We start from the raw sequence: 115,343 nt of genomic DNA on the forward strand, positions 1-115,343 counted from the left end.
GCGACACGCCCGGGATGTCACGTCACTTTGCCACGATGGCCGGAGCCGCGTAACTTATTACTTGTTCGCCCCACAGGGAAGAGCGAGAGGGCCGGAAGGCCCCGCCTCCCTCAAGCGGAGAACAACCCGAAACAGACGCTTACGGGCGTCGCAGGTCCAAGACCTGCCACAGGGTCCCCACCACACCACATAACCGAGTCGGTCTCCGGCTCCGGTCATGAACAGGTCACCGGTGGGGTATGGTTGTGAAGTTGCCCTCTGGGCTGGCTGTGAGGTCAGTTGGGGGAGCGTCCGATCCTTGAGAACTCAACAGCGTGCACTTGTCAAATGCCAAATAACCTCGACTCCACTTCGGTGGGGTGAGATTCCTTTGGATCAAAGACCTTCCCTTTGGGGAGGCAACGGATAGTCAGCAATGATTTATCTCTTTGGTCAGCATCAAACTCGCTGCTCCAGTCTTTTTCCGGCTGGTCGCAGCAAATTTTCTTTACGGAGAGTTTGATCCTGGCTCAGGATGAACGCTGGCGGCGTGCTTAACACATGCAAGTCGAACGGTGAAGCAGAGCTTGCTCTGTGGATCAGTGGCGAACGGGTGAGTAACACGTGAGCAATCTGCCCCTGACTCTGGGATAAGCGCTGGAAACGGCGTCTAATACCGGATACGAGCTGCGATCGCATGGTCAGTAGCTGGAAAGAATTTCGGTCAGGGATGAGCTCGCGGCCTATCAGCTTGTTGGTGAGGTAATGGCTCACCAAGGCGTCGACGGGTAGCCGGCCTGAGAGGGTGACCGGCCACACTGGGACTGAGACACGGCCCAGACTCCTACGGGAGGCAGCAGTGGGGAATATTGCACAATGGGCGGAAGCCTGATGCAGCAACGCCGCGTGAGGGATGACGGCCTTCGGGTTGTAAACCTCTTTTAGCAGGGAAGAAGCGAAAGTGACGGTACCTGCAGAAAAAGCGCCGGCTAACTACGTGCCAGCAGCCGCGGTAATACGTAGGGCGCAAGCGTTATCCGGAATTATTGGGCGTAAAGAGCTCGTAGGCGGTCTGTCGCGTCTGCTGTGAAAACCCGAGGCTCAACCTCGGGCCTGCAGTGGGTACGGGCAGACTAGAGTGCGGTAGGGGAGATTGGAATTCCTGGTGTAGCGGTGGAATGCGCAGATATCAGGAGGAACACCGATGGCGAAGGCAGATCTCTGGGCCGTAACTGACGCTGAGGAGCGAAAGGGTGGGGAGCAAACAGGCTTAGATACCCTGGTAGTCCACCCCGTAAACGTTGGGAACTAGTTGTGGGGTCCATTCCACGGATTCCGTGACGCAGCTAACGCATTAAGTTCCCCGCCTGGGGAGTACGGCCGCAAGGCTAAAACTCAAAGGAATTGACGGGGACCCGCACAAGCGGCGGAGCATGCGGATTAATTCGATGCAACGCGAAGAACCTTACCAAGGCTTGACATATAGAGGAAACGGCTGGAAACAGTCGCCCCGCAAGGTCTCTATACAGGTGGTGCATGGTTGTCGTCAGCTCGTGTCGTGAGATGTTGGGTTAAGTCCCGCAACGAGCGCAACCCTCGTTCTATGTTGCCAGCACGTAATGGTGGGAACTCATGGGATACTGCCGGGGTCAACTCGGAGGAAGGTGGGGATGACGTCAAATCATCATGCCCCTTATGTCTTGGGCTTCACGCATGCTACAATGGCCGGTACAAAGGGCTGCAATACCGTGAGGTGGAGCGAATCCCAAAAAGCCGGTCCCAGTTCGGATTGAGGTCTGCAACTCGACCTCATGAAGTCGGAGTCGCTAGTAATCGCAGATCAGCAACGCTGCGGTGAATACGTTCCCGGGTCTTGTACACACCGCCCGTCAAGTCATGAAAGTCGGTAACACCTGAAGCCGGTGGCCCAACCCTTGTGGAGGGAGCCGTCGAAGGTGGGATCGGTAATTAGGACTAAGTCGTAACAAGGTAGCCGTACCGGAAGGTGCGGCTGGATCACCTCCTTTCTAAGGAGCATCTGGCACTTCGGTGTCCAGGCCCCCGATCAGAGCGAATGTCTCTGCGGGGTGCTCATGGGTGGAACATTTGACATGGTGCGAAGGATGAAGGTTTCTTCTAGTACGCCGCTTGCGGTGGGAACGGGGGAGTTTTCGGGTGTCGCACCTGCACGCTGTTGGGTCCTGAGGGACCGGATGAGAGTCCGCAACCTCTGGGCCTTTTCTTCATGCTGCTGGTCAGTGTGGGGGGAGGGTACCGCCCGTACTTTGAGAACTACACAGTGGACGCGAGCATCTTCGATGCGACACCTTTGGGTGTTGTGTCGTGAAGATGATCTTAAAGATCATTAGTCAATTTTTTGACGATTCAACTCATGTGATTTCAAGTCTTTAAGAGCAAACGGTGGATGCCTTGGCATCTGGAGCCGAAGAAGGACGTAGCAATCTGCGATAAGCCTCGGGGAGTGGATAAGCACACTGTGATCCGAGGATTTCCGAATGGGGAAACCCCGCTGGGCGGCGTGCCGACCTAGTGACTCCCGCCTGAATATATAGGGCGGGTAGAGGGAACGTGGGGAAGTGAAACATCTCAGTACCCACAGGAAGAGAAAGCAACCGCGATTCCGTTAGTAGTGGCGAGCGAAACCGGATCAGGCTAAACCTTGCGTGTGTGATAGCCGGCAGGCGTTGCACGTTGGGGGTTGTGGGACTTTTCTGATCATTCTGCCGAGTGGTCGACGTTACAAGAAGGTATAGACGAACAGGTTTGAATGCCTGGTCATAGAGGGTGCGAACCCCGTAGTCGAAATGCTTCTCTTGGCGTGAAGAGTATCCCAAGTAGCACGGGGCCCGAGAAATCCCGTGTGAATCTGTCAGGACCACCTGATAAGCCTAAATACTCCCAGATGACCGATAGCGGACAAGTACCGTGAGGGAAAGGTGAAAAGTACCCCGGGAGGGGAGTGAAATAGTACCTGAAACCGTTTGCTTACAAACCGTTGGAGCCTCCTTAGTAGGGGTGACAGCGTGCCTTTTGAAGAATGAGCCTGCGAGTTAGCGATACGTGGCGAGGTTAACCCGTGTGGGGTAGCCGTAGCGAAAGCGAGTCTGAATAGGGCGATTCAGTCGCGTGTCCTAGACCCGAAGCGAAGTGATCTATCCATGGCCAGGTTGAAGCGACGGTAAGACGTCGTGGAGGACCGAACCCACTTAGGTTGAAAACTGAGGGGATGAGCTGTGGATAGGGGTGAAAGGCCAATCAAACTTCGTGATAGCTGGTTCTCTCCGAAATGCATTTAGGTGCAGCGTTGCGTGTTTCTTGCCGGAGGTAGAGCTACTGGATGGCCGATGGGCCCTACAAGGTTACTGACGTCAGCCAAACTCCGAATGCCGGTAAGTGAGAGCGCAGCAGTGAGACTGTGGGGGATAAGCTTCATAGTCGAGAGGGAAACAACCCAGACCACCAACTAAGGTCCCAAAGCGCGTGCTAAGTGGGAAAGGATGTGGAGTTGCTCTGACAACCAGGAGGTTGGCTTAGAAGCAGCCACCCTTGAAAGAGTGCGTAATAGCTCACTGGTCAAGTGATTCCGCGCCGACAATGTAACGGGGCTCAAGCACGCCACCGAAGTTGTGGCATTGACATTATTGGTAGGCCTTCGTGGTCCAGCCGTGTTGATGGGTAGGAGAGCGTCGTGTGGCCAGCGAAGCGGCGGTGTGAACCAGCCGTGGAGGCTACACGAGTGAGAATGCAGGCATGAGTAGCGAAAGACGTGTGAGAAACACGTCCTCCGAAAGACCAAGGGTTCCAGGGTCAAGCTAATCTTCCCTGGGTAAGTCGGGACCTAAGGCGAGGCCGACAGGCGTAGTCGATGGACAACGGGTTGATATTCCCGTACCGGCGAAGAACCGCCCAAGCTAATCCAGTGGTGCTAAGAGTCCTAACCCGGGCTTAGTTGACCCCTTCGGGGTGAGACGGTCCGGTCTAACGCTCGACCCCATGCTGGTGCGGCTAGCGTATTAACAGGTGTGACGCAGGAAGGTAGCCCAACCCGGGCGATGGTTGTCCCGGGGCAAGTGCGTAGGCCGAGTCATAGGCAAATCCGTGACTCATACAGGCTGAGACACGATGCGGATAAAAAGTGGGTGATCCTATGCTGCCGAGAAAAGCATCGACGCGAGGTTCTAGCTGCCCGTACCCCAAACCGACTCAGGTGGTCAGGTAGAGAATACCAAGGAGATCGAGAGAATCGTGGTTAAGGAACTCGGCAAAATGCCCCCGTAACTTCGGGAGAAGGGGGGCCTTCCACTTATTAGGATTTACTCCGAAAGGGTGTGGAGGCCGCAGAGACTAGTGGGTAGCGACTGTTTACTAAAAACACAGGTCCGTGCCAAGTCGCAAGACGATGTATACGGACTGACGCCTGCCCGGTGCTGGAAGGTTAAGAGGACCGGTTAGCCGCAAGGCGAAGCTGAGAATTTAAGCCCCAGTAAACGGCGGTGGTAACTATAACCATCCTAAGGTAGCGAAATTCCTTGTCGGGTAAGTTCCGACCTGCACGAATGGCGTAACGACTTCCCAACTGTCTCAACCGCGAACTCGGCGAAATTGCACTACGAGTAAAGATGCTCGTTACGCGCAGCAGGACGGAAAGACCCCGTGACCTTTACTACAGCTTGGTATTGGTGTTCGGTGTGGCTTGTGTAGGATAGGTGGGAGACTTTGAAGCGGTGACGCCAGTTACCGTGGAGTCATTGTTGAAATACCACTCTGGTCACTCTGGATATCTAACTTCGAACCGTAATCCGGTTCAGGGACAGTGCCTGGTGGGTAGTTTAACTGGGGCGGTTGCCTCCCAAAAAGTAACGGAGGCGCCCAAAGGTTCCCTCAACCTGGTTGGCAATCAGGTGGCGAGTGTAAGTGCACAAGGGAGCTTGACTGTGAGACTGACAGGTCGAGCAGGGACGAAAGTCGGGACTAGTGATCCGGCAGTGGCTTGTGGAAGCGCTGTCGCTCAACGGATAAAAGGTACCTCGGGGATAACAGGCTGATCTTGCCCAAGAGTCCATATCGACGGCATGGTTTGGCACCTCGATGTCGGCTCGTCGCATCCTGGGGCTGGAGTAGGTCCCAAGGGTTGGGCTGTTCGCCCATTAAAGCGGTACGCGAGCTGGGTTTAGAACGTCGTGAGACAGTTCGGTCCCTATCCGCTGCGCGCGTAGGAAATTTGAGAGGATCTGACCCTAGTACGAGAGGACCGGGTTGGACGAACCTCTGGTGTGCCAGTTGTTCCGCCAGGAGCACCGCTGGTTAGCTACGTTCGGGATGGATAACCGCTGAAAGCATCTAAGCGGGAAGCCGGCCTCAAGATGAGATTTCCATGCCTTCGGGCGAGAGGCTCCCAGCCAGACTACTGGGTTGATAGGCCGGATGTGGAAGCGTGGTAACACGTGAAGCTGACCGGTACTAATAAGCCGATGACTTGATAACACACCGTTTTTGGTGCTTGCGTCCACTGAGTGGTTCTCGATGTACGGTCGAGAACCGCATAACGATCAATCGTTGTGCAGACTGAAACATCAATAGTGTTTCGGCGGCCATAGCGTGAGGGAAACGCCCGGTTACATTCCGAACCCGGAAGCTAAGCCTCACAGCGCCGATGGTACTGCAGGGGGGACCCTGTGGGAGAGTAGGACACCGCCGGACTTCTTTCGTAAGAGGGCCACCCAGTGCTGGGTGGCCCTTTTTCGTGCCCTCGGGCGTTGCGGGAGCAGACAATGGGCCCGCCGGCTCCGATTTGACGTCGAAGGTCGGTGTAGTGTGCAATATATTGCATGTCGCTGAGTCCGATTGAGCGTCCCGTCTCGCTACGGGACCACGCCTACACAGCGATCCGCGACGCCATCGTCAGCGGCGCGCTCGCGCCCGGGCAGCGCTTGCGTGACCAGGAGCTGGAGGACTGGCTCGGCGTGAGCCGTACCCCTATCCGCGAGGCGATCGCGCGGCTGGAGCTCGCCGGGCTGGTGCGGACGCGGCGCGCGAAGGCGACCGAGGTCGCGCCTCTCGATGAGCGCGACGCCCTCGCGGCGCAGCGCATAGCGGCGTCCCTGCATGCGCTGGCGGCTCACGACGGCGTGCCGCAGCTGACCAGCGGCAACCTCGAGGCCATGCGTGCGGCGAACGCGCGCTTCGCCGAGGCCTTGGCCCGCGCGGCCGTCGATGAGGCGCTCGCGGCCGACGACGCGTTCCACGAGGTGCTCGTCATCGCGTCGGCGAACCCGTTGCTGCCGAGCCTGCTCGAGCAGGTCACGCCGCTGCTGCGGCGCCTCGAACGCGCGCGCTTCTCGAGCCTCGCCGGTCGCGACTCCGTTGCGGCTCATGATCGCATCATCGAGCTCGCTGCGGCGGGCGACGCGACCGGCGCCGCAGCTGCGACCCGGGAGAACTGGCTCACCCTCGAGCGCCTGCTGGCGCACCCCGACCCCACCGCGAGCTCCACCGACCTCTAGGACGACCGCCATGACACTCGCCGACTTCCCGCGCCACTCGCTGACCTTCGGGCCCAGTCCGATCCATCCGCTCGACCGCCTCTCGGCCCACCTCGGCGGCGCGCGTATCTGGGCCAAGCGCGAGGATGTCGCCAGCGGCCTCGCCTACGGCGGGAACAAGACGCGCAAGCTCGAGTACCTCGTGCCGGAAGCCCTCGCGCAGGGTGCGGACACGCTCGTCTCCATCGGCGGCATCCAGTCGAACCACACCCGTCAGGTCGCCGCTGTGGCGGCCCACCTGGGTCTGAAGGCCGTGCTGGTGCAGGAGAACTGGGTCGACTGGCCGGATGCCGTGAACGACCGTGTCGGCAACATCCTGCTCTCGCGGCTCATGGGCGCGGACGTGCGGCTGTCGTCGGATGGATTCGACATCGGATTCCGCGATTCCTGGAAGGAGGCCATCGCGGACGTCGAGGCCGCGGGCGGGAAGCCCTACGCCATCCCCGCCGGAGCCAGCGACCACCCCCTGGGCGGTCTCGGCTTCGCGAACTGGGCGCACGAGGTGCGCAGCCAGGAGGAGCAGCTCGGAGTGTTCTTCGACACGATCGTCGTGTGCACCGTCACGGGATCGACGCACGCCGGGATGATCGCGGGCTTCGCCGACCTCGCCGAGAACTTCGGCGACCGGCCCCGCCGAGTGCTCGGTATCGACGCGTCGGCGACCATCGAGAGGACGCGGGATCAGGTGGCGCGGATCGCGCGGCGCACGGCTGAGATGATCGGCGTGGGACGGGAGCTGCGCGACGACGAGGTACAGGTTCTCGAGGGCTGGGCGGGGGAGCGCTACGGCATCCCCGTGGCGTCGACGGACGAGGCGATGGCGCTGACGGGACGGCTCGAGGGTGTGATCCTCGACCCCGTGTACGAGGGCAAGTCGATGGCCGGCCTCATCGATCTCGTGTCGAGCCGTGAGATCCCCGCGGACGCGAACGTCCTCTACGCCCACCTGGGCGGCCAGCCCGCGATCAACGCCTACAGCGGCCGCTACCACTGACCCCGCGACCGCGATCAGCGGCGTCGTGACACCGTGACGGTGAACTTCGGGTCGCGGGCGATCTGCCGCGTCGGCCCGACGACGCGCTCGAGTACGGGACGGTAGCGCAGCGCCGAGTTCCATACGCACCACAGCTCGCCGCCCGGCCGCAGGACGCGCGCCGCATCGGCGAAGAGGCGCGGCGCGACGCGGTCGCTGACGGCCGCCCCGGAGTGGAACGGCGGGTTGAGGGCGACGAGCGACGCGCTGGCGTCGGGCCGCGCGGAGAGCAGGTCGTCACGGGCCACGACCACGCGACCGGTGACGCCGTTCGCCGCGATCGTGGCCCGCGCCGACGCGACGGCGGCAGCGGACTGGTCCGAGGCGTAGACGTGGACGTTCGGATGCCGCGTGGCCCAGGCGGCCGCGACCACGCCGGTTCCGCACGCGAAGTCGATCCACGGGTCGTCGGAGGTGCCACCCGGGGTGTCGGCGGGAAGATGCCGCAGCAGCAGCCGGGTTCCGATGTCGATCCGGGCCCCGGCGAAGGCGCCGCCGTAGGCGCGGATCTCGAGCCCGTCCTCGCGGCCCGCGCGGGGGACGGGCGCGTCGACGGCTCGCGGCGTCCGTGCGGTCAGCACGCGCGACTTGCCTCGCGCGTGAGTCACGTCGAGGCGATCGAACGCGCCACGCAGCACGTCGTTCATCGCGAGCGTCATGTGCTTGACGCGGCCCCCGGCGAACACGACGACGTCGGGCGCGGCGGCCGATGCCACGGTCGCGGCGATGTCGGCGAGGGCGTCGAGCGAGCGTGGCAGCCGGATCAGCACCACGCGGGCGCCGGCGACGAGGTCGGCGCCCAGCGGCATCGAGGTGAAGCGCGCACCGGGCAGCCACCGCTGCGCGTTGGCTGTCAGCGCGGCCTCGCCGCTCAGGGCGTCCTGGTGCACGCGGACATCAACGGCCCCGTCGCTCGAGGCGCCGAGGGTGAGGGCGCCGTAGGCGTCGCCGATGATCACGAGCTCGCCCGGACCGATCCCTCCGCGTGCGGCCGCCGACTCGTCGAGGATCAGCCGGTCGGCGGCGTCCGCAGCCACGAGGCCCGGCGCCTCGACATCGGGCCACCGCCGCAGCAGCGAGAGGTCGAGCGGGCCGGGCACCCGGTAAGCCTAGTGCGGGCCGGGCGCAAGCCGGAGACGACCGCCACCGGGCGGCGCACAATGGTCGGATGAGAACTGCGCTGCGCTGGCTGCTCGCCGGCGGGATGATCTTCGCCGGACTGAGTCACCTCTTCTGGGCTCGACGTGATTTCCAGGCGCAGGTACCGGATGTCGTGGTCGACACGCTTCCCATCGACCGTGACGGCGTCGTCGTCGCGTCGGGAGCCGTCGAGGCGTTGTTCGGCGCGGCGCTGCTTGCCCTGCCGCGCGAGCGCGAGCGGGTCGGAACTCTGCTGGCCGCGTTCTTCGTCGCCGTCTTCCCGGGCAACGTCGATCAGTGGCGCAAGAAGCGCAGCGCGTTCGGTCTCGACACGGACCGGCGTCGTTTCGTCCGTCTGTTCTTCCAGCCGGTGCTGGTGGCCTGGGCGTGGTGGTCGACGCGTCAGCCCCGCGACGCCGCGTAGCGGTGTTCGGGGCGGCCCGTCGAGCCGTAACGCAGCCGTACATCCACGATGCCGCGGGCGGCGAGGGCAGCGAGGTGGCGCTGCGCGGTCGCGCGTGAGATGCCGCACGCGTCGGCCACCTCGCCGGCGGACGCCTCGCCGGCGCCCAGGGTCGCGAGCACCAGCTGTTCGGTCGCCGATCGCGTCGTCGTCACGGGCTCTCCGTGGACGATGGCGAGAGCCCGATCGATGTCGTCCTGTTCGAGCTCGGCGGCATCCAGCACGTTGCGGTACCGCGCATACCGCTCGAGTCGGTCCCGCAGCGCGCGTGCGTCGAACGGCTTGAGGAGGTATCCGATCGCTCCCGCGCGCAGCGCGCGCCGGACCGTCGCGGCGTCGGTCGCCGCCGACAGCACGAGAGCGTCGACATCGGTGGCACGCACGAGCTCGATTCCCTCTCCGTCGGGGAGGTAGTTGTCGATGAGCAGGAGGTCGGGCCGTTCCGCCGCGATCGCGGCACGCGCGGCCGTCAGCGATCGAGCCGGCTCGAGGGCCCGGAATCCGGGCACGGAATCGACGGCGTCGCGGTGCAGACCGGCGACGCGGAAGTCGTCGTCGACGACGAGGACGCGCAGGGGGGAGGTCATGAGTCCGTCTCCTCGGGTCGGGGCGGGGGATCGATACGGTCGCCGGCCGCGCCGGGAGCACGCAGGACACCGGGGATCCGAGCGGCGAAGACGGCGCCCGTGGCGCTGCCACCGGGATCGATGATCCAGACCGAGCCGCCGCGGCGGCGAGCCAGTTCGCGCGACAGCGGCAGCCCGATGCCCCGGCCGCGGACGCGGTCGTCGGCCGGGCCGGCGGAAGCAGCGAAGACGTCGCGCCCCGGCGGCACCCCCGGTCCCGAGTCGGCGACGGTGACGACGAGCGCGTCGCCGTCGCTGAGCAGGGTCGTCTCGACCCAGCGAGGCTCGCCGCCGTGCTCGGCCGCCGCAATGGCGTTGTCGAGCAGGTTCGTCAGGACCGCAGCGGCATCCTCCACCTGGACGAGGGCGCCCAGCAGAAGGGTCTCGGCGCCCACCCGGAGGGCGACACCCCGTGCGGCCGCGTCGGTGCCCTTGGCGACCAGAAGCGCCTGGAGGAACGGATCGTCGACGCGTTCGATGTCGGTCACGGTGCTCGGGATGCTGCCCCGCTGCAGCAGCTCGTCGAGAAAGGCTCGCGCATCGTCCACGCGCTCGGCGTCGATGAGGCCCGCCGCAACATGGAGCCGGTTGGAGAACTCGTGACGCTGCATGCGCAGCGCCCCGGTCACCGTCTGCACCGAGGCGAGCTGCTCATTGAGCTCGGCGACATCGGTCCGGTCGCGCACGACGACGACGTCGCCGAGCGCACGACCGCCGCGGCGGACCGGATGGACGTCGACGGCGACGATGCGGTCGCCGACCGCCGCGCGCAGCACCGGCAGCCCCGCCGTGATCGCCGCGTGCACATCCGCGGGCAGACCGAGCTCCCCGAGGGGGCGGCCGACCGGCTCGGACAGTCCGAGAAGCCGGGCGGCGGTGTCGGAGCAGACGCGGACGACGCCGTTCTCGTCGAGCGCGAGCACGCCGTCGCCGACGCCGTCGAGCACGGCGCTCTGCTGCTGCACGAGGGCGGTCAGCTCTTCAGGCTGAAGGCCGAGCGTCGCCTTCTCCCAGCGTCGGCGCAGCACGGTCCCGGCGCCGATGCCGAGGGCGAGGGCGACGAACGCGGCCACCCCGATCGCGACGAGGAGGGCCGGGAGGTCATCGAGCACGCTGCCCTCCTCGAAGCCGACGCTGACCTCTCCCACCGCCGGCCCGCCCTCGGGCGGCAGGACCGGCACCTTCGCGCGTGCGGACCGGCCGAGCGTGCCGACCTCCCAATCGACGACCTCCTCACCCGCGAGCACGCGGGCGAAGGGCGTCGAGACGGTCTGGCCGAGCCGCTCGGGCCGGGGATGTGCGAGTCGGATGCCGTGGTCGTCAGTGATCACGACGAAGAGCGCGTCGGTGCGCTCGGCGACCGCGAGCGCGGTGCGCTGGAGGGCGCCGTCGGCGAGAGCTGCGGCATCCGGGGTTCCCGGGTCGGCGGACCAGGCGGCGACGCTCGAGCGGACGTCGGGGCTCGCGGCGACCGATCGGGCGATGTTCAGCGCGTTCTGCTCCGCCGCGGCACGCACCTGCCCGACGGCGATGACCGCGAACGCGGCCGTGCACACGACGAGCACCGCCACGACGACCGCGAGCTGGACGAGAAAGAGGCGCGTGGTGAACCGCATCCGTCCTCCGTCCGTTACGCGCAGAATGCGCAGAACACACGCTACGCGCTCAAGTCGCGGGAATGCGCCCAAGCGCGCGCCACGGTCCGCGCCGGACCTAGTCTCATCCGACCGCACCACTGGTCCGGTGCCCCGCCGACGAAGGAGTCGACATGACCCCCACCGCCTCGCTCCTCCCCGCCGCAGCCGCGGCGGAGGAGAGCTATCAGCTCGCTTTCCTGCCGCCCGAGGGAGTGCTGGTCGCCCTCGGGTTCACCATGGTGCTGACCTTCATGGCGCTGATCATGACCCGACGGCTCACCCCGATGGTCGCCCTCATCCTCGTGCCGACCGTCTTCGGGCTCTTCGCGGGAGCCGGGCTCGGACTCGGCGACATGATCATCGACGCCATCGGCAGCATGGCGCCCACCGCGGCGTTGCTCATGTTCGCCATCATGTACTTCGGCATCATGATCGACGTCGGGCTGTTCGACCCGCTGATCCGGGTCATCACCCGGCTGCTGCGCGACGACCCTGCGAAGGTCGTGCTCGGCACAGCCGTGCTCGCGGGGGTCGTCTCGCTCGACGGCGACGGCTCGACGACGTTCATCATCACCACCTCGGCGATGCTGCCGATCTACCTGCGCCTGGGTATGAGCCCGGTCGTGCTGACGTGTGTCGCGGGACTGATGAACGGGACGATGAACATCGTGCCCTGGGGCGGGCCGACGGTGCGGGCCGCGTCGGCGCTGGGCCTGCAGCCCACCGACGTGTTCGTGCCGATGCTGCCCTCTCTGGCGGCGGGCATCGTGGTGTCGCTGACCTTCGCCTGGTTCCTCGGTCTGTCGGAGCGCCGCCGCCTCGCGGGCAACGTCGACACCTCGAAGCTCGGCAGCGGCGACGGCGTGTTCGGCGGTCCGAAGCTGTTCCGCGGCGCCGACCCGCGCCCCGGCGCCCTCGCGACGCTGCGGACCGGCAATGTCGTGACCGTCCGCGGGCGCACGCCCGTTCCCGCGGCGCAGTGGGTCGAAGAGCGCGACACGGCCATGGCCGACACGATGCTCGACCCCAACCGGGCGACCCTGCGTCCGCGCCTGGTGTGGGTGAACCTCGTGCTCACGCTCGCGGTGATGGTGCTGCTCGTCCTCGACCTCTTCCCCCTCGCCTACGTCTTCATGGTGGGAGCGGCGCTGGCGCTGCTCATCAACTTCCCGAAGCTCAAGCAGCAGGCGGATGAGATCGTCGCGCACGCTCCCTCGATCGTCGGCGTCGTGTCGATGGTGCTCGCCGCCGGCGTTCTCGTCGGTGTCCTGAACGGCACCGGGATGGTGGCGGCGATGGCGTCGTGGGTCACCGAGGTGATCCCCGCGCAGCTCGGACCGCACCTCGCCGTCATCACCGGGGTGCTGTCGATCCCGTTCACGTTCTTCATGTCCAACGACGCGTTCTACTTCGGCATCCTGCCGATCCTCGCCGAGAGCGCGGCGACCTACGGCATCGAACCGGTCGAGATGGCGCGTGCCTCGATCACCGGCCAGCCGGTGCACCTCCAGAGCCCGCTCGTGCCGGCCATCCTGCTGCTGGTGTCGCTCGCGAACGTGAACCTGGGCGACCATCACAAGAAGGTGCTGTGGCGCGCCACCGTCGTGTCTCTGGTGATGCTCGCCGTGGGCGTCCTGCTGGGCGTGGTCCCGTTCGCCGCCTGAGCGGCCGAGAGCCTCGACCGGCGACCAGCCGGGCGCAGAAGAGGGGCGGTGCATTGCGCACCGCCCCTCTTCTGCGCTCATCCCTCTTGCGGGTACCGCACGCCGATCTGCGCGCGGATGTCGTCGAGCACGCCCATGATCGCGACCGTCTCGGCGATCGGCAGGATGTCGCCGTCGATCCGCCCCGCAGCGACGAGCGCTTCCGCCTCGAGCGCCTGGAACTGCATGCCACGGCCCTCGATCTCGGTGCGGTACTCCTCGATGACGGTGCCGTCGGCGCCGGTGACGCGGAAGTCCGTCGCGCTGTACCAGACCCCGGAGATGTCGATGCGGCCGGCTGTCCCCACGATGTGGGCGGTGTTGGGGCCGGCAGCTCGGGACGACGACACCGTCGTCGATACAGCGCCGGACGGATGCGTCATGACCGTGGCGACCTCCGCGTCGGCGCCGGTCTCCTGCAGCCGGCCCAGCGCGCGCACCTGCGTCGGGATCCCCAGTACGTCGCAGGCGAACGACACCGGGTAGATGCCGAGGTCGAGCAGCGCCCCGCCGCCGAGCGCCAGATCGTTGAGCCGATGGGTCGGGTCGTCCGAGATGCTCTGCGTGTGGTCGGCGAAGAGGGCTCGGACGTCGCCGATGGTGCCCGCCGCCACGATCTCACGCAGGCGCACCATGTGGGGCAGGTAGCGCGTCCACATCGCCTCCATGACCAGCACGCCGGCGTCGGCCGCGAGATCGCGCAGGACGACCGCCTCGTCCCGCGTCAGCGTGAACGGCTTCTCGACCAGCACGTGCTTGCCGTGCTGGATCGCCAGAGCCGCCGCGTCGCGGTGCGCGGGGTGCGGGGTCGCGACGTAGATGATGTCGACCTCGGGGTCGGCGGCGAGCTGCTCGTACGAGCCGTGGGCATGCGGGATGCCGTACTCCGCGGCGAAGCGCGACGCCGACTCCTCGGTGCGGGAGCCGACGGCGACGACGCGGCGGCCCGCCGTGAGCAGGTCGCGCGTGAACGCGTGGGCGATCCCGCCCGTCGCCAGGATGCCCCAGCGCAGGCCAGCGGGGGTGTGCTCGGAGCTCGTCTGATCAGTCATACCGCGAGCCTAGCCACGCAGCGGCTCGCAGCGGGGAGCGGGTTCGCGGCGCGCGAGCGCTCAGTGGTCGGGCCGGCGGCGCGGTGGAGTGTCGGACAAGCCGGTCAGGAACGCGACGATGGCGTCGGCGGTCGCGGTGATCTCCGGCCCGCGGCCGAAGGACCACCCGGCATCCGACGCGCGGACGGTGTGCCCCGCGATCGCGGCGCGGCGCGCGAACGGGGCGGATGCCGATGCGTGCAGCGCCACCGCCCCCGAGACCTCCGCGGGCAGCGGCGTTCCACCCGTCCCCGCACGGGCGAGATAGGCGCGGGCGGCCGCGGTGAGGTCGCGGATGGTGCGCCGCCGTCCCGACGCGATCGCCGCGGCCAGTCCCGTCAGATCTCCGCCGGGCACCTGGTCGAGATCGCCTTCGAGCCCCGCCTCGCGCGCGAAGGCACGTGCGTCGCCCGGCGTCGCGTGTTCGAGGAGCGCAGCGGCGAGAAGGACGACCGCGCTCGTCTGCTCGCGGCGATCGGACGAGACGCCAGCATCGCCGCCGGGGGAGCGCTGGCTGAGCGGAAGGAACCGGCCGAGGTCGGACATGTCGACAGCTTAGGGTCGTCGACGTCGTGTGACGCCGACACTCTCGTCACATCGCTCGTGGGCTGACGTGTGTGACTGTCACATCGCTTTTCGCGCTGCGCTCAGGAGACCCCGGTGCATAATGGCTGGAGTCGATGTGAACGTGCGCATCGGCCCGGAGGAACCATGAGCGAGGACGCCACGGGCCGTCGCCCGAGCATCCGCGATGTCGCGCGGCTGGCGGGAGTTTCGCATCAGACCGTCTCGCGCGTGCTGAACAACCACCCGAGTATCCGGGCCGAGACCAAGGAACGCGTGCTCGCCGTCATGGCCGAGCTCGATTACAGCCCGAACCGGGCCGCGCGGGCTCTGGTCACGAGCCGATCCCACACCATCGGTGTGCTGACCTCGTCGGCCACCCAGTACGGCCCGGCCTCGTCCATCGCCGCGATCGAGGCGGCGGCGCGCGCCCGCGGATTCTGGGTGACGACGGCGAACGTGGATGCCGCGGACCCGAACTCGATCCAGGCGGGCCTGGCACACTTGGTCGCGCAGGCTGTAGAGGGACTGGTCGTGATCGCACCGCAGGTGCGCGTCATCAGAGCCATCGCGGCGCAGTCGATCGGCATCCCGTACGTCACGCTGCAGTCCACCGAGGTCGATCCAGGTCACGCGCTGTCGGTGGACCAGATCGCCGGGGCCCGCCTCGCCACGCGCCACCTCATCGAGCTCGGGCATCGGTCGATCTACCACATCGCCGGCCCCCAGGACTGGATCGAGGCCGAGGCGCGGATGCGCGGATTCCTCGAGGAGATGAGCGACTCCGACATCCCCACGACAGCGCCGGTGCTGGGGGATTGGACGGCCGAGTTCGGCTATTACGCCGGGCGCGAGCTGCTGCGCGTGCGCGACTTCACCGCGATCTTCTCGTCGAACGATCAGATGGCGCTCGGCCTCCTGCACGCGATCCGCGACGAAGGACTGGACTGTCCGCGCGACATCAGCATCGTCGGGTTCGACGACATCCCCGAGGCGGCGCACTTCTGGCCGCCGCTGACGACGGTGCGTCAGGACTTCGCGGAACTCGGTCGGCGATGCGTCGATCTGCTGCTCGGGCAGGGCGAGGGCGAGGTCGAGCAGCCGGTGCTCCTGCCCGAGCTCGTCGTGCGCTCGTCGGCCGGTCCGCGGCGCTGAGTCGCCGTTATCGATCCGAGACACGCCGGGAGTTGACAGTGCCGTTCGTGCGGTGGCTATAGTGTCGCAATGTGAACGGTCACATCGACCGCACACGATCGAGGCCCGCCGACGGAGGCGGGCGAAGGAGCACTCGAGTGGCACGCAACGCAGCGATCAGCAGCGAGTATGTCGACGGCGTCAAGGCCGAGGTCGCGGTGGCGCGGGTTCGGGCTGAGGTGGCGTCGTTGCATGCGGAGCTGGTGCGGTACGGGCTGGTCGTGTGGACCGGGGGTAACGTGTCGGGTCGGGTTCCGGGGGCTGATCTTTTCGTGATCAAGCCGTCGGGGGTGTCGTATGACGATCTGGCTCCGGAGAACATGATCGTGTGTGATCTGGACGGCAATGTGGTGCCGGGGACGCCGGGTAGTGATCGGGCTCCCTCGAGTGACACGGCGGCTCATGCGTATGTGTATCGGAACATGCCCGAGGTGGGTGGTGTGGTGCACACGCATTCGACGTATGCGGTGGCGTGGGCGGCGCGGGGTGAGGAGATCCCGTGTGTGATCACGGCGATGGCCGATGAGTTCGGGGGTCCGATTCCGGTGGGCCCGTTCGCGATCATCGGGGATGACTCGATCGGTCGGGGCATCGTGGAGACGTTGCGGGGTCATCGGTCGCGGGCGGTGCTGATGCAGAATCATGGGCCGTTCACGATCGGGTCGAGTGCGAAGGATGCGGTCAAGGCCGCGGTGATGGTCGAGGACGTCGCCCGTACGGTGCACATCGCCCGGCAGGCGGGGGAGTTGATCCCGATCCCGCAGGAATCGATCGACAGGTTGTACGACCGGTACCAGAACGTTTACGGACAGACCACCGACGACCGCCGGTAGCCCCGCACCGGGGCGCGGTCACCATTTCCCACCAAGACAGTGAAGTCACTGGAAAGGACACACAGTGAACAGCAAGAAGTTCCTGTTCGCCGCGGCGACGCTCGCCGTCGGCGCGATCACGCTCTCCGGCTGCGCCGGAAACTCCGGCGGAGGCTCCGGAGAGGGTGAGGGCGGCGGCGCCCTCATCGGCGTCGCGATGCCGACCAAGAGCTCGGAGCGCTGGATCCAGGACGGCGACGCCGTCAAGAAGGCGCTGGAGGACCAGGGCTACACCGTCGACCTGCAGTACGCCGAGGACGACATCCCCACGCAGGTCAACCAGATCGAGAACATGATCACCAAGGGCGCCGAAGCGCTCATCGTGGCTTCGATCGACGGCACGACCCTCACCGAGGCGCTGCAGAACGCCGCTGACGCCGACATCCCCGTCATCGCCTACGACCGTCTGATCGTCGGCACCGAGAACGTCGACTACTACGCGACCTTCGACAACTTCCTCGTCGGCCAGCAGCAGGCCTGGACGCTCCTGAACGGCCTCGGCCTCACCGACCTCGAGGGCAACCCCACCGAGGGCGCGCCGGCCGGACCGTTCAACATCGAGCTCTTCGCGGGTTCGCTCGACGACAACAACGCGTTCTTCTTCTTCGACGGCGCGATGGACGTCCTCAAGCCCTTCATCGACGACGGCACCCTCGTCGTGAAGTCGGGCCAGACCGACATCGAGCAGGCCGCCACGCTGCGCTGGGACGGCGAGACCGCCCAGAGCCGCATGGAGGACATCCTCACGGCGAACTACTCCGACGGCACGCAGGTCGACGCCGTCCTGTCGCCCTACGACGGCATCTCGCGCGGCATCATCTCGGCGCTCGAGGGCGCCGGCTACGCCGTCGGCGAGGAGTGGCCGATCATCTCGGGCCAGGACGCCGAGGTCGACTCGGTCAAGGCGATCCTCGCGGACGAGCAGTACGCGACGATCTTCAAGGACACGCGTGAGCTCGCCAAGGTCGCGGCCGACATGGCCGTTGCCGCGCTCAACGACGAAGAGCCCGAGATCAACGACACCGAGACGTACGACAACGACGTGAAGGTCGTCCCGTCGTACCTGCTCTCGCCCGTGCCCGTCGTCAAGGACAACGTGCAGTCGGCCCTGGTCGACACCGGCTACTGGACGGCGGAGGAGCTCGGCCTCTGAGCCGCGGCATCCGTCGACCCTGATCGGCGGCGGCGGGGGCAGCAGCCCCCGCCGCCGCACCGACCCACCATCCACCCCACAAGGAAGTCGGAGACGTGAGCGAAACCATCCTCGAGATGCGCGGAATCACCAAGACATTCCCCGGCGTCAAAGCGCTCTCGAATGTGAACCTCGCCGTCCAGCGCGGCGAGATCCACGCGATCTGCGGCGAGAACGGCGCCGGGAAGTCGACCCTCATGAAGGTGCTGTCGGGTGTGTACCCGCACGGCACCTACGACGGCGAGATCGTCTACGCGGGCGACACCGTCGAGTTCAAGAACCTGCGCGACAGCGAGGCGCGCGGCATCGTCATCATCCACCAGGAGCTGGCCCTCAGCCCCTACCTGTCGATCGCCGAGAACATCTTCCTCAACAACGAGCGCCGGGGTGCCGGCGGCCTCATCGACTGGAACAAGACCAACTTCGCGGCGGCCGAGCTGCTGCGCCGCGTCGGGCTCAAGGAGAACCCGACCACGAAGGTCAACCAGATCGGTGTCGGCAAGCAGCAGCTCGTCGAGATCGCCAAGGCGCTGTCGAAGGAGGTCAAGCTCCTCATCCTCGACGAGCCGACCGCGGCCCTGAACGACGAGGACTCCGACCACCTGCTCGACCTGATCCTCAGCCTGCGCGAGCAGGGCATCACGTCGATCATCATCAGCCACAAGCTGAACGAGATCAAGAAGGTCGCCGACAGCGTCACGGTCATCCGCGACGGCAAGACGATCGAGACGATCTCGAAGAACGACGTCACCGAGGACCGCATCATCAAGGACATGGTGGGGCGCGACCTCGAGCATCGGTACCCGGACCACGAGCCGCAGATCGGCGAAGAGCTGCTGCGTGTCGAGAACTGGACCGCCCACCACCCGCAGGACCCGACCCGCGTCGTCGTCGACGACGTGTCGATCACGGTCCGTGCGGGCGAGATCGTCGGCATCGCCGGCCTCATGGGCGCCGGTCGCACCGAGTTCGCGATGAGCCTGTTCGGCCACAGCTACGGCACGCGGATCTCGGGCAAGGTCTTCATGCGCGGCAAGGAGATCCGCACGCGGACGGTGTCGGAGGCCATCGCCAACGGGCTCGCCTACGCGACCGAGGACCGCAAGACCTACGGGCTGAACCTCATCGAGGACATCAAGCGGAACATCTCGATGGCCTCGTTGAAGAAGCTCGAGAAGGCCGGCCTGGTGGACGACAACGAGGAGTTCTCGGTCGCGAACCAGTACCGCAAGAGCATGAACATCAAGGCGCCCACGGTGCTGGCCAAGACCGGGAAGCTCTCGGGCGGCAACCAGCAGAAGGTCGTGCTGTCGAAGTGGATCTACTCCGACCCGGAGGTGCTGATCCTCGACGAGCCGACCCGCGGCATCGACGTCGGTGCGAAGTACGAGATCTACACGATCATCAACAAGCTCGCGGCAGCGGGGAAGGGGATCATCGTGATCTCGTCCGAGCTGCCGGAGCTGCTCGGCATCTCGGACCGGGTGTACGCCCTCTCGGAGGGTCGCATCACGGGCGAGATGCCCATCGCCGACGCCACACCCGAGTCGGTCCTCAAACTCATGACCATGGAGAAGCCCCGCTGACGGGGGCGCAGGAGATCCACGAATGTCTCAGAACGCTACCGGCCCCGAAACCGCCGCCGGCGGGGCCATCAACCCCACAGAGAACCGCTTCACGCGGTGGCTCGGCCACATCCTGGCCGACCTCGGCAAGAACGGCATCTTCATCGCGCTGATCGCGGTGGTCGCCCTCTTCGCCATCCTCACCAACGGCATCCTGCTGCGCCCGCAGAACCTGTCGAACCTCGTGGTGCAGAACGGCTACATCCTCGTCCTGGCGATCGGCATGGTGATGATCATCATCGCCGGCCACATCGACCTGTCGGTCGGATCGGTCGCCGCCTTCATCGGCGCCGTCTCGGGCGTGTTCGCCGTCAAGATGGGGATGCCGTGGTGGCTCGCCATCGTCCTGTCGCTCCTCATCGGCGCGCTGGTCGGCGCCTGGCAGGGCTTCTGGGTCGCCTTCGTCGGCATACCGGCGTTCATCGTGACGCTCGCGGGCATGCTGATCTTCCGAGGGCTCGCGCTCGTGGTGCTCGGCAACGCCAACATCGGCTCGTTCCCGACGGAGTACCGAGCCCTCGGCAACGGGTTCCTCGCGGGGTTGTTCGGCGAGTCCGAACCGGATCTGTTCACGCTCCTCATCGGCGCGGTGGGCATCGTCGCGCTCGTCGTGCAGCAGTGGCGCACCCGTAGCGGCCGTCAGAAGTACGACCAGCAGGTGGAGCCGCTCGTGTGGTTCGTGGCGAAGCTCGTGCTCATCTCGCTCGTCATCGGATGGTTCACCTGGGCGCTGGCCTCGTACAAGGGCATCCCGGTCACCCTCATCGTGCTCGCCGTCCTCGTGCTCGTCTACGGCATCGTGATGAACCGCACCGTGTTCGGCCGGCACATCTACGCGATCGGCGGCAACCGTCACGCCGCCGAACTGTCGGGCATCAAGACGCGTCGCGTCGACTTCTGGCTGTTCGTCAACATGGGCGTGCTCGCGGCTCTCGCGGGCCTGATCTTCACCGCACGTCTGAACCTCGCCGGACCCAAGGCCGGTGACGGCTTCGAGCTCGAGGCGATCTCGGCCGCGTTCATCGGCGGCGCTGCGGTGCAGGGCGGCGTCGGCACGATCGGTGGCGCCATCATCGGTGGTCTCATCATCGGTGTGCTGAACAACGGCATGTCGATCATGGGTATCGGCATCGAATGGCAGCAGGCCGTGAAGGGCCTCGTGCTGCTGCTGGCCGTCGCCTTCGACGTCTACAACAAGCGGCGTTCGGGCAACTGACCCGACACCACCAGCGGCGCCCCGGCCGCGAGACCTGCGGGTCTCGCCGACCGGGGCGCTGCGGCGTTCCGGGAAGAGGCGCCGTCAGGGGATCAGGACGATCTTGCCGGGAGTGTGCGCGGCCACGAGCCGGTGGGCCTCGGCCGCGTCCGCGAGCGGGAGCTCGGGTCCGAGCTCGACGCGGAAGGCGCCCGCCGCGAGCAGTGCCGCGACGACCGGGATCGCCTCGGCGCGCCACGCGAGCTGCTGCGCGGTGAGCGGCTCGGGGCTGCCGCCCGAGAACGCGCGGATGCCGAGGCCCGCGGCATCCGCGCCCCGCACGATCGTCGCGATGCGTGATCGATCGGCGACGAGCTCGATCGACGACGAAAGCGCTTCATCGGTGCCGGCGCAGTCGAGGGCGACGGTGACCCCCTGGGGCGCGACGGCGCGGACGCGGTCGGCGAGACCCTCCCCGTAAGCGACGGGCGTGCCGCCGAGGTCGCGCACCCGGTCCGCGCGCGCCTCGCTCGCGGTGGCCACGACCGCAGCACCGCGCAGGCGTGCGAACTGGATCGCGGCCTGACCCACCGATCCCGAACCACCGTGGACGAGGAGGGTGTCGGAGGGGCCGACATCGAGCGACCGCAGCGCCTGATACGCCGTCGCGACCGGGATCCCCAGCGCTGCGCCGACGGCCGGCGAGACGCCGGCCGGCAGCGGAACGAGCATGTCGGGGGTCGCGATGATGTCGGTGGCGTACACGCCGCGCGCACCGAAGATCGCGACCTCATCGCCGACGCGGAATCCCTCGACATCGGCTCCGACCTCTGTCACGACGCCCGCGCCGTCGTTGCCGATGCGTCGCGGCGTCGTGATGGTCGCCGACGGACGCAGGCCCGCCCGCAGCTTGTGGTCGATCGGGTTCACGCCCACCGCGGTGACGCGGAGGCGCACCTCGCCGGGTCCCGGCTCGGGAACGTCGATGTCGTGGAGGGCGAGGACCTCGGGTCCGCCGAACTCGGAGTACGTCACTGCCTGTGCCATGACGCCACGCTATCGAGTCCTCAGTCCTTCCCGGCCAGCGCCTTCGTGATCCGTTGGATCGACACGGGCTCGGCGGTGCCCAGACGCTGCGCGAAGAGGCTGATCCGGTACTCCTCGAGCAGCCACCGCGCGCGCACGAGGTGCGCCGCCGCGTCGTCGGGCAGCGGAATGGTGCCGCCGGCGTCGGCGTAGAGCGTGGACGCCCGCTCGTACTCGGTGAGGCGCTGCCGGTCGCGGCCGGGATTGTCGCCGAGCCCGGAGACCCGTTCGAGCGCGCCCTGCAGGTAGCGGGGGAGGTGCGCCAGCCGGGCGACGCCGGTGCGCGAGAGGAACCCGGGGAACACCAGCCCCGCGACCTGCTGCTTCACGTCGCCCAGAGCCGACAGCAGCACCATCGAGTTCTGCGAGCGGACCGCCCGCTCGACGTCGCGCTGCAGCACGAGGATGCGCGCGCTGAGGGAGACCGCCGCGAACAGCTCGTCGACGACCGCAGCCGAGAAGGCGTCGCGCACCGCGCGGAACTGCGCCTCGGTGCGCACGATCGGTGCGGTGCGCGCGATGACGGCATCGGCGACCGCGACCCGGGCGTCCTCGATCAGGGCCTTCGCGGACGGGTACGGCGAGGCCGCGAGCGCGAGCTTCTCGGCTGCGGTCAAGTGGTCGAGCACGTACGAGCTCGGCGACGGCACCGCCAGCAGGAGCAGGCGCCGGGCACCGGCCCGGGTCAGGCGCGCGGCGCGCTCGGGGGTCGCCTCGATGCGCAGCGACACGCTGGCTCCCTCGTCGACCAGGGCGGGGTAGCCGCGGACGACGCCGCCGGCCACGCGCGTGTCGACGAGGTCGGGCAGATCACCCACGGTCCACTCGGTCAGGCCCGTGCGCTCGGTGATCGCGCCCGCCGCGGGTTCGCCGGGGGCGGCCGGTGCCGTCTGCGCGCCGGGTCGCGGCGCGGCCCGCGCCAGCGAGCGGGCGACGGACGCGCGGGACCGGCCGGCGAGCCGCTGCTGCAGCTCGGCGAGGTCGCGCGAGCTTCCGAGCGTGCGCCCGCGCTCGTCGACGGCGCGGAATGACATGGACAGGTGAGCGGGCACGCGTTCCGTATCGAAATCCGACACCGAGACCGGCTGGTTCGCCACGCGCTGGATGCGGGCGGCGAGCGCTTCGCGCAGCGTTCGGGGCGGCAGCCCGTCGTGCGATTCCGGCCCGTCGGCGCGCAGCTCCTCGGCGAAGGTGGCGGCCCAGTCCGCGGCGGGCACGACGTGTCGCCGGATGACCTTGGGCAGAGCGCGCAGCAGTCCGGCGATCAGCTCGTCGCGCAGCCCCGGGACCTGCCAGTCGAAGCCGTCGGGCCGCAGGGAAGCAAGCAACGCCAGCGGCACGACGACGCTGACGCCGTCGTCGGGTGAGCCGGGTTCGAATCGGTAGGCCAGCGAGAGCACCTGATCCCCCTGCCGCCACCGTGCGGGGAATGCCCGCTCGTCGCCGCCGGCGGCGTCGCCGGCGAGGTCGGACTCGCTCATGTCGAGCAACCGGGGCGTGCGGGCCGCGGCATCGCGCCACCACGCCTCGAAGGAGCGGACGTCGAAGACGTCGCGCGGGATGCGCGCGTCGTAGAAGGCGAAGACCGCCTCGTCGCCGACGAGGATGTCGCGTCGACGCTCGCGTTCCTCGATCTTCTCGAGGCGTCGACGCAGCTCGAGGTTGCGACGCTCGAACGCGGTCAGGCGCTTGTCGAGGTGAGCCGAGTTCCAGTCGCCCTCGACCAGGGCGTGGCGCAGGAACAGCTCGCGCGCGAGCTCGCGGTCGCGACCGGCGAGCTGCACCCGTCGGCGGGGGACGATCTCGACGCCGAAGAGCGTCACCTTCTCGGCGGCCACCGCGGCACCGGCGTCCTTGGACCAGTGCGGGTCGCTGAGCGACCGGTTCGCCAGATCTCCCGCGAGATCCTCGGCCCAGGCCGGATCGATCGCCGCGACGGTGCGGGCGTACAGTCGCGACGTCTCGACGAGCTCTGCCGCCATGACCGCGTCGGGTGAGGCCTTGCGCAGGCCCGATCCCGGGAAGATGGCGAACTTCGCACCGCGCGCGCCCCGGTACTCGGCACGCTGGCGTTGCGGCTTCGGGGCACCCGCGCGCGCCGAGCCGCCGCGCACGGGCTTCGGCGCACTGCGGGTGTCGAGCACACCGATCTGCGAGAGGAGCCCGGCGAGGATGGCGCGGTGCACCCGGTCCGGGGGTGCGGCGCCGGCGGCATCCGGGGTCGTGTCCGCGTCTCCGCGCCGATCCCGGTCTCGCCCGCCGCGCGCGAGCGCGGTGAGCTGTCGCTGCACGTCGGCCCACTCCCGCACCCGGACGTAGTTCAGGTGCTCGGCGCGGCAGAGCCGGCGGAACGCGCTCGACCCGAGTTCGCGCTGCTGCTCCTGCAGGTGGTTCCACAGGTTCAGGAGGGTCAGGAAGTCGCTGGTCGGATCGGTGAACCGGGCGTGCAGCCGGTCGGCCTCCTCGCGCCGTTCCTCCGGGCGCTCGCGGACGTCCTGGATCGACAGGCCGGCGACGATCGCGAGCACGTCGCGTGTGACGCCGAGGGTGCGCGCCTCGACGAGCATCCGCGCGAAGCGGGGGTCGATCGGCAGCCGCGAGATCTCGCGCCCGATGTCGGTGAGGCGCCAGGCGCCCTTCTCGTCGCGGCGGACGGCGCGCAGCTCGATCAGGAGGTCGAATGCGGCCTTGACCCCGCGCGAGTCGGGCGGGGTGAGGAAGGGGAAGTCGGCGATGTCGCCGAAGCCGAGCGCGAGCATCTGCAGCACGACGGACGCGAGGCTGGTGCGCAGGATCTCGGGCTCGGTGAACTCCGGTCGCGCAGTGAAGTCGTCCTCGCCGTAGAGGCGGATCGCGATGCCCGGCGACGTGCGTCCCGCGCGACCGGCGCGCTGCTGCGCCGACGCCTGCGACACCGGCTCGATCGGCAGCCGCTGAATCTTCGAGCGGTTGCTGTAACGAGAGACGCGAGCGGTGCCGGTGTCGACGACGTACCGGATGCCGGGCACGGTGAGGCTCGTCTCGGCGACGTTCGTGGCGAGGATGACGCGGCGGCGCACGCCCGCCACGGTCGAGGGCTCGAAGACGCGATGCTGCTCGGCCGCCGACAGTCGCCCGAAGAGGGGGAGGACTTCGGTGGGGCGGGCATCCCGTGCGTAGGCGCCGCGGACCGCCTCCATCGCGTCGCGGATCTCGGCCTCACCGGGCAGGAAGACCAGTACGTCGCCGTCGGACTCGCGGTCGAGCTCGCGCAGGGCGGCCACCAGACCGTCGACGTCATCCTCGTCGCCCTCGTCGTGCGGGCGGTACCGGACCTCGACCGGATAGGTGCGCCCGGACACCTCGATGATCGGCGCGGGAGCCCCGCTCGCGTCAGCGAAATGCGCGGCGAAGCTCTCGGGGTCGATCGTGGCCGACGTGACGATGATCTTCAGATCGGGCCGCTTGGGCAGGATCCGGCGCAGATATCCCAGCAGGAAGTCGATGTTCAGCGAGCGCTCGTGCGCCTCGTCGATGATGATCGTGTCGTAGCGGCGCAGCAGGCGGTCGCGGTGGATCTCATTGAGCAGGATGCCGTCGGTGACCAGCGCCACGCGGGTGTCGGCCGAGACCTGATCGGTGAAGCGCACCTTGTATCCGACGGCGCCGCCGAGGGGCACCTCCATCTCGGACGCGATGCGCTCGGCCACGGTGCGTGCGGCGATGCGTCGCGGCTGGGTGTGCGCGATGCTCGTGCGACCGAGTTCGAGGCAGATCTTCGGTAGCTGCGTCGTCTTGCCCGATCCCGTCGCACCGGCGACGATGACCACCTGGTGCTCGCGGATGGCGCGCGCGATCTCGTCCCGGGCGGCGCTGACGGGCAGCTCGGGCGGGAACGAGATCACAGGGGCGGGTGTGGACACAGCCCTTCATCGTACGACGCCCCGCGCCGGCTCAGCTCCGGTCGGCGGGAACCGCGTCGAGCAGCGGCAGGTCGGCGGCGGTGACCAGTCGCGAAAGCACGGCGTGCTCGACCAGACGCGCGCGGCGGTTCGTGGCGAGCTTGCCGACGCCGCCCCGCAGGCCGCGCACGCCCTCACGGTCCAGCTTGTCGCAGACGTTGTCGAGCTTGCGGTTGAACGTGGTCAGCGGCCAGCCCAGGCGTTCGGCGGCGGCCGCGGATGTCGGGACCTGGCTGGAACCGACCATCCCGCCGCGGAGGATCGGCTCGCACAGGGCGAGCAGCAGCAGACGCTGGCTCGAGGTGAGCGCGACCGCGCCGACGGTCGTCGTGCCGACATGCTCGTCGGCGGTGCGCGGGAAGCTGTCGCGCACGGTGAAGCGTGCGCCGTCGGTGTGCACCGTCAGTTCGTACGTGTACGCCCCCGCCGTGAACATCACCACCAGGGCCGGGAAGACCAGCGGCACGCGCGCGCCGGGGCCGAGGACCGCCTGGTACGCGCCGTCCGGCGTCGCGAGGCTGACCGAGATGGATTGCCCGATGTTCGACAGCCACCACAGCCCGTGCTCGGAGTCGATCGTCAGCAGCCGCCGGTGCAGGTACGGGTTGGTGTCGATGACGAGGTCGGCGTCGCGCCCGATCGCGTAGCTCTCGCCGGCTTCGGGGCGGAACCACTCGCCGCAGAACTCGATCGCCACCGTCTCGGGTTGCGCGGCCTCGCCGCCGTCGCGCTCGTGCTCGCTCGTGTCGTTCTCCGTGGATGTCATGGTGCCCCTCCGATGAGGATCGCTGCTGTCGTCGCTGCTGCGCCGAGGACGAGGATGCCGCCGCCCACGACGGCGATGATGGCCGCGGTCCCGCGCCGGCGCCGCCGCGCCGGGGTGGCGGGGGTCTCCCGCACCGGCGCCTCGACACGCGTGCGGGCGACCGGAGCCGGCGACGCCGCCTCGCGTACGCGATAGCGCTCCCGGGCGGCATCCGGAGCCGACGCCTGTCGCGGCGTGTCGAGCCGGCCGCGGACGACGCGGTCCTTCGCCTGTCGGCGGACCCACACGGTCTCGGGCTCGGCGGGAACGTCGGACTCATCGAGACGCACGGGGAGCGGCGAGGGGGCGGCTGCCGGTGCGGCGCCGTCGGCTGCGGCCGCGCGCGTCGAGAGCACGGTGTGGTCGGCCGCGTCGGGCTGGTGCCGGGCGGAGAGCACGGTGTGGTCGGGCGCGTCGTGGCGCGACGACAGGCGGGTGTGCTCGTCGTCGTCTGCTCCGCCCCGCGGCGGCGACAGAACCGTGCGATCGGACTCTGCTTCGGCCGCGGTGTGCCGCGACGACAGAACCGTGCGATCGGACTCTGCTTCGGCCGCGGTGTGCCGCGACGACAGGACCGTGTGCTCGGGCTCTGCCTCCTCCGCGGGGTCTCGTCGGGTGGACAGGATGGTGTGGTCGTCGTCCGCGGGGTCTCGTCGGGTGGACAGGACGGTGCGGTCGTCGTCCGCGGCGTCTCGTCGGGTGGACAGGACGGTGTGGTCGTCGTCACCGGGGATGTCGTCCGGGTCACGGATGTCCAGATGGGTGAGGGGCAGGTGCAGCGCCAACTCGATGTCCTGCAGCGCCCTCGCGAAGTCGGCGGCGGACGGGCCGCCGCCGGCGCGCGTGCGCTCGAGCACGTCGAGCACGAACTCCTCGAGATCGGCCGGCACCGCGTCCTCGGACGGCAGAGCGCTCGTGGCCTCGGCGATGGGGCGTCCGGTCAGCAGCTCCGACGTCGCGACGGCCAACCCGTGCACGTCGAGCGCGCGCGCCGCGGCATCCGGCGCCGGCCGATCGGACGCGAGAGCGTCGGCGTCGAAACCGACCAGGGCGGGCCAGCCGTAGTCGGTGGTCAGCACGTTCTCGATCGCCACGCGCCCGTGGACGATGCCGCTGCGGTGCGCGCTCTCGACCGCTCCGCTGAGCTGGATGATCAGGCGCAGGGTGTCGGCGACGGTCGGAACCTGCCGTGCGGTGCTCTCGGCCAGATCCGCGCGCGAGCAGTACTCCATCACGATGTAGGGGCGCCCGTCGGGGGCCACCCCGCCGCCGTGCACGGTCGCCATCGCCGGGTGGGCGGACAGGGCGGCCAGCCGGTCGACCGCGGACCCGATCCGGTCGCGGCGGCCGTCGCCGTCGCCGACCGCATCGCGCCGGATCTTCACGGCGACCGGATGCCGCCTCACGGCGTCACGGTAGAGGTACACGTCCGCGCGCGGGCTCGTCGAGAGCAGACGGTCCACCTCACGGTCCGCCAACTCGATCGGTGGCGCCGGGCTGTCGTGCGCTCGCCGACGCAGCTCAGCCACGGGCGCTCCGGCGTCGCTCGGAGCGGGCCGTCGCGACCTCGACGGTGGCGGTCACCGACTCGCTGTTCATGATTCCGCCGGTGGTCTCTTCCAGGCGCGGGCTGATCCCTCCTGCGATGACGTCGAGCACGATGGTGCTGATGTTGTCGCGCCCGCCGTGCGCGAGTGCCTGCGCGACGAGTGACTGCGCGGTCTGGGCGGGCGAGCCGCCCATCATCAGTCCCGCCCGCAGGGCTTCGTCGGAGATCTCGCCGGTCAAACCGTCCGAGCACACCACGATGCGCTCGCCGGTGACGATCGGGATGAGCCAGAAATCCGCTCGGCTGCGCTCGCCGCCGATCGCCCGGGTGATGACGTTGCGGCCCTCGTACGACGACATCTGCTCGCGCGTCAGCTGACCGGCATCGACGAGCTCCTGCGCAACCGAGTGGTCGATCGTCAGCTGCTCGAGGCGCTCTGCGAGCAGACGATAGACGCGCGAGTCGCCGACGTTGACGATCAGCCAGCGGCGCGCGCCGTCCTGCTGAACCGCGACGACACCGGAAAGGGTCGACCCGGCCCCGCGCTGAGTGCCCGACGCGATCCCGGCCACCGCGGAGTGCGCGCGCTCGACCGCGTCGGCGACTTCCTCCGGGCGCAGATCGTCGCGGCCGACGAAGGATCGGAACGCATCGATCACCGCGGCCGACGCCCGGTCGCCCGCCTCATGCCCACCCATGCCGTCGGCGACGATGAAGACCGGGTACTCCGCGAGCAGCGAGTCCTCGTTCACCGAGCGGCGACGCCCCGTGTCGGTGCGGGCGCCGCTGGTGACGTGGACGTCGATCGGGGGAGGCGCGGTCGTCATTCGTCCTCGGCGAGGTGCAGCTCGGCGTCCCCGAGGTGGAACACGCCGGTCACGACGGCCGACCCCGCCACCTCGGTCTCGTCCGCGCCGACGAACACGCCGTTCGTCGAGGCGAGGTCGGTGATGCGCCAGCCCTCTTCGGTGCGGCGCAGCAGCGCGTGGGTCTTCGAGATCGTGCGCGTCACGTCGTCGATGGGGACGATCTGCGCCTCGGGGGCGTCGGCGGGGGCCAGAGGGTTCCGCCCGAGGACGGCGACGTCGGATGCCAGGGCCACGGTCGTGCCGTTCGGCAGGCGAAGGCTCGCGTGCGGGCCACGCCGCGCCGCGAGGACCGTGCGCTCGTCGAGGTCGTCCGCGGGGCTCGTCGGCGGCTGGGGCGCGGCGGTGGCGGCGACGACCGGTGCGGCCACCGGGGTGGGAGTCACCGGTGCTGCGGCGGGGCCGGGCGCGGAGATCCAGGGCTGGGGGGCGGCGGGGGCCGCGGCGGGCTCCACCGGCGGGGGCGGCGGGGCCCACGGGCTGGCGGTGACCGGTTCGGCCGCGGTGGGCGGCGCGGGCGGCGCATCGCTCGCCGCGGGGAATGCCGGCGGGGGTGCGAACGGGCCCGGCGCCGAAGCCCCGGCGGGGGCAGGGGGAAGCACGGGCGCGGCGGCGGGCGTGGATGCCGCCGGCGACGGCGCATCCACGGCGGCGGTGGTCCCGCGGCGGAACGGACCCTCGGGCGCGGCGGCTTCGGTACCGCGCCATCGCGCGGAACCCCACCCGACGATGCTCGCCCACACCGGGAAGAGCAGCACGCCGAGCACGGTGTACCCCGTGCCGAGACCGAACCCGCGGTTCACGGCGCGGAGCATGCGCACCTCGAGGATGATGACGAACACGGCGAACGCGAGCCAGATGAGCGTCGGGACGAACACGGCGGCGGCGAGCGCACCCGCCGCGCTGCCGGCGTCGCCGCCGAAGCCGGCGTTCAGAGCTGCGGCGGTGAACAGGCCCGCGACGACCGCGCTGATGATGCCGACGACGATAGCGCCGCCGGCGAGAACCGCGGCCCACCATCCGCGCATGCCGGCCAGGACGAAGAGCTCCCAGATGTTGAGCACGGGAACCCAGGCCTTCCAGGGCGCGATTCCCACCTTGCGGAACACGGCTGTGAGAGCGAGGGCCGTCCACACGTAGACGCCGATGCCGAGCAGCGTCTGCACGATCGACATCACGGCCAGGGCGCCGGGGTCGACCGCACTCGACCCGCCGAGCGCGATGAGTTCGGCCGCGAGCTCCTGCGACCGGAAGTGTGCCGTCACCTGTTGTTCTCCTGCCCTCTCGGCCGCGCACCGCTACGCGTGCCGCGTGCCACCTTAGCGATCCCGCCGCGTGCGCGGCATCCGCTTGCGCGGACCGGCCCCGTGCTCACGGTGCAGCAGCGAGCGCAGCGAGATGCGGGCGCGCAGCCGCGCCCACCACCCCAGGCCCTCATCGAACCGCGAACGCTCGGTTTCGACGAGCTCCCAGAAGCGGTCGCTCTCCGTCGCTTCGAGCGGGGCGACGTCGAAGACGGACCGGTCGGCCCAGGTCGCCAGCTGCACCGCGTTCGGGGTGCCCCCGTAGGCGGTCGCGAGCTCCTGGCGCGTCTGCGACCGGGGAGCGGGGCGACCGTGGTCGATCGCCGCGTCGACGAACTCCTGCCATCCACCGGTGAAGCGCTCGACGGGATCGTCGGCGCTGCGTCGCGCGCGACGACGCAGCAGCTTGACCAGCACGATCACCGCGAACGGGCCGAACAGCAGCAGGACGATCAGCAGCGACAGGCCGCCGATGCGCAGCGCCGTCCACAGCGCGGTCAGGTCCTGTGTCGCGGTGGTGTCGTCGTCGGGCCGCTGGCCACCGTCGCTCGGGTTCGCGTCGGCGGGAAGCACCGTCTCGGCCTGCTCCTGGCGGACGTCGGTCGGGATCTTCGGATCCTGGCGCTGCTGGACATCGGGCGAGGGGAACACCGCGTGCTGCGGGGTCACGTCGACCGGCACCCACGTCGAGTCCCGCCCCCGCACCTCGATCCACGCGGCGAGGTCGCCCGCCGTGCAGGCACCGTCGACGCAGGTCGACAGCGTCTCGTCGCTCGAATCCAGGCGCGTGCCGACCACGATGCGGGCATCGAAGCCGAGCCGATCGGCGATCATCATCGCCGCCACGGCGAACTGTTCGTCGTCTCCGACGGCGGCGACCAGGAGCGCGTCGTCGTCGCCGCCGACCTCGTTCTCGCGCGTCAGCAGATCGGCGAAGAGCGTCTCGATGCGGTCGGTCGAGTGGCCGGCGCGGCTCGGCTGGAACGCGTAGTCTCCCAGGTCGCTCATCCACGCGGGCGGGTCGGCCTCGTCGACGGTCAGAGCGTGACTGAGGAACCCCCGCGCCCGCAGCCGCTCGATCAACGTCTCCAGGCCCGAGCCGCCCGCCGACGCCTCCTGGGCATCGATCCAGGCGATGAGGCTCGGCGGGACGAGCTCGTCGGCCAGCGACGGTCCGGCACGCAGAGGCTCGAGCGAGCCGAGCGCCGCCGGGCTCGCATCGATCGCGGCCTCGTGCCGGTAGGCGGCGCCGGTGGCCAGACCCGGGTCGCCCAGCTGGACGGCGGCGCTGGTCTCGGCGTTGTAGTAGAACCCGTCGGCGAGAGCGGCGGCGTCGCCGGCGGTGAAGTCCAGCGAGGTGACGGACCCGACGGTCGGCATCCAGACGCCCTCGTACGCGTCGATGGAGATCCGCGCGGTGCCGACGGCGGTGCCCGGCGGCGCGGCGAGCGCGGAGGGAACGCGCGAGAACGCCGTGCGCGGGTCGCCGGGCGCGGCTGCCGGGTCGACGACGCGAGCGACGCGTCCGTCGTAGAAGGGGAGCGTCGCGAGGCGCACCCGGTCGGCCTCCGCCGGTGCCTCGACACGGAAGAGCGTCTGCTCGAAACGGTCGTCCGCGAAAGAGGCCCGGTACTGCCCGAGCGGGCTGAGGGCCGCGGCGAGCTCGAGCCGAGGGTCGACATCCGAGCGCAGCACGTCGCGGGTCTGACCGGCGAGAGCCCACGGCGCGGCGACGGCCGCGATGACGACGGCCGCGGTGACCATGCCGGCTGCCGTCGCCACGCGTCCCGCGAGGCCGCGCAGGGGACGCGGGCCCGATCGCACGCCCGTCGCGGCGACGGCCGTCGCGATGGCGCGTCGGCGATCGGACAGCGTGCGCCACACGACGGCGATGAGCGCCGCGACGACGGCGGCCATGCCGACGATCGCCTCGCGCGGAACGACGATCGGGCCGAGGACGACAGGAGCCTGCAGTGCCGTCGATCCGAACGCGACGCCGAACACGGTGGGCAGCAGCGTCACCGCGACAGCGATGGGCCAGAGCCGCCCGCCGCGCCAGGCCAGTGACAGCGCCGCGACCGGGACGGCGAGGAACACCAGCAGGGCCGGCGCGAGCGTCGTCTGGTAACTGCCGAGGGGCAGATCGAGGGTGAGGAGATCCTTCCACCCGGTGACCGGGGCCGTCAGCACCCCGAGCACGGCCTGAAGGGCTTGCGGTACCGAGCCGAGCATCGAGGGTGCGGCGAGCGGAAGCCCGAGAACGACGTAGGCGCCGATCGCCGCGGCGGCCAGCCACCAGCCGTTCCAGCGCCAGCGCAGGGCGGCGGCAGCGAGGGCGTGGCCGGCCGCGGTCGCGACGACCACGAGGACGACGAAGGCCGCGCTGCGGTAGATCGGCCAGGCCGCGACCGCCCCGACCGCGTTCACGAGGTCGAGCACGGCGGCCTGCGTCAGGAGGAAGCGCAGCCGGACGCGTGAGGTGCGGCGCGCGCGCAGGTCGCGCCGGGCCGGAGCGCTCACGACTGCGCCGCCCGTGCGAGGAGGTGGCGCAGGTCATCGAGCAGCCCGATCGAGAGCACCGACATCGACCCGAGGCGGGTGAAGCGGGGCTCCGCGTCGAGCGCGCACATCACGGCGATCACGCCGACGTCGCCGGGGAAGGCGAGGGCGGTCGACTGCAGCTGCGCGGGGGTGAGGGTCGAGCCGCACACGAGGAAGGCGATCGAGACATCGGGATGACTCTCGGCCGCGAGCGAAGCGGCATCCCGCAGCGGGCTGACGTGCTCGGTGCGTTCGACTCCCGCGAGGTCATCGAGCAGGGTGCGCGAGGTGATCGTCGTGAGCTCGCGGATGGTGCGCACGCGCCGCCGCGCGAACTCCGGCACGTCGCCCCCGACGACGACGTCGACGTCGCGGCCGTCCCGGATGCCGCGTACGCCGAGCGACGCCGCCGCGCTGACCGCCAGCTCGAACTCGTCGTCCGACGCGTACTCGTCGTCGCCGAGCGCCAGCGAGATGACCATGCGGCTGCGACGGGTCTCCTCGTACTGCCGGACCATGAGGGTGCCGGTCTTCGCCGTCGACTTCCAGTGGATCTGGCGCTGCGAGTCGCCGGGGACATAGGGCCGGATCGCGTGGAACGAGAAGTCGGCGTCGACGATCGTGCGCGAGGCGCTGCCCTCGAGGTCGCGCACGAAGCCCGTCGTGGTGCTGCGCAGCGCGGTCGTCACGGGGTGGATGTAGAGGGTGTGGACGTCGTCCCACGTCCCCTCGCGCTTGAGGATGCCCAGCGGATCACCGCGGACCGTTCGGGCCGGGCCGACGGTGATGATGCCGCGGCGGTGCGTCGGCACGATGACCTGCTCGGTGTGCTGGTGACCGTGGCGCAGCAGCGGGACGTGCACGTCGACGATGCCCTCGCCCACGGGGACGTCGATGCGACCCGGCAGCGCGGGCGCGCTGCCGACGTTCGTGACGACGAGCGTGCCCTCGACCTGCGTCCCGGCGACCACGCGGTCGTGCTCGAGCCGGAGGTCGACGTCATACGCCCGGGCGCTGAAGAGGAACGGCACCGACAGCGCCAGCAGCACGAGGGCCGCGATGCCGGCGGCCGCGAACTCGATGAGCCCGAACGCGAGACCGACCCCGAGCCCGGCGACGGCGGCGACGACCATGAGCCAGCCCGCGACGGTCACCGTCTCGGCGATCCACCTGCCCGTCGCGACGGCGGCACGGCGCACACGGCGCCACGACTGCACGCCGCGCACCGCGAGCACCGTGGTCCGGCCCGTCGTGCCGAACCGGGTGCGCGCGAACCCCGTGCCGTCGGCGACCGACGTCCGGGTGAGGCGCGACTCGGTGTTGAAGCTCACACGGCCTCTCTCTGGCTCGGCGGGACCGTGTCGAGCAGCACCTGGCCGATGACGGCGCCGGCGGTGACGCCGTCGAACTCCGCTTCGGGGTCGAGGATGAGGCGGTGCGCGAGGACGGGCTCGGCGAGCGCCTTCACGTCGTCGGGCGTGACGTAGCTGCGGCCGTGGGCGACCGCCCAGGTCTTCGCGGCCTTCGTCAGGGCCAGCGCGCCGCGCACACTGACGCCGAGGCGCACCTCGGTCGCCAGGCGGGTCGCCTCGACGATGCGTGCGATGTAGTCGAGCACGAGCGCGTCGAGGTACACGCCGCGCGCGATGTCGGCCATGCTGACGATGCCCTGCGGCGTGATGACGGGCGTCACTTCGCGTCGCGACTCGGCCGCGCCCTCGAGGATGCGCACGGTCGCGGCGTGATCGGGGTAGCCGAGGGTCGTCTTCATGAGGAACCGGTCGAGCTGCGCCTCGGGCAGACGATAGGTGCCCGCCTGCTCGACGGGGTTCTGCGTCGCCACCACGAGGAACGGCACGCCGACCCGACGCGTGACGCCGTCGACGGTCACCTGGCCCTCTTCCATGACCTCCAGCAGCGCGGACTGCGTCTTCGGCGAGGCCCGGTTGATCTCGTCGGCGAGCACGATGTTGGCGAAGATCGGACCCTGGTGGAATTCGAACTCGCCGCGGCTCTGGTCGTAGACGGTGATGCCGGTGACGTCGCCCGGCAGCAGGTCGGGCGTGAACTGGATGCGGCTGCTGGTGCCCTGCACCGTCTGCCCCATGGCCCGCGCGAGCGAGGTCTTGCCGGTGCCCGGGAAGTCCTCGAGCAGGAGGTGGCCCTCGGACACCATCGCGGCGAAGGCGAGCTCGATGACGTGCCGCTTGCCCAGCACGACCTTCTCGACGTTGTCGACGAGCGTCGCGAAGGTCTCCTGGAACCAGGCGGTCTGCTCCGGGGTGATGCTCATGGGGTCCTCTCGCGGATGCCGTGCGGCAGGGTCAGGGGGTGGCGGGTTCGGTCGGGGGCGGTGTCTCGTCCCCGGGTGATGGCGGTGGTGTGACCTTGTCGCAGATGCGCTCGAGGGTGAGCTGCTGCAGGTCGGCGAGGGCACCGGTCCAGGTCACCGTGTACCGGTTGCGCTCGACGGCGCCGGCCGGGCCGACGGCGCTCGAGGTCACCGAGTAGGTTCCCGACGGCAGGCCCGGCGGGCTCCACGCCGGCACGGCGGTCTGGTCCGACCGGCAGCTCGGCAGCGACGCCGCCGACACCTGGACGGGGAAGGACGCGCTGGACGACGCGGGAACGACGGGGGAGGGGTCGGAGCAGTCCGAGTCGAAGCCGAGGAACGTGTCGCACCAGCGGCCCGTCCACCCCGATACCGGTGAATTGAAGCCGGGGGTGAACTCGTCGGTGCGGTTTCCGTTGTTGTACAGCCGGAACTGCGCCTCGGGGAACGGCGGGTTCTGCGGCCGGTTCAGCTGCGCTCGGTACGTGTAGGTCGTGCCGTCCGAGTTCGGGCGCGAGTCGACCGAGAAGGTGATCGCGTCGGGTGCGGTCACGTTGCCCACGGGGCGTGCGGAGATCTCCGCCCGCGTGGTCCCGAAGTCGCCGCGGCCGTTGAAGGTGTGCTGCGCACAGGCCCAGATCGTCTTCTTGCGGAAGGACTGCGCCTCGAACGTCTGGCTCGTCGCTGTGCCGTTCGGGACGCACGCGTCCGCCGAGCGGTCGCTGAAGCCGATCAGGGTCTGCGTGCCGTCGCCGTTGCGCTGGATCGACGCCGTCACGGTGATCGAGTTCGACGTGTTCGTCTCGGTCAGCGTCAGGCCCGGCGCCCCGACGCCGTGGGCGCGGACGTCGAGCGAGCGTCCCTCGCTGGATCCGGCGGCGATCGGCGGCAGGTCGAACGTCGTGAGCGGGGTCGCTGTCAGCGTCGTCGCCGTGTTCGATCCGACGTCGTAGTTCGGGAAGGTGGCCGTGCCGCCCACGACCGGGCGGGTGTCGGAGCCCTGTCGGCCGCCCGTGAGCCGGACGCTGCCGGCGGTGGCATCCAGTCCCGTCACGGTGATGGTCGCGCGACCGCCGTCGCGACCGTTGGGCGTCGGCTCGAACGACGACCCGCCCGGCTGTGCCGGCGGCCGGTAGGCCCACGCCTCGGCCCGGACCGTCGAGCGGGACTCGCCGACGGAGCTGTAGGCGCGCGCCTCGTACGTGATCTTCTCGCCCACGGGCGCGGAGATCGGACCGCAGGCGCCGGAGGCGGGGCAGGTGGCGACCTCGCGGCCACCGGCGGTGATGCGGTAACCCTGGACGGCGGGGTAGGAGCCGCCGTCCGACGAGACGCGCAGCGTCACCGAGTCGCCCGCGTAGGCGGTCCATTCCAGCCGCGAGGGGTTCGCCGGCAGGCCCTGCAGATCGAGGATGACCTGGCCGTCGCGTTCACCGCTCGACTGGCGCCCCTGGGCGTCCTCGACCGTGAACGAGCCGGTGCACTCCCCGGCGCCCGGCGCGTCGGCCTGCCAGGTGGCGCGGACCGCCGTGTCGCTCGCGCGTGAGAACGACACGCCCGTGCAGTTGCCGGGGCTGCTCGCCCCGACGACGCGCAGCGGCGTGCCCGGCAGCGGATTCACTTCGCCGCCGGCGCCGATGACCTCGATCGTGCACGAGGTCGCGCCGCCCGACTGCGAGCACGTCTGCACCGCCGAGCCGCCCTTGGGCAGGGTGGAGGGGGCGGGGCCGACGGTCAGCAGAAGGTTGGCCGTGGGAGCGTCGGGGTGGCTCGGCAGGGTGATGGCGACCGGTTCCTGACGGCCGGGACGCGCGGCGTCGGCCGCGGTGACGGTCGCCGTGCTCCCCGAGATCTCGACCGAGAACTGGTCGCCCCCGTACGAGCCGGCGTACTGCACGGCATCCCAGTCGGCTGCACCCGCCCACTGCACCATCTGCGCAAGATCGTAGGTCTGCGTCGCACCGGGGCCCACCGTCAGCGAGGCGCTGCGCAGGGTCGGCTGCGGGATCTCAGCCTCGACGGCGACCCGGACGGTCAGGTAGGTGGCGACCTCCTGCGTCTCGAGGCGCACCGGCACGACGCAGCTGTCGGTCCACGGGGCCCCGGCGCCGGCGGCGTACCGCACCGTCGTGCCCGACACCGCGGTGCAGCTCGCTTCGCCGCGCGCGCCGCCCGCGCGGACACCCGAGCCCTCGAGCACGAGTGTCGCGCCGCGGGGGATGCGGACGGCGTCGGCGAGGTCGATGTCGACGCTCTCCTTCTCGCGCACCTCCACGGGCCCGAAGCCCTCACGCAGCGCGAGGCGCACGTCGGCGTCGCCGGGCACGCGCAGGAAGCCGTAGGAGGTCACCTCGGTGCCGTCGAAGGCCGTGCCGGTGACTTCGAACGGGATCAGTCGCGACTTCTCGGGCAGCTCGCCCGAGATCTTCCACCCGTCGACCGAGACGTCGTCGGGGTCGCCCCACAGGCTCAGTCGCAGGCCGGACACGTCTCCGGTGTTCCACGAGACCTGGCCGTCGAGGACGTCCACCCCGTCGGGGAAGTCGTCACGTGTCTCGACCGTCAGGACGGTGTCGCGGACGATCGGGTAGTCGGGAACCGGCTCGCGGACCACCTTGACGACGATGAGGCCGATCGCGGTGTCGCCGCGCTCGTTGCGGACGGTGTACGTGTACGAGAAGGTGCCGAGCACCTCGCCCGCCCGCAGCGTCACGGCGCCCTCGTCGACGGACCCGATCAGGGCCTGCAGCGTGTCGTACTCGGCCGAGCCCTCCTGGGCGTTCGGGCGCACCTCGACGAGTTCGAGCTCGCTGCCGGCCGGGTCGATGTCGTTGTCGGTGGGGCGCACCACGACGGTGCTCTCGCCCCCGACCTGCACCTGCACGTAATCGCTGTAGGTCACCGGACTCGGGTCGGCCTGCGTGTCGATCACACCGACCCGCACGTCGGCCGTGCCGGTGGCCCCGCTGGGGTCGCGCACGGCGTAGCTGAAGCGGACCTGACCGCTGAACCCCTCGGGGCTCGTGTAGACGATCGCCGACCCGTCGGCGGAGATCGTGGCCGAGCCCTGCTCGGGCTGCGAGACGATGCGGTCGAGGGTGACCGGGTCGCCGTCGGGATCGACGGCGTACCCATCGAGCGGGATGCTGACGGACTGACCGCTCAGGACGCGGCCGACGAGCGTGCGCGGCAGCGGCGCCTGATTGGATTCGTTGCCCACGACGGTGACCGTCACGCGGGCGGTGTCGGTCACCTCGGGAAAGCCCAGTCGGAAGATCGTGTAGGTCAGCGCATACGTGCCGGCTTCTTCGGGCGCCAGATAGCGCAGCACGCGGCTGGTCGCGAACGCGAGGCCGCCGCCGGTCTCGTTCACGATCGACGACGGGTCGATGGCGATCAGTGCGCCGGAGGGCGCGGTGTCGTTGTCGAGGACCGGGATGTCGATCTGCGTGCCGGCCCGCACCGTGACGGCGTCGTCGACGGCGATCGGCGGCTCGGCGGTCGCCGCCGGCAGCAGGACGACCGTCAGCTCGCCCTGCGCCGTCGCCGCGGCGTTGCCCGTGCCGTCCGAGACGGTGTAGCGGACGACGCCGAGGCGTCCCGGGGCTCCGGTGTCGGTCGTGCCGCTCACACGCAGCAGGCTCTGGCCGACGAGGTCGACGCCGAGCGAGGCGAAGGGGTCGCTCTCGGGTCGGATGTCGCTGAGGAGCAGCACGAGGCCCGCGGGGTTCGAGACGGCCGATGCGACGTCGATGGTGGCGTCCTCGTTGGGGCGCACGAACGCGGTCAGTGGGGGAGTCGTGATGACAGCGGACTCGGGAGCCTGCATCGTGACGCGGACCGTGGCCGTGACCTCGGTGAGGGCATCGCGCACGCTGTACTGCACGAGGTACGAGCCGGGGGCGGATGCCGTGACCACCATGCTCAGGGCCGCCGGGTTGGCGGCGGCGGTCGAGCGGCCCTCGTCGAGCGCCACCGCACCGGTCAGGGTGACCGGGCCGGCGGCGCCGGTCACGTACGGGGCGACGGAGACGTCGAGCGGTTCGCCCACCACACCCGTGACGGCGAACGACTCCGCCGTCAGCTCCGGCGCCGGCGTCACCGTGATCGACAGCGGCTGCGTGGTCGTGGCCCCGCGCGCATCCGACACGGTCACGGTGATCGAGACCGCGAGTCCCTCGGTGGCGTTCGGATCGGGGTGCTGGTAGGTCAGCGTGCCCTGGGGCGAGGTCGTGACGGTGCCGACACCGGTGTCGTTGGTGGCGCCGGCGAGGAAGACCGGGTCGCCCTCCGGGTCGACCCATCCCTCGAGGAGCTCGGCCGACACGGTGCCGCCGGGCGCGACGGTGAGCGAGGGCCAGGTGGCGAGACACTCCTCGACGCCGCACCAGACGGGGGCGGTGTTCTGCTCGTCGGGCACGACCGTCAGGGTGACGGTGGCGTAGTCCGACAGCAGGCCGTCGGCCGTCGTGCCGTCGGTCACGCGGTAGCGCAGCGTGGCCGACCCCGTGGCCTCGGGCGAGACGGCGACGGTCAGCTGCTGTTGAGCGCCGGTGACGGTCGCGGTGCCGAAGGCCGGGTCGAGGTTCTCGAGCGACGCCACGTCGATGCTCAGCACGTCCTCGTTGGGGTCGTGGTCGTTCAAGAGCACCGGGAGCAATGTGACCGACCCCGGACGCACGCCGAACGCGTCATCGACGGCGACGGGCGGCTTGGGCTCGACGACGCGCTCGGACGTCGCGTCCTCCTGCTGCTGCACCTGGGTCTGCTGGTCGAGGTCCCACTGCTGGGACGAGGCGATGAGATCACCCGAGGGCACCGACCACACCCACCCGGAGCGCCGATCGTTCAGCGCGAGGCGACTGCCGTTGCCGATGAAGCTCGGGTCGACGTTGTCGCCGATGTCCGCGCCGCGGTAGTCGAGCGTCGTCACGGTGTCGGGGTCGGAGCTCGTCCACAGCGAACCGGACGCCTCGCCGTCGGCGAGCCACGCCGCATGCACCGTCGACTGCAGCACGGCGGGCCGAGCCGGGGTGCCCGATCCCGGCTGATCGACGACCCGCGTCGCTCGCCCGTCGCCGAGACCGACCCGCACGAGACCGTCCGTGTCGGCGATGTGGACCGCGTCGCCCTCGGCAGCGGCATCCTGCACGCGTGCACCCGGTCCGATGCCGGCGGCGACCGGCTCGTCGCGGCCGCGGATCCAGACGTCTCCGGTCGCGTCGTCGACGAGCACCCAGGTTCCGCCCACGACGGTCAGCTGCGCCGCCGCAGGTGCGTCGGAAGTGGCGTCCTCACCGAGGATGCGGCCGGTGCGGGAGTCCGCGCGGACGATGCGGCTCTCGTCCGCCGAGTAGGCGTAGACGGTCCCGCCCGGGTCGATCGCGACGGCGGCGGCCACGAACCGCGGCCGCTCCTCGCCCTCGGCCACCTCGACGTCGGCGTAGGGGTCGATCGGCACCGCCTCGCCGCCGCCCGAGAGGCTCGCGCCGAAGACGGTGCCGGCCTCGGTGCGGTACGCGAGGTAATCGCCCGCGGTGGCGATGTCGCTCGTTCCGGGCGGCGTGGGGGCGAAGGCATCCTCGACGTCGTCGGTGAGGTCGGCCGGCCGGCCCATGTCGACGTCGGAGAACTGCGAGCCGCCGTCGCTGAAGACGAAGAGCCTGTCGTCGGTCTGGGCGATCTGGCTGCCGTTGTCGACCTGCTTGACCGTGTCGATCTCGCCGAGTTCGAGGTTCACCCGCGCGTAGCCGCTGCCGGCGCCGTTCTGCAGGGCCCAGACCGTGGGGTTCTCGGGAGGCGTCTGCTGCGCGTCGTACCCGGGCCACACGACCGCGAGCGTCGTGACCACGGCGACGGCGGCGGTCACCGCGGCAGCGCCGATCCAGGTGCTCCTGCGCACGCGGGGACGCGCGGCGTCGCGACGCGCCATCGTCAGAAGCCCCCGCCGACGATGAGGAGGGTGGTGACCGCACCGGCCGCCGCGAGCAGCACGCCGCCACCCGCGAAGAGCGCGACGCGTGCGGCTGTGCCGAGGCGGGGCGCCGGTTCGGCACCGGCGAGGACGGTGCCCTCATCGGGACGCCGATCCACCGCGCGCGGTGTGCGAGCGGGTCGGCGCGACGCGTACTGCACCGACGGCCGGACGGGACCGCGGGCCCGATCATCGGCGAAGTCGACGGCCGCGCCGGCGGCGGCCCACTCGTCGACGGCCACCTCCATCGGCGTGTGCGGCACGCCCAGCTCGTGCTGCACGAGCTGCAGTTCATGAGCCAGCTCGGCGGCGGAGGCGTGCCGAGCCGAGGGATCGCGGCTCATGGCGCGCGCGAGCACCTGCTCGAGGCGCGGGGGTACGTCGGCGCGTCCGATGGGGGTGTACGCGGCCTTGCGGATACGCGACTTGAGCTGTTCGCGGCTGTTCTGTCCGCTGCCGGGGCGCTCGAACGGACTGCGCCCCGCCAGCAGCGAGTACAGCGTCGCGCCCAGGCCCCAGACCTCGGCCGGCACCGACCCCGAGACGCGCTCCTCGACGATCTCGGGCGCGCTCCAGGGCACCGACATCGCGAAGACCTCGTCCTCGTCGGCGCGGCCGGTGATGGCCGCGGCGATGCCGAAGTCCGACAGCACGGGGGAGCCGAAGGTGGTGATCAGGATGTTGGAGGGCTTGATGTCGCGGTGCAGCAGCCCCGAGCGGTGGGCGGTCTCAAGCGCCGATCCGATCTTCACGCCCAGCTGCAGCACTTCGGTCACGGGGATGACCTCGCGCCGATAGCGGTTCGTCAGCGACGTCGGGCAGTACTCCATGACGATGTAGGGCCGGCCGTCCGCCGAGATCGACGCCTCGTAGATCGTCAGGATCGAGGGGTGGGCGCTGAGCCGCGCCATGACGTCGGCCTCGGCGTTGAACATGCGCAGCAGGTTCTCGTCGACGATGTCCTCGAGCAGCACCTTCACGGCCACCGGGCGGCGGGGCAGGTTCTGCTCGAACAGGAAAACGTCGGCGAAGCCGCCGGTCCCGAGCGGTCGGACGTAGGTGAAGCCGGCGAGGCCGGGAGGCGCTGAGGGCAGTCTCGACGCCACCTGTCATGCACCCCCTGTCGACGGGGTGCGGTCAACGTCGCCCCCGGAACCCGAATCCCGTGAAAGTTTTCTAACACAGCCTGCCCGCGGCGAGAAATCGCTCGCCGATGTCAGGGCGCAGCGACGATCTCAGCGGTCACTCCGTCGCCGAGATCCAGCCGGGTGCCGGGCTCGACGCGGGCCGACGCCCCGCCCCGCAGAAGCGATGCGACACCGGCCGGGTCGCGGACGACTGTGCCGTTCGTCGACCCGAGATCCTGCACGAGCAGCTGGCCGCCCTCGACCCGGACCTCGATGTGGGTACCCGATACTTCCTTGCGCGGCGACGCCACCGCGACGATCCGAGCGCCCGGGTGCTGACCCGCGCGGGGAGAGCGTCCGAGCACGAGCGGCTGGTCGACCGGATGCTCGTCTCCGCCGACGCGAAGCACGTACCGCGTCGCACGCGGTGCCTCCGGCACCGTTCCGACGGGCCCCGCCGGTCGCCGACCGCCCAGGACGGTGCTGTCGTCGACCTCCGGCATCGCGGGCTGCGCCGCGGCGGCGTCGGTCGCTGCCCCTGGGGATGCCGCGACGCCGGCCGCCGGCGGTGCGCCGCCGTTGCCGCGGCGTCGCGGTCCGATCGCGTCGGCGAGCGACCCGCGATCGATGGTCACCGTCTCGAGGGGGTCGATGTCGGCGGTGGTGGCCGCGGCGCGCGGCGCGGGCTCGAGCGCGGCATCGGGCGTCGTCCGGGTCTCTCCCCACTGCAGCGCGTTCGCCCGGGCGACACCGCGGCCCAGAGGCAGGATGCCGCCGGTCGCGGCGGCGGGAGCGAGCCCCAGCGAGATGCCGCCCACGCGCTGGGCAGAACCCTCGACCCAAGTGCCCACGCCGCTGCCGGTGTAGCTGCTGCGCTGCGGCCCGTGCAGGTCGATCGTCGCGCCGCCGCGGACGGCCACGGCGACCGAGCTCGAGGCGACGTCGACGAGCTCGACGAGGGCGAAGTCGGGCAGATGGCCGATGCCGACGGCGGCGATGATCGAGAGCAGGTCTTCGAAGACCGCGTCGCTCGCCGTCATCGCGCCCCACAGCGCCGACGCGAGATCATCGCCGGCCTCGGGGCCGAGGAGAAGGGCGAACCGGTCCGCGACCATCGCGAAGCCGGCGCCGGGCGCGTCGTCGGGCGTGGGATAGCGGAACACGGGCCTAGCCTACGGCCGCGGCCCGGGCGGTGCGTCAGACCCAGCCGGGCAGCCAGTTGTGCAGGCGGTAGAACTCGTAGGGCACGCGCATCGCGGACCAGAGGGGGAACCAGAAGGCGGCGATGACCACCACGAGCACGAGGAAGCCCAGCACGATGCGCTCCGTGGTGCGCGCACGCGGGTGCGCGCGGGAATCCCGCACGACCTCCCGAATGACGAATGCGAGTGCGAGCAGCAGGAAGGGCTGGATGAGCACCGTATAGAACTGGAAGATCGTGCGATCCGGGTACAGCAGCCACGGGACGTAGGTCGCGGCGACGCCGGTCAGGACGAGCGCGTATCGGCCGTCCTGCGTGCGGATGAAACGGTAGACCAGGTACAGGGTCGCCGCGACGGCCGCCCACCACACGATGGGGTTGGGCATGCTGTACAGGATCTCCCAGCAGCCGTTGGCGTCGCTGCATCCGTCGGTCCCCGTCGGCGTGCTGTTGGCGTACATCGACGTCGGACGCAGCAGCAGGGGCCACTGCACGGCGGGGCTCGCGTACGCGTGCGGGGTCGACATGGCGGCGGTCGAGGCGTAGATGGCCTCGTGGTAGCGCCAGAGGCTCTGCAGGGGAAGCGGCACCCACGACCACAGCCCGGTGGCGGGTGAGGCGTCGGCGCTGTGCCGGTCGTACCCGCCGTCGGTGACGAACCACCCCGTCCAGGAGGCGAGGTACACCACCAGTGCCACGGGGACGAGGAGGAGGAACGACGCGACGCCCTGACGCACGGTGGCATCCATGGGCCAGAAGAGCACGCCCGCCCGCCGACGCGCCAGCGCGTCGCTGACGACGAGGTAGATGCCGATGGCCGCCAGCACGAACGCACCCGACCACTTCACCGCTGAGGCGGCACCGGCAGCCGCCCCCGCGGCGATGACCCAGGGACGGTTCCACAGCACGGGACCCCAGGCCGGACCGCCCGCATCGTCCCAGCGCGCCGCGATCCGCGCGGCGAGTTCGGCGCGATGCGATCGACGGTCGAGGACGACGAACCAGAAGGCCAACAGGGTGAACAGCGTCAGGAAGATGTCGAGGAGAGCGACGCGGCTCATCACGATGCCGAGCCCGTCGATGGCGAGCAGGCCCGACGCGAGCGAGGCGAAGACGACGGAGCCCGAGAGACTGCGCGCGAGCAGATAGAGCACGAGCACGCACGCCGTGCCGGCCAGGGCGGTGCCCAGACGCCACGCGAACGTCGAGTCCGCTCCGAACAGGGCCATCGGAAGTCCGATGAGATACTTGCCCAGCGGCGGGTGCACGACGAAGCTGCCGGTGGTCGTGAAGATGTCGGTCTCGCCCGCGAGGAACCGCTCGTCCGCTCCCTCCGGCCAGGTCGCGGCGTAGCCCAGGATCCACTGGCTCCAGGCGTCCTTGACGTAGTAGGTCTCGTCGAACACCACGGCGTGCGGATGTGCGAGATTGCCCAGGCGCAGCACGGCGGCGAGCACGGTGATCAGCAGGGGCGCGAGCCACCCGATGCGACGCGCCAGCGCCGGGTCGCCGGCGACGCGTCGATGCCACCGATCGAGCAGCGTCGGCCGCTCCTCGGGCGGCAGCGGCTCAGCGGTCGTCGTCACCCGGCCAGCCTATGCTGGGGCGGTGATCATCCTCGCCGCGACGCCCATCGGGAACCTCGGCGACGCGTCCGCCCGACTCGTGTCGGCGCTCGAGAGCGCCACGACGATCGCCGCGGAAGACACGCGCACGACCCAGCGGCTGCTGCAGGCGCTGGGCATCGCGAACCGGCCTCGTCTGATCGCTCTGCACGATCACAACGAGAGGCAGCGCGCCGACGATCTGGTCGAGCGCGCACGCGCCGAGGACATCCTCGTGCTCAGTGATGCGGGGATGCCCACCGTCAGCGATCCCGGCTACGGCCTGGTGGCGGCGGCTGCGTCCGCCGGTGTCGACGTCACGGTCCTGCCCGGGCCGAGCGCGGTGCTCGCGGCGCTCGCCGTCTCGGGCCTCCCGACCGACCGATTCGCTTTCGAGGGGTTCCCGCCGCGCAAGCCCGGCGACCGGCGTCGCCTGTTCGAGCAACTCGCCGGCGAGACGCGCACCCTGGTGTTCTTCGAGGCGCCCTCCCGCATCGCCGACGTGTTGTCGGCCATGGCCGACGTGTTCGGCTCGGACCGACGAGCGGCCGTCTGCCGCGAACTGACGAAGCTGCACGAGCAGATCGTGCGGGGACCCCTGGGCGAGCTCGCGACCTGGGCGGCGGCGGGAGTCCGCGGCGAGATCGTCGTCGTTGTCGAGGGGGCGAGCCCCCGCGCGAGCGACCCCGCGACGGCGCTCCTCCAGGTGCAGGCGCTCGTGGCCGACGGCATGCGGTTGAAGGATGCCGCCGCCGAGGTCTCGGCCGCGACCGGCCTGTCTTCGCGCGAGCTGTACCAGGCGGCGCTCGCCGCCCGCCAGGGCTGACGCTTCCGCGCCGAGCCCGCACCGGTCCGCGGCTGCGACGCGCGTGGGTCACAGCCGCGGACCGGGGGCTCGGTCAGGCTCGGTGCGCCCGCGACCGGCGGACGAGCAGGCCGCCCGCGACGAGCAGGGCCAGAGCGCCGAAAGCGGTGGCCGCTGCCCAGCGGCCGCCGGTCGAGGCCAGAACCGCTGTGGAGGACGAGGTCGGTGCGGCGACAGCGGCGACCGGTGCGGCGGTGGCGGAAGGCACCGGGGCCGGGGTGGCATCGACGGCGACGAGCGCGGCGCGCGCGGCGTCCAGCGCGGCGACGGCGGCATCCACGACGTCCTGCGCGGATTCCGGGGCCTCGAGCACGGCGACCGCGCGCGCGACGACCGCGTCGAGCACGGCGAGCGACTCCGCCGTGTACGCGCGTCGGTCGAGAGACTCGGCGGCCGCGACGGCGGTGCCCAGCGCGGTCATATCCGCGGCCGGTGCCACCTGGATGAGCGTGACGTCGTCGACCGTGCCCCACGCCCCGCCGGGCAGCGCGCCCTCGATGCGTACGGTCACGGTCTCCCGTTGCGCGACGAAGACCGCGTCGGTGACCGGAGTCGACCACTGGCGCCATCCGTCGATGCCGAAAGGCGCGTCCGCCGACCGTCCCGCCGACGTGGCGAGCGTGAGCCCGACCCGGCCGTCCGGAGCGGCGTTCCCGCCCTGCAGTGCGGCTGCAGCGGTGTAGAACCCCGACGATGCGGCGACGACCTGCTGCTCGAGCGTGAACGCGAACGGCGACGCGGCGTAGAAGTGCGCGGAGCGGGCGCCGGAATGCGGGTCGTCGATGGACCGCAGGGTCAGCGCTGCGCCGGACGAGCGCCACATCGACGTGTCGGCATCCTCGAAGCCGCCGTTGCGGAGCAGGTTTCGTCCGACGACGGACACGACCGCTGTCGTTGCTTCACCGGAGCTCGTCGCGCCGGCGAACGTGTACACGCCGACGCCCTCGATCACCTGCGTGTCCGGGGTCCAGGTCACCGCCTGCTGCTCGCGCGTCCCGTCGCTGTACGACACCGTGACCGTCTCGGGCAGGGCGACGTCGTCGCCGACCTCGACCGTCAGGCGCGGGCTCTCGATCTCGGTCACCGTGCGCGGCGCCGTCGCCCCGCTGCGGACATAGGAGAAGATCCGCAGCGACGGCAGCGGCTTGCCGGCGTGGTCGAACAGGGCCTGGTTGTCCCACGCCGAGCCGCCGTACCAGGGACCGGCGTCGTGCGGCTCGTACGATCCGGCGAAGCTCGTCGCCCATCCGGAGCCGTCACGCTCCCAGAGGACCTTGTTCGCGTCGAACTGCTCCGGCGGGCCGACCGGCAGCCAGGCCGGCTCCCAGTAGAAGACGCCCAGACCGGCCGGCCCCACGTCCGCGACGGCCTGCACGACGTCGCGGACGGCGGCGGCCTGACCCTGCACGCTCACGGGGTACTGCGTCGCCTCTTCGGGCAGATCGATGACGTTGCCGTGACCGTCGCCGTCGTGGAGCGTGTAGGCCCAGGAGGTCTCGGCCACGAGCACCTGCTTGTCGTACGTGTCGGCGATGTTCGAGAGGACGGCCGTCAGGTTCGCCGGGGTGCCGTGCCAGAACGGGTAGTACGACGAGGCGAAGACGTCGTAGTCGACCGAGCGCGCCGCGAGTTCGCGTGCGATCCCGGCGTAGAAGCCCGGCCGTTCCGGATTGGTGAAGTGCAACGCGACGAGCGCCTCGGGAAGAATCTCGCGCACCGCCGCCGCGCCGGCGGCGAAGATCCGCGACATGTCGTCCCAGCCGGTGACGCCGGCGATGCCGCCGTTCGTCTCGTTGCCGACCTGCACCATCGTGACGTCGACGCCGCCGGCGACGAACGCCCGGAGCGCCTGGCGGGTGAACGCACCCGCGGCGGCCGCCTTGTCGTCCCCCGACAGCCCCTCCCAGGCCTTGGGGGCCTGCTGCTTGGCGGGGTCCGCCCAGAAATCGGAGTAGTGGAAGTCGACGAGCACGCCGAGTCCCGCCGCGGTGGCCCGCTGCCCGATCTCGACCCCGCGCTCCACATCGACGTTGCCACCGCCGTAGCCGTTGCCGTCCGCGTCGAACGGGTCGTTCCACACGCGGATGCGCACGTCGGTGACACCGGCGTCGCGCAGGACGGCGAAGAGGTCGGCCGGCGCCCCGCTGTCGTCGCGGAACACCACGCCCGATTCCTCGAGCGAGAGCACGGACGACACGTCGACACCCCCGATGAAGTCGGGGGAGAGGTTCTCCACGCGGGGAACGGTGATCTCCGCCTCGACGGCCGCACCCGCGGGGTCTTCGGCGGCGACGGCGGTGTACGGCAGGGCGAGCGCGCCGAGGGCGAGTGCCCCCGCCGTCAGCGCGGCGCCGAGCCGGCGGAACGGATGCGAGCGACGGGGCATGGGCCTCTCCTTCGAGGTGAGGGCCCCCGGCGGCTGTGCCGGGGGCCCGAGGGGGTGGGTCAGCCCTTGACGGACCCGGCGGTCAGGCCGCCGATGATGTACCGCTGCAGGCCGAGGAACAATGCCAGGATCGGGATCGAGGCGAGGACGGCGCCCGCGGCGAACAGGCCCCAGTTGCTCGCCAGCTGGTTCGAGACCCACTGGAACATGCCGACGGCAAGCGTCCAGTTGTCCTGCGACACCAGCACGATCTTGGCGATGATGTAGTCGCCGAACGAGGCGATGAAGGCCAGCAGCGCCACGACCGCCAGGATCGGGGTCACGAGCGGCATGATGATCCGCCAGAAGATCTGGGCGTGGGTGGCGCCGTCGATCTTCGCCGATTCGTCGAGCTCCATCGGGATGGTGTTGAAGAACCCGTACATGAGGAACGTGTTCACGCCGAGCGCGCCGCCGAGGTACACGCAGATGAGGGCGAGCTTCGAGTTCAGCCCGAGGACCGGGAACACCTCGCCGAGCGCCAGGAGCATGAGGAAGATCGCCACGAAGGCCAGCGCCTGCGGGAACATCTGAATGATGAGGAGCGCGGTCAGGCCCGGGCGGCGGCCGCGGAAACGGAAGCGCGAGAAGGCGTAGGCCGCTGCCGCTCCCATCAGCACCGCGCCGAGGGCGGAGGCACCGCTGACGATCAGGGTGTTGCCGTACCAGGTCCAGTAGGACGTGCCTCCGAGGGCGGCGAAGTTCGACAGATCGAAGGCGGCGAAGAGCCGGTTGCTCGCGGCCAGGCTGCCGCGCGGGTTGAGCGCTGCCGAGACGACGTACAGCAGCGGGAACATCGCGTAGAAGAGGATCACGAGCGCGACGAGGTACTTCCAGCCCACCTCGAGCAGCCAGCGGCGGCGCCGGGCCGTGGTCGTGCGACCGGAGCGGGGACGGACGGTGGCGGTTGACATCACTGGTACTCCTCCAGCTTGCGGGTCTGACGGAACGCCAGGGCGGAGATCACGCCGACGACGATGAACACGAGGATCGACAGGGCGCTGGCGAGGCCGTAGTCGGCCGCGCCGCCGGAGACGCCCGAGATCGCCCAGATCGCGGAGATCAGGATGTCGGTCGCGCCGAGGGCGTAGGGTGCGCCCGGAATCGCCGGTCCACCGCTGTTGAACATGTAGATGATCGTGAAGTTGTTGAAGCTGAACGCGAACGACGAGATCAGCAGCGGTGCGGTGGCCACCAGGACCAGCGGCAGCACGATCGCCCGGAACTGACGGAACCGGCCGGCGCCGTCGATCGATGCGGCCTCGAGCGCGTCCGACGGCAGCGCCTGCAACGCACCGGTGCACACGAGGAAGTAGTACGGATAGGTCAGCCAGACGTTGACGAACAGGACTGCGATGCGAGCGAGCCAGGGGTCACCGAGCCAGTCGATGTTGGCCCCCCCGAAGAAGAACTCGTTGATGACGCCGAACTCGGCGTTGAACATGCCGCGGAACAGCAGCGCCGACATGAACGCCGGGAACGCGTACGGAAGGATGAACAGGGTCCGGAGGATCTTGCGACCCTTCACCCGGGGGTCGTTGAAGATCAGCGCGACGACGAGTCCCATGATGAACGGGATGAGCACCGACAGGGCCGCCCACACGAAGGTCCACAGGGTGACGAGTGCGAGCGGTTCCAGGAGCCCCGGATCGGTTGCCAGCCGCAGGAAGTTGTCGAACCCGACGTTCACGACCCAGCCGGTCGGCAGCGCGGTTCCGTCGTCCGAGACGAACGACCCGCTGTCGCTGGCGGTGTAGACCGTGCCGGATGCCGTGTCGGTGATGGTCTGCGCGTCGGCATCCCACTCCAGCGTGGACAGGTAGACGGCGCCGGTCGAGCCGTCACGGGTGCGGATCGAGCCCTCGTTCGGGTCGTCCGAGACGGGAACCCGGAGCTGCACCACCAGTTCCTGCAGCTCGGGATCGCCGAGGAACGTGCCGCGGGGGACGACGTTCCACCCGGGGACGTCGGCGGGCGCGCCGGTGGCGCTGGTCTCACCCACGACCTCGAGCGGCCGGTCGACCGACCCCGCCTTGATCTCGCCGTCGTCGTTGATGGCGAAGCCGTATTCGCCGCCCTGCTCGACGAGCGAGAGCGGGTAGGAGGGGGAGGTGTCGATGCGTCGCTCGCCCTGGGCGAGGGCGGCGGCGACGGCCTGCTCCTGCGATCCGACGTGCCCGGCGCCGTAGTTGGTGAAGGCGATGTAGGCGGTGTACCCGAAGATGAACACCTGGAACACCAGCAGGAATGCCAGGCCCGGCAGCAGGTACTTCAGCGGCAGCGCGCGCTTGGTGAAGTACACGACATCCGCGGCGATCAGCAGCACGGCCGCAGCGGTCGCGATGATCCACGACTCGGCCTGCACCGCGGCGAACACGCCCATGAGGCCGAACGCGTTGACGATGGCCATCAGTACGAGCTTCACGACGAAGCCCCAGCCGAGGCCGTTCCATCGGCGGCCATGGGGCTCGGCGGCGGGCGTGGTCAACGGGGGGTGAGGCGGCGGGGCGCTCTCGCTCACGGTTCCCTGCGGGACCGACATGTGCATCTCCTTCGACTTTCCTGCGACGAGAGTCCGGGGGCGGAGTCTCCTCCGCCCCCGGAGGGGATCAGCCGATGGCGGCTTCGACGTCGGCCACCATGGTGTTCCAGGTGCTGACGGGGTCGCCGCCCTTGATGATCTGAGCCTGCGCCGCGCCCCACAGCTCCCAGACGGAGCCCATCTCGGGAAGCGAGGGCTGGGGAACGCCGTTCGCGGCCGAGGCCAGGAAGCCGGCGACGACCGGGTCGGACGAGACCTCCGCCGCGACGGTCTTCCAGGCGGGCAGACGCGGGTCGGCCTCGTAGAGGGCGCGCTGCGCGTCGTCGGTCGCGAGGTAGGTGGTCAGGAACTCCTGGGCGAGCAGCTTGTTCGAGCTCTCGGAGCTGATGTAGAAGCCCTGCACGCCGACGAAGGGAGCGGCGGTCTGGCCGCCGGCCGACGGGATGGGGTTCACCTTGACGTTGACGCCCTCGGCCGTGAGCGCCTCGATCGCCCAGGGGCCCTGCACCGTGTAGGCGGCCGTGCCGGAGGCGAACAGCTCGTTGTTGGTGTCGTAGTCGATGGTGGTCGAGATCTCGCCGGAGCCCGCCTCACCGTGCGCACCGAGCCAGGCGGCGAACGACTCACCGGCGGGCCCGCCCAGGCCGACCTCCGTGGTGTACGAGCCCGAAGCGTCCTGCACGAAGACCGGGGCGCCGAACGAGGTCTGGAACCCGTACATGGTGTACGCGTCGCCCTTCTGGCCGGCCGTGTTGATCACGAACGGACGCTCGGCACCGGCTGCCTGCGCGCGGGCGATCATGTCGTCCCACGACGTCGGCGCGTCCTCGCCCACGAGGTCGGTGTTCTGGATCAGCGCCATCGTCTCGAGCGCGTACGGGAAGCCGTAGACCTGCCCGTCGTAGGTGAACGCGTCCACCGCGACCTGTTCGATCTGCTCGGCCTTGTCGCCGAGGTCGATCGTGTCCACGACGCCCGCCGAGACGAACGACCCGAGGAAGTCGTGGGCGCCGACGGTGATGTCGGGGCCTTCACCGGTGGGGACCTGGTTGATGAAGTCGTTGCGGATGTCCTCGAAGTTCTTCTGCACCAGCTCGACCTTGGTGCCGGTCTCCTCCTCGAACGCCTCGGCGGCGGCCTCGATGGCCGGTGCGCGGTTCGCGTCGGTCCAGACCACGAGCGAAGCGCCCGAGCCGCCCGCGTCGCTGTCGTCGGTGGGAGTGCTGCCGCCGGAGCAACCGGCGAGCAGGACGGTGGTCGCCGCCACAGCGACGATTCCGGTCCCGATCTTGCGCATGGATCTTCCTTCCGAAGTGGTCGATCGGGGCGCCTCGCGAGAGGTCGCGCCGTCACGACCGGTGTGGATGCCGCGGCCGGGTGGCCTCGGCGGTTTTCTCAGTGCGTGCCGGTCGACGTCGACTGTCGACCGGCGGTGGGGTCGGTCAGCGACCACCCCCGGGTGCTGTGCGCGGTGCACGGACGACGGCGACGTCGCCCGCACTCACCTCCAGCGTGCCTTCGACGGCGGCGCCTGCGAGCAGGTCGACGCCCTCGAGGGCGAGTCGTGCGTCCGTCGCGCCATGGTTGATCGCGACGACGTAGTCGTGTTCGGCGCCGGTGCGGCGGATGACCTCGAGTCCGGCCGGCGCCGGGAGAGGCGCGATGCCGGCGTCGGCGTACACGTCGCTCATGATCGCGGCCAGGCCCGCGGCATCCGGGCGCGTGCTGATGTACCAGCCGGTGCCCGCCCCGTGCTCCTTGCGGGTGATGGCCGGCATGCCGGCGCCCGGCCCGTCGGTGTAGGTGGCGCGCGTCTCGGCCCCCGTGACGTCCAGGTGCTCGTGCCAGACGTCTGCGCCGAACGAGCCGTCGCCGTAGGAGACCGTCGTGGTGACGCCTTCGCGCAGCGGCAGGTGCTCCTCGACCCGGACGCCGAGCGACGGTTCGAGCGGAACGCCGAACCCGCCCGCGTGGACCGCGTCGTTCTCGTCGACGACCGCCGAGAAGAACGACACCACGAGCGTGCCGCCGGTTTCGACGTAGCGGTTGAGGTTGTCGGCGTCGTCGCTGCGCAGCAGGTACTGGGCCGGTGCGATGACGAGCTTGTAGGACGAGAGGTCGTCGCCGGGCAGTGCGAAGTCGGCCGTGATGTTGTCGCGCCAGAGGCGCTCGTAGAACGCGCGGATCCGCTCGCCGTGCGAGACGTCCGCGGACGGACGCCACTCGAGGTCCTGCGCCCAGAACGACTCGAAGTCCCACAGGATGGCGACGTCCGCCCGCACGCGAGAGCCGCGCACCTCGGAGAGCCGGTTCAGCTTCGCACCCAGGTCGACGACCTCGCGGAAGACCCGCGACCCGGTGCCGGCGTGCGGCAGCATCGCGGAGTGGAACTTCTCGGCCCCCGAGCGGCCGGCGCGCCATTGGAAGAAGAGGATGCCGTCGGCTCCGCGGCCGAGGTGCGCGAGCGAGTTGCGCGCCATCTCGCCGGGTCGCTTCGCGACGTTGCGGGGCTGCCAGTTCACGGCCGAGGTGGAGTGCTCCATGAGGATCCAGGGCTTGCCGCGGCCCACCGACCGCGAGAGGTCGGCGGCGATGGCCAGGCCGATCTCGCCCTCGTCGTCGGCTGCCCACAGGTAGTGGTCGTCCGACACGATGTCGACCTCGCGCGCCCACGCCCACAGGTCGCACCCGTTGTGCTGGTTCGCCATGAAGTTGGTGGTGACCGGCAGCGACGAGAAGCGACGGATGGCGTCGCGCTCGGCGACGAAGCAGGCCCGCAGCTGCGCGTCGGTGAAGCGGGCGAAGTCCAGGCGCTGCGCCGGGTTGACCACCGAGGGGGCGGCAGCCGGCGCGCCGACGTGCTCCCAGTCCCCGTAGTGCTGCCCCCAGAACGCCGTGCCCCACGCGGCGTTGAGCGCGTCGAGGCTGCCGTACTTCTCCCGCAGCCAGAGGCGCCAGGCGCGGACGGCGTGGGGGGAGTAGTCCTCGCCGATGGGGACCCCGTACTCGTTGTGCACGTGCCACATCACGACGGCGGGGTGGTCGGCGTAACGCTCGGCGAGCGCGCTGGCGATCCCGACGGCCGCCTCGCGATACGCGGGAGCCGAGTGCGAGGCCATGCCGCGCGAGCCGAAGCCCATCACGACGCCGTCACGGGTGACGACCCGTGCATCCGGGTGGTTCGCGAAGAACCAGGCGGGAGGAGAGGCCGTCGGGGTGCCGAGGTCGACGGCGATGCCGTTCTCGTGGAGCAGCCCGATGATCTCGTCGAGCCATTCGAAGTCGTAGACGCCTTCGCTCGTCTCGAGCAGCGCCCATGAGAAGATCCCGACGCTGACGAGGTTGACGCCGGCCTCGCGCATGAGACGGACGTCCTCGCGCCACACCTCGCGGGGCCACTGTTCGGGGTTGTAGTCGCCGCCATAGGCGATCCCGTCGATGGCCGGCCAAACGCTCGCGGGCATGAAACGCGTCCTCGTGTCTCGCGGACCGGTCGAACTGTGACCGGTCACAGGGTGTTGCGACCACACTAACCCGCGGGTGCCGGATGAGCCGATCCCGTTACCGAACTGTGACCGGTCACAGTGCGACGCCGTTTCGTGGATCACCGCGCGTCGTGCTCCCGCCGCGGGAGTAGGCTCACCGACGTGAACGGCACCACCGGCGCGTCGCGCAAACCGACCATTCGCGACGTCGCGGCCGCCGCGGGCGTCTCGCACGGTACGGTCTCGCGCGTCATCAATGGCGGCCACTGGGTCTCGCCCGAGGCACGCGAGGCGGTCGACCGTGCGATCCGCGAGACCGGCTACACCGCCAACCACGCGGCGCGCAGCCTCGCCACGGGGCGCGCCAACTCGCTGGCCTTCCTGCTGACGGAGCCGCAGCACCTGCTGTTCGCCGACCCCACCTTCGCGCTGCTGCTGCGCGGTGCGACCGAGGCGCTCGCGCAGCGTTCGATGACGCTCGTCCTGATGATCGCCGATACCGCCGCCGAGCGCGCCAACGTCGAGCGATACGTGCGTGCTGGGCACGTCGACGGCGTGCTGCTGATCTCGTCCCACGAATCGAACCCGCTGCTGGCCTCGCTCATCGCGGCGGGCGTGCCGACGGTGTGCACGGGCGTGCCGCTGGGCGACCGGGCGCACGTGCCGACCGTCTCGGTCGACGAGCAGGAGTCGGCTCGGGCGATGACCCGCCACCTGCTCGCGCAGGGCCACCGCCGCATCGCGGTCATCACCGGACCCAACGACACCCCGGGCGGTCGGTACCGACTCGAGGGCTTCCGGGCCGAGATGGGCGAGCTGTTCGATCCCGAGCTCGTGGAGCAGGACGTCTATTCGAGCGATGCCGGAGCCGCCGCGATGGCCCGCCTGCTGGAGCGCGCGCCGGACATCGAGGCCGTGTTCGCGGCATCCGACGTCATGGCCGTGGGGGCGATCGCCGCCATCCGTCGCAGCGGCCGGACGGTGCCGGACGACATCGCGGTGGCCGGCTTCGACGACTCCGGACTCGCCGCCACGCACGACCCTCCGCTGACGACGATGCGACAGCCGTGGGGTGAGATCAGCGCTGCGATGGTGGACATGGTGCTGCAGGTGATCGCCGGGGGAGATCCGCAGCCGCTCGTGCTGCCGACGACCCTCGTGGTGCGCGAGACCGCGTGACGCGCGCCGGCGGTGTCATGCGGCTTCGAGGCGCCGTCACCGCGAACTAGAATCTCGGGGTGAGCAACGGCCGCAGCTTCTACATCACCACGCCGATCTACTACCCCAGTGATCTGCCCCACATCGGGCACGGGTACACGTCCGTCGCCGTCGACACGCTCGCCCGGTGGCACCGTCAGGCCGGTGACGACACCTGGATGCTGACGGGCACCGACGAGCACGGGCAGAAGATGCTCCGCGCCGCCGCCGCCAACAACGTCACGCCCCAGGAGTGGGTCGACAAGCTGGTCGAGGAGTCCTGGTTCCCGCTGCTGCGCACGCTGGACGTCGCGAACGACGACTTCATCCGTACGACGCAGGAACGTCACGAGGAGCGGGTGAAGGTCTTCGTGCAGACCCTGTTCGACCGCGGCTACATCTACGCGGGCGAGTACGCCGCGCTGTACTGCGTCGGCTGCGAGGAGTTCAAGCCCGAGGCCGAGATCGCCGACGGCACCGGCCCGTTCGAGGGCCTGAAGGTCTGCGCCATCCACTCCAAGCCGCTCGAGCTGCTGCAGGAGAAGAACTACTTCTTCAAGCTCAGCGAGTTCCAGGACCGGCTGCTCGAGCTCTACAAAACGGTGCCGGACTTCGTCCGTCCCGAATCGGCACGCAACGAAGTCGTGTCGTTCGTGCGCTCGGGCCTGAAGGACCTCTCCATCTCGCGGTCGGCGTTCGACTGGGGCATCACGGTGCCGTGGGATCCGTCGCACGTCATCTACGTGTGGGTCGACGCCCTGCTGAACTACGCCACGGCGATCGGCTACGGCACCGACCCCGAGGAGTTCGCGCGCCGCTGGCCGGCCTACCACGTCGTGGGCAAGGACATCCTCCGTTTCCACGCGGTCATCTGGCCGGCGATGCTCATGGCCGCGGGCCTGGAGGTGCCGCGGGGCGTCTTCGCGCACGGGTGGCTGCTCGTGGGCGGCGAGAAGATGTCGAAGTCGAAGCTCACCGGTATCGCACCGACCGAGATCACCGACGTCTTCGGCTCGGACGCCTACCGCTTCTACTTCCTCTCGGCCATCGCGTTCGGTCAGGACGGCTCGTTCTCGTGGGAGGACCTGTCGGCGCGGTACCAGGCGGAACTGGCGAACGGATTCGGCAATCTCGCCTCCCGCACGATCGCGATGGTCGAGCGCTACTTCGGCGGCGTCGTTCCGGCCGCGGCGGAGTACACCGCCGGCGACCTCGAGATCCAGCGGGTCGTCGCGGATGCCGCTGCCGCAGCCGACGCGGCGATGGAGCGCTTCCGTCCCGACGAGGCGATCGCCGCGATCTGGACGATCGTCGACGCCCTCAACGGCTACATCACCGAGAACGAGCCATGGGCCCTCGCCAAGGACGAGGCGCAGCGCGCCCGGCTGGGGACGGTGCTCTACACCGCGGCTGAAGGGCTGCGCGCCCTCGCGGTGCTGCTGTCGCCGGTCATGCCCGCCGCGACCGGCAAGCTCTGGGCCGCGCTCGGCATCGACGCGCGGCTGGAGGACCAGCCGCTGCGCGAAGCCGGACGCTGGGGCATCCTGCCCGCAGGCACGACGGTCTCGGGCTTGGCCCCGCTCTTCCCGCGCGTCGAGCAGACCGCCTGACGATGGTCGACTCGCCGACGAACGCGGATCCGGCCGGCGCGACGCCCTCGCTTCGCGACGAGTCGGCCGGAGACGTCTCGCAGTACGTGCGGCAGCGGGAGCAGGCGGCCCGGGATGTGCGGTGGCCGGCGGCGCCCGAGCCGCTGGCCGTGCCGGTCTACGACAACCACACCCACCTCGAGATCGAGGACGGCGACGAACCGCGAACCCTGGCCGAGCAGCTCGAGCTGGCGGCATCCGTGGGCGTCATCGGGGTCGTGCAGGCCGGGGGTGACATCGAGTCGTCGCGGTGGTCGGCCTGGGCTGCGGCCACGCACCCGCGCGTGCTCGCCGCTGTCGCGATCCACCCCAACGAAGCGCCGGTCTACGCCGCGGCGGGGCGGCTGCAGGAGGCCATCGACGTCATCGACGAGCTCGCCGCTCAGCCGCGTGTGCGCGCCGTCGGCGAGACCGGACTCGACTTCTTCCGCACCGGCGACGACGGCCTGCCGGCGCAGTTCGAGAGCTTCGAGGCGCACATCGCGCTGGCGAAGAAGCACGACGTGGCGATGCAGATCCACGATCGCGACGCCCACGACGCGGTGCTCGAGACCCTGCTGCGGGTCGGTGCTCCCGAGCGGACGGTCTTCCACTGCTTCTCGGGCGACGCCGACATGGCGCGTATCGCCGCCGAGCGCGGGTACTGGCTCAGCTTCGCCGGCAACGTGACGTTCAAGAACGCGCAGAACCTCCGCGATGCGCTCGCGGTGACCCCGCGCGAGCGCATCCTCGTCGAGACCGACGCGCCGTTCCTGACGCCGACGCCGCACCGCGGACGTCCCAATGCGCCGTATCTCATCCCCGTCACGCTGCGCTTCATGGCAGCCGAGCTCGGCGTCGAGGTCGACGAGCTGGCCGCGCAGGTCGCGGCGAACACGCGCGCCGTCTACGGCGAGTTCTGATCCGCGCCGGCCCTCAGCGCGTCGAAGAACCGCGGACGATCTCCCACGGCAGGTCGACGATGTCCGGCTCGACCCCGTCGCGGACGGTGCTGAGCGCCTGGAACATCGCCGCGGGGGCGAGCTCGGGGTGCACGCACACGTGCGTCACTCCCAGACGGGTGTTGACGGCGCAGTCGGTCGTGCACAGCGCGACGAACTGCATGTCGCGGGGGATCACGAAGTCCATCTCCTCGAGCTGCAGGTAGATGGCCGGTCCCTCCTCGGCGAACGAGAAGATCGCGTCGGCACCCGCGTCGCGCAGTTCACCGACGCGGCGGGGGAGCGCCCCGTGCTCGGCGTCGACGTGCGCGACGAGCGGTGTCCGGCCTCGCACGGTGCTCCACGCGCGGTATGCGCTCTCACCGATGCGGTCGCGGGGAGCGCCGGCGTCGTCGACGAGGAACCCGATGCGCTCGGCACCGCCGGCCTCGAGCAGCCCGAGCGCGGCACGCACGGCCTCGTCGTAGCCCGTGCGGACGGTGATGGACCGCTCGGTGTCGACGTACAGGTCGTTCGTCGCGACCGGGATGCCGCGGGCGACAGCCTCGCGCAGCAGCAGGTCATCGGCGGCGACCTCGGCGAAGTAGACGACGTCGATCTGCGCGCCGCGCAGCAGGTCCGGGCGCGAGGCCGGCAGCATCGTGACGGTGAAGCCCTGCTCGGCCGCAGCGCTGACGAGCGCGCCGATGTGGCGGCTGCGGTGCAGCGCGCTGCGCCGCGACAGGTCGAGCTCGACGCTCTCGGGCAGCACGAAGCCCACCGACATCGTGCGGCCGCTGCGGAGGGCGGCGGCGTACTTGTTGGGCTGGTATCCGAGCTCGGCCGCGATCGCCTTGATGCGCTCCCGCGTCTCGGGACGGAGGCTCCCGCGGTCGTTGAGAGCCTGGCTGATGGCGGCCGTGGAGACACCCGCGCGCAGCGCGATGTCCTTCAGGGTCACCTGCCGGGTCATGACCGCTCGGCTCCCGCGCCCAGGTCGCCGGGTGCGGCCTCGTCGGGCGAGGTGCGGCCGGAGTCGTCGGCGCCGGGAAAGACCGTGCGCACCGCGTCGGCCCAGGCCGAGCCGGAACCGGACGAGGCGAGGGTGTGGCCCTGGGCGATGAGGCGGTGCAGCAGCACACCGGAGAAGTGCCGCAGCGCGGCCTCGACCTGCGGAGCCTCGCCGCGCAACCGGGCGCGCTCGATCTCGTCATCGAGGATGCCCGTGATGTATCCGCGCATCGCCACGACCGACGGCGCCACCTCGTGGACGCGGCGGGCTGCGGCGTGGCGGGCTGCGGCCCCCGCGACGATCTCACGGGCCTCGCCGAGGGTCGCGAACTCGTCGATGGGGGCGTGCACCCGGATGGTCTCGAGGTCGAGCAGCTCGATGTCGGGGACGTCGCGCAGAGCGGGGTCGACGTTGCGGGGGAGCCCCAGGTCGATGATCAGCTGGGTGCGGTCGGCACCGGCGCGGCGGGCGGCGTGCTCGGCGGCGGTCAGGGCGTAGGTGTCGGTCGTCGTGGTGCAGGTCACGATGACGTCCGCGGCGGCGGCCTCAGCGGCGTAGTGCTCGGCATCGACGGCGACGAGGTGCTCGCGCTGCGCGAAGCGGCTGCGTCCCGAGCGCGAGTGCACGCGGACGTCGACGGCGCCCTTGTCGCGCAGGGCAGCGAGGGATGCCGCGGCGTATCGGCCCGTGCCCACGAGCAGCACCCGCGCCGCCGACCAGTCGGCCACGCGCGACGACGCCAGCTCGAGGGCGAGGCGGACGAGCGACCGGCCCGACTCGCCGATGCGCGTGCTGTTCTTCACGGCACGCGAGGTCTCGGTCGCGCGCTGGAAGAGGTGTTCGAGCGGCGCGGTCGTGAGCCCGCCGCGGCGGGCGTCGTCGAGAGCGCGCCGGACCTGCCCCGCGATCTCGTCCTCGCCGACGGCGACCGAATCGAGGCCGGACGCGACCGAGAAGAGGTGGTGCGCCACCTTGTTGCCGTGCGCGAAGTCGACCGTCTCGCGCACGGTCCGGTACGGCAGATCGCTCAGCTTCGCGATCTCCTCCATCGCGGCATCCATCGCCGGGATGGTCGAGGGGAAGTCGGCATCGTCGCGCAGGTCGAAGTACGCCTCGAACCGATTGCAGGTGGCCAGGACGACGGCGCCCTGGATGGCCTCGTGGGCCTCTGTCAACCGGGTGCCGACTTCGTCTCCGATGACGGAGAGTCGCTCGAGAGAAGCGAGCGGTGTGGAGCGCTGATGCGCGGTGAGAGCGACGAGCACGTGCGGAAGAACCCCCTGAGATCGTGACTAGTATATCGATTAACTCATTCGAGGAGATCATCATTCCGGCATCCGCCCACCCACTCGTCGCCCACGCGACCGGCTCGAGCCGGCTCGTGCGCACCCTGCTCGGCGAACGCGTCGAGAAGACCCCCGTCTGGTTCATGCGCCAGGCCGGCCGATCGCTCCCGGAGTACCGCGCGCTGCGGTCGCAGGGCAGCATGCTCGACGCCTGCCTGACCCCCGAGCTCGCGAGCGAGATCACGCTGCAGCCGGTCCGGCGCCACGGCGTCGATGCCGCCATCTTCTTCAGCGACATCATCGTGCCGCTGGCGATCCTCGGGATCGAGGTCGAGATCGCCGCCGGTCGCGGCCCGGTCTTCGCCCGGCCCCTGAGTACCGCGGCCGACATCGCCCGTGCGGTCGAGATCGATCCCGCGCTCGTCCGCGAGCGTGGCGAGGCCATCGCCCGTGCCGTCGAGCTCACGACGGACATGCTCGCCGAGGAGTCGGAGTCGCGGGGCGAGCCGCTGCCGCTCATCGGCTTCGCCGGGGCGCCGTTCACCCTCGCCGCCTACCTCGTCGAGGGCGGCCCCTCGAAGGATCACCTCGCTGCGCGCCGCCTCATCCACGAGGACCCGGCGGCCTGGAACGCCCTCACCGAGTGGCTGGCGCGGGTGACGGGGGAGTTCCTCGCGCTGCAGGTCGCATCCGGCGCCAGCGCCGCGCAGCTGTTCGACTCGTGGGCCGGCGGTCTGCCGCCCGAGGACTACCGCGCGGCGGCGCTGCCCGCGTCGGCGGCATCCCTCGACGCGGTCCGCGCCCTGCCGGTGCCCGAGGGCGCGGGGATCGACCACATCCCGCTCGTCCACTTCGGCGTCGGCACGGGCGAGATCCTGCGCGACATGGCTTCGATCGGCATCGACGCGCTGGGCGTCGACTACCGCGTGCCGCTCGACGAGGCCGCACGCCGCGTCGGGTCGCACCTGACGCTGCAGGGAAACCTCGATCCCGCGCTCCTGTTCGCCCCCGCCGGCGTACGGGATGCCGCGATCGAGCGGATCCTCGAGGCCGGCCGCTCGGCGCGCGCTCACGTGTTCAACCTCGGCCACGGCGTACCGATGCAGGCCGACCCCGACGCCATCAGCTCGGTCGTCCGCACCGTCCACGGCTGGCGGTCGGCATGACCTCCGACGCCGATCTCGTCGTCATCGGCGGCGGCATCGCCGGACTCGTGGTCGCGCTCGAGGCGGTGACCGCCGGAGCGCGCGTGATCCTGCTCGAGTCGGACGACCGGACCGGAGGGATGCTGCGCCGCGGACGCATCGCCGGTGTCGAGGTCGATCTCGGCGCCGAGTCGTTCGCCAAGCGCACCGACGCGGTGCCGCGGCTCATCGCCGACTTCGGGCTGCCGCTCGAGGTCGTCTCGCCCCGATCCGGTCCGGCGCACCTCGTGTCGCGTCGCGGCGTCGGTGCGGCCGGTTTGTGGTCCCGGCTGCCGCTGCCGCGTCGCACGGTCATCGGCATCCCCGCGGATCCGCTCGCCGCCGACGTCGTCGCGATCATCGGCGAGCGCGCCGCGCAGCGTGCTGCGGCCGAGGTGCTCGCCGCGCCGATCGACCCGACAGCGTCGCTGGCCGACGTCGTCGAGGAGCGGCTGGGCGCCGGCATCCTCGCCGACCTCGTCGACCCGCTGTGCCGCAGCATCTACTCCCAGCCGGCCGCGGCCGTGCCGCTGCCGCGCCTGCATCCCAAGATGTGGGCGGCGTTCGAGCGCACGGGGTCACTGCTCGCCGCGGCCGCGGAGGTCGCTCCGGATGCCCCGGGCGGCACCGCCGTCGGCGGCATCGCCGGCGGCATGTGGCGTCTCGCCGACGCCGTCGCGACGCTGGCGCTCGAGCGCGGCGCCGACATCCGGACGGGGGTCGCCGTGCGGACGCTCGACCCGAACGCCGGCGGTGTACGCGTCATCGCCTCGTCGGGTGAGACCCTCCGCGCGGGCAACGTGGTCGTCGCAACCGGACCGCGCGGCGCCGCCTCGCTGCTCGGCCGCGTGACCGGCACGATGGATGCCGCCGACCTCGACGCCGCCGCGTCGGCGCCCATCCAGCCCGCCGTCCGCCTGCTCACCGCCGCCGTCACCGCCGCCGACCTCGGCGCCGAGCCCGTGGGCTCCGGGGTCATCGTCGCGCCCGAGGCCCCGACGGCCGCGAAGGCCCTGACCCACATCGACGCCAAGTGGGCATGGGCCCGAGCGGCGCTGCCGGTCGGAACGCACCTCGTGCGGTTGTCGGCGCGCGCCGACGACACCGCCGGGCTCGACTCCGCCACGGCGATCGCGCGCGAGATCTCGCATCTCACCGGTGCTCGCGTCGACCGGGACGACATCGGCGAGATCATCACCACCCGCTGGGACGATGCCGTCGTGCCCGCGGAGTCGGCGGCGTGGACCGACACGGTGGCCGAGGCCGCCGCGCGCGGCATCCGCGTCACGGGAGCCGTCGCGGCCGGCACCGGACTCGCGTCGGTGATCCCGCACGCTCGTGCGCTCGCGCACGACCTCCTCACCGTTACCTCCGACCGAAAGGAGCCCTGATGACGGAGAACATTCCGCTCGGCTACACCCTCTTCGCGATCCTCGCCGGTCCTCGCCCGCGGCCGCAGGCGCCGACCGACGCCGACATCGCCGAGCTCGAGCGCCTGGTCGCCGAGCTGCCCGGCGCCGGCGTCACGGTGCGCGGTGTGTACGACGTGACCGGCATGCGCGGCGCGGCGGACCTGATGATCTGGCTGCACACCGCCCCCGGATCCGACGACGACCCCGCTGCACTGCAGCGCGCCCTGCGCGCCCTGCGACGCACATCGGCGCTCGCGGCGTTCGACCTCGAATGGAGCGCGATGGGAGTCCATCGCGAGGCGGAGTTCAACAAGCGTCACGTGCCGGGATACCTGCGGGGAGAACACGCCCGCGAGTGGCTGTGCCTGTACCCGTTCGTCCGCAGCTACGAGTGGTACCTGCTGCCCGAGGAGGAGCGCTCGGCGATGCTCGCTCAGCACGGCCGCCGCGGGGCGAAGTTCGCCGACGTGATCGCGAACACCGTCTCGACCTTCGCTCTCAGCGACTACGAGTGGCTGCTGCCGCTCGAGAGCGACGAGCTGATCAGCCTCGTCGACCTCATGCGCGACCTTCGCGCCACCGACGCGCGCCGCCACGTGCGCGAAGAGGTCCCGTTCTACACCGGTCGCCGCGTCGAGGTGGCCGAACTCACGGAGGTGCTGTCCTGATGGGTGCGACCGAGTTCCGACCGAAGCCGCCGCGTGCGACGAGCGCACCCCCGTGCGCCCCCGGCTGCGCGGTGCCGGCCGCAAGCCCCGCCGCGTGCTCGGGGGCCCCGCACGTCACCGAGCCCACCTCGTACGACGCCCTGCTGCTGCTGGGCTTCGGCGGTCCCGAGGGCCAGGACGACGTCCTTCCCTTCCTGCGCAACGTCACCGCCGGGCGCGGCATCCCCGATGAGCGCCTCGAAGAGGTCGCCCACCACTACCGCCACTTCGGCGGCGTCTCGCCCATCAATCAGCACAATCGCGAGCTCAAGGCCGCCCTCGAGGCCGAGATCGCCGCCCGCGGGCTCGACCTGCCGGTGTACTGGGGCAACCGCAACTGGATGCCGTACGTCGACGACGCGCTGCGCGCCTTGCACGCCGACGGCCACCGCCGCGTCATCGCGGTCGCCACGAGCGCGTACAGCTCGTACTCGTCGTGCCGCCAGTACCGCGAGGACCTCGCCGACGCCATGGAGGCCACGGGCCTTGCCGGAGAGGTCGAGATCGACAAGGTGCGCCAGTTCTTCGACCACCCCGGCTTCGTGGCCCCCTTCATCGAGGGCATCCGCGACGGACTGGCGCAGGTACGCGCGCAGGGCATCGACGAGCGGGACGTCGAGATCCTCTTCTCGACGCACTCCATCCCCAACTCCGACGCCGATCGCTCCGGCCCGCCCGAGCGCGGGTTCGGACCGGGCGGGGCGTATGTCGCCCAGCACACCGCGGTCGCCGAGGCGATCGTCGCGGAGCTCGGGACCACGGCGCCGTGGCAGCTGGTGTTCCAGAGCCGGTCGGGCCCGCCCTCCGTGCCGTGGCTCGAGCCCGACATCAACGACGCGATCGCTGAGCTGCCCGCCTCGGGTCGCAAGGCCGTGCTGATCGTGCCGCTCGGCTTCGTCAGCGACCACATGGAGGTGCTCTGGGACCTCGACACCGAGGCGATGGAGACCGCCGAAGAGCACGGTCTGTTCGCCGTCCGCACGGCGTCGCCGAGCACGCACCCGGCGTACGTCGCCGGACTGGTCGACCTCGTCGAGGAGCGGCTGCACGCGACCCCCGTCGACGAGCGGCCCGCGGTGACCTCGCTCGGCCCGTGGTACGACGTCTGCCGTCCCGGGTGCTGCGAGAACAAGCGCCTCGGCGTCCAGCCGGCGCTCGCGGGGGTGGCGCCGTGACGGACGCCCCCGTCCTGCGGCTGGGCACGCGCGCGAGCCTGCTCGCCACGACCCAGTCGCAGCACGTCGCCGACGCGATCACCACGGCCACCGGCATCCCGGTCGAGCTCGTGGAGATCACGACCGACGGCGACGTGCTCACCGGGTCGCTCGCGCAGATGGGCGGCACCGGCGTGTTCGCGACGGCGCTGCGCGAGGCGCTCGTCCGCGGCGACTGCGACCTCGTCGTGCACTCGATGAAGGACTTGCCGACCGCGCCCTACCCGGGCCTGGAGATCGCGGCGGTTCCGCCGCGTGCGCCGCAGCGCGACGTGCTGTGCGGCCCCGAGGCGGGCGCATCGCTCGACGCGCTGCCCGAGGGAGCGGTCGTCGGCACGGGTTCGCCCCGGCGCGTCGCCCAGGTGCTGCGCCGGCGACCCGACCTGCAGGTGCGCGACATCCGAGGCAACGTCGACACGCGCCTGCGGAAGGTGCGCGACGGCGAGTACGACGCCATCGTGCTCGCCGAGGCCGGCCTGCGCCGCATCGGACGTGACAGCGCCATCGGCGAGGTCTTCTCCCTGGACGCCTGGCCGACCTCAGCCGGGCAGGGAGCTCTGGCGGTGGAGGTTCGCACGGCGGATCTCGACGGGCCGATCGGTCGAGCCGTCGGGCTGATCGACGACTCCGCATCGGCCTCGCGCGCCCTCCTCGAGCGGGCCGTGCTGCGCCGGCTCGAAGCGGGCTGCGCGGCGCCGGTCGGCATCACCGTCACGGGACTGGGCTCGGAATCCGTCTTCGTGGCCGAGGTGTACGCACCCGACGGCGCGCGCACGGTACGCGCGGTGCGGTCGCTGCAGGCGGACCTCACCTCTCCCGCTGAGCGCGAGAGCATCGCGGCCGATGTCGTCGCCGAGCTGCTGGACGGCGGTGCCGCGGACATCGCCGATCTGCCGGGGACGAGCCGGTGAGCGGAGGACTGCGTGGCCGCCGCATCCTGATCCCGCGCGGCGGCGCCTGGGGTGAGCGCGTGCGCGACGAGATCGAGCGTCGCGGCGCGACGGGCGTCATCGCGCCGCTGATCCAGTCGCGTCCGCCGCGCGACACGGCAGCGCGCGACGCCGCCTTCGCTCGGCTGGCCGCCGGCGACTACGCGTGGGTGTTCATCACGAGCGCGGCCACGGTCGAGCAGCTGGTGGCCCAGCAGGTCTCGATCCCGGTCGGAACGCGCATCGCCGCCGTCGGTCGGCCCACCGCGCGGGCGGTCGCGGACGCCGGCTTCGAGGTCGAGTTCGTTCCGGTCGGGACGTCGTCGGCGACCAACATGATCGCCCAGTGGTGCGCCGGTCGGTCGCCGCGCTCGACCGGCCGCTGCCTCGTGCTGCGATCGGATCTGGCCATGGCGGTCATCAGCGACGAACTGGAGCTGCAGGGCTACGAGGTCGACGTCTGCATCGCCTATCGCACGGTCGGCGTCGACCTCGACCCGGTGATCGCGGACGAGGTGCGCACCGGCGCCATCGACACGGTGCTGCTCACCTCGCTCAGCGTGGGGCGCGAGCTGCGGCGTCAGGTCGGCATTCCCGGCCCCGAGGTGTTCATCGCCTCGATCGGGCCGGGCACCACACGCGATGCCGAGAAGCTCGGCTACACGGTCCACCACACGGCACACTCGCAGAGCGTCGACGCCCTCCTGGCGGAGCTCGACGCGCGACCCGGAACAGAGGAATCCTCATGAGCAGCTTCCCCGAGCGGCGCCTGCGTCGCACCCGTCGCACCCCGGCGATGCGCCGGCTGTCGACCGAGCACCACCTCGCAGCCGCCCAGCTGGTGCTGCCGGTGTTCGTCAAAGAGGGCATCGACGCCGCGCAGCCCATCGCCTCCATGCCCGGCGTCCTGCAGCACCCGCTCGAGGACATCGCCGCGGTCGTCACGGATGCCGCCGAGGCCGGCGTCGGCGGCATCATGCTCTTCGGCGTGCCCGCCGTGCGCGACGCCGAGGGATCGGGAGCGGTCGCGGACGACGGCATCCTCAATCGCGCGATCCGCGTCGCGGCCGAGGCTGCCCGCGGACGCATCACGGTGCAGGCGGACCTGTGCCTCGACGAGTTCACCGACCACGGTCACTGCGGCCTGCTCGCCGCCGACGGCTCGGTCGACAATGACGCGACGCTCGAGGTGTACGCGCGCATGGCCCTCGCGCAGGCGCGTGCCGGTGCCGAGATCCTCGGCCTGTCGGGCATGATGGACGGCCAGGTCGCCGTCATCCGCCGCGCCCTCGACGAGGCCGGCCACGCCGACGTGGCGCTGCTGGCCTATTCGGCGAAGTACGCCTCTGCGTTCTACGGCCCGTTTCGCGACGCGGTCGAGTCGACGCTGCAGGGCGACCGCCGCACCTATCAGCTCGACCCCGCGAACGGCCGCGAGGGCGTCGCCGAGGCCATGCAGGACATCGCCGAAGGCGCGGACTACGTCATGGTCAAGCCCGCGGGCCCCTACCTCGACGTGCTCGCCCGCGTCGCCGACGCCTCGACCGTGCCCGTGTGGGCGTACCAGGTGTCGGGCGAGTACGCGATGATCGAGCTCGCCGCGCGTGCGGGCGCCATCGACCGCGAGCGCACGATCGGCGAGTCGCTGCTCGGCATTCGTCGCGCGGGGGCGGATGTCATCCTCACCTATTGGGCCCGCGAAGTGGCGGACTGGATCCGCGCCGGAAAGGATCTCGCATGAGCCGCAACGACGACCTGTTCGAGCGCGCCCGCGGCGTCATCCCCGGGGGAGTGAACTCCCCGGTCCGGGCCTTCGGCTCGGTCGGCGGCACCCCCCGGTTCTTCGTCTCGGCCTCCGGCCCGACCGTCACCGATGCCGAGGGCCGCGACTACGTCGACCTCGTCGCCAGCTGGGGCCCGGCCCTCGTGGGGCACGCGCACCCCGAGGTGATCGCGGCGGTCGTCGAGGCTGCGGGCCGAGGGCTCTCGTTCGGGGCGTCGACCCCGGCCGAGACGGAGCTGGCCGAGGAGATCCGCCGTCGCGTGCCGATCGCCGAGAAGATCCGCCTCGTCTCCACGGGCACCGAGGCGACGATGACCGCGATCCGTCTCGCCCGCGGCGCGACCGGGCGCGATCTGCTCGTGAAGTTCGCCGGGCATTACCACGGTCATTCCGACGGACTGCTCGCGCAGGCCGGGTCGGGGCTCGCCACACTCGCCCTTCCCGGGTCGGCCGGGGTGCCGGCGGCCATCGCGGCGCAGACCCTCGTCGTGCGCTACAACGACCGGGCCGCGCTCGAGGCCGTCTTCGCCGAGCACGGCGAGCGGATCGCCGCCGTCATCACCGAGGCCGCGGGCGCCAACATGGGCGTCGTGCCGCCGGCTCCGGGCTTCACCGCGTTCTTGCGCGACCTCACCCGCCGGCACGGTGCGCTGCTGATCAGCGACGAGGTCCTGACCGGCTTCCGCTCCGGCCCCTCCGGCTACTGGGGCGTGCTCCGCGACGCCGGTGAGGACGTCGCGCCCGACCTCCTCACCTTCGGCAAGGTGGTCGGCGGCGGGCTCCCCGTCGCGGCGATCGCGGGCCGCGCCGAGGTGATGGACCTGCTCGCTCCGCTCGGGCCGGTCTACCAAGCCGGCACCCTGTCGGGCAATCCCGTCGCCGTCGCCGCCGGGCTCGCGACGCTGCGGCTGGCCGACGACGCGGTGTACGCGCGGATCACCGCCGCCGCCGAGACGGTGTCGCACGCGGCATCCGCGGCCCTGACCGAGGCGGGCATGCCGCACGTCGTGCAGCGGGCGGGGACGCTCTTCAGCGTCTTCTTCGGCGCGGCCGTCGTCGACGGCGTGCCCGACTACGAGACCGCGACGCTGCAGGATGCCGCCGCCTATGCGGCCTTCTTCCACGCGATGCTCGACGCGGGGGTGTCGCTGCCGCCCTCGGCTTTCGAAGCGTGGTTCCTCACCGCCGCGCACGACGACGCCGCCCTCGAGCGGATCGTCTCGGCCCTGCCCGGCGCCGCCCGCGCCGCGACCGCCGCCGCTGCCGGGGCCTGAGCGGGTCCGCGCATCCGGCGCGGGTCTCCGCCGCAACTAGGCTGGTCCTCATGCCTGTGACCCTGCTCGGTGCGTCCGAGATCCGCGCTCTCGCGGCCGAACTCGACGTCACGCCGACCAAGAAGCTCGGGCAGAACTTCGTCGTCGACGCCAACACCGTGCGCAAGATCGTGCATGCCGCACGGGTGCAGCCCGGAGAGCGCGTCGTCGAGATCGGACCGGGCCTCGGTTCGCTGACCCTGGCGATCCTCGAGGCCGGCGCGAGCGTGACGGCTGTGGAGATCGATCACCGCCTGGCGGCGCACCTGCCCCTCACGGCGCAGCGCCACGGCGTGCCCGAGGGGGCCCTCACCGTCGTGGACGCCGATGCCCTGCGGGTGACGGAGCTGCCCGGCGAGCCGACGGTGCTCGTGGCGAACCTGCCGTACAACGTGAGTGTGCCGGTGCTCCTGCACTTCCTCGAGACCTTTCCGTACCTCCAGCGCGGAGTCGTGATGGTGCAGGCCGAGGTCGCCGAGCGCCTGGCCGCTGCGCCGGGCTCGAAGATCTACGGTTCTCCCAGCGCGAAGGCGGCTTGGTACGGCTCCTGGCGCCTCGCCGGCACGGTCTCGCGTCAGGTGTTCTGGCCGGTGCCGAACGTCGACAGCCTGCTCGTGGCGTTCGAGCGCGACGCCGCGCCCCGCGGTGACGACGACCTGCGCCGCCGGACGTTCCAGATCGTCGACGCCGCGTTCGGCCAGCGGCGCAAGATGCTGCGGCAGGCGGTCGCGCCCGTTCTCGGAGGCACGGCGGCCGCCGCGTCGGCCGCCCTCGAGGCGGCGGGCATCGACCCGACGCTGCGCGGCGAGCAGCTGACGATCGACGACTTCGTGCGCGTCGCGGCATCCGTTCACTGAATGCTCATCAGCGCGTCATCAGGTTCCTCCGAAACACGCCGGTAACATTCCGGGGGAGCCGCGAGCGTCGTGGCGAGCATCACCCGACACGGAAGAGACGATGCGAACCGCCGAGTACCCGGCACCCGAGAGAGTGCTGCTGCACCTGAGCGATACCCACCTGCGAGCCGCCGGCTCCCAGCTGTTCGACCGCGTCGACGCGGCCGCACACCTGCGCCGCGCGATGGACGCGATCGAAGCGGCTGCGCTGCGGCCCGACGGCATCGTCTTCACCGGCGACCTCGTCGACCTCGGCGAGCGTGACGCGTATGCCGAGCTGCGCGACCTCGTCGAGCCGTTCGCCGAGCGTCTGGGCACGCGGGTGTTCTGGGTGATGGGCAACCATGACGACCGCGCCGGCTTCCGCGAGACCCTCTGGCGCGAGGAGGGGACGGATGCCGCCGCCGACCGCGTCGACGAGATCGACGGTCTGCGACTGATCACCCTCGACACCAGCGTGCCCGGCGCCCACCACGGCGAGGTCCGCCCCGCCCAGCTCGCGTGGCTGCGCGAGGTGCTGGCCACCCCCGCGCCCCTCGGCACGATCCTGGCGATGCACCACCCGCCCGTCCCGAGCGTCCTGCCGCTGGCCGCGAGCGTCGAGCTGCGCGACCAGCGCGCCCTCGCAGAGGTGCTGCGTGGCTCGGACGTGCGCGCCATCATCGCCGGTCATCTGCACTACTCGACGTTCGCGGCCTTCGCCGGCATCCCGGTCTCGGTCGCCTCATCGACCTGCTACGCCCAGGACCTCACGGTGCCCGTCGGCGGCACGCGGCCGCAGGACGGTGCGCAGTCGTTCAACTTCGTTCACGTCTACGACGAGACGGTCGTGCACTCCGTGGTGCCGGTGGAGGCACCCGTGACGCTCGAGCACACCGATGCGCACGAGGCGCAACGGCGGCTCGCCGAAGCGGGGATCGCTCCGGTCAGCGCTTCACGCCGGAGCGCACCGCCGACGCGTCCCGTATCCGTCCTTCGCTGACCTGCGGAATCTCCCACGGTGCGCGGATCGGGAACATCCGCTCGAGCACGTCGCGCAGCGACTTCACCCGGATCTCCTCGGGGACCTCGGTCTCGCCGCCGTCGTTGAGGCAGAACATGTCGATGTCGCGACGCTTCGCCAGACGCTCCATGCCGGCCAGCGACCGGGCGAGCGTGGTCTGCACGTAGCGGGTGCGCGGCACGGTGGTGGGGATCGCCCGCCCGGTGAACATCGCGTAGTAGTGGTACAGCGAGTTGGTCACCGAGATGTCGGTCGCGGCCCGGAAACGGGATGCCGCCGTCCGGCGGAAGTCCTCGGGGAAGGCTTCCTCGAGTTCGCTCATCACGCTGCGGCGCAGCGGGGCCGCGCAGTGCTCGAGGTCGCGGACGATGACGCGGCCGAAGCGCTCCTGCAGCAGGGCGCGGTTCACCCGCAGACCGTTGTCGTGACCCGAGCGCTCGAGGCGGGGATCGCCCGCGCCGATGCGCACGTCGCACTCGACGAACGACGAGACACCGCCGGGTGAGAAGAACAGCTCGGGGTGGACCGGGCGGCCGAAGAACATGTCGTCGTTGGAGTACAGGAAGTGCTCCGCGAGCCCCTCGATGCGGTGCAGCTGAGCCTCGACGGCGTGCGAGTTGTGCGTCGGCAGGGTCGAGGGGTCGGCGAAGAACTCCTCGCTGCGGACGATCGTCACCTTGGGGTGCTCGGCGAGCCACGCGGGCGCGGGCGAGTCGGTCGCGATGAAGATGCGACGCACCCAGGGCGCGTACATGTGCACGCTGCGCAGCGCATAGCGCAGCTCGTCCACGTGCCGGTACCGGGCCGGGCCGTCGTCGCCCTCGCCCACGACGTACTCCGACAGCTGGGCGGCGCGCTGCCGCTGGAACTCGGTCGCGGAGCCGTCGACCCACGAGAAGACCATGTCGATGTCGTGCGTGACCTCGCGCGGGTGCGGGTCGAGCATCCCGACGACCGTCTCCCACTCCCGCTCCCAGCGCGTGGCGCTGACGATCCGCACATCCTGGGCCGGGGTGACGCGCCGCATGAGCGCGTTGGCCTGCGGGGCCTCGACGGTGCTCTCGCCGAATCGCCAGAACTCCAGGCGCACGCCGTACTCGTGGTCGTAGCGCCGGCCGCCGTTCGCGGTGATCCGGGGACGGTACGCGCGCACGACGTGCGGTGCCACCGCCGGGATCGTCGCGTCGGCGGCGAACACCGGGGCGGCGCCCTTGGCCTTGAGGTACAGCGGCTCTTCCTGTCCGAGCGTGCGCAGGGCCGCCGCGGCCCGATCGGCGTCGGCGAGGTCGATCGCCAGCGCGGGGGTGTGCAGATCGTGCCGGATGAGCAGGACGCGCACATCAGCGGCGCGCAGGGCGTCAGCGATGAGCAGCAGGTCGGCAGTGCGGGCGGCGTCCGGGGTGGTGTCGTCGTGGACGAGGCGGAGCAACCCCTCATCGAGCACGACGTCGTCGCGCTGTGCGGGCAGATCGATCCAGGGGTTCTCGCGGCGGGGCAGAGCGGAAAGGGCCAGGGTTTCCTCCTCGGGGGATGGCGTTCGTATGCAGACTAGACATTCTCCGTTACGAAGGTGTTTCTTCGCACGTCGCCCGGGTCTGCGGGGCGCGCCGCGCCGACGCGCCGCGTTTTCGTCATCCGTGGCAACGCGCCGCCGGTCGCTTCTCTTCCCGGCTGGCGCTCGGCCCCGCGGTCGATAGGCTCAGGGCGTGACCGCCTCGCCCCGCTTCCCCGCTTCGCGCGGCGGAGACCTGCACCGTCCCTACACCGCCGCCGCCGACCGCTACGAGAGCACGGCCTATCGTCAGGTCGGCTCCTCGGGGCTGTACCTGCCCCCGATCTCCCTGGGGCTCTGGTGGAACTTCGGCGACAACATCCCGTTCGATCGTCAGCGCGAGGTCCTGCGCCACGCGTTCGATCGGGGCATCGCCCACTTCGACCTGGCCAACAACTACGGTCCCCCCTATGGGTCGGCCGAGACGAATTTCGGTCGGATGATGCGCGAGGATTTCGCGCCGTACCGCGACGAGCTGATCATCTCGTCCAAGGCCGGTTACGACATGTGGGACGGCCCCTACGGCAACCAGGGCTCGCGCAAGTACCTCATCGCGAGCGCCGAGCAGTCGCTGCGCCGGATGAGCATCGACTACGTCGACATCTTCTATTCGCACCGCGAGGACGACACGACACCGATCGAAGAGACGGTCGGTGCGCTCGACGCGCTCGTGCGCCAGGGCAAAGCGCTCTACGTCGGCATCTCGTCGTATTCGCCCGAGAACTCGGCGCGTGCGGCATCCGTCGCCCGCGAGCTCGGCACGCCGCTGGTGATCCATCAGCCCTCGTACTCGCTTCTCAATCGCTGGATCGAGGACGGCCTGACCGAGCAGCTGCGCGCCGACGGCATGGGCGCGATCGGGTTCATGCCGTTGCAGCAGGGACTGCTGACGGGCCGCTACCTCGACGACGGCACCTCCGACCGTTCGATGCAGCGCTTCTCGCTGCCCGAGGACGGACGCCTGGCCGATTCCGCCCTCGCGGGGCTGCGCGACCTCGCAGACCTCGCTCGGGAGCGCGGGCAGACGCTGGCGCAGCTCGCGATCCGCTGGACCCTGCGCGACCCGGTGGTCGCCTCCGCGCTCATCGGCGCCTCGCGCACCGCCCAGCTCGACGAGAACCTCGCCGCCCTCGAGGCGCCCGACTTCGACGACGACGAGCTGCGACGCATCGACGAGATCGCCGGGCGCATCGGGCGGCTCTGGGACGGGCCGGACGGCGCATGAGTCTGAGCGCCGTGCCCGGCAGCGTGCGCGTCCGGGCTCCGGGCAAGATCAACCTCTTCCTCGAGGTCGGCGACGTCCAGCCCGACGGCTACCACGATGTCGCATCGGTGTATCAGGCCGTGTCGCTCGTCGAACAGGTGACGGCCACGCCCGCCGACGCGTTCTCGGTGCGGGTCGTCGACGAGTCGGGCGCCGCCGTGCCGGGCGTTCCGACCGATGATCGCAATCTCGCCTTGCGCGCTGCGCGGCTCGTCGCGCGGGAGGTCGGGTACCTCGGCGGGGTGCATCTGGACATCCGGAAGGCCGTCCCGGTCGCCGGTGGGATGGGCGGGGGATCGGCCGACGCCGCCGCCGCCCTCGTCGCCTGCGACGCGCTGTGGGGCGCCGGTCTGACCTCGCCCGCGCTGCACGAGCTCGCGGCGCGGCTCGGTGCCGACGTGCCGTTCTCGCTGCTCGGGGGCAGCGCGGTGGGCACCGGGCGTGGCGACCGCCTCAGCCCCGCGCTCGCGCGCGCCCGTTTCGACTGGGTCATCGTCACCGATGGCGGCGGCCTGTCGACGCCGGCGGTGTATGCGGAGCTCGACCGGCTGCGCGGGGGCGGCCGCCCCGACATCGAGCCGGCGCCGCGGCCGCCCGCCGTCGACCCCGTGATCCTGCAGGCCCTGCGTTCCGGCTCGCCGGACGTGCTCGCCGGAGCCCTGCGCAATGATCTGCAGGATGCCGCGTGCGCCCTGCGCCCCGACCTCGCCGACCTGCTCGATCAGGGGGCGGCGGCCGGAGCAGTGGCCGGCCTCGTCTCGGGCTCGGGCCCGACCGTCGCCTTCCTCGCCGCCGGAGACGAGAGCGCGCGCCGACTTCAGCAGACCCTGTCCGCCGCGGGCCGTCGCGCCCGCCACGTCTACGGCCCGGTGACGGGCGCGAAAGTGGTGACCCGATGACCGGTACGCACGATTTTTGGCAGCAGATCGAGGTGGACGAGCAGTCGCGCGCGCGGCTTGCGGCGCACGGGCTGCACTACCGCACCGTGACGGCCGCCTCCGACGCCTTCCCGGGCTGGATCCAGGCGGTGGCCCGCGGTTTCCAGGACGGGGAGCGCTCGGCCGAGCAGGTGGCCGCTGCGGCCACCCGCAACGGTGGGCGCCGCCTGACGGGAGTCTTCGACGAGAGCGGGCCGATGCCGGGCGTCGCCGTCGGGACCATCGCGTCCTGGCCCTCGGAGTTGACCGTGCCCGGCGGTACCGTCCCGGCCGGGGCGATCAGTGCCGTGACGGTCGCGCAGACGCATCGCCGACGCGGCATCGCGCGCGCCCTGCTCGAGGGCGAGGTGCGGACCATCGCCGCTGCCGGGATGCCGCTGGCCATGCTCACCGTCACCGAGTCGACCCTGTACGGCCGGTACGGCTTCGCCTCGGCCGCCGACGCCGCGATCATCGACATCGACACGCGCCGGGTCCGCTGGAGCGGACCCACCCCGAGCGGACGCGTCGACTTCGTCAGCCGCGAGGCGGCGCGTGACACCGTCGTCGAGCTGCACGAGCGCACGCGCGGGCGCACCCCGGGCGACGTCGCTCTGCCGCCGGGACACGCCGACCGCTACACCGGCACCGATCCCGACGCGAAGGACGGCGGCAGCATCCGGTGCGTGCAGTACTGCGACGCCGCGGGCGTCGTGCGCGGCGTGCTCACCTACACGCTGACACCGCACGAGCGCGACATCGTCCGCGGGACGGCGAAGGTCACGATCCTCCTCGCCGAAACCGACGACGCCTACGCGGCGCTGTGGCGATTCCTGCTCGAGCTCGATCTCGTGACCCACGTGCACGCCGAGCTGTGCTCGACCGACGAGCCGGTGCTGTGGATGATCGGCGACCGCCGCGCGGCCGCGGTCTCGGTCTTCGACCATCAGTACCTCCGGGTGCTCGACGTTCCGGCCGCACTCGCCGCCCGCGGCTACGGCGCGCCCGGCACCGTCTCGCTGCGAGTGAGCGATCCGCTCGGGATCGCGGCGGGGGAGTACCTCCTCAGCGTCGACGATTCCGGCGCCGCGACCGTGACGACAGGCGCCAGCAACACCGCGGACGCGATGGCCCTCGAGTTGTCGGTCGTCGAGCTCGCGGCCCTGTACCTCGGCGGGGTGTCGCCCGTCGCGCTCGCGCGAGCAGGACGGATCACCTGCTCGGATCCGGAAGCCCTCGGGCGCATGTTCCGCTCGCCCGTCACGCCTCGGCTCGGGCTCTGGTACTGAGGCGCGGAGCCCGGTACAGGATCGGCGGCGATAGTCCATTTCGCGACATGACGCAACACGACCCCGGGTGTCGCGACCGCCCACTAGCGTGAGAATTCACAACGGAGGGCGGGGCCATGCGGGCACGACTGGGTGACACGATCATCGCTGAAGCGGACGAGGCAGACCTCGTCCGGATCGAGGGGAACTGGTACTTCCCGCCGCGGAGCATCGCACCGGGCGTGCTCGCCGAGAGCGACACCGCGTACACCTGCGCGTGGAAGGGTGACGCGCAGTACTTCGACGTCGCCGGCTCCGCCGACAAGGCGTGGTCGTACCCCACGCCCCACGCCAGCGCCATCGAGCGCGTGGGCACCGACTTCTCCGGTTACGTCGCCTTCGACCGCGCGGTCGCCATCGAGAGCTGACCGGGGTGATCGAGTTCCGCGAGGTCGGCAAGCAGTTCCCCGACGGCACCCGCGCGGTCCAGGATTTCTCTCTCGTCATCCCGTCGCACAAGACGACCGTCTTCGTGGGCTCGTCGGGCTGCGGCAAGACCACGCTGCTGCGGATGATCAACCGGATGGTCGAGCCCACGGCCGGCTCGATCGAGATCGACGGCGAGGACGTCGCTGCCGGCTCGCCCGTTCAGCTGCGCCGCCGCATCGGATACGTGATGCAGAACTCCGGACTCCTTCCGCACTTCACCGTGGCCGAGAACATCGCCACGGTGCCGGTGCTCACGGGAACGAGCCGCCGTGACGGGCGCCGCCGCGCTCTCGAGCTGATGGACACGGTCGGCCTCGACACCCGCATGGCAGACCGCTACCCGAGCCAGCTGTCGGGTGGGCAGCAGCAGCGCGTGGGCGTCGCGCGCGGGCTCGCCGCCGACCCCAACATCCTTCTCATGGACGAGCCCTTCGGCGCCGTCGACCCCATCGTCCGCACCGAGTTGCAGCAAGAGCTGCTGCGTCTGCAGCGGGAGCTCGGCAAGACGGTCGTCTTCGTCACGCACGACATCGATGAGGCCTTCCTTCTGGGCGACCAGGTCGTGATCCTCGCGGCCGGGGCCCGCAAGCTGCAGGTGGGCTCTCCGAGCGCGATCATCCGAGACCCCGCCGACGACTTCGTCTCGAGCTTTATCGGCGCCGATCGTGGGAAGCGCGCGCTCCGGGTCGAGCGCACCGAGCGCGGCGCCGTCCTCGTCGACACCGAGGGACGCACGCAGGGCACGCTGGTCGAGGGTGGCTCCTGAGGTGTCGTGGATCTGGTCGAACCTCGACCTCATTCTCTCGCTCGCCGTCGACCACGTGCGTCAGAGCGTCATCGCGATCATCCTCGGTCTCATCCTGTCGGTGCCGCTCGGCTGGGTGGCGTGGCGGTACCGGCTGCTGCGCGGCTGGGTCATCACCCTGACCGGCCTGCTCTACACGATCCCCTCGCTGGCACTGCTCGTGCTGCTGCCGAGCGTCGCCGGCTACGGCATCCGCACCGAGACCAATCTGATCGTGGGGTTGACGATCTACGCGGTCGCCATCCAGACGCGATCCGTCGCCGACGGGTTCGACTCGGTCGACCCGGCGGTCCGTCAGGCCGCGACGGCGATGGGCTACGGGGGTTTCCGTCGCTTCTGGGCGGTCGACCTGCCGCTGTCGGGTCCCGTCGTCCTCGCCGGCCTGCGGGTGATGTCGGTGTCGACCGTGTCACTCGCGACCGTCGGCATCCTCGTCGGAGTGACCAACCTGGGCTACCTCTTCACCAACGGCATCCAGCGCCGGCTCCTCGAAGAGGTCTTCGCGGGGATCGTCGCCGTCGCGCTCATCGCGCTCGTCATCGACGCGCTCCTGGTGCTGCTGGGCCGTCTGCTGATGCCCTGGGCGCGCACGCCCGCCCCGGGCCGAGCACGCCGTGAGCGGCGGCGAGCGGAGGCGACGGCATGAACGTCTTCGCCGACGCCATCGCGTGGCTGCTCGACCCTGCGCAGTACACCGGTACGAACACGGTTCCGTTCCTCATCGGCCAGCAGCTGTACTACACGTTCATCTCCGTCGCGATCGCGGCGGTCATCGCGCTCCCGATCGGGTGGGCCATCGGTCACACCGGCCGCGGAAGAGAGTTCGCGGTGGCGATCTCGGGCGCCGCGCGCGCGATTCCCTCCTTCGGGCTTCTCATCCTCCTGATCCTCCTGCTGGGGGTCACGCGGAAGACCGAAGCAGCGTTCGTCACCTTCGTCGTCCTGGCGATCCCACCGCTGCTGGCGGGCGCATACAGCGGACTGCAGGCGATCGATCGGCGCACCATCGACGCCGCGCGCGCGGTCGGCATGACGGAGTGGCAGATCCTCTGGCGCGTCGAGGTGCCCCTCGGGCTGCCGCTGCTCGTCGGCGGGCTGCGCTCCGCCGTCCTGCAGGTCGTCGCGACGGTGACGATCGCCGGCTACACCGACCTCGGCGGCCTCGGGTTCCGCATCATCCAGGGCATCGACCTGCGCGCGATCGATCAGGTGCTCGGGGCCGCCCTCGTGCTCGCGCTGCTCGCCCTCCTGCTCGACGCGCTCCTCGCCCTCGTGCAGCGGTGGAGCGCCCCGCGTGGCATCCGCGCCGCCTCCGCGGGCCCCGAGCGCCGCCGCCCCGTGGCGGCCACCGCCTGACCCGGCGCCTCCGCTCCCTCATCCATCCCGTTCACAGCTCGAACCTTCCGCACCATCAGAAAGAGGAACCCATGTCTCGCTTCACCACCCGCCGTCTGCTGACGGCCGGCGTCGGCGTGATCGCCGCCACCACCCTGCTCGCCGGGTGCGCCGGCTCCGACCCGCTCGCCGAGAGCGGCGGAGAGTCCGCAGCGCCCGCCGACGGCACCATCGTCATCGGTTCGCAGGACTACTACTCCAACGAGATCGTCGCAGAGATCTACGCCCAGGCACTCGAGGCCGCGGGCAAGACCGTCGACCGCCAGTTCACGACGGGCCAGCGCGAGGCCTACCTGCCCGAGCTCGAGAGCGGCGCCCTCACCCTGTTCCCCGAGTACACCGGCAACCTGCTGCAGTACTTCGAGCCCGAGACCGAGGCGCGCACGTCCGAGGACGTGTACGCAGCGCTCGGCGACGCCCTGCCCGAGAACCTCACGGTCCTCGATCAGGCAACCGCGAGCGACCAGGACTCGTACACCGTGACCGCCGCCTTCGCCGAGCAGTGGGACCTGACGACGATCGCCGACCTCGCGAACGTCACCGAGCCCCTCACCCTCGGCGGACCGGCCGAGCTCGAGCAGCGCCCCTACGGACCGTCGGGCCTCAACGAGACCTACGGTGTCGAGGTCGGGTTCCAGGCGACGGGTGAGACGACGGTCGACGACCTCGTGGCCGGCACCGTCAACGTCGCCAACGTGTTCACCGCCGACCCGCGCATCCAGACCGAGGACCTCGTCGTGCTCGAGGACCCCGAGGGCCTCTTCCTCGCCTCGAACGTGGTGCCCGTCGTGAACGTCGACGTCGCCGACGAGATCGCCGACACCATCAACGCGGTCAGCGCGAAGCTCACGCCCGAGGCGCTCGTCGCGCTCAACGTGCAGAGCACGGTCGACAAGCTCGAGCCCGCCGAGATCGCGACGCAGTGGCTCGAGGAGAACGGTCTCGCCTGACCTCTCCGAGACGACGAGACCCCCGGAGCGTGTGCTCCGGGGGTCTCGTGCTTTCCGGCCGCGGCCCGCCGACGGGTGCGGGGCCTCAGCCGTCCTATGCCTCAGCCGTCCAACGCCTCGCCGAGCTCGAGCCAGCGTTCCTCGAGCGTCGTCGTCTCGCCGACCAGCTCGTCGCGGCGCCGTTGCAGCCCCAGCAGTCGCTCGAAGTCGTCGTGCGCGTCCGCGAGCTGCGCATCGACGTCGGCGATCTCGCGCTGGAGCTTCTCGAGGCGTCGGTCGATCGCAGCGACCTCCTTCTGCGCGGCGCGTCGGTCCGAGCCCGACAGTGCGGTCGCCCCCGCATCCTGCTGCGTACGGGAAGCGCCGGCCGTGCGGGTGAGTTCGGGCTGCTCGCGACGCAGCCGCAGGTACTCGTCGACTCCTCCGGGCAGGTGGCGCAGGCGTCCGCCGAGGATGGCGTACTGCTGATCGGTGACGCGCTCGAGGAAGTACCGGTCATGCGAGACGACGATGAGCGTTCCGGCCCACGAGTCCAGCAGGTCCTCGACCGCCGCGAGCATGTCGGTGTCGAGATCGTTCGTCGGTTCGTCGAGGATCAGCACGTTGGGCTGGTCGAGCAGGATCAGCAGCAGCTGCAGACGGCGCTTCTGACCGCCGGACAGATCCTTCACGGGGGTCGACAGCTGCGCCGAGCTGAAACCCATGCGCTCCAGCAGCTGACCGGGGGTGAGATCCTGCGCCTTCGAGCCCGAGCCGATCGTATAGCTCGTGCGCAGTCGCGAGATCACCACCCGCACCGGGTCGGCGAGGTGCTCGTCGAGCTCGGTCATCCGCTGCGACAGCGTCGCGACCTTGACGGTCTTGCCGTGCTTGACCCGTCCGGAGGTCGGAACGACGGTGCCCGAGATGAGGCCGAGCAGGGTCGACTTGCCGGCGCCGTTGACGCCGAGGATTCCCGTGCGCTCGCCCGGCGCGATCCGCCATTCGACCTTCTCGAGCACGACACGGTCGCCGTAGGCGACACCGGCGTCGAGCACGTCGACGACGTCCTTGCCCAGGCGCGACACCGCGAGGGACTGCAGCGCCACACGGTCGCGGATCTCGGGCACGTCGGCGATGAGCTCGTTCGCGGCGTCGATGCGGAACTTCGGCTTCGAAGTGCGCGCGGGCGCGCCGCGGCGCAGCCAGGCGAGCTCTTTGCGCGCCAGGTTCTGGCGCCGCGCCTCGATGGCCGCCGCCTGCCGGTCGCGCTCGACACGCTGCAGGATGTAGGCCGCGTACCCGCCCTCGAACGGCTCGACGAGCCGGTCGTGCACCTCCCAGGTGGCGGTGCAGATCTCGTCGAGGAACCACCGGTCGTGCGTCACGACGAGCAGCGCACCCGAGCCGGCCGGCCAGCGGCGCTTGAGGTGCTCGGCAAGCCACGCGATGCCCTCGACGTCGAGGTGGTTGGTGGGCTCGTCCAGGAAGACGACGTCCCAGTCGCCGGCGAGCAGCGCCGCGAGGGAGACCCGCCGCCGCTGTCCGCCCGAGAGGCCGCGTATGGGCCCCTCCCAGTCGAGGTCGCCGAGCAGCCCCGAGATGACATCCCGCACCCGGGCGTCGCCCGCCCACTCGTGCTCGGCTTGGTCGCCCACGACGGCATCGCGCACCCGCAGGTCGTCGTCGAGGTCGTCGGCTTGCGACAGGACGCCGACGCGGATGCCGCCGCGGACGGTCACCCGTCCGGAATCGGGCTCGACGAGCCCGGCCAGCATGCGCAGCAGGCTCGACTTGCCGTCGCCGTTGCGGCCGACGATGCCGATGCGGTCGCCCTCGTCGACACCGATGGAGACGCCGTCGAAGACGACCTTGGTCGGATACTCGAGGCGAAGGGCCTCGGCCCCCAGAAGATGTGCCATATTGCCTCCAGGCTAGGCCAGCCGGGCCGTGTCGGCCGTTCCGCGGCCGCGACCGCCCAGCCCGGACTCAGTCGCCGAAACCCAGCGAGAGCTTGCGGAGCAAGGCGGCGAGCCGGTCGCGATCGCCCTTCGACAGGCCCGCGAGCAGCAGGGCCTCGGCGTCGACGAGCCGCGTGATGGCGGCATCCACCCGCACGCGTCCGTCGTCCGTGAGCGTCACCAGGATGCTGCGACCGTCTCCCGGATCGGATTCGCGGCGCACGAGCCGCCGTCCCACCAGCCGGTCGATGCGGTTGGTCATCGTGCCGCTCGAGACCAGCGTCTGCTGCAGGAGCTGCTTGGGGCTCAGCTGGTAGGGCTCGCCGGCGCGTCGGAGAGCCGACAGGACGTCCCACTCCCACGGCTCGAGGTCGCTGCGGCGGAACGCCTCGCGCCGGGCCCGGTCGAGGTGGCGCGAGAGGCGGTCGACGCGCGAGAGGACCTCGAGGGGGGAGAAGTCGAGGTCCGGTCGCTGCAGCGACCACGCTCCGACGATGCGGTCCACCTCGTCGGTCTCATGTGCCATGTCCTCATTATCGCGGCGAGGCAGCGCGTGCGCGGGCGCGCGGTCGCGGGCTCTGGCAGACTTGACGGGCTGCACCCCCGGTGCGGCGGTCCGCCGTGGTGTAATGGCAGCACGACAGCCTTTGGAGCTGTGAGGTCTAGGTTCGAGTCCTGGCGGCGGAGCATGAGCGACACCCCTCTCGATCCCGACCTCGCCGTCGTCATCCTCGCCGCCGGGCAGGGGACGCGCATGAAGTCCTCGTTGCCGAAGGTGCTGCACCGGATCGGCGGCCGTCCGCTCGTGGGCCACGTGCTCGACACGGCGCGCGATCTCGCGCCGGCGCACGTCCTCGTCGTCGTGCGTCATGAACGCGACCGCGTCGCGGAGGCCGTCCTCGGCGTCTCGCCCGAAGTCGTGGTCGTCGATCAGGACGAGGTGCCCGGAACCGGCCGCGCCGTCGAGGTGGCGCTCGACCGGCTGCCCGGCTTCACCGGCGACGTGCTCGTCCTGAGCGCCGACGTGCCGCTGCTCGACGACGTCGCCCTCGGCGACCTGCTCGCCGTGCACCGCGCTTCGGGGGCAGCCGCGACGCTGCTCAGTGCGCGTCTTCCCGACCCGACCGGTTACGGCCGCGTCATCCGCGACACCGCGGGCGGCGTCGACCGCATCGTCGAGCACAAGGACGCGTCGGACTCCGAGCGCGCCGTCGACGAGATCAATGCCGGTGTCTACGCCTTCCGCGCCGAGCCGCTGCGCGACCGGCTCGGTCGCATCAGCACCGCCAACGCACAGGCCGAGAAGTACCTCACCGACGTCGTCGGCATGCTGCGCGCCGACGAACTCGGGGTCGCGGCCCAGCTCGTGAGCGATCCCTCGCTGATCGTCGGGGTGAACGACCGCGTGCAGCTGGCGGAGGCCGGGCGGCTGCTGAACGCGCGCACGGTGCGCCGGTGGCAGCTCGCGGGCGTGACCGTGCAGGATCCGGCCTCGACGTGGATCGACGTCACCGCCACGCTCGCGCCCGACGTGACGCTGCTGCCGAACACGCACATCCTGCGCGCGACGACGGTCGCCGAGGGCGCGACCATCGGCCCCGACACGACCCTGAACGACTGCGAGGTCGGCCCGGGCGCCACCGTCACCCGCAGCGACGCCACCCTCGCCGTGATCGGCGCAGACGCGACGGTGGGTCCCTTCTCGTATCTGCGTCCCGGCACCCACCTGGGTGAGCGCGGCAAGATCGGCACTTTCGTCGAGACCAAGAACTCCGTCATCGGCGATGGCAGCAAGGTTCCGCACCTGTCGTACGTGGGCGATGCCGAGATCGGCCGCGGCGTGAACCTCGGCGCTGGAGCGATCACCGCCAACTACGACGACCTGGCCAAGCACCGCACCGTCATCGGCGATGAGGTGCACGCCGGCTCGCACAACGTCTTCGTCGCGCCGGTTAAGATCGGTGAGGGCGCCAAGACGGGCGCCGGAGCGGTCATCCGCAAGGACGTCCCGGCCGGTGCTCTCGCCCTCAGCGTCGCCCCCCAGCGCAATGTCGAGGGGTGGGTCGAGAAGAACAGACCCGGTACTGGCGCCGCCGCAGCAGCGGCGCGCGTGCGGTCTTCACAGGAAGCGGACGATGGCTCGCAAGAAGAACACGGTTGACCTCGACGTCTCGCGGGGGACCGCCCCGGGACTGGTCGCCAAGACCAAGAAGCGGCTCGTCGTGGCATCCGGTGGGTCGCACCCCGCGCTGTCGACCGAGGTCGCCACCGCTTTGGGCACCGAGCTGGTCCCCACCGAGCACCGCACCTTCGCGTCGGGCGAGATCCTGACCCGTTTCGAGGTCTCGATCCGCGGGTGCGACTTCTTCCTCGTCCAGTCGTTCGGCCCGCCGGTCAACGAGTGGCTGATGGAGACCCTCATCATGCTGGATGCCGCCAAGCGCGCGTCCGCGAAGCGCATCACGGTCGTCGCGCCGTACTACCCGTACTCGCGACAGGACAAGAAGGGACGCGGGCGCGAGCCGATCAGCGCGCGCCTCGTCGCCGACCTGTTCAAGACCGCCGGCGCCGACCGCGTCATGAGCGTCGACCTCCACGCGGCGCAGATCCAGGGTTTCTTCGACGGCCCCGTCGACCACTTGTTCGCCAAGCCGGTGCTGCTCGAGCACTTCGAGCGCACGCTGAGAGCCGACGACCGCGCCAAGCTGACCGTGGTCTCGCCCGACACCGGCCGTGTCCGCGTCGCGGACACGTGGTCCGACAGCCTCGGCGCGCCGCTCGCGATCATCCACAAGCGTCGTGACCCGAACGTGGCGAATCAGGTGACGGTCAACGAGATCGTCGGCGACGTGCGCGGGCGCGTCTGCCTGCTCGTCGACGACATGATCGACACCGGCGGGACGATCGTCAAGGCCGCTCAGGCGCTGAAGAACAATGGCGCCGAGCGCGTCATCGTCGCCGCCACCCACGCCGTCTTCAGCCATCCGGCCGTCGACCGGCTGCAGGATGCCGCGATCGACGAGGTGGTCGTCACCGACACCATCCCGCTCGGCGACGACAAGCGTTTCCCGGGTCTGACCATCCTGCCGATCGCCCCGCTGCTGGCGCGTGCGATCAAGGAGGTCTTCGAGGACGGCTCTGTCACGAGCATGTTCGACGGCGCGGCCTGACCGCGCTCCGGGACCGGTAAAAAACGGTCCCGACACAGGCGGGGCAAAGGTCCGGCCCGTAGGATCGGGGGCATGCCTGCCCCTGTCTCCGAGGCGGACTTCTCGTCGCCTCGTCCCTATGCGCACGACGTCGATGAGGTGGCTGCGGCCCTGCGAACCGGCGAGGACGGTCTGAGTTCGGACGAGGCTGCGACCCGCCTGGATGCCGTAGGCCCCAATGTCCTGCCGGAGGCGAAACGCACCCCGGCCTGGCTGCGGTTCCTCTCGCACTTCAACGACACCCTGATCTACATCCTGCTCGGCGCAGCGGCGATCAAGGCCGTGATGGCGGACTGGCTCGACGTCTGGGTGATCCTCGCCGTGGCCATCATCAACGCGGTGATCGGGTTCGCCCAGGAGGGTCGAGCCGAGAAGGCGCTGGCCGGGATTCGCGGCATGCTCTCGTCCGAGGCCAGCGTGCGCCGTGACGGCTCGTGGCGTCGCATCCCCGCCGCCGACCTCGTGCCCGGTGACGTCGTCCGGCTCGCGCCGGGAGACAAGGTGCCCGCAGACCTGCGGCTGACGCAGGCCAGCCAGCTGCGGATCGAAGAGGCCGCGCTGACCGGTGAGTCGGTGCCGGCCTCCAAGTCGACCGCCCCCGTCGACGCCGAGGCGGGCGTGGGCGACCGGTCGTCCATGGCGTTCTCCGGCACCATCGTCTCGGCCGGACAGGGCCGGGGCATCGTCACCGGCACCGGGGCCCGCACCGAGATCGGCAAGATCCAGGAGCTCGTCGGGGGAGCGGGAACCCTCACCACCCCGCTGACGCGGCAGCTCGACTCCTTCGGCAAGGTCCTCACCCTCGTCATCCTCGGCATGGCGGCGGCCATGCTGCTGATCGGGCGGTTCGCGCACGGGATGCCGTTCGGAGAGCTCATCTCGGCGACGATCGGCTTCGCCGTCGCCGCCATCCCCGAGGGGCTGCCGGCGCTCGTCACGATCACGCTCGCGATCGGGGTGCAGCAGATGGCACGGCGCCGCGCCATCACCCGCAAGCTCCCCGCCGTCGAGACGCTCGGATCGGTCACGACCGTCTGCTCGGACAAGACCGGCACGCTGACGAAGAACGAGATGACGGTGCGTCGCATGGTCACCCCCGTTGCGCAGTATGCGGTCTCGGGCCTCGGGTACGAGCCGACCGGCGACATCGAGCGCGTCGACGGAGGCGCTCCTGGGCGCGACCTGGCGGCACTGCTCGCGGTGGCCGACCTGTGCAACGACGCGGACCTCGTCTCGGACGACGGCGGCTGGAAGCTCGTCGGCGAGCCCACGGAGGGCGCGCTGCGCGTCGTGGCGATGAAGGGCGGTCACGCCGGCGAGGCCGACGGCGTCGCCCGCATCGACGTCCTGCCCTTCGACTCCGAGAACAAGTTCATGGCGACCCTCAACCAGGGCGCCGATGGGTCGCGCGCCCTGCTCGTGAAGGGGGCGCCCGACCGGCTGCTCGACCGTTCGACGCGTCAGCGGGGCGCGGACGGCGCCGTCGAGCTCGACCGCGCGTTCTGGGAGGCCGCCGTCGCAGAGCTGAGCGCGGAGGGACTGCGCGTGCTCGCCGCTGCCCGCAAGCCGTCGCGGCTCGACGCGGTCGGCATCGACGATGTCGACGACCTCGAGTTCCTCGGGCTCTGGGGCATCCTCGACCCCCCGCGTCCCGAGGCCATCGAGGCGATCGCGGACTGCCACCGCGCCGGCATCCGGGTGAAGATGATCACGGGCGACCACGCCGGCACGGCCGTGGCGATTAGCCGCGAGATGGGTCTCGTCGGCGAGGACGAGCCGCGTGTGCTGACGGGCGCCGAGCTCGAGGCGCTCAGCCAGGACAAGCTCAAGGACGTCGTCCGCGACGTCGACGTCTACGCCCGCACGAGCCCCGAGCACAAGATCCGGATCGTCCGCGCGCTGCAGTCTCACGGCGAGGTCGTGGCGATGACGGGAGACGGCGTCAACGACGCACCCGCGCTCACGCGGGCGGACGTCGGCGTCGCGATGGGCATCAAGGGCACGGAGGCGACGAAGGAAGCCGCCGAGATCGTGCTCGCCGACGACAACTTCGCGACGATCCGATCGGCGATCCACGAGGGTCGTCGCATCTACGACAACCTGCGCAAGTCGGTCGTGTTCCTGCTGCCGACCAACGGCGCCCAGTCGCTCGTCATCCTCGTGGCGGTGGTCTTCGGGCTGGCGCTGCCGCTCACGCCGGTGCAGGTGCTCTGGGTCAACATGGTCACCGCCGTCACCCTGTCGCTCGCGCTGGCGTACGAGCCCGCCGAACGGGGCATCATGGACCGCCCGCCGCGAGCCAACGGCGGGTCCATCATCTCGGGACGCGAACTCGGGTTCGTCCTGATCGTGTCGCTGCTCATCGGTGGCGCGACGCTGGCGTCCTTCGTCATGGTGCGGGCGATGGGCACCGACATGGAGGGGGCGCGGACCGTCGCCGTCTCGGTGCTCGCGCTCGGCCAGCTCGCGTTCCTCCTCAACTGCCGGTTCCTGCGCCGCTCGAGCCTCACGATGGACGTGCTCCGCGGCAACCCGGTGATCTGGTGGTCGGCCGGCGCGCTGCTCCTGCTGCAGCTGCTCTACACCTACGTGCCGTTCATGAACGCCCTGTTCGAGTCGCGTCCGCTCGCGCCGCAGGGCTGGCTGCTGCCGATCGCGTTCGCCATCGTGATCTTCTTCGCGGTCGAAGGGCTCAAGGCCCTGCGACCCATCGGAGATCCGATGCAAACGCATAGGGTTTCCTGATGAGCCGCCGGGGAGCGGGCCGCTAGCGTGAGAGCAGCCCGTCTCCCCGGAGGGCACGACACAGGAGGACCCGCCATGATCCGCACCACTGCCGTTCCCCGTCCGCTCCGCGTGACCGCCGCTGCGGCGTCCGTCGCCGGTCTCGCCCTCCTCGCCGGTTGCGCGGGTACCTCCGAAGCCGGGGACGCCGCCGCGGGCGCCGACCAGGCCTCGCCGGCCGCAACGCCCGCCGCAGGCGGCAACACCGGTGCGGCCGGCGCCGGTGGCGCCTACGCCGATGGCTCGTACACCGCCGAGGGCAGCTACCAGACGCCCGAGGGACCCGAGACGATCACCGTGACGCTGACGATCGCCTCCGACGCGGTCACCGACGTCGAGGTCGTCGGCGAGCCGACGCGTCGCGAGAGCAAGCAGTATCAGGCCGAGTTCATCGGCGGCATCGACGAGCTCGTCGTCGGCAAGAGCCTCGACGACATCGAGGTCGACCGGGTCGCCGGATCGTCGCTGACCAGCGGCGGATTCAACGCGGCGGTCGAGGAGATCCGCGCCGACGCAGCGGCATGACCGCCGCCGCGGTCCCGGCCCAGCGCTGGGACTTCGAGGCGATCGGCACGTCCTGGCGCATCGACAGTGCGACGCCGCTCGGCGAGGAGGATCGTGCCGCGGTCAGCGCCGTCATCGACGCATTCGATCGCGAATGGTCGCGATTCCGCGCCGACTCGGTCGTGTGCGGCCTCGCGTCCGGAGGGTCGGTGCCCGCCCCGGCCGACGCCGGCGACCTGCTGGGGGTCTACGCCGCGCTCGACGACGCCACCGCGGGAGCGGTGAACCCGCTCGTCGGCGATGCGCTCGCGCGCCGTGGGTACGACGCGGACTACTCGTTGCGCGACCGCGGTCCCCAGGCCGCGCCGGTCGACTGGCGGACGGTGCTGGATGCCGCCGGCGGGCGGCTCACGCTGCGCCGTCCGGCGCTGATCGACATCGGGGCGGCGGGCAAGGGACGGCTCGTCGATCTCGTGCTGGCGGTGCTCCGCCCGCGAGTGACCGGATGGCTCGTGGTCGACGCGAGCGGTGACCTCGCCGTTCGCGGCATCCGGCAGCGCATCGCGCTCGAGCACCCGTTCGACGCGACGCGGGCTATCGGGATCTGGTCGATCGCCGACGCGGCCCTGTGCGCGTCGGCGGTGAACCGACGGGCGTGGGGCGACGGGCTGCACCACGTGCTCGATGCCCGCACCGGCCAGCCGGTGCGCTCGTACGCCGCGACGTGGGCGGTCGCCGCGGACGCGATGACGGCCGATGCCGTCGCCACCGCCCTCTTCTTCGACGGCGGTCCGCGATTCGCCGCGGATCGCGACGCGTCGTGGGTGCGGATGCGCACCGACGGCACGGTCGAATGGTCCCCTGACTGCGAAGCGGAGCTGTTCTCATGACCTTCCTCACCGTCGCCCGAAACCGCGTCGTCGGCGCACTCGGCCGCGTCTCGATGTACCGGCTGGTGCTGATGGCTCTGGCGGTCCTCGCCGTCATCGCCTTCGTGCTCACCCTCGCCGGTGCCCTCGCGGGCGATCCGCTGGCGCTGCCGGTCACGCTCGCCGTGCTCGTCGCCGCCATCGCGCTGGTCGACGTCGTGGCGCAGCGCCTGCTCGGCCGGGCGTGGCGCATCGAATCGGCGCTCATCACGGGGCTCATCCTGCTCTTCGTCCTGCGTCCGACGCTCAATCCGCCCGGGCTTGCGGGGATCGCGATCGCGGGCGCGCTGGCTTCCGCATCCAAGTACGCCCTCGCCCGGCGCGGCCGCCACATCTTCAACCCCGCCGCGGCCGGCGCGACGGCGCTGACCGTGCTGAGCATCCCCTTCCCGGACCTCGGCGCCTCGGCGTGGTGGGTCGGAACGCCGCTGCTCGCGTTGCCGGTGCTCGTCCTGGGCGGCATCGTGCTGGTGCGCACCGAGAAGGTGCGGGTCGTCGCGCTGTTCCTTCTCGTGGCGGTCGCCGTCGCCGTCCTGCGCACGTTCGTGCAGTACGGTCAGGCCGGCATCCCCGTCGATGCGCAGACCATCGGCCAGGTGCTCTGGTCGTCGCCGTTCCTCTTCCTCGGCGCGTTCATGCTGTCGGAGCCGCTGACCCTGCCGCCGCGTCGCTCGCAGCAGTATCTTGTCGCCGCGCTGGTCGGGGCGCTGGCCGGCTGGCCGATCCTCGTCGGCGACATCAGCCTCGGTCAGGAGCGCGCGCTGCTGGTGGGCAACCTGCTCGCGTTCGTCTTCGCGTGGCGAGCGGCGGTGCGACTGACCTTCGTCGAACGTCGCGCGCTGACGCCCTCGGTGCGCGAGCTGGTGTTCCGGGCGCACCGGGGGTTCCGCTTCCGCCCCGGTCAGTATCTGGAGCTCGAGGTGCCCCACCGGCGCCCCGACGCGCGGGGCACCCGGCGGGAGTTCTCGATCGTGTCGGCGCCCGCCGAGCTGCCCGAGGTCCGGATCGCTCTGCGCGAAGGATCGCAGTCCAGCTACAAGCAGGCGCTCGCCCGGGTCGAGCCGGGCCGGTCGCTGCCGGTCACCGGCGTCTGGGGCGACTTCGTCCTCCCGGCGCGGACGGACGCGAAGATTCTCCTCGTCGCCGCGGGGATCGGTGTGACGCCGTTCGTTTCGCAGCTGCGTCAGGTGCGGCTGGCCGGAGAGCAGCGCGACATCGTCCTGGTCTACGTCGCCTCGACCTCTGAGGAGTTGGCGTTCCGCGACGACATCGTGGCCGCCGGCATCCCGGTCCTCGTCGTCACGCGGGACGAGCCGCGCGGCCTGCCGAGCGGCTGGCGATGGGCCGGGGGAGCCCGGTTGGATGCCGCAGGGCTGACAGACCTCGTTCCGGACCTGACCGAGCGCCACGCCTACATCTCTGGTCCGCCGCGGCTGATCGGCGAGCTCGCGCCCGCGCTGGCTCGAGCACGGTCCCTCACCACCGACGCCTTCGCGGGCTACTGACCGCGCGGTCTCAGGGGCCGGTTGGTTCGACGTCGGGCTCGGCGCCCGTCGCCGGGTCGGCCGGTCGCGCGGTCAGGCGCAGCTCGAAGGCGGTCGAGCCCGGCTCGCTGCGCACCGTGAGCGTACCGCCGTGCGCCGCCACGATCGCGCGGGCGATCGAGAGCCCGAGTCCGGTACCGCCGGTCTGGCGGGCGCGGGAGCGGTCGGCGCGCGAGAAGCGCTCGAAGATCTCGTCGGCGAGGGCGGGGTCGATGCCGGGTCCGTCGTCGTGCACGGTGAGGACGGCGTTGCCGGCATCGAGCCGCACGGAGGTGGTCACCGTGGTGCCGGCCGGTGTGTGCACGCGCGCGTTGGCCAGCAGGTTGGCGACGACCTGGGTGATGCGGGTGGCGTCGCCGGCCACCACGACCGGTTCGTCGCCGACATCGAGGCGCCACTCGTGGTCCTGGCCGGCGGCGCGGGCGTCGGCGACGCAGTCGACCGCGAGCGCCGTCAGATCGATCGTGCCGTAGACGAGCTCTTGGCCCTCATCGAGCCGCGCGAGCAGCAGCAGGTCTTCGACCAGACTCGTCATCCGCAGCGACTGCGCCTGGATTCGCTCGAGCGCGGAGGTCGTCGTCTCCTCGACGCCGGGGACGCCCTGCCGCATCGCCCGCAGCGAGAGCTCCGAGTATCCGCGGATGGACGCGAGCGGCGTGCGCAGCTCGTGGCTCGCATCGGCGACGAAGGAGCGCATGCGCTCTTCGTTGCGCTGGCGCGCGACGAGCGAGGCGTCGACGTGGTCGAGCAGGGTGTTGAGGGCCGCCCCCACTTGGCCGATCTCGTCGTGATCGTCGGCTTCCTCGCGGGGCACGCGTTCGGTGATCGACACCGCACCCTGGGCGAGGGGGAGCGAGGCGACCCGAGATGCGGTGTCGGCGACGACGCGCAGCGGTCGGAGGGAGCGTCGGATGACCACGGCGATGGCGGCGCTCAGCAGCAGCAGGCCGCCGGCCGTCACGACGGCGATGGTCGTGACGAGCCGGGCGACCGTCGAGTCCACCTGTGCGAGTGGCAGGCCGGCGAGTCCCGAGACGTCGCCCGCCGAGAATGACACCACCCGGTACGCGCCGAGGCCGCTGAGCTCCACGGTGGCGGGTGCCATGCTCGTGTCGACGGTCGCCAACTCGGCGAGCTGCCGTGGCGAGAGCGAGCGGATGACGCCCTCGTCGTACGTCGCGGCGGTGGTCTGGCCCGTCGGGCTCTGGACGAGAAGGGTGTACCCGTCGGGCAGACCCCGGGTGCCGAGGATCGCCTCGTCGGCGGTGCGCGCGCGCAGCACGTAGCTGTCGTTGTCGAACAGCTGCAAGCCGACAGTCAGTGTTCGAACGTTCGACTCGACCGTGCCGATGAGGACCGTGCCGATGGTGGTCGACAGGCCGACCGCGCTCGCGACGAGAGTGAGCGCGACGATGCTCACCACCGTGAGCATCAGTCGCGTCTGCAGGCTCCAGCGCCGCCAGAGCCCGCGAGGCCCGCGATGGCTGTCGTCGACGCCGTCGTCGCCGGCCCGATCGGCGCGGGTCATTGCGGCGCTTTGATCATGTAGCCGACGCCCCGCACCGTGTGGATGAGCGGGTCGCGCCCGGCGTCGATCTTCTTGCGCAGGTACGAGATGTAGAGCTCGACGACCGACGAGCGGCCACCGAAGTCGTAGTTCCAGACGCGGTCGAGGATCTGCGCCTTCGACACCACGCGCCGCTGATTCCGCATGAGGTAGCGCAGCAGCTCGAACTCTGTCGCCGTCAGCTCGATGGGCGTCCCGCCGCGCTCGATCTCGTGCGAGTCCTCGTTCAGCGAGAGATCGCCCACCCGCAGCACGGGGTCGACTCCGCCGGCGGTGGCGGTGCCCGCCCGGCGCATGAGGCCCCGCAGTCGCGCGACGACCTCCTCGAGGCTGAAGGGCTTGGTGACGTAGTCGTCGCCGCCGGCGGTCAACCCGGCCACCCGGTCGGCGACCGCGTCCTTGGCGGTGAGGAACAGGACCGGGACGTCGTCGCCGGACTGGCGCAGGCGCTGCAGCACCGCCATCCCGTCGAGGTCGGGCATCATGATGTCGAGCACCATCGCGTCGGGCTCGAACTCGCGAGCCTCCGACAGCGCCTCGAAACCGGAGGACGCCGTACGCACCTCCCAGCCCTCCATCTTCAGCGCCATCGACAGCAGGTCGGTGAGCATCTGCTCGTCGTCGACGACGAGCACGCGCAGCGGAGAACCGTCGGGACGCTGAAGAGGTGCGGGCGCAGGTGTGGTCATGACCCCATTCTGAGCCGTCACCTATGGAGAAGCTATGGACGCGGCTATGGTCCGGCTGTGAGCGAACGCGCCGTTACAGTGACGGGATGACAGTCGTTCACACCGCGGTGTACGTCGCCGAGCAGCCGGTCGAGACGGGCCTCGACCCCGTCGCGGCATGCCGGCGCGCCCGTGACGGGGGCGGGTTCGCCTGGATCGCCCTCGTCGATGCCGACGACGAGCTCGTCGGTCGCACCGCGAGCGACCTGGGTCTGCATCCGATCGCGTCGCGCGAGAGCCTCCGGTCGCACCAGCGATCGCTCTTCGAGCGATACGGCGACGACGTCTTCGTCGTGCTGCAACCCGCGCGCTACGACGACGCAGCCGAAACCGTCCGCTGCGACGAGATCGACGTACTCGTCTCGCCTGGCCTCATCATGACGGTGACGCGGTCGGACCGCATCGACCTCGCCGACGTCCGCGAGCGGGTAGAGGCGCACCCCGAACTCGCCCGTCACGGGACGACGGCGGTGCTGTGGGTGCTGTTCGAGCGGGTGATCTCGGGCTACCGCGCCGTGCTCGACGGCGTCGAGAACGACATCGACGAGATCGAGGATCAGCTCTTCGGCGACGACCCGGGCGTGCCCCGCCGCATCTTCGACCTGCAGCGGGAGGTCATCGACCTCGCGCACGCGACCACGCCGTTGCCGGACGTGCTCACGCGCCTCGGCGCGGCCAGCGAGGCCGACGAGGACGCCGCCGGTGTCTGGGAGGACGCGCGGGGACGGGCGCAATACGTCGCGGATCGCGTCCAGTCGATGCGTCACACCCTCGACAACGCCCTCACGATCCACGCCACGCTCGTGAACCAGCGCCTGGACGAGAAGATGGCCGATCTCACCGTGGTGCAGGTGCGGCAGAACGAGCAGGTGAAGAAGATCTCGTCCTGGGCGGCGATCGGCTTCGCGCCGACCTTCGTCGCGAGCCTCTACGGCATGAACTTCCGTTACATGCCCGAGCTCGACCAGCCGTGGGGCTACCCGATGGCGCTCGGCTTGATGGTGCTGCTGAGCGCCGGCCTCTACGGGATCTTCCGACGCAACGACTGGCTCTGACGACGACGCGGCCGCGAGACGCGGCAGGCCGCGACGGGGTCCCCGTCGCGGCCTGCCGTCGTCAGCGGCGGAGCGTCAGTGCGTGTCCTCGGCCTCGACCTCGGAGCGGTCGCCCGACCACAGGGTGTGGAAGGTGCCGTCCTTGTCGATGCGCTTGTAGGTGTGCGCACCGAAGAAGTCGCGCTGACCCTGGATGAGGGCCGCGGGAAGCCGCTCGGCGCGCAGGCCGTCGTAGTACGACAGCGACGAGCTGAAGGCGGGAGCGGGGATGCCGGCGCCCGCGGCGACCTGCACGATGTGGCGCCACGCGTCCTGCGCGCGGCCGAGAGCCTCGACGAAGTACGGCGCGGTCAGCAGCACCGGCAGCTCGGCCTCGGCGGCGTACGCATCGGCGATGCGGTTGAGGAACTGGGCGCGGATGATGCACCCGCCGCGCCAGATCTTCGAGACGGCGCCGAGGTCGATGTTCCAGCCGTACTGGGCGGCGCCGGCGCGGATCTCGTCGAAGCCCTGCGAGTAGGCGACGATCTTCGACGCGTAGAGCGCGAGGCGGACCTGCTCGATGAACACGTCGGCGTCCTCGACCGTGAAGGCCGCGTCATCGGGACCCGGAAGCGAGCCTGAGACGTCGCGCTGTTCGCGGTGGCTCGAGAGTGAGCGGGCGAACACGGCCTCGGCGATGCCCGACACCGGGACGCCCAGGTCGAGCGCGGTCTGGACCGTCCAGGCGCCCGTGCCCTTGGCGCCCGCCTGGTCGACGATGACGTCGACGAGCGGCTGGCCGGTGGCGGCATCCGTCTGACGCAGCACCTCGGCCGTGATCTCGATGAGGTACGACTCGAGCTCGCCGCGGTTCCACTCGGCGAAGATGTCGGCGATCTCGGCGGGCGACTTGCCGGTGCCGCGACGGATGAGGTCGTAGGCCTCGGCGATGAGCTGCATGTCGGCGTACTCGATGCCGTTGTGCACCATCTTGACGAAGTGGCCGGCGCCGTCGTGGCCGACGTGCGTGACGCAGGGCTCGCCTTCGGCGACCGCGGCGATCGACTTCAGGATCGGGCCGAGGGTCACCCACGACTCGTCGGGGCCGCCCGGCATCAGCGAGGGGCCGAGGAGGGCGCCCTCCTCGCCGCCCGAGACGCCCATGCCGACGAAGTTGAAGCCGGCTTCGCGGACGGCCTTCTCGCGGCGGATGGTGTCGGTGAACAGCGAGTTGCCGCCGTCGACGATGATGTCGCCCGGCTCGAACACGCGCATCAGCTCGTCGATGACGGCGTCGGTGGGGCGGCCGGCCTTGACCATGATGATCGCGGTGCGCGGCTTCTGCAGGTTCGCGGCGAATTCCTCGTACGAGAACGCCGGCAGGAAGCCCGCTTCGGGGTGCGTCTCGACGAGCTCGTCGGTCTTGGCGCGCGAGCGGTTGAACACGGCCACGGTGTTGCCCTCGCGGCTGGCGAGGTTCCGGGCCAGGTTCGATCCCATCACGGCGAGACCCACGACGCCGATGTTGGCGGCGCCCGAGGGCGCCTCGCTCGCGTCGGAGCTCTCGGCCGGCGTCGGGCGATCGACCTCCTCGGGGCGCGGCGCGCCCTCGTGAGCGGTCGCCGCTTCGTGCGGCGCCTGATCCTGATCGGTCGAGGGTCCTGTCGGTGAGGGGGTCGACGCCATGCGTAGCTCCAGGTTCGCGTGCGGGTGGGAGGTGTTACGGGGAAGGGGCCGGGGTCCCTGCACCATGGGCAACTTTATCGGCTGGTGATCGGCTCAGGCCGTCGGTTGCAGGTCGAGGCGACGGATGACCTCGGCGACCTGCTCCTGCGGCGTCTGGTCCAGGGCGACCGCGATCGCGTTCTCGTCGGGACCGGGCGTCTCGAGGGTCGCGAACTGCGAGTCCAGCAGAGCCGGGGGCATGAAGTGACCTTGCCGCCGCATGAGGCGCTGTCGCACTGTCGCGGCCTCGCCGTCGAGGAGGACGAAGGTCACGTTGTCTCGGCGCAGGACGTCGCGGTAGCGCCGGCGCAGGGCCGAGCACGTGATGACGCCCGGCCGTCCGGCTGCGGTCGTCTCGTCGATCCAGGAGGCCACGGTGTCGAGCCACGGGCGTCGGTCCTCGTCGTCGAGGGCGTGGCCGGCGGCCATCTTCGCGACGTTCGCGGCGGGGTGGAGGTCGTCGCCCTCTTGGAACGCCCAGTCGAGGCGTCCGGCGAGCATCGCCGCGACGGTGGACTTGCCGGTGCCGGACGGGCCCATGAAGACGAGGACGGGGGGAGCGGATGCGGTCATGTCGAGCCTTCCTGGATCCGGTCAGACGAACGCGCTGATCACGAGCACACCGGCCAGGCCGGTGACCGAGATGGTGCACTCCAGCACGGTCCATGTTTTCAGCGTCTGGGGGATGTCGAGGCCGAAATACTCCTTGATGAGCCAGAACCCGGCGTCGTTCACATGGCTGAGGAACACCGAGCCGGCGCCGATCGCGAGCACCAGCAGGGCGGTCATGGGGCCGTCGAGGGTCTCGGTCAGCGGCTGCAGGATGCCCGCTGCGGTGATGGTGGCCACGGTGGCCGAGCCGGTGGCGATGCGGATCACGACGGCGACGACCCACGCGAGCACGAGCACCGAGATCGACGAGCCCGCGACGAGGTCGGCGATGACCTGTCCGATGCCCGTGTCGACGAGCACCTGCTTGAAGCCGCCGCCGGCGCCGACGATGAGGAGGATGCCGGCGATCGGGCCGAGCGACGAGCCCACGACGGCGGTGAGCCGGTCGCGGTCGAAGCCGGCACCTCGGCCGAGGATCACGAATCCGACGATGACGGCCAGCAGCAGCGCGATGACCGGCATGCCGAGGAAGTCCAGCACGACCTTCCAGGCAGCGGTCGATCCCGGCGCGACGATGTCGGCGACGGCCTTCACGAGCATGAGGACCACCGGCAGGAGGATGCTGCCGAGGGTCGCGACGAACGAGGGGCGGCGAGCGGGCTCGTCACCCTTCTCCTCGGCCGAGACGAACAGGTCCGGCACCGGCACCGGCGCCCAGCGCGCAGCGATGGGTGCGAACAGCGGGCCGGCGATGATGACGGCCGGGATCGCGACGATGACGCCGAAGGCGAGGGTGATGCCGAGGTTCGCGCCGAGGGCGTCGATGGCGGCGAGCGGCCCCGGGTGCGGGGGCACGAGGCCGTGCATCGCCGAAAGTCCGGCGAGAGTAGGGATCGCGATCTTCATCAGGGCGACGCCCGACCGCCGCGCCACCAGGATGATCACGGGCACGAGCAGCACGAGACCGACCTCGAAGAACATCGGCAGCCCGATGATCGCGCCGATGAGGCCCATGACCCACGGCAGGCTGCGCGGGGTCGCGCGGGCGACGAGCGTGTCGACGATCCGGTCGGCGCCGCCGGAGTCGGCGAGCAGCTTGCCGTAGATGGCGCCGAGGGCGACGAGGATGCCGACCCCGCCCATCGTCGAGCCGAAGCCGCCCGTGAAGCTCGACACGGTGTCGGCGATCGCGAGACCCGCGATCAGTCCCGTCGTCAGGGCGCCGATCGTCAGCGCCAGGAACGGATGCAGCTTGGCCCAGGTGATGAGCACCACGATGAGGGCGACGCCGATGAGGGCGGCTCCGATGAGCTGGCCGGCGGGTGCGGGAGCGGCGGCCTCGGCTGCGGCGAAGACGAATGAGTCCGGAGGGGAGAGGAGGGCCATGAGCATCCTTGGTCTGGCAGGCGGCATCCGAGCCGCGGATCTATTTGTCGTACATAAAAGCACATCTGAGCGCGTCATGCAGGACATCACGCTGAGACCGCGTCCTCGGCCCGGGCATAATCGGAGGATGACGCAACGACCCGCGCCGCCCTCCCTGCATGACGTGCTCGTCGAGCGCGTGGGGGCTGCGATCGTCCAGGGTCAGCATCCGGCGGGGTCCCGCCTCATCACCGCCGAACTCGCGGAGGGCTCGTCGCGCGGGGCTGGACGCGAGGCGGTGCGCGTGCTGCAATCGCTCGGACTCGTGCGGGTGCGCCGCAAGACCGGCGTCGAGGTCCAGCCGCCGTCGGAGTGGAACGTCCATGCGCCCGAGGTGATCCGCTGGCGTCTGGCCGGCCCCGGGCGCGACGCGCAGCTGCGGGAGCTCTCCCAGTTGCGCGGGGCCATCGAGCCGCTCGCCGCTCGCCTCGCGGCGGATCATGCGAGCGAGGATCACCGGCGCGACCTCGTCGCGGCGGTGATGGACATGGCCCGCACCGAGCACGACGCGGACGGCGCCGTCTATCTGTCCGCCGACGTCCGCTTCCACCGGACGCTGCTCGCCGCATCCGGCAATGCCATGTTCGCCGCGCTCGGGTCGGTCGTCGAAGCAGTTCTCACCGGTCGTACCCGCCATGACTTGATGCCCCACGATGCGAACCCGCTCGCGGTGCGCTGGCACCAGGACGTGGCGTTCGCCATCGCGGGCGGCCGGCCCGGCGAGGCCGAGGCGGCGATGGGGCTGATCGTGGCCGAGGCCGACGACGCGATGCGGGCGGCCGCGGGTCACTGACCCGCGGACCGGAGGTCAGCCCTTGCGGTAGCCCTGACGCCCCATCGAGAAGAGGGCGAGAGCGAGCGAGACGATCGACCCGGCGGTCATGAGACCGATGACCCAGACGAGCACGTGCGAGAACCAGCCGTATTCCATTTTTCCTCCGGGCGTGAGTCGACGACTCGTCCAGCCTACCCAGCGCTGATAGAGTGGTGGTGTACTTCGGCGAGGGATGCCGCGTGCCTGCGCTTCGGCGAGGACCGGGATCCGTGATCGACGAGGGTGTGTGCAGGACGTTTCCTCTCCACGCGCTCGCGTTCGCGTCGAACCCGCATACCGCTAGCAGGGCCGCGAGGGCCCACAAGGAGAGACGCATGTCCACCGAGACCGACACCCAGGTCGTCGCCGAGACGCGCACCAACTTCGGCAAGGGCTTCGCCCGCCGTCTGCGCGCCGCCGGCCAGATCCCCGCCGTCATCTACGGCCACGGCACCGACCCGGTGCACGTCGCCCTCCCGGGCCACCAGATGCTGCTGCTCGTGCGTCGCGCGAACGCGGTCATCGAGCTGTCGATCGACGGCACGAGCCAGCTCGTGCTGGTCAAGGACGTCCAGCGTGACCCGGTGCGCCAGATCATCGAGCACATCGACCTCCTCGTCGTGAAGAAGGGCGAGAAGGTCCAGGTCGACGTTCCCGTCGTCGTCACCGGTGAGCCCGTCGCGGGAACGATCGCGACGCAGGACGCGTCCTCGGTCTCGCTCGAGGTCGGCGCCACCGACATCCCCGAGAACGTGCAGGTCGATGTCGAGGGCCTCGAGGACGGCGCGCGCATCACCGCCGCCGACCTGACCCTGCCCCGCGGCGCCGCGCTCGTCACCGACGCCGAGACGCTCGTCGTCGCCGTGTCGGTCCCGGCCGCGACCCTCGCCGCCGTCGACGAGATCGAGGCCGCCGACGAGGCGACCGCTGCCGAGCAGGCCGACGAGGCCGAGGGCGACGAGAAGTCCGAGTAAGGGATTCGATCCCCGGAGCCCGTTCTCACTGCGGTGGGGGCGGGCTCCGTCGTTCGAGAGGGACGCCATGGCAGATACCTGGCTGATCGTGGGGCTCGGCAACCCGGGCCCGCGCTACGAGGCGACGCGTCACAACGTCGGGCAGATGGTCATCGACGAGCTCGCCCGTCGGCGCGGCGACACGCTGCGCTCGCACAAGGCGAACGCCTGGGCGGCCGAGACCTGGCTGCGCCCCGGCGCGGCCAAGATGGTCCTGGCCAAGCCGAAGACGTTCATGAACGTCTCGGGCGGCCCCGCCGCGGCGCTGGCCGGGTTCTACGGAGTGGACCCGGGACGGGTGATCGTCGTGCACGACGAGCTCGACATCCCGTTCGACACCATCAAGCTCAAGACCGGCGGCGGACACGGCGGGCACAACGGCGTCCGTGACGTCGCGAAGGCGCTCGGCACCCCCGAGTTCGCTCGCGTCCGGGTCGGCATCGGGCGGCCGCCCGGGTCGCAGGATCCCGCCGACTGGGTGCTCGATCCGTTCTCGTCCGCCGAGCGGAAGACGCTCGACATCCTCGTGTCGGATGCCGCCGACGCCGTCGAGACCGTCGTCGAAGACGGACTGCTCGCCGCGCAGCAGCGCTATCACGCACCCCGCTGACCCCGTGCGCGACCGCCTCGCCAGGGCGCAGAGCGAGGAGCGTCAGCTGGTGGCGAAGAGGGTCGCGGACGCGACGGCGACCGCGACGACCGGCGCTCCCAGGGCGATGCCCACGGCGCCGATGCCGAGTCCGTGTCCGGCGCGGCGGATGATCGCGACGACCCCGAGCGCGAGCGCGGTCGCACCCGCCACCGCGCACGCCCATCCGGTGATCTCACCGACCAGGACCCACCCGCGCACCGGCGTGAGCGCGCTCAGGTCGCCCTCGCCGTCGAGCCAGCGGACGAACGCGCCGCTCGTCCCGAGCCGGGCCGCGACGACAGCGGCTACGACGACGCCCGCGACCGCCGCCGCGGCCGCGATCAGGAACGCCGCGATGCCGACGCCGCGGCTCGGACGCCGTGCCGGCTGCTCGGGCAGACGCCCCGGCGGCGAGACGACGTAGGGCGCAGCGAACGGCTTCGTGCCCGGTGACGGCGGAGGTGGCGAGGTCATCCCGTCATTGTAGGAAGCGGGGTCGTTTCCCGCGCCCACACCGACACCGAGCCCGGCCGGGCCCGGGCTCGGTGTCGGTGCGCGGCGGTAGGCTTCTGTGGTGACAGTTCCCGGGATCGTGCGCGCCCTTTCGCAGGCTGACTCCTTCCGGGCGGGGGTGACCTCCGGCGCCGTCGGCAGCGTCGACTACGCGCTCGTCGACGGACTCGACGCCCCGCTGCTGGCGGCGCTCCTCGCCGAGCGCAGTCGCGCCGGCCGCCCACCCGTCGTGCTCGCCGTCGCTCCGACCGGGCGCCGCGCCGAGACCCTCGGTGGCGCCCTGCAGTGCCTGATTCCCGACGCCGAGGTCCTGCACTTCCCGGCTTGGGAGACGCTGCCCCACGAGCGGCTCAGCCCGAGCCCCGAGACGGTCGGGCGCAGACTCGACGTCCTGCGCCGCGTCGCGTTCCACGACGGTGCGCGTCCGCTGATCGTCACGTCGTCGGTGCGCGCGGCACTCCAGCCCCTGGCCGCCGGCCTCACCGACGCCGAGCCGGTCGCGCTCACGGTCGGCAGCCGCGGAGCCGATCTCGAGCGCGTCGTCCGTCGTCTCGTCGAGCTCGCTTATCACCGTGTCGACATGGTCTCGCGGCGCGGCGAGTTCGCGGTGCGCGGCGGCATCCTCGACGTGTTCCCGGCTGCGGCAGATCACCCGCTGCGTATCGACTTCTTCGGCGACGAGGTCGACCAGATACGGGCCTTCTCGATCGCCGACCAGCGGTCGCTGCCGGGCGAGGTGCGCGAGGCCGTGCTGCTGCCGGCCCGCGAACTGCTGCTCACCCCGGCCGTCCGCGAGCGCGCCGCGGGCATGGCCACGAGCTTCCCGAGCCTGAGCGGCATGCTCGAGAAGATGTCGCAGGGCATACCGGTCGAGGGCATGGAGTCGCTGCTGCCGACGCTGGCCGAAGGCCTCGTCCCGCTCGTGGACTACTTGCCGCGCGGGGCGGCGGTCGCGCTCGTCGATCCGGAGCGCTCGCGCACGCGCGCGCGAACTCTCGGCGACACCAACCGTGAATTCCTCGACGCGGCCTGGAGTGCCGCGACCGCGGGAGCCGACAGCCCCGTCGACCTCGGTGCCGGCGACTTCCTGACCCTGCCGGCGCTGCGCGACGCCGTCCGCGAGCGCGACGGCGTGTGGTGGGGCTTCAGCGCTTTCGACTCGGGGGCGGCCGATGCCGCGGAGGAGGGACTCGCCGACTCCGACGGCTCGGACCTGCGGATCGTGGGCACCCCGGTGCCCTCGTTCCAGGGCAACGTCGATGGAGCGACGGCGCACATCGGTCAGCTCCTCGCTGACGGCTGGCGCGTGCTCGTCTGCGCGAGCGGCACGGGGCTCGTCGATCGCGCGCGGGACGTGCTCGCCGAGCGCGGTATCGCGGCGCGGACGAGCGACGGCGTCGGCGAGGTCGGCGACGAGCCGGTCGCGATCTGCGTCGTCGCGTCGCTCGAGCGCGGCTTCGAGTCCGCCGAGGCCCGACTCGCCGTGCTCACCGAGAGCGAGTTCTACGGTCGCACGATCGGCGGTGACGGGCGTGTGGTCAAGAAGCTCGCCTCGCGTCGTCGCAACGTGGTCGACCCGCTGCAGCTGAAGCCCGGCGACGTCGTCGTCCACGCGACGCACGGCATCGGCAAGTTCGTCGAGCTGGTGCAGCGCGAGGTCTCCAGCGGCGGCCGCAACGCGGTCAAGACGCAACGCGAATACCTCGTGCTGGAGTACGCGCCGTCGAAGCGCGGATACCCGGGCGACAAGCTGTTCGTGCCGACCGACCAGCTCGATCAGCTGTCGCGCTACGTCGGCGGCGAGGCGCCCGTGCTGTCGAAGATGGGCGGCAGCGACTGGGCCGCCGCGAAGGGCAAGGCCCGCAAGGCCGTGCGCGACATCGCGGTCGAGCTCGTGAAGCTCTACTCCGCGCGCATGGCGTCGAAGGGGCACGCGTTCGGCCCCGACACGCCGTGGCAGCGCGAGCTCGAGGAGGCGTTCCCCTTCGCCGAGACCCCCGACCAGCTGCAGACGATCGACGAGATCAAGGCTGACATGGAGAAGCCGATCCCGATGGACCGGCTGCTGTCGGGCGACGTCGGCTTCGGCAAGACCGAGGTCGCCGTCCGTGCGGCCTTCAAGGCGATCCAGGAGGGCAAGCAGGTCGCCATGCTCGTGCCGACGACGCTTCTGGCCAAGCAGCACCTCGAGACCTTCAGCGAACGGTTCGCGGGCTTCCCCGTCAAGGTGCGGCCCCTGTCGCGCTTCCAGACCGCGAAGCAGGCACGGGAGACCGTCGACGGCCTCGCCGACGGCACGATCGACATGGTGATCGGCACGCATCGGATCCTCACCGAGAAGGTCGCCTTCAAGGACCTCGGCCTCATGATCATCGACGAGGAGCAGCGCTTCGGCGTCGAGCACAAGGACGCCCTCAAGAAGCTCAAGACCGGTGTCGACATCCTCGCGATGAGCGCGACGCCGATTCCGCGGACACTCGAGATGGCGGTCACCGGCATCCGCGAGATGTCGACCCTCGCGACGCCGCCGGAGGAGCGGCATCCGATCCTCACCTACGTGGGCCCGCGCAGCGACAAGCAGATCGCGGCCGCCATCCGTCGCGAGTTGCTGCGTGAGGGGCAGGTGTTCTTCGTGCACAACCGCGTGCAGTCGATCCAGCGTGTCGCCGCGCAGATCGGCGAGCTCGTGCCCGAGGCGCGTATCGCCGTGGCTCACGGGCAGATGGGCGAGCATCAGCTCGAGCAGGTCGTCGACGACTTCTGGGAGCGGCGCGCCGACGTACTGGTGTGCACCACGATCGTCGAGACGGGGCTCGACATCTCGAACGCGAACACGATCATCATCGATCGCGCCGACAAGTACGGTCTCAGCCAGCTCCACCAGTTGCGGGGCCGCGTCGGTCGCGCCCGCGAGCGCGCGTACGCGTACTTCCTCTACGACGAGAACAAGCCGCTCAGCGAGACGGCGGCCGACCGGCTCGAGACGATCGCCGTCAACAACGACCTCGGGTCGGGCATGCAGGTCGCGCTGAAGGACCTCGAGCTGCGCGGTGCCGGCAACCTGCTCGGGGCCGAGCAGGCCGGACACATCGCCGGGGTCGGCTTCGATCTGTACCTGCGGATGATCGGCGAGGCCGTCTCGACGTTCCGCGGCGAGGAGGTCGATGGCCCCGCCGAGCTGCGGCTGGAGCTCCCCGTCGCCGCCCGGATCCCCGAGGACTACATCGACAGCGAGCGGCTGCGGCTGGAGGCGTACCAGAAGCTCTCGGCCGCGGCTGCCGTCAGCGCGAAGGACGACGCGATCGACCTGGTGGTCGACGAGCTCACCGACCGGTACGGCCGGCCGCCGGCAGAGGTCGAGGGGCTGGTGACGGTCGCCCGCCTGCGCCGGCGTGCCGCCCAGGCCGGGCTCACCGACGTCGTCGCGATGGGCCCGAACCTCCGGGTCGCACCCGCGCGACTGCCCGAGTCGATGCGCATCCGCCTGCAGCGGCTGTATCCCAAGGCGAAGCTGCTCGCCGGGGGAGAGGCGCTCGTCGTTCCGCTTCCGACGGCCGGCGGCGCGCCGCTGAACGATGCCGATCTGATCGCGTGGACCGGGCAGCTCCTCGAGCAGCTGTTCCCGGCGACCGCCGGCACGACCTCCGCCAGCGCGTCCGCCGGCTGACAGGCCGCGGCGGAGTCCGCGTCGTAACCGGGCTGCGTGCGCAGTCCGGTTACAGCGTGATCGCGCCCGTCGCGAGCAGGACGATCGCGGCGACGGCCCCCGCGACGGCGACGGCGAAGATAGCCCACTCGACCGGGGTGAACACGCGGTCGCCGGAGCGGCGGCGCGCGACGGCGTAGAGGGCCGTCCCGGGCACGATGATCAAGAGCGAGAGCAGCAGGTAGTGCGTGCCCGCGGCCACGAGCAGGAAGGCCGTGTACGCCGTCGCGACCGCGGCGACGACAAGGTCGCGCGCACGCGCCGGGTCGCGACGTCCGTAGGTCTCACCGGTTGCCGTGAGCTTGAGGGCGTAGGCCGCCGAGAGGACGAACGGGATGAGCACGAGCACGCTCGTGAGGTCCAGCGCGACCGAGAAGGCGTTCTCGGCGAAGAGGACGACGATGAGGAGCACCTGCACGAGCGCCGTGGAGAGCATGAGCGCGCCCACCGGGGTGTCCTCGTCGTTCGTGCGCGCGAGGAAGCGGGGAAGATCGCCCGAACGTGCTGCTTCGAGCAGCACCTCGGCCGCCATGAGCGTCCACGTCAGGTAGGCGCCCAGGACGGCGACGATCAGCGATACCCCGATGACGACGGCGCCGACGGGACCGATGATGGTCTCGAGCACACCGCCGAGGGACGGCTCGGGCAGCGCGGCGATCTGCTCCCGCGGAAGGACGCCGTACGACACGATCGTGACCGACGCGAACACCGCGAGCACACTGAGGAAACCGAGCAGGGTCGCCCGGCCGACGTCGCGGCGCGAGCGGGCGTGGCGCGAGTTCACGCTCGCGCCCTCGATCCCGATGAACACGAACACCGTCACGAGCATCGTCGCGCGCACCTGGTCCCACAGCGGCGCACCGGCCGGCCCGGTCCAGTTTTCCGCGAACACGGCCGGGTCGAAGACCGTGAGGCACAGGACGACGAAGAGCACGATCGGAAGGGTCTTCGCGATGCTCACGACGCGGTTCACGGCTGCGGCGGCGCGGACGCCGCGGCGGATGAGGATGAAGAACAGCCACAGTCCGACGGACGACAGCGCCACGGCGGCGATCGTGTCTCCCGCGCCGAGCGCCGGGAAGACCGCGCCGAGCGTGGAGGTGATGAACACCCAGTAGAAGACGTTGCCCGCGCAAGCGCTGGCCCAGTAGCCGAACGCCGAGAAATACCCCAGGTATCGCCCGAATCCGGCGCGCGCGTAGCTGTACACCCCGGCGTTCAGGTCGGGCCGGCGATTGGCGAGCAGCTGGAACGCGAACGCGAGGGTCAGCATGCCGCCTCCGGCGATCGCCCACGCGATGAGGGTTCCGGCGACGCCCGTCTCGGCGGCGAAACCCGCCGGCAGCGAGAACACGCCGGCGCCGACCATCGAGCCCACGACGAAGGTCGAGAGCGTGAGCATCGACACCGTCGTCGGACGGTGGGCGACGGGGACCGCGGGCGTGACGGGATCAGTAGGCACGGGGTGCAAGCCTAGCCCGGCCCCGCGGCGCCGCCGATCCCGACGGATCAGCCGGTGTTCTGCAGGCCGGCGGCGACGCCGTTGACCGTGAGGAGCAGCAGGCGCTGCCACTCGGGCGGCGTCTCGGCCTCGGGCGCTGTCGAGCGCAGGACCCGCAGCGCACGCAGCTGCAGCAGCGACAACGCGTCGACGTAGGGGCTGCGCATCTTCACGGCGCGCTGGAGCACCGGCTTGTTCGCGAGCAGCCCGTCGCCCCCGGCGATCCGCACCACCCAGTCGCGCGTCAGCAGCATCTCGTCGAGCACGAGCTCCGCGAGGTCGGAGCGATCCGCGAGCGCGAGGTGACGCTGGGCCATCCGGGGATCGGCCTTCGCGAGGCTCATCGCGACGTTGTCGATGACGGTGCGCAGCAGCGGCCACTGCTCGTAGGCCTCGCGCAGCAGTGCCTCGTCGCCGACGGCTTCGAGCGCGGTGCCGAGGCCGAACCATCCCGCGAGGTTGATGCGGGCCTGCGTCCAGGCGAACACCCAGGGGATCGCGCGCAGGTCCTCGAGCGACTCGACCGACAGCCCGCGGCGCGCCGGTCGCGAGCCGAGCGCGAGCAGACCGATCTCCTCCATCGGGGTGACGGCTGCGAACCACGGGGCGAATCCGGGTGCCTTGACGAGCGAGAAGAAGCGTTCGCGCGAGGCGGCGTCCATCGTGGCGGCGACGTCGGCGTAGCGCTCGGCGGCCCGGCTGTTGCGCTGCTCGATCGAGGGGGCGGACGCCAGCAGCACGGCCGCGGCGACCTGATCGATGTGCCGGAGGGCGATGTCGGGGTCGCCGTAGCGGGCGAAGATGACCTCGCCCTGCTCGGTGAGCTTGAAGCGGCCGTCGACGGAGTGCGGCGGCTGCGCGAGGATCGCGGAGTTGGCGGGGCCGCCGCCGCGCCCGAGCGCGCCGCCGCGACCGTGGAAGAGCGTGAGCTCGATGCCCTGCTCCTGGGCCCAGGCGGCGATGCGGGCCTGCGCCTCGTAGAGGGCGAGGTTGGCGGCGACCGGACCGACGTCCTTCGACGAGTCGGAGTATCCCAGCATGACTTCGAGGCGCCGGCCGGTGGCCTCGAGCCGTGCGGCGAAGGCGGGGTGCTCGACGATCTCGGCGAGGATCGCCGGGGCGGCCTGCAGGTCGGCGAAGGTCTCGAACAGCGGGATCACATCGAGCACGGGCGGCGTGCCGTCGTGCCCGACCGCGTGCCGCGCGAGTGCGTGCACCGTGGCGAGGTCGTCGGCCGAACGCGTGAACGACACGATGTAGCGTCCCGCGGCGCGGGGACCGAAGCGCTTCTGGATCTGCGAGATGGTGCGGAAGACCTCGAGCACCTCGGTGGCCAGTTCGCTGAGCTCTCCGCCGGCCTCGCACTCCGCGAGGACCTTCGCGTGGACGGCGGAGTGCTGACGCACCTCGAGCTCGGCGAGGTGGAAGCCGAACGTCTCGACCGCCCAGACCAGCTGCTGCAGCGCGCCGAACGCCTGGCGTGCCGCACCGGCCAGCTCGAGCGACTTCTGCACGACGCGCAGGTCCGAGAGGAACTCCTCGGGGTCGGCGTAGGCCAGGTCGGCGTCGCGCAGGCGGGTCGCCCGCACGCGTCGCGCGAGCAGCATCATGACGCGCTTGTGGTGCTCGCCGGGGGCGCGCTTGACGGCGTTGGCGGCACCGTCCTCATCGGCCGCCGCCAGGCGGTCCCAGAGCGAGCGGAGCGCCGCGCTCGGGGGAGTGGTCTCGCCCGAGAGCGTGAGGCCGCGGCCGACGCGCTCCGTGCCGCGTTCGAGCCCGAGCAGGACGTGCTCCGAGGCGATCGCGGCGGCCTTCTTCGTCACCGAGGCGGTCACGAACGGATTGCCGTCGCGGTCGCCGCCGACCCACGTGCCCAAACGGACGAAGGGGGCCACGACGGGCGCGCGGCTGCCGGCGGCGTCACCCTGGAGGGCATCGTCGAGGCGTCGGTAGACGAGGGGCACGGTCGTGTAGAGCGTGTCGTCGAACACCGCCATGACCGCGCGCACCTCGTCGGTGGGCGTCGGCTTCTCGGCCCGCAGCGGCGACGTGCGCCACAGCGTGTCGATCTCCTCGAGCATCCGACGGCGCGCACGGCGGTGCTCGGCGCCCCCGGCGACCGAGCTCTCGAGCGTCTCGAGCAGCGTCACGAGACGACGGATGCTCTCGGACACCGCGCGGCGGCGAGCCTCGGTCGGGTGCGCGGTGAAGACGGGGTGGAAGCGCATCTCGCGCAGACGCCGAGCCGCCTCGTCCTCGCCGACCTCGGCGGCGAGCTGAGCGTAGGCGGCGGGGATGGAGTCGCTCGCGCTGTCCTGACCCGAGATGCCGGCGCGCTCGCGCAGCAGGCGCACCCGCTGGTGCTCCTCGGCGAGGTTGACGAGGTGGAAGTACACGGTGAAGGCGCGCGCGACCTCGTCGGCCCGCGCGACCGTGAAGGACTCCGCGATGGCGGCCGCTCGCTCGAACGCCTCGGGGGAGTCGTCGGTGTAGGCCTGGATCGTCGCCCCGCGCAGACGCTCGACGTCGTCGAAGAGCCCAGGCGAGCCGCTCTCGCGCAGCACCTGGCCCAGCATCGAGCCGAGCATGCGCACGTCGGCGCGCATGGCCTCGGGAATCTCCTGCTCGGCCTCGTATCGGCCGACGAGATCGATCGCTTCGGTTCGGGTCAGCTCGCGCATGCCTCCAAAGTAATGGCACCGGGGCCGCACCCTCGACACGGCCTGTCACACGAGGCCTCCGTCCGCGTGCGCCGGGCACGGTTAGCCTGGGACGGCCCGTTCGAAGGAGTCCGCATGTCCGACCCGCTGCGCGAGGCCGCCGAGACGATGCGCGCCGTGCGCGACCGCTGCGTCTGGACCGCTCAGATGACGCACCGCGAACTCGTGCCGTATCTCGTGGAGGAATCCGCAGAGGTCGTCGACGCCGTCGAGGCCGGTACGGCGACCGACCTCCGGGAGGAACTGGGAGACCTGCTGTGGCAGGTGCTGTTCCACGCCGAGATCGCCTCGCGATCGAGCGAGCAGCCGTTCGACATCGATGATGTGGCACGCGGGCTCACCGAGAAGATGATCCGCCGCCACCCGCATGTGTTCGCGGGCGAGACCGCGAACACCCCCGAGCAAGTCCTGGTGCTGTGGAACGCGGCGAAGGCCGCTGAGAAGCGCGAGCGCCGGAGCGTGCTCGACGGCGTCTCGGCGCACATGCCCGCTCTCGCGCACGCGCAGAAGGTGCTCGGACGCGCGCGGCGAGTGGGGGTCGGGCCCCACCGCGGCGACACCCCGGGCGTCGGCGCAGATCCGGCCGGCGGCGACATCCGGTCCGAGGCTGATCTGGGGGACGCTCTGCTCGCTCTCGTGGCGTACGCGGGGGAGCAGGGGTGGGATGCCGAGCGGGCACTGCGCGAGCGGGTCCGCGCCGTCACGGCGGACGTGCGACGCGCCGAAAGGGAGTCCGGCGACCTGGAAGGATAGGACGGTGCCCACCGTGAATCCGCCGCGCGGCATGCGCGACTTCCTCCCCGCCGACAAGGCCCGCCGCGAGCGTGTGCTCTCCGTCATCCGCGAGCGCTACCGCGCCCACGGCTTCGACGAGATCGAGACACCGGTCATGGAGGAGTACGGCCGGCTGCATGCCGGCATCGGCGGCGACAACGAGAAGCTCGCTTACAACGTGCTGGCGCGCGGCCTCGATGCCGACGGCATCCGGGCGGCGGCGGACGACCCGGCAGCCCTGACCGACCTCGGGCTGCGCTACGACCTGACCGTGCCGCTCGCCCGGTTCTACGCCTCGCACCGCGCGGAGCTGCCCTCGGTCTTCCGCGCGATCCAGATCGCCCCCGTGTGGCGGGCGGAGCGGCCGCAGAAGGGGCGCTACCGGCAGTTCGTGCAGTGCGACATCGACATCATCGGCGACGCCACGGCGCGCGCGGAAGCCGAGCTGATGACGGCGAGTCTCGACGCGCTCGACGCGCTCGGGCTGACGGGCGGATCCGTCCGGATCAACGACCGCCGCGTTCTCGACGCGATGCTGGCGGCCTTCGGCTTCGCCGAGTCGGAGCGCCCCGGCGTGCTCATCACGATCGACAAGCTCGACAAGCTCGGCCCGGTCGGTGTCGTCGCCGAGCTGCGGGAACGTGGCGCCTCGACGGAGGCCGCGGACGCGTTCGCGTCGTTCCTGCAGCGCTCCCCTGAGGAGGACGGCCGTTTCGACGCGGAGGGCATTCGGGCGCGCCTTCCCGAGGGCGTTCCCGACGAGGTCGTCGCGCACCTCGTGGGCATCGGGCAGGCCGTGCGCACCGCTCGGGGCGATGCGGCGGCGCCGCTGGTGTTCGATCCGTTCCTCGTGCGCGGCATGGGCTACTACACCGGGACCATCTTCGAACTGGCCCACCCCTCCGTGTCGTACTCGCTCGGTGGCGGGGGCCGCTACGACGGCATGATCGGCCGGTTCCTCGGCACCGACGTGCCCGCGGTCGGCTTCTCGCTCGGCTTCGAGCGTCTCGTCGACCTGCTGACCGACGACGCGGCGCAGGGCACCGGTGCGGTCGTGCTCGTGCATGACCGCGACGTGCCGCTCCCCGAGCTCCTCGCCGCCAAGGCCCGTCTGGTGGCGGGCGGCGCACGCGTGCGCCTCGAGCAGCGACCGAAGAACGTCAAGGCGATGCTCGAGCGCGCCGCGGCGGACGGCTACACCGGCTTCGTGTCGCTGCGCGCGGGCGAAGACGTCTCGTCCCTCGAGACCCGGCCGCTCGCCCCGTGAGCGGGGGCGTCCGCGTTCGCCGGGCCGTGGGCTGAACGTCGGACGCCGTTCACCCTCGCGTGCTCTGCTGACGGCATGACAACGCCCACCGGCCGGATCGCGGCCGCCGTCGGCGGGGTCGCGCTGTCGTTCGGGGCCGTCGCGGTCGCATCGCACGGCGTGCTCAGTCGTCAGGCCGCGATCGCCCGCGACCGCATCGGCAAGCCGCTCGGCGAGCTGGCGGTGGACGCCGACCGACTGTGGCGGCGCTCCTACCAGGGCGAGCCCATCCGCCTGATCATGCTCGGGGACTCCCTCGCGGCGGGCCTCGGCGCGGAACGGCCGAAGGACACCCTGGGCGGTCGCCTGGCCAGGGGGCTCGCGCACCGGACGCGCCGCCCCGTGCGGTTGCGCACCGGCGCGGTCGTCGGCGCCGAATCGTCGACGCTCCTCGAGCAGATCGAGGCGCTCGGCGACGATGCGCGCGCCGACGTCGCGGTGATCGTCGTGGGCGGCAACGACGTGACGCACCGCGTGCCGGCGAGCCGCGCCGCCCGCAGCCTCGCGGATGCCGTGTCGCTGCTGCGATCGTCCGGGTGCGCGGTCGTCGTCGGCACCTGTCCCGATCTCGGCGCGCTGCGCCCGGTGCCGCAGCCGCTGCGAACGTTCGCCTCGCGCGCGTCGCGGGCGCTCGCGGCGGCCCAGGAGTCCGCCGCGAGCGCGGCCGGCGCGCGCGTGGTGTCGCTGCGCAGAACCGTCGGCCCCGTGTTCGTCGACCGCCCCGAGGAGATGTTCAGCCTCGACCGGTTCCATCCGAGCCCGCTGGGCTATCGGCGCACCGCGGACGCGCTCCTCCCGAGCGTGCTCGGCGCCGTGGACGAGGCGACCTCGGCCCGGATGCTGGCGCGAGCGGACGCCGTGCGCTTGGGTGGGGGGATGGCCGATCCCACTCCCGAGTCCTGGCGGCGCATCGACTCCTACCTGACCCACACGCTCGTCGAGCCCGACGACGCTCTCGCGGCGGCCGTTGCCGACCAGAACGCCGCGGGCCTGCCCCCCATCGAGGTCTCGCCGCTCAGCGCGAAGTTCCTGCAGCTGCTCGTCCGCATCAGCAGCGCCCAGCGCGTGCTCGAGATCGGCACCCTCGGCGGCTATTCGGCGATCGCGATGGCCCGCGCGCTGCCCCCGGAGGGGCGTCTGGTGTCGATCGAGGCGGAACCCGACAACGCCGAGGTGGCACGCCGCAACATCGAGCGAGCGGGCGTCGACGATCGGGTCGAGGTGCGTGTCGGACGCGCCGCCGAGGTGCTGCCGCATGTGGACGGTCCGTTCGACCTCGTGTTCATCGACGCCGACAAGGAGTCGAACACGATCTACCTCGAGCACGCGGCGCGCCTGGCGCGCGTGGGCGGTGTCGTCGTCGTCGACAACGTGGTGCGGTCGGGGCGCGTGGCCGACCCGGCCACCGAGGACGAGCAGATCGCCGGCGTCCGCCGCGGCCTCGAGAAGCTCGCGCGCGACCCCCGCTTCGACGCGACGGCGCTGCAGACCCTCGATGCGAAGGGCTGGGACGGGCTCGCCATCGCCATCCGGGTCGACCCCGAGTCGCGATAGTCCCGGCGCGACCGCTGGCGGGAGCCGCCGTCATCACTAGACTCAGAGTGGACCGACGACGCTCCACGACTCACCCTCCACAAGCAAGGAGTTCCCCTGTGGCACTGATCGAGGCTGTAGGCGCACGCGAGATCCTGGATTCGCGTGGCAACCCGACCGTCGAAGTGGAGGTGCTCCTCGACGACGGCATCGTCCAGCGCGCGGCCGTCCCCTCCGGCGCATCCACCGGCGCCTTCGAGGCGTACGAGCTCCGCGACGGCGACAAGAGCCGTTACAGCGGCAAGGGCGTCCTCAAGGCCGTCAACGCCGTCATCGACGAGCTCGGCCCGGCGATCGAGGGCATCGACGCGAGCGAGCAGCGCATCATCGATGAGATCCTCATCGAGACCGACGGCACCGAGAACAAGTCGCGCACCGGCGCCAACGCCATCCTCGGCGTCTCGCTCGCCGTCGCGAAGGCCGCGGCCGACTCGGCCGACCTGCCGCTGTTCCGCTACCTCGGCGGCCCGAACGCGCACCTCCTGCCCGTCCCGCTGTTCAACGTCATCAACGGTGGCGAGCACGCCGACAACGGCATCGACATGCAGGAGTTCTTCCTCGCGCCGATCGGCGCCGAGACCTTCAGCGAGTCGCTGCGCTGGGGCACCGAGGTCTACCACGTCCTCAAGGGCGAGCTGAAGGCGGCGGGCTACGCGACCGGCCTCGGCGACGAGGGCGGCTTCGCCCCCGATCTGCCCAGCAACCGCGAAGGCCTCGAGTTCCTCGTCAAGGCGATCGAGAAGGCCGGCTTCAAGCCCGGCTCAGAGATCGCCCTGGGCCTCGATGTCGCCGCGACCGAGTTCTTCAACGACGGGGTCTACCGCCTCGACAACAAGGACTGGAACGCCGAGCAGCTGACGGACTACTACATCCAGCTCGTCAACGACTTCCCGATCGTCACGATCGAGGACGCCCTCGCCGAGGACGACTGGGAGAACTGGACCGCGCTGACCGAGAAGCTCGGCGACAAGGTGCAGCTCGTCGGCGACGACCTGTTCGTCACGAACCCGGCGCGTCTGGCCGACGGCATCCGCCGCAAGGCCGCCAACTCGCTCCTGGTCAAGGTGAACCAGATCGGCACGCTCTCCGAGACGCTCGACGCGATCTCGGTCGCGCACCGCGCCGGCTACACCACGATGCTCTCGCACCGTTCCGGCGAGACCGAGGACACCACGATCGCCGACCTGGCCGTCGCGGTGAACGCCGGTCAGATCAAGAGCGGCGCGCCCGCTCGCTCCGAGCGCGTCGCGAAGTACAATCAGCTTCTGCGCATCGAAGAAGAGCTGGGTGACGCCGCGGAGTTCATCGGCCGCGCCGCGTTCCCGCGATTCCAGGGCTGATCTGCGCTGAGTTCTGACGAGAGGGGGAGCCGTGGTCAAGACGACGGCTCCCTCTTCTCGTTCCCGGAGCGTGGACGTGCGCGCCTGGCTCGGCGGCATCCGGCTGTCGGGGTTCGCCTTCATCATGCTCGGACTGGTCGTCCTCGCCGCGTGCGTGCTGGTGCCGTCGGTGAGCACGTACCTCGACCAGCGCGCTCAGATCGCGGCGCTCGAGGAATCGGTCCGCGTCGGGCACGACGAGATCGCCGCGCTCGAGGCTGAGCGCGAGCAATGGCGCGACCCGGCCTTCATCACGACGCAGGCGCGTGAGCGGCTGTACTACGTCCGCCCCGGCGAGGTCGTCTATCTCATCGACGACGACCTGCCGGCAGCGGCCATCCCCGACGACCCTGCGACGGTGTCGGGCGACGTCGAGCGGACCCGCACCGACTGGATGTCGCAGTTCGTGCGATCGCTGGTCACCAGCGGCAGCGCCCGGACGGCCGACCCGGGTTCGTGACCAGGCGTCCGTCGGGTACGGGCGGTAGCCTGGGGGAGTGACTGCCGTTCTGACGCCCGCGACCGACGCCGACCTCGAGGTCATGCGGGAGCAGCTCGGACGGCCGATGCGCGGAGTCGTCGGTATCGCCGCGCGGTGCGTCTGCGGCAATCCGACCGTCGTGGCCACCGAGCCGCGGCTTCCTGACGGCTCGCCGTTCCCGACGTTCTACTACCTCACGCATCCCGCGGCCACGGCCGCGATGTCGGCGCTCGAGGCCACGCACGTCATGCGCGAGCTCAGCGAGTTGCTCGAGGCGGACGATGACATCGCCGGGGCCTACCGCGCCGCCCACGACGCCTACCTCGCCGACCGGGCCGCCTACGGCGAGGTCGACGAGATCGCGGGGATCTCTGCCGGCGGGATGCCCACGCGCGTCAAGTGCTTGCACGCGCTGGCCGGGCACGCGCTCGCGGCGGGACCGGGCGTCAACCCGATCGGAGACCTCGCGCTGGCCCGGTCCACCTGGTCGCCCGAGCGGTGCGCCTGTGCGAACCCCCGGGTGGCCGCGTGACGCGGCGCACCGTGCGGTTCGCTCGCGCCGTCGTCGTGAGCATCCTGGTGATCGCGACGGCGTCCGCGGGCGCGGCCGCCCCGCCACCGGACCCGGCGCGTCAGGCCGAGTACTGGCTCGACGACTACGGCATCCGCACGGCGTGGCAGACCACGCGCGGGGCGGGCACGACGATCGCCGTGATCGACACCGGAATCGGCCGCGGCCCCGCGGAGTTCGAGGGTGCCGTGTCGGCCGGCGCCGATTTCTCCGGGGCGGGCAGCGCGGACGGCCGCACTCCGGTGGGCGGTGACGACGGCAACCACGGAAGCTGGGTGGCGTCGCTGGCCGCGAGCCGCGGGACCGGACCCGACACGGGCATGATCGGCGTGGCGCCCGAGGCGAACCTGCTGTCGCTGTCGATCGGCTTCGGCGGCGTCTCCGACATCCCGTTCGCGACCCAGGTCGCCGACGCGATGGTCTGGGCGGTCGACCACGGTGCCGACGTCATCAATCTGTCGTTCACGACGAACCTGCTCGAGTGGGATCCGTCGTGGGACGAGGCCTTCACGTACGCGTACGAGAACGACGTCGTGGTCGTGGTGGCCGCGGGCAACCGCGGGACCGGCACCGATCGGGTGGGCGCACCGGCGACGATTCCTGGCGTGCTCACCGTGGGCGGCGTCGACCGCCGGGGGGTGGCCAGCCAGGAGGCGTCGACGCAGGGC

Annotated in this window: 86 protein-coding genes, 1 tRNA gene and 3 rRNA genes (1 of these 90 running past the window's edge); 53 read left to right on the forward strand and 37 right to left on the reverse strand. The window is 70.8% G+C overall.

The window, feature by feature from the left end; all coding sequences use genetic code 11:
• Window positions 1–486 precede the first annotated feature (486 nt).
• The 5 genes from JOF37_RS00005 to JOF37_RS00025 all read left to right on the forward strand — a co-directional run bounded on the left by JOF37_RS00005 (window position 487) and on the right by JOF37_RS00025 (window position 7,536).
• A 16S ribosomal RNA gene (locus JOF37_RS00005) occupies window positions 487–2,006 on the forward strand.
• 371 nt (window positions 2,007–2,377) lie between these two features.
• Window positions 2,378–5,484: ribosomal RNA gene (locus JOF37_RS00010) — 23S ribosomal RNA — on the forward strand.
• Between the two features lie 99 nt (window positions 5,485–5,583).
• Window positions 5,584–5,700: ribosomal RNA gene (gene rrf, locus JOF37_RS00015) — 5S ribosomal RNA — on the forward strand.
• The 16S, 23S and 5S rRNA genes sit together here, the layout of an rRNA operon.
• Before the next feature lie 128 nt (window positions 5,701–5,828).
• Entirely contained in the window at window positions 5,829–6,503 is a 675-nt protein-coding gene (locus JOF37_RS00020) for a GntR family transcriptional regulator (RefSeq protein WP_210003923.1), read from the forward strand.
• 10 nt (window positions 6,504–6,513) lie between these two features.
• The gene (locus JOF37_RS00025) at window positions 6,514–7,536 is read left to right on the forward strand and encodes a 1-aminocyclopropane-1-carboxylate deaminase (RefSeq protein WP_210003926.1); all 1,023 of its coding nucleotides are present in this window, start codon (window positions 6,514–6,516) and stop codon (window positions 7,534–7,536) included.
• A 14-nt stretch (window positions 7,537–7,550) separates the two neighbouring features.
• Here JOF37_RS00025 and JOF37_RS00030 read toward each other — a convergent pair whose 3' ends face one another.
• Window positions 7,551–8,675, reverse strand: a complete 1,125-nt coding sequence (locus tag JOF37_RS00030; RefSeq protein ID WP_210003928.1) for a class I SAM-dependent methyltransferase — start codon at window positions 8,673–8,675, stop codon at window positions 7,551–7,553.
• A 68-nt stretch (window positions 8,676–8,743) separates the two neighbouring features.
• Between JOF37_RS00030 and JOF37_RS00035 the strand changes: the two genes are divergently transcribed.
• Complete coding sequence (locus JOF37_RS00035) at window positions 8,744–9,139, forward strand: DoxX family protein (RefSeq protein WP_210003930.1); 396 nt, start codon at window positions 8,744–8,746, stop codon at window positions 9,137–9,139.
• On the opposite strand, the gene JOF37_RS00040 is transcribed toward JOF37_RS00035, so the two are convergent.
• Both JOF37_RS00040 and JOF37_RS00045 read right to left on the reverse strand, forming a co-directional pair.
• Window positions 9,118–9,765 carry a response regulator gene (locus tag JOF37_RS00040; RefSeq protein ID WP_210003932.1) on the reverse strand — a complete coding sequence of 216 codons (648 nt, stop codon included), beginning with the start codon at window positions 9,763–9,765 and terminating at the stop codon, window positions 9,118–9,120. The genes JOF37_RS00035 and JOF37_RS00040 overlap by 22 nt on opposite strands.
• The gene (locus JOF37_RS00045; protein WP_210003934.1) at window positions 9,762–11,420 is read right to left on the reverse strand and encodes a sensor histidine kinase; all 1,659 of its coding nucleotides are present in this window, start codon (window positions 11,418–11,420) and stop codon (window positions 9,762–9,764) included. The genes JOF37_RS00040 and JOF37_RS00045 overlap by 4 nt, the downstream gene beginning before the upstream one ends.
• 152 nt (window positions 11,421–11,572) lie before the next feature.
• Between JOF37_RS00045 and citH the strand changes: the two genes are divergently transcribed.
• Window positions 11,573–13,105 carry a citrate transporter CitH gene (citH, locus tag JOF37_RS00050; protein WP_210003936.1) on the forward strand — a complete coding sequence of 511 codons (1,533 nt, stop codon included), beginning with the start codon at window positions 11,573–11,575 and terminating at the stop codon, window positions 13,103–13,105.
• Window positions 13,106–13,182: 77 nt separating this feature from the next.
• Here the strand turns inward: citH and JOF37_RS00055 are convergent, their stop codons facing one another.
• On the reverse strand, window positions 13,183–14,196 hold the full coding sequence (locus tag JOF37_RS00055) for a Gfo/Idh/MocA family protein (protein WP_210003938.1): 1,014 nt from the start codon (window positions 14,194–14,196) through the stop codon (window positions 13,183–13,185).
• A 60-nt stretch (window positions 14,197–14,256) separates the two neighbouring features.
• Window positions 14,257–14,781, reverse strand: a complete 525-nt coding sequence (locus tag JOF37_RS00060; RefSeq protein ID WP_210003940.1) for a hypothetical protein — start codon at window positions 14,779–14,781, stop codon at window positions 14,257–14,259.
• Window positions 14,782–14,946: 165 nt separating this feature from the next.
• Here JOF37_RS00060 and JOF37_RS00065 point away from each other — a divergent pair, with 165 nt between their 5' ends.
• The 5 genes from JOF37_RS00065 (at window position 14,947) to mmsB (ending at window position 20,898) form a co-directional block, all read left to right on the forward strand.
• The gene (locus tag JOF37_RS00065; RefSeq protein WP_210003942.1) at window positions 14,947–15,954 is read left to right on the forward strand and encodes a LacI family DNA-binding transcriptional regulator; all 1,008 of its coding nucleotides are present in this window, start codon (window positions 14,947–14,949) and stop codon (window positions 15,952–15,954) included.
• Window positions 15,955–16,109: 155 nt separating this feature from the next.
• The gene (locus JOF37_RS00070; RefSeq protein ID WP_210007600.1) at window positions 16,110–16,826 is read left to right on the forward strand and encodes an L-ribulose-5-phosphate 4-epimerase; all 717 of its coding nucleotides are present in this window, start codon (window positions 16,110–16,112) and stop codon (window positions 16,824–16,826) included.
• 64 nt (window positions 16,827–16,890) lie between these two features.
• Window positions 16,891–18,018 carry a multiple monosaccharide ABC transporter substrate-binding protein gene (gene chvE, locus JOF37_RS00075; RefSeq protein ID WP_271174894.1) on the forward strand — a complete coding sequence of 376 codons (1,128 nt, stop codon included), beginning with the start codon at window positions 16,891–16,893 and terminating at the stop codon, window positions 18,016–18,018.
• 95 nt (window positions 18,019–18,113) lie between these two features.
• Window positions 18,114–19,643 (forward strand): multiple monosaccharide ABC transporter ATP-binding protein, encoded by a 1,530-nt coding sequence (mmsA, locus tag JOF37_RS00080; RefSeq protein WP_210003944.1) that lies wholly within the window; start codon window positions 18,114–18,116, stop codon window positions 19,641–19,643.
• A gap of 22 nt (window positions 19,644–19,665) precedes the next feature.
• Window positions 19,666–20,898 carry a multiple monosaccharide ABC transporter permease gene (mmsB, locus tag JOF37_RS00085; RefSeq protein WP_245338069.1) on the forward strand — a complete coding sequence of 411 codons (1,233 nt, stop codon included), beginning with the start codon at window positions 19,666–19,668 and terminating at the stop codon, window positions 20,896–20,898.
• 84 nt (window positions 20,899–20,982) lie between these two features.
• Here the strand turns inward: mmsB and JOF37_RS00090 are convergent, their stop codons facing one another.
• The 13 genes from JOF37_RS00090 to JOF37_RS00150 all read right to left on the reverse strand — a co-directional run bounded on the left by JOF37_RS00090 (window position 20,983) and on the right by JOF37_RS00150 (window position 45,189).
• The gene (locus JOF37_RS00090; protein ID WP_210003947.1) at window positions 20,983–21,924 is read right to left on the reverse strand and encodes a quinone oxidoreductase family protein; all 942 of its coding nucleotides are present in this window, start codon (window positions 21,922–21,924) and stop codon (window positions 20,983–20,985) included.
• Between the two features lie 20 nt (window positions 21,925–21,944).
• Window positions 21,945–25,865, reverse strand: a complete 3,921-nt coding sequence (hrpA, locus tag JOF37_RS00095) for an ATP-dependent RNA helicase HrpA (protein ID WP_210003949.1) — start codon at window positions 25,863–25,865, stop codon at window positions 21,945–21,947.
• A 31-nt stretch (window positions 25,866–25,896) separates the two neighbouring features.
• A complete protein-coding gene (locus JOF37_RS00100; RefSeq protein ID WP_245338070.1) occupies window positions 25,897–26,670 on the reverse strand; it encodes a hypothetical protein in 774 nt (257 codons plus the stop codon).
• Window positions 26,667–28,238, reverse strand: a complete 1,572-nt coding sequence (locus tag JOF37_RS00105; RefSeq protein WP_210003951.1) for a protein kinase — start codon at window positions 28,236–28,238, stop codon at window positions 26,667–26,669. The genes JOF37_RS00100 and JOF37_RS00105 overlap by 4 nt, the downstream gene beginning before the upstream one ends.
• Window positions 28,231–29,085: a PP2C family protein-serine/threonine phosphatase gene (locus tag JOF37_RS00110; protein ID WP_210003953.1), complete on the reverse strand. Its 855-nt coding sequence runs from the start codon at window positions 29,083–29,085 to the stop codon at window positions 28,231–28,233. The genes JOF37_RS00105 and JOF37_RS00110 overlap by 8 nt, the downstream gene beginning before the upstream one ends.
• A complete protein-coding gene (locus tag JOF37_RS00115; RefSeq protein WP_210003955.1) occupies window positions 29,082–30,389 on the reverse strand; it encodes an FHA domain-containing protein in 1,308 nt (435 codons plus the stop codon). Before JOF37_RS00115 ends, JOF37_RS00110 begins: the two co-directional genes overlap by 4 nt.
• A 54-nt stretch (window positions 30,390–30,443) precedes the next feature.
• Window positions 30,444–32,948, reverse strand: a complete 2,505-nt coding sequence (locus tag JOF37_RS00120) for a transglutaminase domain-containing protein (protein WP_210003957.1) — start codon at window positions 32,946–32,948, stop codon at window positions 30,444–30,446.
• Window positions 32,945–34,300 (reverse strand): DUF58 domain-containing protein, encoded by a 1,356-nt coding sequence (locus tag JOF37_RS00125; protein ID WP_210003959.1) that lies wholly within the window; start codon window positions 34,298–34,300, stop codon window positions 32,945–32,947. The genes JOF37_RS00120 and JOF37_RS00125 overlap by 4 nt, the downstream gene beginning before the upstream one ends.
• Window positions 34,297–35,262 carry an AAA family ATPase gene (locus JOF37_RS00130; protein ID WP_210003961.1) on the reverse strand — a complete coding sequence of 322 codons (966 nt, stop codon included), beginning with the start codon at window positions 35,260–35,262 and terminating at the stop codon, window positions 34,297–34,299. Before JOF37_RS00130 ends, JOF37_RS00125 begins: the two co-directional genes overlap by 4 nt.
• 31 nt (window positions 35,263–35,293) lie before the next feature.
• The gene (locus tag JOF37_RS00135; RefSeq protein WP_210003963.1) at window positions 35,294–41,203 is read right to left on the reverse strand and encodes an Ig-like domain-containing protein; all 5,910 of its coding nucleotides are present in this window, start codon (window positions 41,201–41,203) and stop codon (window positions 35,294–35,296) included.
• A gap of 32 nt (window positions 41,204–41,235) precedes the next feature.
• Window positions 41,236–42,381, reverse strand: coding sequence for a serine/threonine-protein kinase (locus tag JOF37_RS00140; protein ID WP_210003965.1), 1,146 nt, complete (start codon window positions 42,379–42,381; stop codon window positions 41,236–41,238).
• 110 nt (window positions 42,382–42,491) lie between these two features.
• Window positions 42,492–43,565, reverse strand: a complete 1,074-nt coding sequence (locus tag JOF37_RS15720) for an FHA domain-containing protein (RefSeq protein WP_210003967.1) — start codon at window positions 43,563–43,565, stop codon at window positions 42,492–42,494.
• A gap of 34 nt (window positions 43,566–43,599) precedes the next feature.
• Window positions 43,600–45,189, reverse strand: coding sequence for a dolichyl-phosphate-mannose--protein mannosyltransferase (locus tag JOF37_RS00150; RefSeq protein WP_210003969.1), 1,590 nt, complete (start codon window positions 45,187–45,189; stop codon window positions 43,600–43,602).
• A 22-nt stretch (window positions 45,190–45,211) separates the two neighbouring features.
• Between JOF37_RS00150 and rsmI the strand changes: the two genes are divergently transcribed.
• Window positions 45,212–46,033: a 16S rRNA (cytidine(1402)-2'-O)-methyltransferase gene (rsmI, locus tag JOF37_RS00155; protein WP_210003971.1), complete on the forward strand. Its 822-nt coding sequence runs from the start codon at window positions 45,212–45,214 to the stop codon at window positions 46,031–46,033.
• Window positions 46,034–46,106: 73 nt separating this feature from the next.
• Here rsmI and JOF37_RS15620 read toward each other — a convergent pair whose 3' ends face one another.
• From JOF37_RS15620 to JOF37_RS00180, 5 genes are all read right to left on the reverse strand, one after another.
• Window positions 46,107–48,458 (reverse strand): glycosyl hydrolase 53 family protein, encoded by a 2,352-nt coding sequence (locus JOF37_RS15620; RefSeq protein WP_210003973.1) that lies wholly within the window; start codon window positions 48,456–48,458, stop codon window positions 46,107–46,109.
• Between the two features lie 59 nt (window positions 48,459–48,517).
• Window positions 48,518–49,411 (reverse strand): sugar ABC transporter permease, encoded by an 894-nt coding sequence (locus JOF37_RS00165; protein WP_210003975.1) that lies wholly within the window; start codon window positions 49,409–49,411, stop codon window positions 48,518–48,520.
• Complete coding sequence (locus JOF37_RS00170; RefSeq protein ID WP_210003978.1) at window positions 49,411–51,039, reverse strand: ABC transporter permease subunit; 1,629 nt, start codon at window positions 51,037–51,039, stop codon at window positions 49,411–49,413. The genes JOF37_RS00165 and JOF37_RS00170 overlap by 1 nt, the downstream gene beginning before the upstream one ends.
• Before the next feature lie 67 nt (window positions 51,040–51,106).
• Window positions 51,107–52,336: a sugar ABC transporter substrate-binding protein gene (locus JOF37_RS00175; protein ID WP_210003980.1), complete on the reverse strand. Its 1,230-nt coding sequence runs from the start codon at window positions 52,334–52,336 to the stop codon at window positions 51,107–51,109.
• Window positions 52,337–52,481: 145 nt separating this feature from the next.
• Window positions 52,482–54,503, reverse strand: coding sequence for a beta-galactosidase (locus tag JOF37_RS00180; protein WP_210003982.1), 2,022 nt, complete (start codon window positions 54,501–54,503; stop codon window positions 52,482–52,484).
• 183 nt (window positions 54,504–54,686) lie between these two features.
• Here JOF37_RS00180 and JOF37_RS00185 point away from each other — a divergent pair, with 183 nt between their 5' ends.
• The 3 genes from JOF37_RS00185 to JOF37_RS00195 are packed head-to-tail and all read left to right on the forward strand — an operon-like array spanning window position 54,687 to window position 58,272.
• On the forward strand, window positions 54,687–55,703 hold the full coding sequence (locus JOF37_RS00185) for a LacI family DNA-binding transcriptional regulator (RefSeq protein ID WP_210003984.1): 1,017 nt from the start codon (window positions 54,687–54,689) through the stop codon (window positions 55,701–55,703).
• A gap of 59 nt (window positions 55,704–55,762) precedes the next feature.
• A complete protein-coding gene (metG, locus tag JOF37_RS00190) occupies window positions 55,763–57,331 on the forward strand; it encodes a methionine--tRNA ligase (protein WP_210003985.1) in 1,569 nt (522 codons plus the stop codon).
• A gap of 2 nt (window positions 57,332–57,333) precedes the next feature.
• Entirely contained in the window at window positions 57,334–58,272 is a 939-nt protein-coding gene (locus tag JOF37_RS00195) for a TatD family hydrolase (RefSeq protein ID WP_210003987.1), read from the forward strand.
• 13 nt (window positions 58,273–58,285) lie between these two features.
• Here JOF37_RS00195 and JOF37_RS00200 read toward each other — a convergent pair whose 3' ends face one another.
• Complete coding sequence (locus tag JOF37_RS00200) at window positions 58,286–59,263, reverse strand: LacI family DNA-binding transcriptional regulator (RefSeq protein ID WP_210003989.1); 978 nt, start codon at window positions 59,261–59,263, stop codon at window positions 58,286–58,288.
• Window positions 59,260–60,567 carry a glutamyl-tRNA reductase gene (locus tag JOF37_RS00205; protein WP_210003991.1) on the reverse strand — a complete coding sequence of 436 codons (1,308 nt, stop codon included), beginning with the start codon at window positions 60,565–60,567 and terminating at the stop codon, window positions 59,260–59,262. The genes JOF37_RS00200 and JOF37_RS00205 overlap by 4 nt, the downstream gene beginning before the upstream one ends.
• 116 nt (window positions 60,568–60,683) lie before the next feature.
• On the opposite strand from JOF37_RS00205, the gene hemE reads away from it, so the two are divergent.
• From hemE to JOF37_RS00255, 10 genes are all read left to right on the forward strand, one after another.
• Window positions 60,684–61,754: a uroporphyrinogen decarboxylase gene (gene hemE / locus JOF37_RS00210; protein WP_271174900.1), complete on the forward strand. Its 1,071-nt coding sequence runs from the start codon at window positions 60,684–60,686 to the stop codon at window positions 61,752–61,754.
• Window positions 61,751–63,163 (forward strand): protoporphyrinogen/coproporphyrinogen oxidase, encoded by a 1,413-nt coding sequence (locus JOF37_RS00215; protein ID WP_245338071.1) that lies wholly within the window; start codon window positions 61,751–61,753, stop codon window positions 63,161–63,163. Before hemE ends, JOF37_RS00215 begins: the two co-directional genes overlap by 4 nt.
• Window positions 63,163–63,852 carry a hydrogen peroxide-dependent heme synthase gene (gene hemQ / locus JOF37_RS00220; RefSeq protein ID WP_210007605.1) on the forward strand — a complete coding sequence of 230 codons (690 nt, stop codon included), beginning with the start codon at window positions 63,163–63,165 and terminating at the stop codon, window positions 63,850–63,852. The genes JOF37_RS00215 and hemQ overlap by 1 nt, the downstream gene beginning before the upstream one ends.
• On the forward strand, window positions 63,852–65,066 hold the full coding sequence (locus JOF37_RS00225; protein ID WP_210007606.1) for a ferrochelatase: 1,215 nt from the start codon (window positions 63,852–63,854) through the stop codon (window positions 65,064–65,066). The genes hemQ and JOF37_RS00225 overlap by 1 nt, the downstream gene beginning before the upstream one ends.
• Entirely contained in the window at window positions 65,063–66,016 is a 954-nt protein-coding gene (hemC, locus tag JOF37_RS00230) for a hydroxymethylbilane synthase (RefSeq protein ID WP_210003992.1), read from the forward strand. The genes JOF37_RS00225 and hemC overlap by 4 nt, the downstream gene beginning before the upstream one ends.
• Window positions 66,013–66,783 (forward strand): uroporphyrinogen-III synthase, encoded by a 771-nt coding sequence (locus JOF37_RS00235; protein ID WP_210003994.1) that lies wholly within the window; start codon window positions 66,013–66,015, stop codon window positions 66,781–66,783. Before hemC ends, JOF37_RS00235 begins: the two co-directional genes overlap by 4 nt.
• A complete protein-coding gene (hemB, locus tag JOF37_RS00240) occupies window positions 66,780–67,775 on the forward strand; it encodes a porphobilinogen synthase (RefSeq protein ID WP_210003996.1) in 996 nt (331 codons plus the stop codon). Before JOF37_RS00235 ends, hemB begins: the two co-directional genes overlap by 4 nt.
• Window positions 67,772–69,091 (forward strand): glutamate-1-semialdehyde 2,1-aminomutase, encoded by a 1,320-nt coding sequence (hemL, locus tag JOF37_RS00245; RefSeq protein ID WP_210003997.1) that lies wholly within the window; start codon window positions 67,772–67,774, stop codon window positions 69,089–69,091. Before hemB ends, hemL begins: the two co-directional genes overlap by 4 nt.
• Window positions 69,092–69,141: 50 nt before the next feature.
• Complete coding sequence (gene rsmA / locus JOF37_RS00250; RefSeq protein ID WP_210003999.1) at window positions 69,142–69,987, forward strand: 16S rRNA (adenine(1518)-N(6)/adenine(1519)-N(6))-dimethyltransferase RsmA; 846 nt, start codon at window positions 69,142–69,144, stop codon at window positions 69,985–69,987.
• A 100-nt stretch (window positions 69,988–70,087) separates the two neighbouring features.
• Window positions 70,088–71,008 carry a phosphodiesterase gene (locus tag JOF37_RS00255; RefSeq protein WP_210004001.1) on the forward strand — a complete coding sequence of 307 codons (921 nt, stop codon included), beginning with the start codon at window positions 70,088–70,090 and terminating at the stop codon, window positions 71,006–71,008.
• On the opposite strand, the gene JOF37_RS00260 is transcribed toward JOF37_RS00255, so the two are convergent.
• On the reverse strand, window positions 70,953–72,542 hold the full coding sequence (locus JOF37_RS00260; protein WP_210007607.1) for a stealth family protein: 1,590 nt from the start codon (window positions 72,540–72,542) through the stop codon (window positions 70,953–70,955). The two genes, JOF37_RS00255 and JOF37_RS00260, sit on opposite strands and share 56 nt — an antisense overlap.
• A gap of 193 nt (window positions 72,543–72,735) precedes the next feature.
• Between JOF37_RS00260 and JOF37_RS00265 the strand changes: the two genes are divergently transcribed.
• The 8 genes from JOF37_RS00265 to JOF37_RS00300 all read left to right on the forward strand — a co-directional run bounded on the left by JOF37_RS00265 (window position 72,736) and on the right by JOF37_RS00300 (window position 79,669).
• Window positions 72,736–73,806: an aldo/keto reductase gene (locus tag JOF37_RS00265; protein WP_271174889.1), complete on the forward strand. Its 1,071-nt coding sequence runs from the start codon at window positions 72,736–72,738 to the stop codon at window positions 73,804–73,806.
• Complete coding sequence (locus JOF37_RS00270; protein ID WP_210004003.1) at window positions 73,803–74,744, forward strand: 4-(cytidine 5'-diphospho)-2-C-methyl-D-erythritol kinase; 942 nt, start codon at window positions 73,803–73,805, stop codon at window positions 74,742–74,744. Before JOF37_RS00265 ends, JOF37_RS00270 begins: the two co-directional genes overlap by 4 nt.
• Window positions 74,741–76,051, forward strand: coding sequence for a GNAT family N-acetyltransferase (locus tag JOF37_RS00275; protein ID WP_210004004.1), 1,311 nt, complete (start codon window positions 74,741–74,743; stop codon window positions 76,049–76,051). The genes JOF37_RS00270 and JOF37_RS00275 overlap by 4 nt, the downstream gene beginning before the upstream one ends.
• A 116-nt stretch (window positions 76,052–76,167) precedes the next feature.
• Entirely contained in the window at window positions 76,168–76,458 is a 291-nt protein-coding gene (locus tag JOF37_RS00280; RefSeq protein ID WP_210004006.1) for a DUF427 domain-containing protein, read from the forward strand.
• Window positions 76,459–76,463: 5 nt separating this feature from the next.
• Window positions 76,464–77,285, forward strand: a complete 822-nt coding sequence (locus JOF37_RS00285; RefSeq protein WP_210004008.1) for an ABC transporter ATP-binding protein — start codon at window positions 76,464–76,466, stop codon at window positions 77,283–77,285.
• A gap of 1 nt (window position 77,286) precedes the next feature.
• Window positions 77,287–77,970 carry an ABC transporter permease gene (locus JOF37_RS00290; RefSeq protein ID WP_210007609.1) on the forward strand — a complete coding sequence of 228 codons (684 nt, stop codon included), beginning with the start codon at window positions 77,287–77,289 and terminating at the stop codon, window positions 77,968–77,970.
• On the forward strand, window positions 77,967–78,680 hold the full coding sequence (locus tag JOF37_RS00295; protein ID WP_210004011.1) for an ABC transporter permease: 714 nt from the start codon (window positions 77,967–77,969) through the stop codon (window positions 78,678–78,680). Before JOF37_RS00290 ends, JOF37_RS00295 begins: the two co-directional genes overlap by 4 nt.
• 71 nt (window positions 78,681–78,751) lie before the next feature.
• Complete coding sequence (locus JOF37_RS00300) at window positions 78,752–79,669, forward strand: ABC transporter substrate-binding protein (RefSeq protein ID WP_210004013.1); 918 nt, start codon at window positions 78,752–78,754, stop codon at window positions 79,667–79,669.
• 101 nt (window positions 79,670–79,770) lie between these two features.
• Here JOF37_RS00300 and JOF37_RS00305 read toward each other — a convergent pair whose 3' ends face one another.
• Window positions 79,771–81,570 carry an ABC-F family ATP-binding cassette domain-containing protein gene (locus JOF37_RS00305; protein ID WP_210004014.1) on the reverse strand — a complete coding sequence of 600 codons (1,800 nt, stop codon included), beginning with the start codon at window positions 81,568–81,570 and terminating at the stop codon, window positions 79,771–79,773.
• Window positions 81,571–81,637: 67 nt separating this feature from the next.
• On the reverse strand, window positions 81,638–82,135 hold the full coding sequence (locus tag JOF37_RS00310) for a MarR family winged helix-turn-helix transcriptional regulator (protein WP_210004016.1): 498 nt from the start codon (window positions 82,133–82,135) through the stop codon (window positions 81,638–81,640).
• An 89-nt stretch (window positions 82,136–82,224) separates the two neighbouring features.
• Between JOF37_RS00310 and JOF37_RS00315 the strand changes: the two genes are divergently transcribed.
• The 7 genes from JOF37_RS00315 (at window position 82,225) to JOF37_RS00345 (ending at window position 90,540) form a co-directional block, all read left to right on the forward strand.
• A tRNA-Gln gene (locus JOF37_RS00315) sits at window positions 82,225–82,296 on the forward strand.
• Window position 82,297: 1 nt separating this feature from the next.
• Entirely contained in the window at window positions 82,298–83,770 is a 1,473-nt protein-coding gene (glmU, locus tag JOF37_RS00320; RefSeq protein WP_210004017.1) for a bifunctional UDP-N-acetylglucosamine diphosphorylase/glucosamine-1-phosphate N-acetyltransferase GlmU, read from the forward strand.
• Window positions 83,745–84,779: a ribose-phosphate diphosphokinase gene (locus tag JOF37_RS00325; protein ID WP_210004019.1), complete on the forward strand. Its 1,035-nt coding sequence runs from the start codon at window positions 83,745–83,747 to the stop codon at window positions 84,777–84,779. Before glmU ends, JOF37_RS00325 begins: the two co-directional genes overlap by 26 nt.
• Window positions 84,780–84,851: 72 nt before the next feature.
• Entirely contained in the window at window positions 84,852–87,563 is a 2,712-nt protein-coding gene (locus JOF37_RS00330; protein ID WP_210004021.1) for an HAD-IC family P-type ATPase, read from the forward strand.
• Between the two features lie 75 nt (window positions 87,564–87,638).
• Entirely contained in the window at window positions 87,639–88,127 is a 489-nt protein-coding gene (locus tag JOF37_RS00335) for an FMN-binding protein (RefSeq protein ID WP_210004023.1), read from the forward strand.
• On the forward strand, window positions 88,124–88,996 hold the full coding sequence (locus JOF37_RS00340; protein ID WP_210004025.1) for an FAD:protein FMN transferase: 873 nt from the start codon (window positions 88,124–88,126) through the stop codon (window positions 88,994–88,996). The genes JOF37_RS00335 and JOF37_RS00340 overlap by 4 nt, the downstream gene beginning before the upstream one ends.
• Window positions 88,993–90,540, forward strand: coding sequence for an FAD-dependent oxidoreductase (locus tag JOF37_RS00345; protein WP_210004027.1), 1,548 nt, complete (start codon window positions 88,993–88,995; stop codon window positions 90,538–90,540). The genes JOF37_RS00340 and JOF37_RS00345 overlap by 4 nt, the downstream gene beginning before the upstream one ends.
• Before the next feature lie 10 nt (window positions 90,541–90,550).
• Here JOF37_RS00345 and JOF37_RS00350 read toward each other — a convergent pair whose 3' ends face one another.
• Both JOF37_RS00350 and JOF37_RS00355 read right to left on the reverse strand, forming a co-directional pair.
• Entirely contained in the window at window positions 90,551–92,107 is a 1,557-nt protein-coding gene (locus JOF37_RS00350) for a sensor histidine kinase (protein WP_210004029.1), read from the reverse strand.
• The gene (locus tag JOF37_RS00355; protein ID WP_210004031.1) at window positions 92,104–92,835 is read right to left on the reverse strand and encodes a response regulator transcription factor; all 732 of its coding nucleotides are present in this window, start codon (window positions 92,833–92,835) and stop codon (window positions 92,104–92,106) included. Before JOF37_RS00355 ends, JOF37_RS00350 begins: the two co-directional genes overlap by 4 nt.
• 86 nt (window positions 92,836–92,921) lie before the next feature.
• Here JOF37_RS00355 and JOF37_RS00360 point away from each other — a divergent pair, with 86 nt between their 5' ends.
• Window positions 92,922–93,929, forward strand: coding sequence for a magnesium and cobalt transport protein CorA (locus tag JOF37_RS00360; RefSeq protein WP_210004033.1), 1,008 nt, complete (start codon window positions 92,922–92,924; stop codon window positions 93,927–93,929).
• A gap of 75 nt (window positions 93,930–94,004) precedes the next feature.
• Here JOF37_RS00360 and gnd read toward each other — a convergent pair whose 3' ends face one another.
• The 3 genes from gnd to JOF37_RS00375 form a co-directional block, all read right to left on the reverse strand.
• Complete coding sequence (gene gnd / locus JOF37_RS00365; protein ID WP_210004036.1) at window positions 94,005–95,597, reverse strand: NADP-dependent phosphogluconate dehydrogenase; 1,593 nt, start codon at window positions 95,595–95,597, stop codon at window positions 94,005–94,007.
• A gap of 93 nt (window positions 95,598–95,690) precedes the next feature.
• Window positions 95,691–96,209 (reverse strand): gluconokinase, encoded by a 519-nt coding sequence (locus JOF37_RS00370; RefSeq protein ID WP_210004038.1) that lies wholly within the window; start codon window positions 96,207–96,209, stop codon window positions 95,691–95,693.
• Window positions 96,210–96,230: 21 nt separating this feature from the next.
• On the reverse strand, window positions 96,231–97,634 hold the full coding sequence (locus JOF37_RS00375; RefSeq protein WP_210004040.1) for a GntP family permease: 1,404 nt from the start codon (window positions 97,632–97,634) through the stop codon (window positions 96,231–96,233).
• Between the two features lie 127 nt (window positions 97,635–97,761).
• On the opposite strand from JOF37_RS00375, the gene JOF37_RS00380 reads away from it, so the two are divergent.
• A complete protein-coding gene (locus JOF37_RS00380; protein ID WP_210004042.1) occupies window positions 97,762–98,466 on the forward strand; it encodes a FadR/GntR family transcriptional regulator in 705 nt (234 codons plus the stop codon).
• Between the two features lie 15 nt (window positions 98,467–98,481).
• Here the strand turns inward: JOF37_RS00380 and JOF37_RS15625 are convergent, their stop codons facing one another.
• Window positions 98,482–98,604: a hypothetical protein gene (locus JOF37_RS15625; protein ID WP_271174888.1), complete on the reverse strand. Its 123-nt coding sequence runs from the start codon at window positions 98,602–98,604 to the stop codon at window positions 98,482–98,484.
• A 218-nt stretch (window positions 98,605–98,822) separates the two neighbouring features.
• Between JOF37_RS15625 and JOF37_RS00385 the strand changes: the two genes are divergently transcribed.
• Entirely contained in the window at window positions 98,823–99,461 is a 639-nt protein-coding gene (locus tag JOF37_RS00385; RefSeq protein ID WP_210004045.1) for a 50S ribosomal protein L25/general stress protein Ctc, read from the forward strand.
• Between the two features lie 67 nt (window positions 99,462–99,528).
• The gene (gene pth / locus JOF37_RS00390) at window positions 99,529–100,110 is read left to right on the forward strand and encodes an aminoacyl-tRNA hydrolase (protein ID WP_210004047.1); all 582 of its coding nucleotides are present in this window, start codon (window positions 99,529–99,531) and stop codon (window positions 100,108–100,110) included.
• A gap of 42 nt (window positions 100,111–100,152) precedes the next feature.
• Here pth and JOF37_RS00395 read toward each other — a convergent pair whose 3' ends face one another.
• Window positions 100,153–100,605 (reverse strand): hypothetical protein, encoded by a 453-nt coding sequence (locus JOF37_RS00395; protein WP_210004049.1) that lies wholly within the window; start codon window positions 100,603–100,605, stop codon window positions 100,153–100,155.
• A 100-nt stretch (window positions 100,606–100,705) separates the two neighbouring features.
• Here JOF37_RS00395 and mfd point away from each other — a divergent pair, with 100 nt between their 5' ends.
• On the forward strand, window positions 100,706–104,311 hold the full coding sequence (mfd, locus tag JOF37_RS00400) for a transcription-repair coupling factor (protein WP_210004051.1): 3,606 nt from the start codon (window positions 100,706–100,708) through the stop codon (window positions 104,309–104,311).
• 49 nt (window positions 104,312–104,360) lie between these two features.
• On the opposite strand, the gene JOF37_RS00405 is transcribed toward mfd, so the two are convergent.
• Entirely contained in the window at window positions 104,361–105,752 is a 1,392-nt protein-coding gene (locus tag JOF37_RS00405) for a basic amino acid/polyamine antiporter (RefSeq protein ID WP_210007610.1), read from the reverse strand.
• 107 nt (window positions 105,753–105,859) lie between these two features.
• Window positions 105,860–108,532, reverse strand: coding sequence for a phosphoenolpyruvate carboxylase (locus tag JOF37_RS00410; RefSeq protein WP_210004053.1), 2,673 nt, complete (start codon window positions 108,530–108,532; stop codon window positions 105,860–105,862).
• 114 nt (window positions 108,533–108,646) lie between these two features.
• On the opposite strand from JOF37_RS00410, the gene JOF37_RS00415 reads away from it, so the two are divergent.
• The 7 genes from JOF37_RS00415 to JOF37_RS00450 all read left to right on the forward strand — a co-directional run.
• Entirely contained in the window at window positions 108,647–109,324 is a 678-nt protein-coding gene (locus JOF37_RS00415; RefSeq protein WP_210004055.1) for a nucleoside triphosphate pyrophosphohydrolase, read from the forward strand.
• Window positions 109,325–109,355: 31 nt separating this feature from the next.
• Window positions 109,356–110,612, forward strand: coding sequence for a histidine--tRNA ligase (gene hisS / locus JOF37_RS00420; protein ID WP_245338206.1), 1,257 nt, complete (start codon window positions 109,356–109,358; stop codon window positions 110,610–110,612).
• A gap of 75 nt (window positions 110,613–110,687) precedes the next feature.
• Complete coding sequence (locus JOF37_RS15725; protein ID WP_307803437.1) at window positions 110,688–112,205, forward strand: GDSL-type esterase/lipase family protein; 1,518 nt, start codon at window positions 110,688–110,690, stop codon at window positions 112,203–112,205.
• 98 nt (window positions 112,206–112,303) lie between these two features.
• Window positions 112,304–113,584, forward strand: coding sequence for a phosphopyruvate hydratase (gene eno, locus JOF37_RS00435; protein WP_210004058.1), 1,281 nt, complete (start codon window positions 112,304–112,306; stop codon window positions 113,582–113,584).
• Between the two features lie 70 nt (window positions 113,585–113,654).
• Window positions 113,655–114,083 (forward strand): FtsB family cell division protein, encoded by a 429-nt coding sequence (locus JOF37_RS00440; protein ID WP_210004060.1) that lies wholly within the window; start codon window positions 113,655–113,657, stop codon window positions 114,081–114,083.
• Window positions 114,084–114,165: 82 nt separating this feature from the next.
• The gene (locus JOF37_RS00445; protein ID WP_210007612.1) at window positions 114,166–114,636 is read left to right on the forward strand and encodes a DUF501 domain-containing protein; all 471 of its coding nucleotides are present in this window, start codon (window positions 114,166–114,168) and stop codon (window positions 114,634–114,636) included.
• Window positions 114,633–115,343, forward strand: the 5' portion of a protein-coding gene (locus tag JOF37_RS00450) for a S8 family serine peptidase (RefSeq protein WP_271174887.1). The gene runs 555 nt beyond the window's last position; the window shows 711 of its 1,266 coding nt (coding positions 1–711); the start codon lies at window positions 114,633–114,635; its stop codon lies beyond the right edge, outside the window. The genes JOF37_RS00445 and JOF37_RS00450 overlap by 4 nt, the downstream gene beginning before the upstream one ends.

Origin of the sequence: Microbacterium imperiale (assembly GCF_017876655.1) — a bacterium.
In the GTDB taxonomy this organism is placed as follows: Bacteria; Actinomycetota; Actinomycetes; order Actinomycetales; family Microbacteriaceae; genus Microbacterium; species Microbacterium imperiale.

Excerpts from the sequence above, each read along its gene's own strand:
- JOF37_RS00305 (WP_210004014.1), bottom strand. The coding sequence starts at position 81,570 with ATGGCACATCTTCTGGGGGCCGAGGCCCTTCGCCTCGAGTATCCGACC.
- JOF37_RS00215 (WP_245338071.1), top strand. The coding sequence starts at position 61,751 with ATGACCTCCGACGCCGATCTCGTCGTCATCGGCGGCGGCATCGCCGGA.
- JOF37_RS00340 (WP_210004025.1), top strand. The coding sequence starts at position 88,124 with ATGACCGCCGCCGCGGTCCCGGCCCAGCGCTGGGACTTCGAGGCGATC.
- rsmA (WP_210003999.1), top strand. The coding sequence starts at position 69,142 with ATGCCTGTGACCCTGCTCGGTGCGTCCGAGATCCGCGCTCTCGCGGCC.
- JOF37_RS00060 (WP_210003940.1), bottom strand. The coding sequence starts at position 14,781 with ATGTCCGACCTCGGCCGGTTCCTTCCGCTCAGCCAGCGCTCCCCCGGC.
- JOF37_RS00355 (WP_210004031.1), bottom strand. The coding sequence starts at position 92,835 with ATGACCACACCTGCGCCCGCACCTCTTCAGCGTCCCGACGGTTCTCCG.
- JOF37_RS00065 (WP_210003942.1), top strand. The coding sequence starts at position 14,947 with ATGAGCGAGGACGCCACGGGCCGTCGCCCGAGCATCCGCGATGTCGCG.
- JOF37_RS00275 (WP_210004004.1), top strand. The coding sequence starts at position 74,741 with ATGACCGGTACGCACGATTTTTGGCAGCAGATCGAGGTGGACGAGCAG.
- JOF37_RS00330 (WP_210004021.1), top strand. The coding sequence starts at position 84,852 with ATGCCTGCCCCTGTCTCCGAGGCGGACTTCTCGTCGCCTCGTCCCTAT.
- JOF37_RS15625 (WP_271174888.1), bottom strand. The coding sequence starts at position 98,604 with ATGGAATACGGCTGGTTCTCGCACGTGCTCGTCTGGGTCATCGGTCTC.
- hemB (WP_210003996.1), top strand. The coding sequence starts at position 66,780 with ATGAGCAGCTTCCCCGAGCGGCGCCTGCGTCGCACCCGTCGCACCCCG.
- JOF37_RS00375 (WP_210004040.1), bottom strand. The coding sequence starts at position 97,634 with ATGGCCCTCCTCTCCCCTCCGGACTCATTCGTCTTCGCCGCAGCCGAG.
- pth (WP_210004047.1), top strand. The coding sequence starts at position 99,529 with ATGGCAGATACCTGGCTGATCGTGGGGCTCGGCAACCCGGGCCCGCGC.
- JOF37_RS00300 (WP_210004013.1), top strand. The coding sequence starts at position 78,752 with ATGTCTCGCTTCACCACCCGCCGTCTGCTGACGGCCGGCGTCGGCGTG.
- JOF37_RS00410 (WP_210004053.1), bottom strand. The coding sequence starts at position 108,532 with ATGCGCGAGCTGACCCGAACCGAAGCGATCGATCTCGTCGGCCGATAC.
- JOF37_RS00225 (WP_210007606.1), top strand. The coding sequence starts at position 63,852 with ATGGGTGCGACCGAGTTCCGACCGAAGCCGCCGCGTGCGACGAGCGCA.
- JOF37_RS00270 (WP_210004003.1), top strand. The coding sequence starts at position 73,803 with ATGAGTCTGAGCGCCGTGCCCGGCAGCGTGCGCGTCCGGGCTCCGGGC.
- JOF37_RS00345 (WP_210004027.1), top strand. The coding sequence starts at position 88,993 with ATGACCTTCCTCACCGTCGCCCGAAACCGCGTCGTCGGCGCACTCGGC.
- gnd (WP_210004036.1), bottom strand. The coding sequence starts at position 95,597 with ATGGCGTCGACCCCCTCACCGACAGGACCCTCGACCGATCAGGATCAG.
- JOF37_RS00335 (WP_210004023.1), top strand. The coding sequence starts at position 87,639 with ATGATCCGCACCACTGCCGTTCCCCGTCCGCTCCGCGTGACCGCCGCT.
- JOF37_RS00350 (WP_210004029.1), bottom strand. The coding sequence starts at position 92,107 with ATGACCCGCGCCGATCGGGCCGGCGACGACGGCGTCGACGACAGCCAT.
- JOF37_RS00165 (WP_210003975.1), bottom strand. The coding sequence starts at position 49,411 with ATGTCAACCGCCACCGTCCGTCCCCGCTCCGGTCGCACGACCACGGCC.
- JOF37_RS00025 (WP_210003926.1), top strand. The coding sequence starts at position 6,514 with ATGACACTCGCCGACTTCCCGCGCCACTCGCTGACCTTCGGGCCCAGT.
- JOF37_RS00360 (WP_210004033.1), top strand. The coding sequence starts at position 92,922 with ATGACAGTCGTTCACACCGCGGTGTACGTCGCCGAGCAGCCGGTCGAG.
- JOF37_RS00170 (WP_210003978.1), bottom strand. The coding sequence starts at position 51,039 with ATGTCGGTCCCGCAGGGAACCGTGAGCGAGAGCGCCCCGCCGCCTCAC.
- JOF37_RS00110 (WP_210003953.1), bottom strand. The coding sequence starts at position 29,085 with ATGACGACCGCGCCTCCCCCGATCGACGTCCACGTCACCAGCGGCGCC.
- JOF37_RS00045 (WP_210003934.1), bottom strand. The coding sequence starts at position 11,420 with ATGCGGTTCACCACGCGCCTCTTTCTCGTCCAGCTCGCGGTCGTCGTG.
- JOF37_RS00035 (WP_210003930.1), top strand. The coding sequence starts at position 8,744 with ATGAGAACTGCGCTGCGCTGGCTGCTCGCCGGCGGGATGATCTTCGCC.
- JOF37_RS15725 (WP_307803437.1), top strand. The coding sequence starts at position 110,688 with ATGACAACGCCCACCGGCCGGATCGCGGCCGCCGTCGGCGGGGTCGCG.
- hemL (WP_210003997.1), top strand. The coding sequence starts at position 67,772 with ATGAGCCGCAACGACGACCTGTTCGAGCGCGCCCGCGGCGTCATCCCC.
- citH (WP_210003936.1), top strand. The coding sequence starts at position 11,573 with ATGACCCCCACCGCCTCGCTCCTCCCCGCCGCAGCCGCGGCGGAGGAG.
- JOF37_RS00200 (WP_210003989.1), bottom strand. The coding sequence starts at position 59,263 with ATGACCCGGCAGGTGACCCTGAAGGACATCGCGCTGCGCGCGGGTGTC.
- JOF37_RS00405 (WP_210007610.1), bottom strand. The coding sequence starts at position 105,752 with ATGCTCACGCTCTCGACCTTCGTCGTGGGCTCGATGGTCGGCGCCGGC.
- JOF37_RS00180 (WP_210003982.1), bottom strand. The coding sequence starts at position 54,503 with ATGCCCGCGAGCGTTTGGCCGGCCATCGACGGGATCGCCTATGGCGGC.
- JOF37_RS00295 (WP_210004011.1), top strand. The coding sequence starts at position 77,967 with ATGAACGTCTTCGCCGACGCCATCGCGTGGCTGCTCGACCCTGCGCAG.
- JOF37_RS00195 (WP_210003987.1), top strand. The coding sequence starts at position 57,334 with ATGGTCGACTCGCCGACGAACGCGGATCCGGCCGGCGCGACGCCCTCG.
- JOF37_RS00280 (WP_210004006.1), top strand. The coding sequence starts at position 76,168 with ATGCGGGCACGACTGGGTGACACGATCATCGCTGAAGCGGACGAGGCA.
- JOF37_RS00445 (WP_210007612.1), top strand. The coding sequence starts at position 114,166 with ATGCGGGAGCAGCTCGGACGGCCGATGCGCGGAGTCGTCGGTATCGCC.
- JOF37_RS00380 (WP_210004042.1), top strand. The coding sequence starts at position 97,762 with ATGACGCAACGACCCGCGCCGCCCTCCCTGCATGACGTGCTCGTCGAG.
- JOF37_RS00055 (WP_210003938.1), bottom strand. The coding sequence starts at position 14,196 with ATGACTGATCAGACGAGCTCCGAGCACACCCCCGCTGGCCTGCGCTGG.
- JOF37_RS00385 (WP_210004045.1), top strand. The coding sequence starts at position 98,823 with ATGTCCACCGAGACCGACACCCAGGTCGTCGCCGAGACGCGCACCAAC.
- JOF37_RS00040 (WP_210003932.1), bottom strand. The coding sequence starts at position 9,765 with ATGACCTCCCCCCTGCGCGTCCTCGTCGTCGACGACGACTTCCGCGTC.
- hisS (WP_245338206.1), top strand. The coding sequence starts at position 109,356 with ATGCGCGACTTCCTCCCCGCCGACAAGGCCCGCCGCGAGCGTGTGCTC.
- hemQ (WP_210007605.1), top strand. The coding sequence starts at position 63,163 with ATGACGGAGAACATTCCGCTCGGCTACACCCTCTTCGCGATCCTCGCC.
- JOF37_RS00310 (WP_210004016.1), bottom strand. The coding sequence starts at position 82,135 with ATGGCACATGAGACCGACGAGGTGGACCGCATCGTCGGAGCGTGGTCG.
- JOF37_RS00370 (WP_210004038.1), bottom strand. The coding sequence starts at position 96,209 with ATGACCGCATCCGCTCCCCCCGTCCTCGTCTTCATGGGCCCGTCCGGC.
- JOF37_RS00255 (WP_210004001.1), top strand. The coding sequence starts at position 70,088 with ATGCGAACCGCCGAGTACCCGGCACCCGAGAGAGTGCTGCTGCACCTG.
- JOF37_RS15620 (WP_210003973.1), bottom strand. The coding sequence starts at position 48,458 with ATGCCCCGTCGCTCGCATCCGTTCCGCCGGCTCGGCGCCGCGCTGACG.
- glmU (WP_210004017.1), top strand. The coding sequence starts at position 82,298 with ATGAGCGACACCCCTCTCGATCCCGACCTCGCCGTCGTCATCCTCGCC.
- JOF37_RS00090 (WP_210003947.1), bottom strand. The coding sequence starts at position 21,924 with ATGGCACAGGCAGTGACGTACTCCGAGTTCGGCGGACCCGAGGTCCTC.
- JOF37_RS00175 (WP_210003980.1), bottom strand. The coding sequence starts at position 52,336 with ATGCGCAAGATCGGGACCGGAATCGTCGCTGTGGCGGCGACCACCGTC.
- JOF37_RS00020 (WP_210003923.1), top strand. The coding sequence starts at position 5,829 with ATGTCGCTGAGTCCGATTGAGCGTCCCGTCTCGCTACGGGACCACGCC.
- JOF37_RS00395 (WP_210004049.1), bottom strand. The coding sequence starts at position 100,605 with ATGACCTCGCCACCTCCGCCGTCACCGGGCACGAAGCCGTTCGCTGCG.
- mmsB (WP_245338069.1), top strand. The coding sequence starts at position 19,666 with ATGTCTCAGAACGCTACCGGCCCCGAAACCGCCGCCGGCGGGGCCATC.
- JOF37_RS00415 (WP_210004055.1), top strand. The coding sequence starts at position 108,647 with ATGTCCGACCCGCTGCGCGAGGCCGCCGAGACGATGCGCGCCGTGCGC.
- JOF37_RS00325 (WP_210004019.1), top strand. The coding sequence starts at position 83,745 with ATGGCTCGCAAGAAGAACACGGTTGACCTCGACGTCTCGCGGGGGACC.
- JOF37_RS00130 (WP_210003961.1), bottom strand. The coding sequence starts at position 35,262 with ATGAGCATCACCCCGGAGCAGACCGCCTGGTTCCAGGAGACCTTCGCG.
- JOF37_RS00100 (WP_245338070.1), bottom strand. The coding sequence starts at position 26,670 with ATGACATCCACGGAGAACGACACGAGCGAGCACGAGCGCGACGGCGGC.